This is a genomic window from Streptomyces sp. HUAS TT7 (assembly GCF_051550175.1).
GTDB lineage: Bacteria > Actinomycetota > Actinomycetes > Streptomycetales > Streptomycetaceae > Streptomyces.
Genome location: NZ_CP196175.1, coordinates 6064717 through 6177995 on the forward strand (window position 1 = coordinate 6064717; position 113279 = coordinate 6177995).

Annotated in this window: 96 protein-coding genes, 1 other RNA gene and 4 pseudogenes (2 of these 101 only partly in view); 48 read left to right on the forward strand and 53 right to left on the reverse strand. The window is 71.1% G+C overall.

Going from position 1 to position 113279, the window contains the following annotated elements; all coding sequences use genetic code 11:
* The 3 genes from ACSHXC_RS27295 to ACSHXC_RS27305 form a co-directional block, all read left to right on the forward strand.
* Positions 1 to 298 carry the final stretch of an acyl-CoA dehydrogenase gene (locus ACSHXC_RS27295; protein ID WP_438294118.1) on the forward strand. The gene continues 1862 nt to the left of window position 1, outside the view, so 298 of the gene's 2160 nt are visible here — the last part of the coding sequence; its start codon lies off the left edge, out of view; the stop codon is at positions 296 to 298.
* A gap of 14 nt (positions 299 to 312) precedes the next feature.
* Positions 313 to 1500 carry a lipid-transfer protein gene (locus ACSHXC_RS27300; protein WP_438294119.1) on the forward strand — a complete coding sequence of 396 codons (1188 nt, stop codon included), beginning with the start codon at positions 313 to 315 and terminating at the stop codon, positions 1498 to 1500.
* A 1187-nt stretch (positions 1501 to 2687) separates the two neighbouring features.
* Positions 2688 to 4124 (forward strand): MFS transporter, encoded by a 1437-nt coding sequence (locus ACSHXC_RS27305; RefSeq protein ID WP_438294120.1) that lies wholly within the window; start codon positions 2688 to 2690, stop codon positions 4122 to 4124.
* A 3-nt stretch (positions 4125 to 4127) separates the two neighbouring features.
* Here ACSHXC_RS27305 and ACSHXC_RS27310 read toward each other — a convergent pair whose 3' ends face one another.
* From ACSHXC_RS27310 to ACSHXC_RS27325, 4 genes are read right to left on the reverse strand one after another with little or no spacing between them, the layout of a single operon-like run.
* Positions 4128 to 4760, reverse strand: coding sequence for a response regulator (locus ACSHXC_RS27310; protein WP_438296862.1), 633 nt, complete (start codon positions 4758 to 4760; stop codon positions 4128 to 4130).
* Positions 4761 to 4795: 35 nt separating this feature from the next.
* Complete coding sequence (locus ACSHXC_RS27315; protein WP_438294121.1) at positions 4796 to 6049, reverse strand: histidine kinase; 1254 nt, start codon at positions 6047 to 6049, stop codon at positions 4796 to 4798.
* Positions 6050 to 6053: 4 nt separating this feature from the next.
* Positions 6054 to 6779 (reverse strand): ABC transporter permease, encoded by a 726-nt coding sequence (locus tag ACSHXC_RS27320; protein ID WP_438294122.1) that lies wholly within the window; start codon positions 6777 to 6779, stop codon positions 6054 to 6056.
* A complete protein-coding gene (locus ACSHXC_RS27325) occupies positions 6779 to 7696 on the reverse strand; it encodes an ATP-binding cassette domain-containing protein (RefSeq protein ID WP_438294123.1) in 918 nt (305 codons plus the stop codon). The genes ACSHXC_RS27320 and ACSHXC_RS27325 overlap by 1 nt, the downstream gene beginning before the upstream one ends.
* A 314-nt stretch (positions 7697 to 8010) precedes the next feature.
* Here ACSHXC_RS27325 and ACSHXC_RS27330 point away from each other — a divergent pair, with 314 nt between their 5' ends.
* From ACSHXC_RS27330 to ACSHXC_RS27340, 3 genes are read left to right on the forward strand one after another with little or no spacing between them, the layout of a single operon-like run.
* Positions 8011 to 8865 carry a MaoC/PaaZ C-terminal domain-containing protein gene (locus tag ACSHXC_RS27330; protein WP_438294124.1) on the forward strand — a complete coding sequence of 285 codons (855 nt, stop codon included), beginning with the start codon at positions 8011 to 8013 and terminating at the stop codon, positions 8863 to 8865.
* 45 nt (positions 8866 to 8910) lie between these two features.
* Positions 8911 to 9987 carry a Zn-dependent alcohol dehydrogenase gene (locus ACSHXC_RS27335; RefSeq protein WP_438294125.1) on the forward strand — a complete coding sequence of 359 codons (1077 nt, stop codon included), beginning with the start codon at positions 8911 to 8913 and terminating at the stop codon, positions 9985 to 9987.
* Positions 9988 to 10017: 30 nt separating this feature from the next.
* Positions 10018 to 10962: a 3-oxoacyl-ACP reductase gene (locus tag ACSHXC_RS27340; RefSeq protein WP_438294126.1), complete on the forward strand. Its 945-nt coding sequence runs from the start codon at positions 10018 to 10020 to the stop codon at positions 10960 to 10962.
* A 74-nt stretch (positions 10963 to 11036) separates the two neighbouring features.
* On the opposite strand, the gene ACSHXC_RS27345 is transcribed toward ACSHXC_RS27340, so the two are convergent.
* Together ACSHXC_RS27345 and ACSHXC_RS27350 are read right to left on the reverse strand one after the other, a co-directional pair.
* The gene (locus ACSHXC_RS27345) at positions 11037 to 11189 is read right to left on the reverse strand and encodes a hypothetical protein (protein WP_438294127.1); all 153 of its coding nucleotides are present in this window, start codon (positions 11187 to 11189) and stop codon (positions 11037 to 11039) included.
* Between the two features lie 54 nt (positions 11190 to 11243).
* Positions 11244 to 12377 carry a hypothetical protein gene (locus ACSHXC_RS27350; RefSeq protein ID WP_438294128.1) on the reverse strand — a complete coding sequence of 378 codons (1134 nt, stop codon included), beginning with the start codon at positions 12375 to 12377 and terminating at the stop codon, positions 11244 to 11246.
* Positions 12378 to 12591: 214 nt separating this feature from the next.
* Between ACSHXC_RS27350 and ACSHXC_RS27355 the strand changes: the two genes are divergently transcribed.
* From ACSHXC_RS27355 to ACSHXC_RS27370, 4 genes are read left to right on the forward strand one after another with little or no spacing between them, the layout of a single operon-like run.
* Positions 12592 to 13644, forward strand: coding sequence for an ABC transporter substrate-binding protein (locus tag ACSHXC_RS27355; RefSeq protein ID WP_438294129.1), 1053 nt, complete (start codon positions 12592 to 12594; stop codon positions 13642 to 13644).
* 49 nt (positions 13645 to 13693) lie between these two features.
* A complete protein-coding gene (locus tag ACSHXC_RS27360) occupies positions 13694 to 14542 on the forward strand; it encodes a Nif3-like dinuclear metal center hexameric protein (RefSeq protein ID WP_438294130.1) in 849 nt (282 codons plus the stop codon).
* Complete coding sequence (locus tag ACSHXC_RS27365) at positions 14539 to 15282, forward strand: zinc ribbon domain-containing protein (RefSeq protein ID WP_438296864.1); 744 nt, start codon at positions 14539 to 14541, stop codon at positions 15280 to 15282. The genes ACSHXC_RS27360 and ACSHXC_RS27365 overlap by 4 nt, the downstream gene beginning before the upstream one ends.
* Entirely contained in the window at positions 15283 to 16542 is a 1260-nt protein-coding gene (locus ACSHXC_RS27370) for a bifunctional RNase H/acid phosphatase (RefSeq protein WP_438294131.1), read from the forward strand.
* A 379-nt stretch (positions 16543 to 16921) separates the two neighbouring features.
* Here the strand turns inward: ACSHXC_RS27370 and eda are convergent, their stop codons facing one another.
* Positions 16922 to 17572, reverse strand: coding sequence for a bifunctional 4-hydroxy-2-oxoglutarate aldolase/2-dehydro-3-deoxy-phosphogluconate aldolase (gene eda / locus ACSHXC_RS27375; protein ID WP_438294132.1), 651 nt, complete (start codon positions 17570 to 17572; stop codon positions 16922 to 16924).
* A 72-nt stretch (positions 17573 to 17644) separates the two neighbouring features.
* Complete coding sequence (gene yaaA / locus ACSHXC_RS27380) at positions 17645 to 18445, reverse strand: peroxide stress protein YaaA (protein ID WP_438294133.1); 801 nt, start codon at positions 18443 to 18445, stop codon at positions 17645 to 17647.
* A 395-nt stretch (positions 18446 to 18840) separates the two neighbouring features.
* Between yaaA and ACSHXC_RS27385 the strand changes: the two genes are divergently transcribed.
* The gene (locus ACSHXC_RS27385) at positions 18841 to 20283 is read left to right on the forward strand and encodes an RNB domain-containing ribonuclease (RefSeq protein ID WP_438294134.1); all 1443 of its coding nucleotides are present in this window, start codon (positions 18841 to 18843) and stop codon (positions 20281 to 20283) included.
* 6 nt (positions 20284 to 20289) lie between these two features.
* Here ACSHXC_RS27385 and ACSHXC_RS27390 read toward each other — a convergent pair whose 3' ends face one another.
* Together ACSHXC_RS27390 and ACSHXC_RS27395 are read right to left on the reverse strand one after the other, a co-directional pair.
* Positions 20290 to 20892, reverse strand: a complete 603-nt coding sequence (locus ACSHXC_RS27390; RefSeq protein WP_438294135.1) for a hypothetical protein — start codon at positions 20890 to 20892, stop codon at positions 20290 to 20292.
* Complete coding sequence (locus ACSHXC_RS27395; RefSeq protein ID WP_438294136.1) at positions 20889 to 21677, reverse strand: MerR family transcriptional regulator; 789 nt, start codon at positions 21675 to 21677, stop codon at positions 20889 to 20891. The genes ACSHXC_RS27390 and ACSHXC_RS27395 overlap by 4 nt, the downstream gene beginning before the upstream one ends.
* Before the next feature lie 127 nt (positions 21678 to 21804).
* Here ACSHXC_RS27395 and rnpB point away from each other — a divergent pair.
* Positions 21805 to 22209, forward strand: an RNA gene (gene rnpB, locus ACSHXC_RS27400) — RNase P RNA component class A.
* A gap of 87 nt (positions 22210 to 22296) precedes the next feature.
* Here rnpB and ACSHXC_RS27405 read toward each other — a convergent pair.
* Together ACSHXC_RS27405 and ACSHXC_RS27410 are read right to left on the reverse strand one after the other, a co-directional pair.
* Entirely contained in the window at positions 22297 to 23523 is a 1227-nt protein-coding gene (locus ACSHXC_RS27405; RefSeq protein WP_438294137.1) for a cytochrome P450, read from the reverse strand.
* A complete protein-coding gene (locus tag ACSHXC_RS27410; protein WP_438294138.1) occupies positions 23520 to 24197 on the reverse strand; it encodes a tRNA-dependent cyclodipeptide synthase in 678 nt (225 codons plus the stop codon). The genes ACSHXC_RS27405 and ACSHXC_RS27410 overlap by 4 nt, the downstream gene beginning before the upstream one ends.
* A 464-nt stretch (positions 24198 to 24661) precedes the next feature.
* On the opposite strand from ACSHXC_RS27410, the gene ACSHXC_RS27415 reads away from it, so the two are divergent.
* The 4 genes from ACSHXC_RS27415 to ACSHXC_RS27430 all read left to right on the forward strand — a co-directional run bounded on the left by ACSHXC_RS27415 (position 24662) and on the right by ACSHXC_RS27430 (position 27409).
* A complete protein-coding gene (locus tag ACSHXC_RS27415) occupies positions 24662 to 24856 on the forward strand; it encodes a hypothetical protein (RefSeq protein ID WP_438294139.1) in 195 nt (64 codons plus the stop codon).
* Positions 24849 to 25577: a hypothetical protein gene (locus ACSHXC_RS27420; RefSeq protein WP_438294140.1), complete on the forward strand. Its 729-nt coding sequence runs from the start codon at positions 24849 to 24851 to the stop codon at positions 25575 to 25577. Before ACSHXC_RS27415 ends, ACSHXC_RS27420 begins: the two co-directional genes overlap by 8 nt.
* On the forward strand, positions 25574 to 26836 hold the full coding sequence (locus ACSHXC_RS27425; protein ID WP_438294141.1) for a sensor histidine kinase: 1263 nt from the start codon (positions 25574 to 25576) through the stop codon (positions 26834 to 26836). The genes ACSHXC_RS27420 and ACSHXC_RS27425 overlap by 4 nt, the downstream gene beginning before the upstream one ends.
* 249 nt (positions 26837 to 27085) lie before the next feature.
* A complete protein-coding gene (locus ACSHXC_RS27430; RefSeq protein WP_438294142.1) occupies positions 27086 to 27409 on the forward strand; it encodes a nuclear transport factor 2 family protein in 324 nt (107 codons plus the stop codon).
* A 75-nt stretch (positions 27410 to 27484) separates the two neighbouring features.
* Here ACSHXC_RS27430 and ACSHXC_RS27435 read toward each other — a convergent pair whose 3' ends face one another.
* Together ACSHXC_RS27435 and ACSHXC_RS27440 are read right to left on the reverse strand one after the other, a co-directional pair.
* Positions 27485 to 28375, reverse strand: a complete 891-nt coding sequence (locus tag ACSHXC_RS27435) for a PhzF family phenazine biosynthesis protein (RefSeq protein ID WP_438294143.1) — start codon at positions 28373 to 28375, stop codon at positions 27485 to 27487.
* Positions 28376 to 28458: 83 nt separating this feature from the next.
* Complete coding sequence (locus tag ACSHXC_RS27440) at positions 28459 to 29229, reverse strand: SDR family oxidoreductase (protein ID WP_438294144.1); 771 nt, start codon at positions 29227 to 29229, stop codon at positions 28459 to 28461.
* Between the two features lie 182 nt (positions 29230 to 29411).
* On the opposite strand from ACSHXC_RS27440, the gene ACSHXC_RS27445 reads away from it, so the two are divergent.
* Together ACSHXC_RS27445 and ACSHXC_RS27450 are read left to right on the forward strand one after the other, a co-directional pair.
* Positions 29412 to 30749 carry a Bcr/CflA family multidrug efflux MFS transporter gene (locus ACSHXC_RS27445; protein WP_438294145.1) on the forward strand — a complete coding sequence of 446 codons (1338 nt, stop codon included), beginning with the start codon at positions 29412 to 29414 and terminating at the stop codon, positions 30747 to 30749.
* 18 nt (positions 30750 to 30767) lie between these two features.
* Complete coding sequence (locus ACSHXC_RS27450; RefSeq protein WP_438296865.1) at positions 30768 to 31820, forward strand: small ribosomal subunit Rsm22 family protein; 1053 nt, start codon at positions 30768 to 30770, stop codon at positions 31818 to 31820.
* Here ACSHXC_RS27450 and ddaH read toward each other — a convergent pair whose 3' ends face one another.
* Positions 31821 to 32663, reverse strand: a complete 843-nt coding sequence (gene ddaH / locus ACSHXC_RS27455; protein ID WP_438294146.1) for a dimethylargininase — start codon at positions 32661 to 32663, stop codon at positions 31821 to 31823.
* A 315-nt stretch (positions 32664 to 32978) separates the two neighbouring features.
* Between ddaH and ACSHXC_RS27460 the strand changes: the two genes are divergently transcribed.
* Positions 32979 to 33716: a bifunctional DNA primase/polymerase gene (locus ACSHXC_RS27460; RefSeq protein ID WP_053723912.1), complete on the forward strand. Its 738-nt coding sequence runs from the start codon at positions 32979 to 32981 to the stop codon at positions 33714 to 33716.
* A gap of 289 nt (positions 33717 to 34005) precedes the next feature.
* Here the strand turns inward: ACSHXC_RS27460 and ACSHXC_RS27465 are convergent, their stop codons facing one another.
* The 7 genes from ACSHXC_RS27465 to ACSHXC_RS27495 all read right to left on the reverse strand — a co-directional run bounded on the left by ACSHXC_RS27465 (position 34006) and on the right by ACSHXC_RS27495 (position 41328).
* On the reverse strand, positions 34006 to 34977 hold the full coding sequence (locus ACSHXC_RS27465) for a hypothetical protein (protein WP_438296867.1): 972 nt from the start codon (positions 34975 to 34977) through the stop codon (positions 34006 to 34008).
* Positions 34865 to 35839 (reverse strand): iron uptake transporter permease EfeU, encoded by a 975-nt coding sequence (gene efeU, locus ACSHXC_RS27470; RefSeq protein ID WP_438294147.1) that lies wholly within the window; start codon positions 35837 to 35839, stop codon positions 34865 to 34867. The genes ACSHXC_RS27465 and efeU overlap by 113 nt, the downstream gene beginning before the upstream one ends.
* A gap of 9 nt (positions 35840 to 35848) precedes the next feature.
* A complete protein-coding gene (gene efeB / locus ACSHXC_RS27475) occupies positions 35849 to 37111 on the reverse strand; it encodes an iron uptake transporter deferrochelatase/peroxidase subunit (RefSeq protein WP_438294148.1) in 1263 nt (420 codons plus the stop codon).
* Positions 37112 to 37137: 26 nt separating this feature from the next.
* Positions 37138 to 38283: an iron uptake system protein EfeO gene (efeO, locus tag ACSHXC_RS27480; RefSeq protein ID WP_438294149.1), complete on the reverse strand. Its 1146-nt coding sequence runs from the start codon at positions 38281 to 38283 to the stop codon at positions 37138 to 37140.
* Between the two features lie 119 nt (positions 38284 to 38402).
* Positions 38403 to 39245 (reverse strand): heme ABC transporter ATP-binding protein, encoded by an 843-nt coding sequence (locus ACSHXC_RS27485; RefSeq protein WP_438294150.1) that lies wholly within the window; start codon positions 39243 to 39245, stop codon positions 38403 to 38405.
* Positions 39242 to 40336: a FecCD family ABC transporter permease gene (locus ACSHXC_RS27490; RefSeq protein WP_438294151.1), complete on the reverse strand. Its 1095-nt coding sequence runs from the start codon at positions 40334 to 40336 to the stop codon at positions 39242 to 39244. The genes ACSHXC_RS27485 and ACSHXC_RS27490 overlap by 4 nt, the downstream gene beginning before the upstream one ends.
* Positions 40333 to 41328: a heme/hemin ABC transporter substrate-binding protein gene (locus ACSHXC_RS27495; RefSeq protein ID WP_438294152.1), complete on the reverse strand. Its 996-nt coding sequence runs from the start codon at positions 41326 to 41328 to the stop codon at positions 40333 to 40335. The genes ACSHXC_RS27490 and ACSHXC_RS27495 overlap by 4 nt, the downstream gene beginning before the upstream one ends.
* A 130-nt stretch (positions 41329 to 41458) precedes the next feature.
* On the opposite strand from ACSHXC_RS27495, the gene ACSHXC_RS27500 reads away from it, so the two are divergent.
* From ACSHXC_RS27500 to ACSHXC_RS27510, 3 genes are all read left to right on the forward strand, one after another.
* Positions 41459 to 42868 (forward strand): HtaA domain-containing protein, encoded by a 1410-nt coding sequence (locus ACSHXC_RS27500; RefSeq protein ID WP_438294153.1) that lies wholly within the window; start codon positions 41459 to 41461, stop codon positions 42866 to 42868.
* A 122-nt stretch (positions 42869 to 42990) separates the two neighbouring features.
* On the forward strand, positions 42991 to 44427 hold the full coding sequence (locus tag ACSHXC_RS27505; RefSeq protein WP_438294154.1) for an HtaA domain-containing protein: 1437 nt from the start codon (positions 42991 to 42993) through the stop codon (positions 44425 to 44427).
* A gap of 69 nt (positions 44428 to 44496) precedes the next feature.
* Complete coding sequence (locus tag ACSHXC_RS27510) at positions 44497 to 45171, forward strand: PhzF family phenazine biosynthesis protein (RefSeq protein ID WP_438294155.1); 675 nt, start codon at positions 44497 to 44499, stop codon at positions 45169 to 45171.
* Between the two features lie 182 nt (positions 45172 to 45353).
* Here ACSHXC_RS27510 and ACSHXC_RS27515 read toward each other — a convergent pair whose 3' ends face one another.
* Together ACSHXC_RS27515 and map are read right to left on the reverse strand one after the other, a co-directional pair.
* Positions 45354 to 46016, reverse strand: a complete 663-nt coding sequence (locus ACSHXC_RS27515; protein WP_438294156.1) for a heme oxygenase (biliverdin-producing) — start codon at positions 46014 to 46016, stop codon at positions 45354 to 45356.
* A 181-nt stretch (positions 46017 to 46197) separates the two neighbouring features.
* Positions 46198 to 47067 (reverse strand): type I methionyl aminopeptidase, encoded by an 870-nt coding sequence (gene map / locus ACSHXC_RS27520; RefSeq protein WP_344377648.1) that lies wholly within the window; start codon positions 47065 to 47067, stop codon positions 46198 to 46200.
* Between the two features lie 76 nt (positions 47068 to 47143).
* On the opposite strand from map, the gene ACSHXC_RS27525 reads away from it, so the two are divergent.
* Positions 47144 to 47374: a hypothetical protein gene (locus ACSHXC_RS27525; protein ID WP_438294157.1), complete on the forward strand. Its 231-nt coding sequence runs from the start codon at positions 47144 to 47146 to the stop codon at positions 47372 to 47374.
* A gap of 20 nt (positions 47375 to 47394) precedes the next feature.
* On the opposite strand, the gene ACSHXC_RS27530 is transcribed toward ACSHXC_RS27525, so the two are convergent.
* Together ACSHXC_RS27530 and ACSHXC_RS27535 are read right to left on the reverse strand one after the other, a co-directional pair.
* Entirely contained in the window at positions 47395 to 48693 is a 1299-nt protein-coding gene (locus ACSHXC_RS27530) for an MFS transporter (RefSeq protein WP_438294158.1), read from the reverse strand.
* Between the two features lie 87 nt (positions 48694 to 48780).
* Positions 48781 to 49383 (reverse strand): hypothetical protein, encoded by a 603-nt coding sequence (locus ACSHXC_RS27535; RefSeq protein ID WP_438294159.1) that lies wholly within the window; start codon positions 49381 to 49383, stop codon positions 48781 to 48783.
* A gap of 97 nt (positions 49384 to 49480) precedes the next feature.
* Between ACSHXC_RS27535 and npdG the strand changes: the two genes are divergently transcribed.
* Together npdG and ACSHXC_RS27545 are read left to right on the forward strand one after the other, a co-directional pair.
* Positions 49481 to 50194, forward strand: coding sequence for an NADPH-dependent F420 reductase (npdG, locus tag ACSHXC_RS27540; RefSeq protein WP_438294160.1), 714 nt, complete (start codon positions 49481 to 49483; stop codon positions 50192 to 50194).
* Between the two features lie 117 nt (positions 50195 to 50311).
* Positions 50312 to 50488 (forward strand): hypothetical protein, encoded by a 177-nt coding sequence (locus ACSHXC_RS27545; protein WP_438294161.1) that lies wholly within the window; start codon positions 50312 to 50314, stop codon positions 50486 to 50488.
* On the opposite strand, the gene ACSHXC_RS27550 is transcribed toward ACSHXC_RS27545, so the two are convergent.
* Positions 50472 to 51275 carry a site-2 protease family protein gene (locus ACSHXC_RS27550; RefSeq protein ID WP_438294162.1) on the reverse strand — a complete coding sequence of 268 codons (804 nt, stop codon included), beginning with the start codon at positions 51273 to 51275 and terminating at the stop codon, positions 50472 to 50474. The genes ACSHXC_RS27545 and ACSHXC_RS27550 overlap by 17 nt on opposite strands.
* Positions 51276 to 51441: 166 nt before the next feature.
* Here ACSHXC_RS27550 and ACSHXC_RS27555 point away from each other — a divergent pair, with 166 nt between their 5' ends.
* Positions 51442 to 54750 (forward strand): BTAD domain-containing putative transcriptional regulator, encoded by a 3309-nt coding sequence (locus ACSHXC_RS27555; protein ID WP_438296869.1) that lies wholly within the window; start codon positions 51442 to 51444, stop codon positions 54748 to 54750.
* A gap of 13 nt (positions 54751 to 54763) precedes the next feature.
* On the opposite strand, the gene ACSHXC_RS27560 is transcribed toward ACSHXC_RS27555, so the two are convergent.
* The 3 genes from ACSHXC_RS27560 to panB all read right to left on the reverse strand — a co-directional run bounded on the left by ACSHXC_RS27560 (position 54764) and on the right by panB (position 57687).
* Complete coding sequence (locus tag ACSHXC_RS27560) at positions 54764 to 55615, reverse strand: ABC transporter permease (protein ID WP_438294163.1); 852 nt, start codon at positions 55613 to 55615, stop codon at positions 54764 to 54766.
* Positions 55612 to 56649 carry an ATP-binding cassette domain-containing protein gene (locus ACSHXC_RS27565; RefSeq protein ID WP_438294164.1) on the reverse strand — a complete coding sequence of 346 codons (1038 nt, stop codon included), beginning with the start codon at positions 56647 to 56649 and terminating at the stop codon, positions 55612 to 55614. Before ACSHXC_RS27565 ends, ACSHXC_RS27560 begins: the two co-directional genes overlap by 4 nt.
* A 165-nt stretch (positions 56650 to 56814) precedes the next feature.
* Positions 56815 to 57687 carry a 3-methyl-2-oxobutanoate hydroxymethyltransferase gene (gene panB, locus ACSHXC_RS27570; protein ID WP_438294165.1) on the reverse strand — a complete coding sequence of 291 codons (873 nt, stop codon included), beginning with the start codon at positions 57685 to 57687 and terminating at the stop codon, positions 56815 to 56817.
* A 199-nt stretch (positions 57688 to 57886) separates the two neighbouring features.
* On the opposite strand from panB, the gene ACSHXC_RS27575 reads away from it, so the two are divergent.
* The 3 genes from ACSHXC_RS27575 (at position 57887) to ACSHXC_RS27585 (ending at position 61374) form a co-directional block, all read left to right on the forward strand.
* Entirely contained in the window at positions 57887 to 59494 is a 1608-nt protein-coding gene (locus ACSHXC_RS27575; RefSeq protein ID WP_438294166.1) for an MFS transporter, read from the forward strand.
* Between the two features lie 61 nt (positions 59495 to 59555).
* Positions 59556 to 60167, forward strand: a complete 612-nt coding sequence (locus tag ACSHXC_RS27580; RefSeq protein ID WP_438296871.1) for a TetR/AcrR family transcriptional regulator — start codon at positions 59556 to 59558, stop codon at positions 60165 to 60167.
* A 184-nt stretch (positions 60168 to 60351) separates the two neighbouring features.
* Positions 60352 to 61374: an endonuclease/exonuclease/phosphatase family protein gene (locus ACSHXC_RS27585; protein ID WP_438294167.1), complete on the forward strand. Its 1023-nt coding sequence runs from the start codon at positions 60352 to 60354 to the stop codon at positions 61372 to 61374.
* 57 nt (positions 61375 to 61431) lie between these two features.
* Here the strand turns inward: ACSHXC_RS27585 and ACSHXC_RS27590 are convergent, their stop codons facing one another.
* Both ACSHXC_RS27590 and ACSHXC_RS27595 read right to left on the reverse strand, forming a co-directional pair.
* The gene (locus ACSHXC_RS27590; RefSeq protein WP_438294168.1) at positions 61432 to 63183 is read right to left on the reverse strand and encodes an NAD+ synthase; all 1752 of its coding nucleotides are present in this window, start codon (positions 63181 to 63183) and stop codon (positions 61432 to 61434) included.
* Positions 63184 to 63300: 117 nt separating this feature from the next.
* A complete protein-coding gene (locus ACSHXC_RS27595) occupies positions 63301 to 64227 on the reverse strand; it encodes a DUF4190 domain-containing protein (protein WP_438294169.1) in 927 nt (308 codons plus the stop codon).
* Between the two features lie 82 nt (positions 64228 to 64309).
* On the opposite strand from ACSHXC_RS27595, the gene ACSHXC_RS27600 reads away from it, so the two are divergent.
* From ACSHXC_RS27600 to ACSHXC_RS27610, 3 genes are read left to right on the forward strand one after another with little or no spacing between them, the layout of a single operon-like run.
* Positions 64310 to 65743 carry an APC family permease gene (locus ACSHXC_RS27600; protein WP_438294170.1) on the forward strand — a complete coding sequence of 478 codons (1434 nt, stop codon included), beginning with the start codon at positions 64310 to 64312 and terminating at the stop codon, positions 65741 to 65743.
* Positions 65744 to 65774: 31 nt separating this feature from the next.
* A complete protein-coding gene (locus ACSHXC_RS27605) occupies positions 65775 to 66464 on the forward strand; it encodes a DUF998 domain-containing protein (protein WP_438294171.1) in 690 nt (229 codons plus the stop codon).
* A complete protein-coding gene (locus ACSHXC_RS27610) occupies positions 66452 to 67270 on the forward strand; it encodes an alpha/beta fold hydrolase (RefSeq protein ID WP_438294172.1) in 819 nt (272 codons plus the stop codon). The genes ACSHXC_RS27605 and ACSHXC_RS27610 overlap by 13 nt, the downstream gene beginning before the upstream one ends.
* 185 nt (positions 67271 to 67455) lie before the next feature.
* On the opposite strand, the gene ACSHXC_RS27615 is transcribed toward ACSHXC_RS27610, so the two are convergent.
* The 5 genes from ACSHXC_RS27615 to ACSHXC_RS27635 all read right to left on the reverse strand — a co-directional run bounded on the left by ACSHXC_RS27615 (position 67456) and on the right by ACSHXC_RS27635 (position 73382).
* On the reverse strand, positions 67456 to 69414 hold the full coding sequence (locus ACSHXC_RS27615; RefSeq protein ID WP_438294173.1) for a S53 family peptidase: 1959 nt from the start codon (positions 69412 to 69414) through the stop codon (positions 67456 to 67458).
* 150 nt (positions 69415 to 69564) lie between these two features.
* Positions 69565 to 70206 (reverse strand): DUF305 domain-containing protein, encoded by a 642-nt coding sequence (locus ACSHXC_RS27620; RefSeq protein WP_438294174.1) that lies wholly within the window; start codon positions 70204 to 70206, stop codon positions 69565 to 69567.
* The gene (locus tag ACSHXC_RS27625; protein WP_438294175.1) at positions 70203 to 70892 is read right to left on the reverse strand and encodes a DUF3105 domain-containing protein; all 690 of its coding nucleotides are present in this window, start codon (positions 70890 to 70892) and stop codon (positions 70203 to 70205) included. Before ACSHXC_RS27625 ends, ACSHXC_RS27620 begins: the two co-directional genes overlap by 4 nt.
* Positions 70893 to 70960: 68 nt before the next feature.
* Entirely contained in the window at positions 70961 to 71320 is a 360-nt protein-coding gene (locus tag ACSHXC_RS27630; protein WP_438294176.1) for a hypothetical protein, read from the reverse strand.
* An 85-nt stretch (positions 71321 to 71405) separates the two neighbouring features.
* On the reverse strand, positions 71406 to 73382 hold the full coding sequence (locus ACSHXC_RS27635; RefSeq protein ID WP_438294177.1) for an amino acid transporter: 1977 nt from the start codon (positions 73380 to 73382) through the stop codon (positions 71406 to 71408).
* A 273-nt stretch (positions 73383 to 73655) separates the two neighbouring features.
* Between ACSHXC_RS27635 and ACSHXC_RS27640 the strand changes: the two genes are divergently transcribed.
* A complete protein-coding gene (locus ACSHXC_RS27640) occupies positions 73656 to 75017 on the forward strand; it encodes a glutamine synthetase family protein (RefSeq protein ID WP_189960966.1) in 1362 nt (453 codons plus the stop codon).
* A 140-nt stretch (positions 75018 to 75157) separates the two neighbouring features.
* Here the strand turns inward: ACSHXC_RS27640 and ACSHXC_RS27645 are convergent, their stop codons facing one another.
* The 3 genes and pseudogenes from ACSHXC_RS27645 to ACSHXC_RS27655 all read right to left on the reverse strand — a co-directional run.
* Positions 75158 to 75367 (reverse strand): hypothetical protein, encoded by a 210-nt coding sequence (locus ACSHXC_RS27645; RefSeq protein WP_438294178.1) that lies wholly within the window; start codon positions 75365 to 75367, stop codon positions 75158 to 75160.
* Between the two features lie 163 nt (positions 75368 to 75530).
* Complete coding sequence (locus tag ACSHXC_RS27650) at positions 75531 to 77312, reverse strand: AIPR family protein (protein ID WP_438294179.1); 1782 nt, start codon at positions 77310 to 77312, stop codon at positions 75531 to 75533.
* Positions 77313 to 77661: 349 nt separating this feature from the next.
* A pseudogene (locus ACSHXC_RS27655) lies at positions 77662 to 78588 on the reverse strand (tyrosine-type recombinase/integrase); the annotation flags it as partial.
* Between ACSHXC_RS27655 and ACSHXC_RS27660 the strand changes: the two are divergent.
* Positions 78583 to 79056 carry an NUDIX domain-containing protein gene (locus ACSHXC_RS27660; protein WP_438294180.1) on the forward strand — a complete coding sequence of 158 codons (474 nt, stop codon included), beginning with the start codon at positions 78583 to 78585 and terminating at the stop codon, positions 79054 to 79056. The pseudogene ACSHXC_RS27655 and the gene ACSHXC_RS27660 sit on opposite strands and share 6 nt — an antisense overlap.
* Here ACSHXC_RS27660 and ACSHXC_RS27665 read toward each other — a convergent pair.
* The 3 genes and pseudogenes from ACSHXC_RS27665 to ACSHXC_RS27675 form a co-directional block, all read right to left on the reverse strand.
* Positions 79044 to 79614, reverse strand: a pseudogene (locus ACSHXC_RS27665) (HD domain-containing protein). The gene ACSHXC_RS27660 and the pseudogene ACSHXC_RS27665 sit on opposite strands and share 13 nt — an antisense overlap.
* Positions 79611 to 80072, reverse strand: a complete 462-nt coding sequence (locus ACSHXC_RS27670; RefSeq protein WP_438294181.1) for a GntR family transcriptional regulator — start codon at positions 80070 to 80072, stop codon at positions 79611 to 79613. The pseudogene ACSHXC_RS27665 and the gene ACSHXC_RS27670 overlap by 4 nt, the downstream one beginning before the upstream one ends.
* A gap of 234 nt (positions 80073 to 80306) precedes the next feature.
* Positions 80307 to 80444 (reverse strand): annotated as a pseudogene (locus ACSHXC_RS27675) (phosphohydrolase); the annotation flags it as partial.
* A gap of 591 nt (positions 80445 to 81035) precedes the next feature.
* Here ACSHXC_RS27675 and ACSHXC_RS27680 point away from each other — a divergent pair.
* Together ACSHXC_RS27680 and ACSHXC_RS27685 are read left to right on the forward strand one after the other, a co-directional pair.
* Positions 81036 to 81539 carry a hypothetical protein gene (locus ACSHXC_RS27680; protein ID WP_438294182.1) on the forward strand — a complete coding sequence of 168 codons (504 nt, stop codon included), beginning with the start codon at positions 81036 to 81038 and terminating at the stop codon, positions 81537 to 81539.
* A 148-nt stretch (positions 81540 to 81687) separates the two neighbouring features.
* Positions 81688 to 81774: pseudogene (locus ACSHXC_RS27685) on the forward strand (glutamine synthetase); the annotation flags it as partial.
* A gap of 63 nt (positions 81775 to 81837) precedes the next feature.
* Here the strand turns inward: ACSHXC_RS27685 and ACSHXC_RS27690 are convergent.
* A complete protein-coding gene (locus tag ACSHXC_RS27690) occupies positions 81838 to 83079 on the reverse strand; it encodes a SufS family cysteine desulfurase (RefSeq protein ID WP_438294183.1) in 1242 nt (413 codons plus the stop codon).
* Positions 83080 to 83185: 106 nt separating this feature from the next.
* On the opposite strand from ACSHXC_RS27690, the gene ACSHXC_RS27695 reads away from it, so the two are divergent.
* Together ACSHXC_RS27695 and ACSHXC_RS27700 are read left to right on the forward strand one after the other, a co-directional pair.
* Positions 83186 to 83785, forward strand: a complete 600-nt coding sequence (locus ACSHXC_RS27695; RefSeq protein WP_438294184.1) for a CGNR zinc finger domain-containing protein — start codon at positions 83186 to 83188, stop codon at positions 83783 to 83785.
* A gap of 43 nt (positions 83786 to 83828) precedes the next feature.
* Positions 83829 to 84188 carry a 5-carboxymethyl-2-hydroxymuconate Delta-isomerase gene (locus tag ACSHXC_RS27700; protein ID WP_438294185.1) on the forward strand — a complete coding sequence of 120 codons (360 nt, stop codon included), beginning with the start codon at positions 83829 to 83831 and terminating at the stop codon, positions 84186 to 84188.
* Positions 84189 to 84207: 19 nt separating this feature from the next.
* Here ACSHXC_RS27700 and ACSHXC_RS27705 read toward each other — a convergent pair whose 3' ends face one another.
* From ACSHXC_RS27705 to ACSHXC_RS27715, 3 genes are read right to left on the reverse strand one after another with little or no spacing between them, the layout of a single operon-like run.
* On the reverse strand, positions 84208 to 85233 hold the full coding sequence (locus tag ACSHXC_RS27705) for a TolB family protein (RefSeq protein ID WP_438294186.1): 1026 nt from the start codon (positions 85231 to 85233) through the stop codon (positions 84208 to 84210).
* Complete coding sequence (locus ACSHXC_RS27710) at positions 85230 to 86498, reverse strand: MFS transporter (RefSeq protein WP_438294187.1); 1269 nt, start codon at positions 86496 to 86498, stop codon at positions 85230 to 85232. The genes ACSHXC_RS27705 and ACSHXC_RS27710 overlap by 4 nt, the downstream gene beginning before the upstream one ends.
* A gap of 1 nt (position 86499) precedes the next feature.
* Positions 86500 to 87387, reverse strand: a complete 888-nt coding sequence (locus tag ACSHXC_RS27715; protein WP_438294188.1) for an alkaline phosphatase family protein — start codon at positions 87385 to 87387, stop codon at positions 86500 to 86502.
* A 194-nt stretch (positions 87388 to 87581) separates the two neighbouring features.
* Here ACSHXC_RS27715 and ACSHXC_RS27720 point away from each other — a divergent pair, with 194 nt between their 5' ends.
* Positions 87582 to 88685 carry an acyltransferase family protein gene (locus tag ACSHXC_RS27720; RefSeq protein ID WP_438294189.1) on the forward strand — a complete coding sequence of 368 codons (1104 nt, stop codon included), beginning with the start codon at positions 87582 to 87584 and terminating at the stop codon, positions 88683 to 88685.
* 56 nt (positions 88686 to 88741) lie between these two features.
* Here the strand turns inward: ACSHXC_RS27720 and ACSHXC_RS27725 are convergent, their stop codons facing one another.
* Positions 88742 to 90844, reverse strand: coding sequence for a PIG-L family deacetylase (locus ACSHXC_RS27725; protein WP_438294190.1), 2103 nt, complete (start codon positions 90842 to 90844; stop codon positions 88742 to 88744).
* A 573-nt stretch (positions 90845 to 91417) separates the two neighbouring features.
* On the opposite strand from ACSHXC_RS27725, the gene ACSHXC_RS27730 reads away from it, so the two are divergent.
* A complete protein-coding gene (locus ACSHXC_RS27730) occupies positions 91418 to 94411 on the forward strand; it encodes a bifunctional [glutamine synthetase] adenylyltransferase/[glutamine synthetase]-adenylyl-L-tyrosine phosphorylase (protein ID WP_438294191.1) in 2994 nt (997 codons plus the stop codon).
* 117 nt (positions 94412 to 94528) lie between these two features.
* Here ACSHXC_RS27730 and ACSHXC_RS27735 read toward each other — a convergent pair whose 3' ends face one another.
* From ACSHXC_RS27735 to ACSHXC_RS27745, 3 genes are all read right to left on the reverse strand, one after another.
* Complete coding sequence (locus tag ACSHXC_RS27735) at positions 94529 to 95419, reverse strand: phosphatase PAP2 family protein (RefSeq protein WP_438294192.1); 891 nt, start codon at positions 95417 to 95419, stop codon at positions 94529 to 94531.
* 102 nt (positions 95420 to 95521) lie between these two features.
* The gene (locus ACSHXC_RS27740; protein WP_167153659.1) at positions 95522 to 96550 is read right to left on the reverse strand and encodes a LacI family DNA-binding transcriptional regulator; all 1029 of its coding nucleotides are present in this window, start codon (positions 96548 to 96550) and stop codon (positions 95522 to 95524) included.
* A 25-nt stretch (positions 96551 to 96575) separates the two neighbouring features.
* Positions 96576 to 98180 carry a glycoside hydrolase family 13 protein gene (locus tag ACSHXC_RS27745; RefSeq protein ID WP_438294193.1) on the reverse strand — a complete coding sequence of 535 codons (1605 nt, stop codon included), beginning with the start codon at positions 98178 to 98180 and terminating at the stop codon, positions 96576 to 96578.
* A 288-nt stretch (positions 98181 to 98468) separates the two neighbouring features.
* Here ACSHXC_RS27745 and ACSHXC_RS27750 point away from each other — a divergent pair, with 288 nt between their 5' ends.
* The 5 genes from ACSHXC_RS27750 (at position 98469) to ACSHXC_RS27770 (ending at position 104472) form a co-directional block, all read left to right on the forward strand.
* A complete protein-coding gene (locus ACSHXC_RS27750) occupies positions 98469 to 99743 on the forward strand; it encodes an extracellular solute-binding protein (protein WP_438294194.1) in 1275 nt (424 codons plus the stop codon).
* A 79-nt stretch (positions 99744 to 99822) separates the two neighbouring features.
* A complete protein-coding gene (locus tag ACSHXC_RS27755; protein WP_438294195.1) occupies positions 99823 to 100815 on the forward strand; it encodes a carbohydrate ABC transporter permease in 993 nt (330 codons plus the stop codon).
* Between the two features lie 7 nt (positions 100816 to 100822).
* Positions 100823 to 101674, forward strand: coding sequence for a sugar ABC transporter permease (locus tag ACSHXC_RS27760; RefSeq protein WP_438294196.1), 852 nt, complete (start codon positions 100823 to 100825; stop codon positions 101672 to 101674).
* 75 nt (positions 101675 to 101749) lie between these two features.
* Complete coding sequence (locus ACSHXC_RS27765) at positions 101750 to 103438, forward strand: glycoside hydrolase family 13 protein (protein ID WP_438294197.1); 1689 nt, start codon at positions 101750 to 101752, stop codon at positions 103436 to 103438.
* Positions 103423 to 104472: a LacI family DNA-binding transcriptional regulator gene (locus tag ACSHXC_RS27770; RefSeq protein WP_438294198.1), complete on the forward strand. Its 1050-nt coding sequence runs from the start codon at positions 103423 to 103425 to the stop codon at positions 104470 to 104472. The genes ACSHXC_RS27765 and ACSHXC_RS27770 overlap by 16 nt, the downstream gene beginning before the upstream one ends.
* A gap of 24 nt (positions 104473 to 104496) precedes the next feature.
* Here ACSHXC_RS27770 and cynS read toward each other — a convergent pair whose 3' ends face one another.
* Entirely contained in the window at positions 104497 to 104967 is a 471-nt protein-coding gene (gene cynS, locus ACSHXC_RS27775; RefSeq protein ID WP_438294199.1) for a cyanase, read from the reverse strand.
* Positions 104968 to 105036: 69 nt separating this feature from the next.
* A complete protein-coding gene (locus tag ACSHXC_RS27780) occupies positions 105037 to 105624 on the reverse strand; it encodes a carbonic anhydrase (RefSeq protein ID WP_438294200.1) in 588 nt (195 codons plus the stop codon).
* A gap of 124 nt (positions 105625 to 105748) precedes the next feature.
* On the opposite strand from ACSHXC_RS27780, the gene cynR reads away from it, so the two are divergent.
* From cynR to pulA, 3 genes are all read left to right on the forward strand, one after another.
* A complete protein-coding gene (cynR, locus tag ACSHXC_RS27785) occupies positions 105749 to 106642 on the forward strand; it encodes a transcriptional regulator CynR (protein ID WP_438294201.1) in 894 nt (297 codons plus the stop codon).
* A gap of 198 nt (positions 106643 to 106840) precedes the next feature.
* Positions 106841 to 108250 (forward strand): alpha-amylase, encoded by a 1410-nt coding sequence (locus ACSHXC_RS27790; protein ID WP_438294202.1) that lies wholly within the window; start codon positions 106841 to 106843, stop codon positions 108248 to 108250.
* Between the two features lie 112 nt (positions 108251 to 108362).
* Positions 108363 to 113279 carry the 5' portion of a pullulanase-type alpha-1,6-glucosidase gene (pulA, locus tag ACSHXC_RS27795; protein ID WP_438294203.1) on the forward strand. The gene runs 384 nt beyond the window's last position, so 4917 of the gene's 5301 nt are visible here — the first part of the coding sequence; the start codon lies at positions 108363 to 108365; its stop codon lies off the right edge, out of view.

Here is a 113279-nt window from a genome sequence, read left to right on the forward strand (position 1 = left end):
TGCCGCCGAGGCGCACGCGCTGGCCTGCATCGGCCTCCGTACGACCATGCAGCAGGCCCTGGGTCTGGAACCGGGGGCCGGGGCCAGCGTCCGCAAGCTCGTCCAGACCCCGCACCAGCAGAAGATCGCCGAGCTCGCCCTGGAACTCCTCGGCCCCGAAGGCGCGGTCGCCGAGGGGCCCGGCGAGCGGGCCGTGCACGGCTTCCTCATGTCCCGCTGCCTCACCATCGCGGGCGGCACCACCCAGGTCCAGCTCAACGTCGTCGCCGAGCGCATCCTCGGCCTGCCCCGAGACTGAAGGGTTCCCCTGCCGTGAAGAGTTACATCATCGGTGTCGGCATGACCAAGTTCGAGAAGCCGGAGTCCCGGGACTGGCAGTACTGGGACATGGCGAAGGAGGCGGGGAGCGCGGCGCTGGCGGACGCGGGCATCGACTACGGCTCGGTGGAACAGGTCCCGGTCGGCTACTGCTTCCAGGCGTCGACCGCGGGCCAACGGGCGGTGTACGAACTGGGGCTGACCGGTGTGCCGGTCTACAACGTCAACAACAACTGCGCGACGGGGTCGAGCGCGCTGATGCTGGCACGGCAGTTCGTGGAGGGCGGGATCTCGGACTGCGTACTGGCGCTGGGCTTCGAGAAGATGAAGCGGGGCGCGCTGGGAGGGGGCTCGGACGGCGGGGATTTCAAGACATCGCCCGTCGCCCGCCACTACGGAATCATGGCGGCCCGCCACGGCTTCGAGATGAGCCCGCCCACCGCGCAGATCTTCGGCAACGCGGCCCGCGAACACATGGAGCGGTACGGGACGACCGCGGCGCAGCTCGCCGCGGTGGGAGCCAAGAACCACCGGCACTCGGTGAACAACCCCAACGCGCAGTTCCAGGACGCGTACTCGGTGGAGGAGATCCTGGCCGCGAAGGAGATCCACCGCCCGCTGACCAAGCTGCAGTGCTCGCCGACGTCGGACGGAGCGGCGGCGGCGGTGGTGGTCTCGGAGCGGTTCGTGGACCGAAATGGCTTGCAGGACAGGGCAGTTGAGATCGCGGGCCAGTCGATGACGACGGACACGGAGGAGTCCTTCGCCTCGGGGAGCTGTATCGACGCGGTGGGGGCGCCGATGTCCCGGGCGGCGGGGCGGGCGGCGTTCGCTGCCGCGGGCCTGGGCATCGAGGACGTCGATGTGATCGAGCTGCACGACTGCTTCTCGATCAACGAGCTGCTCACGTACGAGGCGCTGGGGATGTGCGGGGCGGGGGAGTCGGGGAAGCTGGTCGAATCCGGGGCGACGACGTATGGGGGCCGGTGGGTGGTGAACCCGTCCGGGGGGCTGATCTCGAAGGGGCATCCGCTGGGGGCGACGGGGCTTGCGCAGGCGGCGGAGCTGGTGTGGCAGTTGCGGGGGGTGGCGGGGGTGCGGCAGGTGCCGGGTGCGCGGGTGGGGCTTGCCCACAACATTGGACTGGGCGGGGCGGCGGTGGTGACTGTGCTGCGCCGGTGAGTTTCCCCACCCCGCCCCTTCCCGAGGCCCTCCGGGGGTGGGGAAGGGGGAAGCTGGGTTTCCTGGGGCCCCGCCCCAGACCCTGTATCGCGCCTTAAGGGCGCTCGTCCTCAAACGCCGGACGGGCTAAAGATGCCTGGTCGGGCCAGCACCAACCCTGCTAGGAGGGGCGCGGGGAACTGCGCGGCGTGGCCCTTAAGCGCGGCCCAGGAGTTGACCCGCGATACTGCCGATGAGGCCCCCGTCCATTTCGTCGTCGATCGACTCTTTGATCCTGTCGTGCTTACTGTCGGAGGCCTCGCGCTGCCTGTCGGGGGTAGGGTCCGACCGGACGGTCGAACCGTCGGCCGTGGGCCTTGGCGGAGTGGCCGCGGAAGCGCCATTCACTCCGATCGCGGCAAGTAGGACAGGGGTGGCGATCACGATGGCCAGGGCTCTGCGTACACGCACGGTCTTCTCCTTATCCAGGACAACAAGTCGCCGCCAAGCTACCCCGGCATTCACCCTGAAAAACCGCTCATCGAACTAAACGCTCGTACGGCCGAATTTGACGCCCTGAAACCTTTCGGTGTCCTCCGCTTTTCTTGCAGAGCTCGGCTTTGAAACCCCGCCCCCTTGCATCTCCGGACATGACTCCGCCCCGGTGCGGGCGCCGACTTGGCCCGTACCGGGGCGGCGATGCGATGCAGATACTTACGCTGCCCCGAGCGGCCGCTAGTGGAGCAGCAGGGCCTTCAGGAGAGCGCCTACGACGTGGACAAGCCCGACCACGACAGCACCAAGGATGGTAAGAATTGGCACAGTATTCTCCTTGCTGTGAAATGGAGCGTGACACCGACTCGGTGGCTCGGTCGAGCCACCCCTGTAACTGCGTAGCCCATTGAATGGACACGCCTGGATTCACCCGCCCGTGGAAGATGAAATGACCCCTCCGCCCCCTTGGGAGTGAACTGACCACGGGTAAGCGCTGCCATAACGGTGAGAGCGCGCCTAATCGGCCATTAGACGCAGCTGTCCGCAACGCCCACTCCGGGATTTCGGGAAGGGGAGGCGGGGGCGTCCGGGTCCGGTGCGGAGCCCCAGGGGCCTTCCGCCCCCGGAGGCCGCGCGGTGGGGCCGCGGAGTGTCACGGCGGGGAGGAACGGGGTGGGGAAAAGTCGTGTAACGGGTGCCCACCCCGTGCGACCATGACCCGCATGGCCCACGCGTCCGCAGACACCCACATATCCACCCCCACCCCAACCTCCCGCACCTGGCCGGTCGTTCTGGCCGCATGCGCGGGGCAGTTCCTCGTCGTGCTGGACGTCTCCGTCGTCAACGTCGCCCTGCCCTCCATGCGCACCGGCCTCGGCATGAGTGCCGGCGGGCTGCAGTGGGTGGTCAACGCGTACGCCATCGCCTTCGCCGGGTTCATGCTGCTCGGCGGTCGCGCGGGCGACCTGTACGGGCGCAAACGGATGTTCCTCGTGGGGCTCGGGCTCTTCACCGCGGCCAGTCTCGGCGGCGGGCTCGCTCAGGAGGGCTGGCAGCTGCTGGTGGCGAGGGCCGCCCAAGGGCTCGGGGCCGCCGTGCTCGCGCCGGCCACCCTCACCATCCTGACCGCCGCCGTCCCCGAGGGCGCCGCCCGCACCCGGGCCATAGGGACGTGGGCCGCGGTCGGCGCGGGCGGCGGCGCGGCGGGCGGGCTCGTCGGGGGCGTGCTCACCGACGTCCTGTCGTGGCGCTGGGTGCTGCTCATCAACGTGCCCGTCGGCGCTCTCGTCCTCCTCGGCGCCGCACTCTGGATCACCGAGTCCCGGGCCGGACAGCGCCACCGGCTCGACCTCCCCGGCGCCGTCCTCGTCACGGCCGGCCTCGCCACCCTCTCCTACGGCATCGTCCAGACGGAGGCGGAAGGGTGGGGTGCGGTGGGGACGCTCGTACCGCTCGTCGGCGGAGTGGCCCTGCTCGCCGCGTTCCTGGTCGTCGAAGCCCGCACCGCCGCCCCCCTCATGCCCCTGCGGCTCTTCCGGCTGCGGGCCGTCTCCGCCGCCAACGCCGTGATGTTCGTGTGCGGATCCGCGATGTTCTGCACCTGGTTCTTCATGACGCTGTACGCCCAGAACGTGCTCGGCTACACCCCGCTGGGCGCCGGGCTCGCGCTCATTCCCAGCTCGCTCAGCGTCGTCCTCGGCTCGAAGCTGGCGCCGCGCATCATGCCGCGGACCGGTGCACGGAACCTGACCGTGCTCGGTGTGCTCGTGACCGCGGCCGGGTTCGGGTGGCAGTCCACGATGCGGGCGGGCGATCCGTACTGGATGTCCATACTCGTGCCCGGCATCCTCATGATGACCGGTGCCGGGCTCGCCACGACTCCCCTTGCGGCGCTGGCCACTTCGGGGGCCGCGCCCAGCGAGGCCGGGCTCGTTTCGGGGCTCATCAACACGTCCCGGACGATGGGCGGGGCGCTGGGTCTTGCCGTGCTGTCCACCGTCGCCGCGTCCCGGACCGGCCTCGTGCAGAGCCCCGAATCCCTCACCGCCGGGTACGCGCTCGCCTTCCGCGTCGGCGGGTTCGTGCTGCTCGGCAGCGTGGTGCTCGCCCTGGTGTGGCTGCCTCGGGCCGCCGGTCCCGTCAGGCGCTGAGGGCTACAGCCAGCCCTGCTGGCGGGCCGACCGTACCGCCTCCATGCGGTTGCGGGTGCCCGTCTTGCCGATCGCGGACGACAGGTAGTTGCGGACCGTCGACTCCGACAGGTGCAGCTTGCCCGCGATGTCCGAGACCGTGGCGCCGTCCACCGAGGCGTTCAGGACGTCGCGTTCGCGGGCGGTCAGCGGGCTCGGGCCGGCGCTGAGGGCGGCGGCCGCGAGCGCCGGGTCGATGACCGTCTCGCCGCGCAGGACCCGGCGGATCGCCTCCGCGAGGTCCTCGACCGGGCCGTCCTTCACGAGGAACCCGGCGGCGCCTGCCTCCATCGCGCGGCGCAGATAGCCGGGGCGGTCGAACGTGGTGAGGATCAGGACCCGGCAGTCCGGGACCTCCTCGCGCAGCGCGGCGGCCGCGTCCAGGCCGCTCATGCCCGGCAGTTCGATGTCGAGCAGAGCCACGTCGGGGCGCGAGACCAGCGCCTCGGGGACGATCTTGTCGCCCGCCGAGACCTGCGCGACGACCTCCATGTCCTCTTCGAGGCCGAGCAGCAGGGCGAGCGCGCCGCGCATCATTCCCTGGTCCTCGGCGAGGAGAACTCTCACGGATTTGGCAGGTCGGTGATCCTGGGGCATCTCGTCCACGGGGAAAGGGTATGCGCGACCGGGCATCAGTGGTGGCCGGGGGCGCTGGTCAGTTCGTCGTCCAGGGCCGCGTCCGCGGGGTCCACCGGGAGTTCGGCGGTCACCCGGAAGCCGTTGCGGGGGACGGGGCCCGCGGTCAGCGAACCGCCCGCCGCGGCGAGGCGTTCGGTCAGACCCTTGAGGCCCGTGCCGCCGATGCGCGGGGTGGGGGCGGGAGCCGCGGGCGCGCCCTTGCCGTTGTCCGTGACCGTCAGGGTCACCCGCTCCGGAGTGCCCTCGACCACGATCTCGCAGCGGCTCGCGGCACTGTGGCGTACGACGTTGGTGACCGCCTCGCGCACCACCCAGCCGAGCAGCGCCTCGGCCTGCGCGGGCAGCGGCGGGCCCGACTGGCGTACCAACGGCTCCACTTCGGCCGCGCTCAGCGCCGAGCGGGCCCGGTCGAGCTCGGTGGCGAGGCTGCCCTCGCGGTAGCCGGTCACGGCCTCGCGGATCTCGGTCAGGGCCTGGCGGCCGACCGACTCGATGTCGGCGACCTGGCCGAGCGCCGCGTCCAGGTCGCGCCGGGCGATCCGGCGGGCCGCCTCCGACTTCACCACGATCACGGACAGGGTGTGGCCGAGCAGGTCGTGCAGATCGCGGGAGAAGCGCAGGCGCTCCTTCTCGACCGCCGTACGGGCCAACTCCTGCCGGGTGTCACGCAGTTCGCGGACCGTCTCGGAGAGGGAGAGCAGGGCCGAGATCACCAGGCCCGACAGGAACGTGCCGTACGCGATGGTCATGTTGTCCCAGGGGTCGCCCGTCTTGATCCCCGAGATCACCCCCACCGAACCCGCCAGCGCGATGATCACGAAGCCGAGCCGGCGGTCCCGCACTGCCGCGCCGCAGGCCAGCGAGGCCAGCGGGAAGAAGAGCAGCCAGACGCCGCCGTAGCCGATCCCCATGGCATAGGTGACGGCGACGAGCGCGCCGAGCAGCACGAGGGTCGCCCGCTCGTCGCGCCGCTGCTTGTCAAGGGCGCGGAAGGCGACCTGCGCGTACAGGACGGCGAAGGCGACGATGCCGAGGCCGCCGAGCCAGGGGTGGGCCACCGTGCCCTTGACCACTTGGACGACGGCGCCGGTGCCCATCAGCAGCCACGGCAGAAAGGTGTAGCCGTTGGCGGGCGGGCCGGGGAACTCGTCGGCCTTCTCGCCCCGCGGCGGCAGCTTCGGCAGCAGTGATGGCAACGTGTTCTCCCCGTACTGACGGTTCGTCTGGTGGTGCGTCCGGTGGTTCATGCGCTCACGCGGTCCGTGCGGACCGACGGTAGGAGACCACGGCGTACGAACCGAAGACCACCAGCCAGGCTGCCATCAGGGCGATGGTGGCCGCACCCGGGGCGTGGCCCTGCGAGGTGGCCCAGCCGAGGTCGGCGAAGCGGTGCGTCGGAGTGTACTCGGCGATGTGGCGCAGCCAGCCGGGGAAGGCCGAGACCGGGAACCACAGGCCGCCGAGGATCGCGAGCCCCATCAGGCAGGCCACGTTGACCACGCCGGTGGCCTGCGCGGAGAGCCGGTAGCCGTTGCCGAGGCCCAGCATCGTGAAGGGCAGCGCCCCGATCCACAGGAGCAGCGTGAGGGCGCCCCACTGCCAGGAGTCCAGGCGCACGCCGTTGACCAGCGCGCCGGACAGGAACACGGCCAGGATGCCGGGCAGCACGGTCACCGAGCCGCTGATCGCCCGCCCGGTCACCACCCGGGTCGGCGGGAGCGGGGCGATCCGCATCTGCCGCAGCCAGCCGATCGACTTGTCCGAGGCGACCCCGGTCCCGACGCCCAGGGCCGCGCCGAGGGCGCCGTACGCCGCCATGCCGATCATCGACGAGATCTTCCAGTCGGCGTCGTTGTTCTGGCCGCCGCCGATGTTGGTGAAGAGCAGATACATCAGCACCGGCATCCCGATGCCGAAGGCCACGAAGGAGGCGTCACGGAGCGTGCGCCGCATCTCCAGCTTGATGTACTCGAACATCAGACGGTCTCGCTTTCGCGTGCGGTGAGGGAGAGGAAGGCGTCTTCGAGGCTGGCCGGGGCGACTTCGAGGCGGCGTACGGCGCCCATCGCGGCCAGGGCGACGACGGTGGCGTCCGAGTCGTCGGTGCGCAGCCGGGCCCGGTCGCCGTGGATCTCGACGGCGGCCACGCCGGGCAGCAGGGACAGGCCCTCGGTCGGCATGCCCGCGAGGTCGAAGGAGACGAGGCTGCCGCCGGCCGCCCGCTTGACGGTCTCGCCCGGCCCGTCGGCGACGATGCGGCCCTGATCGATGACGACGATGCGGTCGGCGTTGTCGTCGGCCTCTTCGAGGTAGTGGGTGGAGAACATGACCGTGTTGCCGCGGTCGGCGTAGGTGCGCATCGACTCCCAGAACGCGCGGCGCGCCTCGACGTCGAGCGCGGCCGTCGGCTCGTCGAGCAGCAGCAGTTCGGGGTTTCCGGCGAGCGCCATCGCGAACCGGACCCGCTGGGTCTGGCCGCCGGAGAGCTTGTCGACCCGGCGGTCACCGAACTCGGTGAGCCCGGCCAGCGCGAGCGCCTCGGCGACCGGCATCGGCTTCGGGTACATGCTGCCGATGAAGAACACCAGCTCGCGCACAGTCACCCGGGGGATCGGGCTGCCCTCCTGGAGCATCGCCCCCACCAGGCCGGCCCGTACCGCCTGCTCCGGGGTCCGCCCGAAGATCCGTACCTCGCCCGCGTCGGGCTCGTTCAGGCCGAGCAGCAGGCTGATGGTGGTGGACTTGCCGGCCCCGTTGCGGCCGAGCAGTGCCACGGTCTCGCCGCGCCCGATGGTCAGCTCGGCCCCGTTCACGGCCCGGACCGCCCCGTAGGACTTGACCACCCCGCTGAAGCGGACCGCGGTCGCGTCGCTGTGTGTCGTCGTCTGCGTCATGTCGGAGACGCTACGGAGCGGGGAGGGTCCCGCCCCAGATGCGCTTGTACGGAGCTGGGCAGGACAAATGTCCTGGGGCACCCCCGTCGAAAGTGGCACGGGGCCGCCCCGCCAGCAGATCTGACGCAACGTCAGGAGCCTTCACAACTGCCGGGGCGTGCGCTATACCTAGGGGCCATCGGCCTAGAACGCGTTCTAGAACGAAGAACGGGTCCTCGGTCCGGTCCAGTACGACCTCGGTGCGGCCGACGGTGCGGACGGCCGCACCGAGGTCTTTTCCCGTGCCCGCACAACGCTCAAGGAGCAGCATCCACATGCCCATTGATGCCGCGAAGGCGGTCGCCGCCGAGCCCCGGTCCACCGAGATCACCTGGGACCACAAGGACGTACAGCTCTACCACCTGGGGCTCGGGGCGGGCGTTCCTGCTGTCGATCCCGACGAGCTGCGCTACACCCTGGAGTCCAGGCTGCACGTGCTGCCGTCCTTCGCGACCGTCGCGGGCGCCGGCATGGGTGTGGTCGGCGGGCTCTCGGCGCCGGGCATCGACGTGGACCTCGCGGCGGTGCTGCACGGCGGCCAGGCCATCACCCTGCACCGGCCGATTCCCGTACGCGGCAGGGCCACCTCGACCTCCAGGGTCGCCGCCGTCTACGACAAGGGCAAGGCCGCCATCCTGGTCCTGCGCACCGAGGCCGCCGACGCGGACGGGCCGCTGTGGACCAGCGACGCGCAGATCTTCGTGCGCGGCGAGGGCGGCTTCGGCGGGGACCGGGGGCCCTCCGCCCGCGTCGAACAGCCCGACCGGGCCCCGGACCACACCGCCCGGCGCCCGGTCCGCGAGGAACAGGCGCTGCTCTACCGGCTTTCGGGGGACTGGAACCCGCTGCACGCCGACCCCGACTTCGCCAAGCTCGCCGGCTTCGACCGGCCGATCCTGCACGGGCTCTGCACGTACGGCATGACGCTCAAGGCCGTCGTGGACACGCTGCTCGGCGGCGATGTGACCCGGGTGCGCTCGTACGCCACCCGCTTCACCGGGGTCGTCTTCCCGGGCGAGACCCTGCGCATCCGGATGTGGTCGGGGCCCGGCCGCGTCCAGGTGTCGGTGACGGCCGTCGAGCGGGACGACGCGCCGGTCCTCTCCGACACGGTCGTCGAACACAACTGAGCTTTCTCATCCGGTACTTGAGGGGACTTCGAGGGGAGCCGCACCATGCGCGCAGCCGTACTGCACGAGATAGGCCAGGACAAGCTCGACGTGGTCGACGACATGGAGGCGACCGGCTTCGGCCCCGGGAAGGTCAGGCTCCGCGTCCGTGCCACGGGCCTGTGTCACTCCGACCTCTCGGCGATGAGCGGCGTGCTTCCGCAGCCCGCGCCGTTCGTGCCGGGACACGAAGGGGCCGGGGAGGTCATCGACGTCGGCGACGGGGTGACCGGCCTCAAGCAGGGCGACCGGGTCCTGATGTGCTGGCTGCCCGCGTGTGGCGCGTGTCCGTCCTGCAAGCGGGGCCAGACCCAGCTGTGTCTGGCCGGCTTCATGAACGCCGGGACCCCCAACTTCAGGCGGGCCGGCGGCGACGTGTTCGGCTTCGCGGGCACCGGCACCTTTGCGGAGGAGGTCGTCGTCGCGGCGGGCTGCGCGGTCCCGATCCCCGACGACGTGCCGTACGAGATCGCGGCCCTGATCGGCTGCGGCGTGACCACCGGGCTCGGCGCGGCCATCAACACCGCGAAGGTGGAGGCGGGTTCGTCCGTGGCCGTCATCGGCTGCGGCGGGGTCGGCATCTCCACCATCCAGGGCGCCCGGGTGCAGGGCGCGGCCCAGATCGTCGCGGTCGACCCGGTCGCGTCCCGGCGCGAGGCGGCGCGGGGGTTCGGCGCCACGGAGGCGGTCTCGCCCGAGGAGTTCGCCGACGCCAAGCAGCGCGTCACCGCGGGCGAGGGCTTCGACTACGTCTTCGAGGTGGTCGGCCGCTCGGCGACCGCCCGCACCGCGTACGAGAACACCCGGCGCGGCGGCACCCTGTGCGTGGTCGGCGCGGGCGCCATGGACGACTTCTTCCAGGTCAACATGTTCGAGCTGTTCTTCGACGAGAAGCGCATCCTGCCGTCCATGTACGGCGGCGGCGACGTGCTGCGCTCCTACGAGCGGGCCATCGCGCTGTGGCGGGCGGGCCGCATCGACCTGGAGAGCCTGATCACCCACCGGGTGCAGCTCGCCGGGATCAACGACGCCCTCGACCAGATGCGCAGCGGCGAAGCCCTGCGCACATGCATCGAGATCTGATCCATCCGACTGCGAGAGGATCCAACCGGCATGGCAGCACTGCCACTTGAAGGTCTGTCCGCGATCGTCACCGGGGCCGGACGCGGGCTCGGCCGGGCCGAGGCGCTCGAACTCGCCCGGCTCGGCGCGGCCGTCGTCGTCAACGACTTCGGGCAGCCCGGGCGGGACGGCTCGGGCCAGGCGTCGAAGGGCCCCGCCGAGGAGGTCGCCGCCGAGATCCGCGCCGCGGGCGGGCGGGCCACCGCCCACACCGGGGACGTGGCCGACCACCAACAGGCCCGCGAACTGGTCCAGTTGGCGATCGACACGTACGGCAAGCTCGACATCCTGGTCAACAACGCGGGCATCCTGCGGGACCGGATGATCTTCTCGATGAGCGAGGCCGAGTGGGACTCGGTGATCCACGTGCACCTCAAGGGACACTTCAACACCACCCACTTCGCGGCCGCGCACTGGCGTGAGCGGTCCAAGGCGGCGGGCGGCCCGGTCTACGGCCGCATCGTCAACACCTCCTCGGAGGCCTTCCTCGCCGGTTCCGCGGGTCAGCCCAACTATGCGGCGGCCAAGGGCGGCATCGTCGGCCTCACCACGTCCACGGCCCTCGCGCTCGGCAAGTACGGGGTCACGGCGAACGCGATCTGCCCGCGGGCCCGTACGCGCATGACCGAGGACGTGTTCGCAGGATTCAACGAGCCGGGGGAGGGGCAGCTCGACCCGCTGGCGCCCGAGCACGTCTCGCCGCTCGTCGGCTATCTGGCATCCCCCGCCGCCGCCAAGGTCAACGGGCAGCTCCTGGTGGTGCACGGCGGCATGGTCGCGATCGTCGAACGCCCCAGGGTGGCCGCCAAGTTCGACACCGCGAAGGAGGTCTTCTCGTACGAGGAGCTCGACGAGCTGATCTCCCCCTACTACGAGGACAGGCCCCCGAACGAGACCTTCGCGGCGGCCGAGGTGCTCGGACTCAAGCACGGCTGAGGGCACAACGGTTGAGGCAAAGAGGAGAGGCCCCCGGGGTGAACCACCCCGGGGGCCTCTCCTCTTCCGCGTGCTCAGGCGTTGCTGCCCGCGGTCTCCTCGCGCCGGTGGCGTCCGTGGGCCGGCGTCGCCGAGTCCTCGGTGGAGGCCGCCCCGCCCCGGTGCCTGCCGTTGCTCTCGGTCCCGGTACCCGTCTCCTGCGGACGGGTGTCGGTCTGGTTGGACATGAGCTGTGGTCACCCCGTAGTCGTCTTCACTGTGCCTCGTACAGGGCGCCGATTCTAACGATCTCCTGACAATGGCCGACGGCCGGTCAGAGGTGCCTGCCCCAGCGGTACGGGCTTGGCCGCGGCGGGCTTGGCGGGCGACGGCGGCGGGGCGGCCGGGGCAGGTGCCGGGTCCGGCGGCGCGGGCAGGTCGAACAGCGCGCACGGGGTCGTGTCCGTGACGTACGGAAGCCTCAGCACCCCCTCCGGCGTCCAGAGCCCGGCGCCCGCCAACCACCCCTGCGGTGCTGCCAGTTGATGAAGGTGGCGGCCCGCCGGGCGCCAGATGCCGACCCAGGTGCCGCCCGCCGCGTCGATGCGCAGGGCCACCGCGCAGGACTCCGGCGTGAGGACCTGGCCCGGCTGTATGGCGAACGGGGTGACCGCCGCGTCCGCCAGGCGCAGGCATTCCGGGAAGCGGACCGGGAGCGCGGAGCCGAGCACGCCCCAGCCGAGCCGGTCGTGGCCCGGGGCGTCCGAGCGGATCATGAGGAGCCCGCTGTCGGCGTCGGCGAGCAGCAGCCGGTCGTCGCTGCCCTCGGTGATCTGGAGCAGCTCCGTGACCTCGCCGCCGCGTTCCAGGTCGACGGCCACGGCCTTGGTGCGGCCGTCCAGTTCGCGGTCCAGGGAGAGCATCCGGCCTGTGCGGTCCAGCCACGCCCCGCCCGAGCAGCGCCCCTTGACGCGGGCGACCAGCTCGGGGCCGAACGCGCCGCCCGCCACCAGCCACAGCGCCGTGCGGTCCGGACCCACCGCGAGCGCGTAGGCGCAGCTGCCGTCCGGGGACGGTGGGAGCAGCGTGAGGGCGCCCTCCCCGGCGTCGATCGCGCCGAGCGGCAGCTCGCCGGTCGCGGGTCCGGTGGGGTAGAGCAGCGCGAAGGCGTGCCGGTCGGCGACCCTGCGGTGGATGAGCACCCGGCCGTCCGCCATGGGCAGCACCCCGGCGTCGGGCTCCTCCGGCTGGTTGCCGGGGAGCGGCACCGCGTACGGCTCGGGGCCGTCGAGCGTCCAGCGCTCGGGGAACCAGGCCGCCCCCGCCCCCGCGTCGCGCACCAGCCTCGCGGCGTAAGAACCGTTCGCGGTGATCGCGAATCCCGTACTCCTGACCGCGCCGCCCTCGGCAGCGGTCTCGATGGCCAAAGCCGTCATCAGATGGCTCACCTCCGGCCCCCGAAGCTAGTTTTCGCACTTCCAGCCGAACAACGCGAGACCACTCGCTTCACACCAAAGGGTGGCTGTCGGGCGATTCGCCTGTGTAGGGGGAGACGGGTGTGCAGGAACGGTTTATGTAAGGTTAGGCGTGCCTAAGCCGCGCTGGCCGGATGTTTTCGGCCGGCGAACCCCCGCCGTACAGGAGCCTGTGATGTCCCTACGCCGCCGCGGCACCGCCGCCGTAGCCCTCGCCGTGGCCGCCGGGCTCTCCCTCGCGGCCTGCGGAAGCAGCGACAGCGGGGACAAGCCGTCGGCGGCGGCCTCGGGCAAGGCGGACGCGGGCGGCAAGAAGTCCGTCGCCCAGGGCGGCAAGGACTTCGCGGCGGCCGCAGACAAGACGGCGAAGATGGGCACCGAGGCGGCGCCCGGCCGGTTCCCGCGCACCGTCAACCACGCCATGGGATCCACCGAGATCAAGGCCCAGCCCAAGCGCGTCGTCGTCCTCGACGTCGGCGAGTTCGACAACGTCGTGTCGCTCGGCATCCAGCCCGTCGGCTACGCCCCCACCGAGGGCGACGAGGGCATCCCCAGCTACCTGAAGAAGGGCGCCGGCGATCCGAAGAACGTCGGCACGATCAACAGCCTCAACCTGGAGGCGATCGCCGCGCTCAAGCCCGACCTCATCCTGGGCAGCCAGCTGCGCGCCGCCGACAAGTACAAGGAACTCTCCAAGATCGCCCCGACGGTCTTCTCGATCCGCCCCGGCTTCCCGTGGAAGCAGAACTATCTGCTGAACGCGGCCGCCCTCGACAAGACCGCGGACGCGAAGGCGAAGCTCGCCGCGTGCGAGACGAAGGCCAAGCAGCTCGGGACCGACCTCGGCGCGAACAAGCCGACCGTCACGATGCTCCGCTACATGCCGGGCAAGGTCCGCCTGTACGCGAAGGCCTCCTTCATCGGCACGATCCTGGACGACGCCGGAATCCCGCGCCCCAAGAACCAGCAGGCCGTCGACCTGGCGACCGAGGTCGGCCCGGAGACCATCGACCAGGCCGACGCCGACTGGATCTTCACCGGCGTCTACGGCGACCCGAAGAAGTCCAAGCGGGACAGCGCCGAGTCGAACCCGCTGTGGAAGAACCTGAAGGCCGTCAAAGCCGGGCAGGCCAAGGACGTCAAGGACGAGACCTGGTACCTCGGCCTCGGCGTCACCGCCGCCGACTCCGTCCTGGACGACCTGCACGGCTTCCTCGTCAAGAAGTAGCCCCCGGCGGCCGACCCGGCGGGGTGTGGAGCGCAGGTAACCTGTCTCCGTGCCCCGTCTGTCTGAAGTCATCGCCGCGCTCGACGCCCTCTGGCCGCCCGAGCGGGCCGAGGGGTGGGACGCCGTCGGCACCGTCTGCGGCGACCCGGACGCCGAGGTGCACCGGGTCCTGTTCGCCGTCGACCCCGTCCAGGACATCGTCGACGAGGCCCTCAAGCTGGGCGCCGACCTGATCGTCACCCACCACCCGCTCTATCTGCGCGGCACCACCACGGTCGCCGCCGGCCACTTCAAGGGCCGCGTGGTGCACACCCTGATCAAGCACGACATCGCCCTGCACGTCGCGCACACCAACGCCGACACCGCCGACCCGGGCGTGAGCGACGCCCTCGCGGGCGCGCTCGACCTGCGGGTCGTACGGCCCCTCGTGCCCGACGCGAGCGACCCGTCGGGCCGCCGCGGCCTCGGCCGGGTCTGCGAGCTCGACCCCCCGATGACGCTTCGGGAGTTCGCCGCCCGCGCCGCCGCCCGGCTCCCCGCCACCTCGCAGGGCATCCGCGTGGCGGGCGACCTGGAGGCGACGGTGCGTACGCTCGCGGTCAGCGGCGGCTCCGGCGACAGCCTCTTCGACGCCGTACGCGCCTCGGGAGCCGACGCCTTCCTCACCGCGGACCTGCGCCACCACCCGGTCTCCGAGGCCACCCAGCACTCACCGCTCGGCCTGGTCGACGCCGCGCACTGGGCCACCGAATGGCCCTGGTGCGAGCAGGCCGCCGCCCAGCTCGACGAGATCTCCGACCGCCACGGCTGGGACCTGAGGGTCCACGTCTCGAAGACGGTCACCGACCCGTGGTCCGCCCACCACACCTCCCCTTCTATTGATGGAGCCCCCAACTGAACGCCGCGCCCGCCGACCAGATCCGCCTTCTCGACGTACAGGCGCTGGACGTCCGCCTGTCACAGCTCGCCCACAAGCGGAAGTCGCTGCCCGAGCACGCCGAGATCGAATCGCTGAACAAGGACCTCACGCAGCTGCGTGACCTCCTGGTCGCCTCGCAGACCGAGGAGAGCGACACCGCCCGCGAGCAGACCAAGGCCGAGCAGGACGTGGACCAGGTGCGCCAGCGCGCCGCCCGCGACCAGCAGCGCCTCGACTCGGGCGCCGTCTCCTCGCCGAAGGACCTGGAGAGCCTGCAGCGCGAGATCGCCTCGCTCGCCAAGCGCCAGGGCGACCTGGAGGACGTCGTCCTCGAAGTCATGGAGCGCCGCGAGGCCGCCCAGGAGCGGGCCGCCGAGCTGACCGAGCGCGTCTCCTCCGTACAGGCCAAGGCCGACGACGCGACGGCCCGCCGCGACGCCGCCCTCGGCGAGCTCGACACCGAGTCCGCCTCGGTGACCAAGGAGCGCGAGATCGTCGCCGGCTCCGTCCCGGCCGACCTGCTCAAGCTGTACGACAAGCTCCGCGAGCAGCAGGGCGGCGTCGGCGCGGCCCGCCTCTACCAGCGCCGCTGCGAGGGCTGCCGCCTGGAGCTCAACATCACCGAGGTCAACGAGGTCAAGGCGGCCGCTCCCGACACGGTCCTGCGCTGCGAGAACTGCCGCCGCATCCTGGTGCGCACCTCGGAATCGGGTCTGTAAGTGCCTGACGCGGTACGGCAGTTCGTCGTCGAGGCCGACGGCGGCTCCCGGGGCAACCCGGGTCCCGCCGGCTACGGCGCGGTCGTCCTCGACCCGGCGACCGGCGAGACGCTCGCCGAGGCCGCCGAGTTCATCGGCGTCGCCACGAACAACGTCGCCGAGTACAAGGGGCTCATCGCGGGGCTGCGCGCCGCGCGGGAGCTCGACCCGGCGGCGCGGGTGCGGGTCCGCATGGACTCCAAGCTCGTCGTCGAGCAGATGTCGGGCCGCTGGAAGATCAAGCACCCCGACATGAAGCCGCTCGCGGCCGAGGCCGGGCGCATCCTGCCGTCCTCGCAGGTGTCGTACGAGTGGATCCCGCGCGAGCGGAACAAGCATGCCGACCGGCTCGCCAACGAGGCGATGGACGCGGGCAAGCGGGGCCGGCAGTGGGAGCCGTCGGCATCCACGGCCGACCTGTCCGCCGACGCGAGTGCGGCTCGGGTGGTCGGCGACGCTGCGGCGGGCGCGGCCAGGGCGCGGGCGGCGCTGGTGCAGGGGAGGGGAGCGGGGGCTTCGGCGTCCGTTCCAACTTCCCTACCGGACAAGGTGGTTGAGGCCGCGCCGACCGTGGGCTGGGGGGCGTCGGCGGATCTGGGCGCGCCCGCCACGTTCGTACTGCTCCGTCATGGCGAGACGGCGCTGACGCCCTTCAAGCGGTTCTCCGGCAGCGGCGGAACCGACCCCGAGCTGTCGGCCGTCGGGCGCGGCCAGGCCGAACGGGTCGCCGCCGCGCTCGCCGAGCGCGGCACCGTCCAGGCGATCGTGTCGTCCCCGCTGCGGCGGTGCCGCGAGACGGCGGCGGCCGTGGCGGCCCGGCTCGGGCTCGACGTCCACATCGAAGAGGGCCTGCGCGAAACGGACTTCGGGGCGTGGGAGGGGCTGACCTTCGCGGAGGTCCGCGAGCGGTACCCGGACGACCTCGACGCCTGGCTCGGCTCCGCGAAGGCGGCCCCGACCGGCGGCGGCGAGAGCTTCGCGACGGTCTCGCGGCGCGTCTCGGCGGCCCGCGACCGGCTGATCGCCGCGTACCCCCGGCGCACGGTGCTCGCGGTGACCCATGTGACCCCGATCAAGACCCTGGTGAGGCTGGCCCTGGGGGCGCCACCGGAGTCCCTGTTCCGGATGGAACTCTCGGCGGCGTCGTTGTCGGCGGTGGCGTATTACGGGGATGGCAATGCGTCGGTGCGGTTGCTGAACGATACGGGGCACCTGCGGTAGGGCTCTGCGACTGAGTGCGGGCCCACTGGGGGTCTTCGCGCAGTTCCCCGCGCCCCTCAACCCGCTTTCGGCCGCGGGCCGCGCTTGGTTGCTCGCGCAGTTCCCCGCGCCCCTTAGCCTGCTTTCGGCTGCGGGCCGGTGCGGGCTTTTTGCGCAGTTCCCCGCGCCCCTGGCAGCGTTGGTGCTGGCCCGCAGCGGCATCTTCAGCCTGTCCGGCGTTTGAGGACGAGCGCCCTTCAGGCGCGAACGGGGTCTGGGGCGGAGCCCCAGGAAAACTGGCTTCCCCCTTTTCCAACCCCCGGCGGGTTTCGGGGAGGGGCGGGGTGGGGGCATCCCGGGGTCTGGGGCGGAGCCCCAGCAGCCCCGCGCACCCCGTACGTCAGCGGGCCCGCAGCCCCGCGGCCTCGCGGGCCAGGGTTTCGACCCGGGGCCAGTCGCCGGTGGCGATCGCTTCCTGGGGCAGCATCCAACTTCCGCCTACGCAGCCCACGTTCGGCAGGGCCAGGTACGCGGGGGCCGAGGTGGGCGAGATGCCGCCGGTCGGGCAGAAGCGGGCTCGGGGGAGCGGGGCCGAGAGGGACTTGAGGTAGGCCGTGCCGCCCGCCGCCTCGGCCGGGAAGAACTTCATGTCCGTCACGCCCTGTTCGAGCAGCGCGACGACCTCCGACGCCGTCGAGACCCCGGGCAGGAACGGGACGCCGGACGCCTTCATCGCGTCCAGGAGGCCGGAGGTCCAGCCGGGGCTCACCAGGAAACGGGCCCCGGCGTCCACCGCGTCACGGACGCCGCCCGGCGATATCACCGTGCCCGCCCCGACCACCGCGTCCGGCACCTCGGCCGTGATCGCCCGGATCGCATCCAGGGCGGCCGGCGTGCGCAGGGTCACCTCGATCGCCGGGAGCCCGCCCGCCACCAGCGCCCGCGCCAGCGGCACGGCGTCGGCGGCGTCGTCGATCACCACGACGGGGACGACGGGGGCGAGATCCAGGACGGAGGCGTGGGCAGGGGAGGGCCCGGCGGAGGACGTCATGCGCCCATCCTGCCGAGGGTGTGTGGAGCGTGCAACGCGCGTTGCGCATGCTGCAATGGATGTCGCTCCGGGCTAGTGAATCTGCGTCACGACCACGTCCAGGGACCAGGCGCGGCCCGCCTTGGCTGGCGGCTCGCCCTCGACCACGTAGCCGAGGTCGCGCAGCGCCGTCACAAGCCCGGCGGGGTCGGCCGGGTCGGCCCCGGCGGTGAGGAGGTCGCGTACGAGCCGGCCCTTCGTCGCCTTGTTGAAGTGGCTGACGACCGACCGCTTCTCCACGCCGTCGACGATCTGGGAGTGCAGCACCCGCACGGTGGCCGTGCGGCCCGCGACGGCGCCCTTCGGCTTCCAGGCGGCGGCGTACGCGGAGGAGCGCAGGTCCAGGACCAGGCCCTCGCCCGCGGCCTCCGTCATGACCGGGTCCATCACGGTCCGCCAGTACGCCCCGAGCGCGCCCAGGCCCGGCAGCTTCACGCCCATCGAGCAGCGGTAGGAGGGAATCCGGTCGCCGGTGTGGACGGCGCCCCACAGCCCCGAGAAGACGAGCAGCGCCTGCGCCGCGCGGCGCTTGGCGGCGGCGTCCAGGGTGGCCAGGTCGAGGGCGTCGTACAGGACGCCGGTGTAGATCTCGCCGGCCGGGCGGGTGCCCGCGGTGCGCAGCTCGACGTTCTTGGCGACCTCGCCGCGCAGGCCCTCGCTGAGCCCGAGCACCTCGCGGGCCTTGTCCTCGTCACCGACGCACAGCTCGACGAGCTCGTCGAGCACGGCCGCGCGGGCCTCGGCGAGCCCCGGCAGCGACAGCGACTCCGCCTTCAGGGGCACCCCGCGCCCCGAAGCGGCCTTTCCTTCGGAGGGCGGCAACAGCACCAGCACGGCGATTCTCCTTCTTGTACGTACGGGGAGGGGGTGCGGCCCCTCGCGCCAGAGTAACCCTGGCCCGCACCCGCCCCGGCCGGCCCTTCCCCGCAGGGGGTTGAAGGCCCCTGGGGCTCCGCCCCAGACCCCGTTCGCGCCTGAAGGGCGCTCGTCCTCAATCGCCGGACAGGCTGAAATGCCCCGATGCGGGCCAGCACCAACCCTGCCAGGGGCGCGGGGCTGGGACATTTGCGGCTCCGCCGCGATGGGGGAGCGACCGGCAGTGCTGGGCGCCCTTCAAGGGCGCGGGGAACTGCGCGAAGCCCCGGCGGGCCCACACCCGAATAACCGCCCCCGAAGCGCGCGGCAAGGGAAAACATGCCCCACCCCCCACCCCCTCGTACGCTCGGGGCATGCCCCGCCGCCACCTGCACGTGACCGGCGCAGCGGAGGCCCCGCTGCGGGCCGCGCTCGCCGCGCTGCGTACCGCGCTCGACGTCCCTCCGGAGTTTCCGGCCGACGTCATCGCCGAGGCGGAGCGCGCGGCCGCCGCGCCCCGCCTTCCCGCCCACGACGCGACCGGCATCGAGTTCTTCACCATCGACCCGCCCACCTCCACCGACCTCGACCAGGCCATGCACTTGGAGCGCAGGCCGGGCGGCGGATACCGGGTGCACTACGCGATCGCCGACGTCGCCGCGTTCGTCACCCCGGGCGGCGCCCTGGACGCCGAGGCGCACCGCCGCGTGACCACCCTCTACTTCCCCGACGAGAAGACCCCCCTGCACCCCGCCCTCCTCTCCGAGGGCGCCGCGAGCCTGCTCCCGGACCGGACCCGCCCGGCCCTGCTCTGGCAGATCGATCTCGACGCCGACGGCGCGACCACCGCCACCGACGTACGCCGCGCCCTGGTCCGCAGCCGGGCCAAACTCGACTACGAGGGCGTCCAGAAGCAGATCGACACCGGCACCGCACCCGAGTCCCTCGCCCTGCTCCGCGACATCGGCGCCCTGCGCGAACAGCAGGAAGTCGCCCGCGGCGGCATCTCCCTCAACGTCCCCGAGCAGGAGATCGTCGAGCACGACCACCGCTACGACCTCACCTACCGCGCCCCGCTGCCCGCCGACGGCTGGAACGCCCAGATCTCCCTGCTCACCGGCATCGCCGGCGCCCAGCTGATGCTGGCGTACGGCACCGGAATCCTGCGCACCCTGCCCAGCGCCCCGGACGGCGCGGTCGCGAGGCTGCGCCGCTCGGCGAAGGCGCTGCACATCGACTGGCCGCACCACGTCCCGTACGCCGCCGTCGTCCGCTCCCTCGACCCGCGCGAGCCGAACCACGCCGCCTTCCTCCAGGAGTGCACGACGCTGCTGCGCGGGGCCGGGTACACCGTGTTCACCGGCCACGCCGAGCCCGAGCTCGCCGTCCACGCCGCGGTGGCCGCCCCGTACACCCACTGCACGGCCCCGCTGCGCCGCCTCGTCGACCGGTACGCCGGTGAGCTCTGCCTCGCCGCGGTGGCGGGCCAGGACCCGCCCGAGTGGGTCGCCACCGCGCTGGCGGAGCTCCCCAAGGAGATGGCTCGGGGCACGAGCCGGGCCAACACCGTGGAGCGCGAGTGCGTGGACATCGTCGAGGCGGCGCTGCTCAAGGACCGGGTGGGCGAGGTGTTCGACGCGACGGTCGTCGACGTGAAGGAACAGCAACCGGCCGTCGGCACCGTCCACTTGGCCGACCCGGCGGTGGTGGCCCGCATCGAGGGCGGCGACAAGCCGCTCCCGCTCGGCGAGCGCCTCAGGGTCCGCCTGACCCAGGCCGACCCATGCACCACGAAGATCCTGTTCGCCCCTGCCTGAGGCCCGCTAGGCGACCGCCGCCGTCAGCGCCTTCGCCAGCTCGCCCGACTCGTCCGCGTGGAACCGTACGACCGTCACCTCGCGCCGCTTTCCCAGGAGTTGTACGTGGGTGACGGGCTCGGTCAGCTCCACCGTCAGGGAGGTCTGGGAGCCGACGGGCAGTTCCAGGACGTCGCCCGGCACCGTCCCGCCCGCGCCCTGGAACTTCAACTCCCTGCGGATTCGGGCTATTCGGTCCAGCGGGATGACCAGGTCCACGTGGGCGCCCGCGCGCAGCCGCAGTGTGTCCGCGGTCAGGACGTGCGGCCGGGTCACGGCCGCGGCCTGCATGCCGAGGACCAGGATCACCGTGTACAGGTCCAGCACCAGCAGGACCGCGTGCACGGCCGGCCAGTCGCGGACCAGGAAGGACATCCCGATCGTCTCGACCAGGCACACGAAGGTCAGCCCGTACACGGTCGCCGCCTGCGGGCTCGCGTACCCGAACGCACGGTCTCCCGGCTGCACTTGGTGCTGCCTCCGGGCGATCCACAGCCCGAAGCTCTTCAGCACCCGCGCCTCGTGCGCGGCCAGTCGGCGGACCGGGTCCGGGAGGAAGCCGCGTGTCATTCCGCCACCCCGCCCTTCTCCGCCTTCTCCGAAACGATCAGCATCGCCCGCCGGACCGCTTCCGCCTGGGCGGGCGCGAAGTCGGCGAGGAAGGCCTTGAGGAAGGTCTGGTCGGCCGGTGACGTGGTCGCCGCGATCTGCGCCGTCAGCTCGGGCGGGAGGCAGTCGGCGAGGGCTCGCGCGGCCTCGTCCACCCGGGGGTCCGCCGGGTCGGCGTCGGCCAGCGCGTCGAGCAGGGCGTACACCTCGTGCACCCGCTCGGCGGCGCCCGGCGCGGCGGCCGTGGACCGTACGGCGGCCATCAGCCGGTCCCGCTCCTCGGGGTCCGCGGCGGTCTCCATGAGGGCGAGCAGCTCGCGGTCCCTGGCGGCCATCGGCGAAGGGGTCTCCCGCGTGCCCAACTCGGCGAAGAAGTCGGCCAGTTCGGGGGAGAGCTCGTCATCGGTCGTCAGACGGCCCTGTCTCGCACGGGCGAGCAGCGTGGCCAGGCGGGCGCGGCGGGCCCGGATCTCCGCCTCCTGACGGGCCAGGTCTGCGTCCAGCTCGCCCAGTACGTCGACCAGTTCGTGCCCGGCGTCGTCGGCGATCACGTCCCGCACCTCGTCGAGGCCGAGGCCCAGCTCGGTCAGCCGGCGGATGCGGGCGAGTGCGACGGCGTCCCGCACCGAGTACTGCCGGTAGCCGTTGGCAAGCCGGGCCGGTTCCGGCAGGAGGCCGAGGTGGTGGTAGTGCCTGACGGCCCGCGTGGTCACCCCTACCAGCGCGGCGATCTCCGAGATCCGCATGCCTCCAGTAGAAACGTTGACGCTGCGGCAGGGTCAAGCCCGGTCGTCCGGTCGTCCTTGATCGCTTCGTACGAGGGCGGCGGCCGTTCCGGCACCCCGCGCCGGGTAGCATGGTCGGCACGGCAGACGAGCCGGGCGGACGGCCGCGTGGAGATCCTCCGGATCTTCCCGAGGAACGTCCGGGCTCCACAAGGCAGGGTGGTGGCTAACGGCCACCCGGGGTAACCCGCGGGACAGTGCCACAGAGAACAGACCGCCCGGGATTTCGGTCCCGGGTAAGGGTGAAACGGTGGTGTAAGAGACCACCAGCGCCTGAGGTGACTCAGGCGGCTAGGTAAACCCCACCCGGAGCAAGGTCAAGAGGAGCCGCCGTGAAACGCGGCTCTGCGCGGACGATCGAGGGCAGCCTGCCCGAGTCCGCGGGTAGACCGCACGAGGCCGGCGGCAACGCCGGTCCTAGATGGATGGCCGTCGCCCCGACGACCGCGAGGTCCCGGGGTACAGAACCCGGCGTATATGCCCGACTCGTCTGTCGCCACTCTCGACAGAGGCCCCTGACCAGGTAAAATGCCAGGTCAGGGGCCTTTTTGTGGCTGTGCGGCGGTTCAGCGGGGGCCGGTCACCACAGGACGGGCAGCCGTTCGGGGATGCGCTTCATGAAGCCGGTGCGCCACACGAGCTGTTCGATGGGGACGGCGAGGTCGAGTCCGGGCATCCGGTCGAGCAGCACCTCGATGGCGATCTGTGCGTGGCGCTTGCCGAGGGCGGTCGCGGGGCAGTAGTGGCCGCCGCCGCCGAACGACAGGTGACCGTTCGCGTTGGGGCGGTCCAGGCGCACGGTGTGCGGGTCCTCGAACTCCTGCGGGTCGTGGTTGGCGGCCTCGACCAGGACGAGGACCAGTTCCCCCTGCTGGATCTCGACGTCGCCGAGCAGCATGGTCTGCGTCGCGATGCGCGGCAGCCCGTCGGCGATGGACAGGTTGATGCGCAGCAGCTCGTCCACCGCAGCCGGAATCAGGGACCGGTCGGCCACGAGCCGGGCCTTGAGTTCGGGGTGCTGGATGAGGGAGACGATCGCCATGGTGAGGAACCCCATGACGGAGATGACCCCGGCGCCGAACATGGTGACGCCGACCGTGGCGAGCATCTCGTCCGTGAGGTGCGCGTAGTCGGGGTCGTCGCGCAGGGCCGCGAGCTCGCCCAACAGGCCGCCGGTCTCCGGGTCGTTGAGGCGCCGCACCATGTGCGCCATGTCGCGGTCCCAGTTCATCGCCGCGGCGGGGATCTCACGCGGGGAGTTCATGAAAGCGACGTGCAGCGAGTCGTACAGCTTCCCGGAGTCGGCCTCGGGGATGCCGAGGATGTAGGTGTGCAGCGCCGTGGAGTACGGCACGGTGAAGTCGTACCGCAGATCACCGGGCGCGCCGGCGGTCATCAGGCGGTCGGCGAGGTGGCGGGCGCGCTCGTACAGCCAGTCCTCCAGTCCCGGCGACTTGGGGTTCAGGGCCTTCATCACCGCTTTGCGGAGTCCCGCGCCGGTGATGTTGCCCATGTTGTTGACGACCTCGGGCGGGATCGTCAGGGCGTACTGCCGGGGCGCACCGGGCGCGGAGGTCTCGGCGAGCGAATACCGGTCGTCGTCAAGGACCTGACGGCACAGCGGATAGGAAGACACCAGCCACGCTTCCGCTCCGGCTATGGTGCGCACCTTCTTGACCGGCTCATGGGCCAGAAGATGCGCGATCTGGGGAGGCAGGGCGGTGCCGTTGGCGTCGAACGGGAACCGCGTCAGGTGGTCGTGGTCCACGGGGCAGCCCGGCGCGGTGGGGTCGAGGGCGGTGGTCATGCGGGCTGCTCCTGGGTGTCGGCGGGGTTGATGATGGCGTGGCCCTGGTTGCGGGAGGCGCGCAGCCCGTAGCCCCGCGCGTAGAGCAGCTCCGCGAGGGGGAGTGCCTGGTGGTAGCAGTTGAGGGAGCTGGGAACGTCGAGGATGGCCGGGGTGTCGAGGAACAGCGGCACCTCGGCGCAGACGTACTTGATGCACACCTCGCGCTGCCGGTCGGTGGGCGGCTGCCCGTTCAGCTTGCCGGCGAGGAAGCGCGCGGCGAGCTGATCACAGACCTCGCGGAACTCGGGATCCGCGGTCAGCAGGTCGTCGAGCCGGGTACGGATGCGCTGGTACGCGGGGATTTCGAGGAGCGCGGACATGGGGCGTCCGCGCAGGCGCTTCCCCTCGGGGTCGAGGAATCCCACGGCGCCGGTCACTTTGGCGCGGACACCACGGAGGTTCTTCACCGCCTTGCGCTGTGCCTCCACCGGCGGATAGCCGAGGGCTTCGAACATCTCGGCGACATGCATGTCCGTCCAGATCAGATCGACCTGACGGAAGTGCTCCAGACCCCAGTTGGCGAGGTCGAGAACGCGCTCGTGCGTGAAGTAGCCGTTGCCGGACGAGATGCCGATGACGGCGTGGTCGCCCTCATCGTGGATCACCTGGCAGTGGGGGGTGTACGGGCGCACGGCGAAAACGCCAGTTATGGCAGTCGTCAACGTCAATTTCCCCTGGCGCCGCTAGTCCCAGCAGGGCCCGATGCCCTGGGTGTGGCGACGCGGGACCGACGCTAGCGCGATGACAGCCTGTTGATCTATCCCTACCAGCCAGTCATCTTCGGATTTCGTGGCTCGGTTGGCGAGATCCCGACCTGCCGCGCGGACCCCTGGGGCGGCGACACCCCTCCGCCCGCCGGTGACCCACGCCTTCCGCCTGCCGCCGGGGTACCCGCCTTCCGTCCTGCGGCCTCACGCCATCACACCCCCTCCCACCTGCCCGGATCACCCCATGCAACCACTCGCTCATCCTCCGTGTGGCGGAACGGGATCCGCGGTCGTAGCGTGATCTGCGGTACCGGCCGGAAGCCCGCGCGCCAGTCGAGGCGGCGGGGGTGCCGCACAGTTCGGCTCGGGGACACACGAGGTGAAACGCCGTGCCTTCCTTTCACTTTCCCGTGATGCTGGCGCTCGCAGCGGGCGCCTTCTTCCTCTGCCGCAGGGGCGGCACGAAAATCTCCCACGCGCTCATCTGCGCCGGGTTCGGGTTCTATCTCGCCGATACGACGGTCGCCCCTTCGCTGCACACCGCGCTCAACTCCGTCACCGGCATGCTGGGACAGCTTGGCTGAGCGCGCGGGCCCCGACCGCCGCCGCACGCGACGGCTCCTCCTGGCCGGCTGCCTCGCCGCCGTGCTGACGGGCTGCGCGGACATGGAGGGGCTGCACCGCGACGGGCCGGCGGCGAGCGTGGCTCCGCCCGAACCGCTGTGGCCGCAGGCCCGGCCCTCCCCGGCCGGCCCCGAGCAGCAGCGCGGCCGGCCCTTCGCCGTGCCCGGCATCGCGAAGGTGGCCTCCGGCGACATGCGGGACACCGACCCGCTCGCCGTCGTCAAGGCCGACCTCACCGCCACCGAGCGCGAGGACCAGGGCACCGGCCGGCTCGTGGACCGCCGGGCCGCCGAGCGTGTCGCGGGCTGCGTCCGGGCTGCCGAGTGCGGGGTGCGCGAGCCGGTGCTGCGGGATCTGACCGACGACGGGCGGGCCGAGCTGATCACCGCCGTCGACATCGACGGCCGGGCGAGCGAGATGCGGGTCTACCGCGTGGTGGACGGCGTCGTCACCCGCGTCTTCTCGCGGCGTGCGGTCCTCGAAGGCGTCGAACTCGCCGCCGGGCACCTCGCCATCCGCGAACCCACCTCCAACGACCGGTTCGTGTACGTCTCGCACTACGGCTGGGACGGCCGGATGATGGCCCTCATCGAGCTCAAGCTCGACACCTGCCGCGCCCTCAAGCAGACCTCCGGCGTCCCCTGCGTCACGCCGTCGCCCACACCCGGTGGCCCCTCGTGACGGCCTGGCAGGAGCGGCTGCGGCCGGGCTGGACGTACGGCCTGCGCTGGAAGATCGTGCTCACCGTGGCCGGGGTGGCCTGCGCCGTCGCCGCGATCCTCGGCGTCCTCGTGCACAACGTGCTGACCCGGCAGCGGGTGGACGAGGTCCGCAAGGAGGCGCGGCAGAGCCTGGACGCCGCGCTCAAGGAGTACGCGTACGGCACCGAGACCACCGGCGGGCACGCCGCCATTCTCGACCCGGTCCAACTCCCGGGCGCGTTGCGGAAGTTGGCGATGAGCGGCGAGCGCGGGCTGATGGTCGGCGAGCAGGACGGCGAGGCGGTCATGTGGGCAGCCGCCCCGGCCGGCGGGCACGTCCTCGCGGTGTCCATCCCGTACGCGAGCACCCGTGACCACCTGCGCCAGATGGACACCGCGATCCTGGGCTCCGCGCTGCTCGCGGCGGGCAGCGTCACGCTGGCCGGGACCTATTTCGCCGGGCGGATCAGCCGGCGGCTGCGCCATACGGCCACCGTCGCGCGCCGGATCACCGAGGGCGACCTCGATGTGCGCACCGGCATCCCGCCCGGGGGCAAGGCCGCCGAACGCGACGCGGTGACGGCGGTCGCCGTCGCCCTGGACTCGATGGCCGCCTCCCTGCAGCGCCGCCTGGAGTCGGAGAAGCGCTTCACCGCCGATGTCGCGCACGAGCTGCGCACCCCGCTCACCGGGATGCTGGCCGCCGCCGGGCTGCTGCCGGAGGGCCGCCCCAAGGAGATGATCAACGACCGGCTCAAGGCGCTGCACACCCTCACCGAGGACCTCCTGGAGATCTCCCGCCTCGACGCGGGCGCCGAGGAACCCGAGCTCGCCGAGCACGAGTTGGGCCCGCTGGCGGAGCGCGCGGTCCGCGCCACGGCGCTGGACTGCGCGGTCCACGTCGTACGCGATGCGACCGTACGCACCGACCGGCGCCGGCTCGACCGGATCATCGCCAACCTCGTCGTGAACGCCCACCGGCACGGGGCGCCCCCGGTGAGCCTCACGGTGAACGGCCCGGTCGTCGAGATCCGCGACCACGGCCCCGGCTACCCCGCCGAACTGATCGACCGCGGCCCCCAACGCTTCCGCACCGGCGACCCCGGCCGCGGAAGGGGCCACGGGCTCGGCCTCACGATCGCGGTCGGCCAGGCAGAGGTCCTGGGCATCGACCTGCGCTTCTCCAATGCCACGACGGGAGGCGCAGTGACAACCCTGCGCCTCCCAGCGGTGCCCTGAAGGGGCGCGGGGCTGTGACATGTGCGGCTCCGCCGCGTGGGCGCGACCGGGAGTGCTGGGTCCCCTACAGGGGCGCGGGGAACTGCGCGCTCAGCCCTCACCGGCCCGCGGATGAATACCAGCCCACCCTGCAAAGTGGCGTCGTCCATGCGCTCACGGTGCCATCCGGCAGCGCACCGGTGGCGTACCGAGCCGACGTGGGGTGTCCTGGGGAGTGAATCGTTTCGTACCGACCGGGAGAGGCAGACCGTGACCATCGCCCTCGACAAGCTGACCGAACCGGCCGTCCGCGCCTTCGTCGGCGCGCTCAACTCCGGTGACCGCCAGGCCTTCGCCGCCGCCCTGACACCCGGGGCCACTATGTCCGACGACGGTGCGGACCGCGACGTGGCCGACTGGACCGAGCGCGAGATCTTCTCCTCCGGCGGCCACATGGACATCGAGAAGCAGACGCACGACGGGCTCGGCCTGGTCGCCAATTACCGCAACGACACGTGGGGCGAGATGCGCACCTCCTGGCGCTTCACCGTCGACGGAGGCAAGGTCAGCCGCTTCGAGACCGGGCAGGCCTGAGCCGCCCCGGGTCGGGCGGGGATGCGGGCACCCGCGCGAGACCGGGGCAGGACCGAGCCCGCCCCGGTCACCACGTCACGCCCGGATACGCGCACCCGCGCCGCTCACCCGTACCCGCGCGTCGCCCGCGCGCAGCGTCACGGTGAGCACGCCGGGGCGCCCGAGGTCCTTGCCCTGATGGAGTGTCAGCTCCGACTCCTCGGCGACCAGGCCGAGTTCACGCGCGTACGCACCGAACGCGGCCGCCGCCGCACCCGTCGCCGGGTCCTCGACGACCCCGCCGACCGGGAACGGGTCGCGGACGTGGAAGACCGATTCCGAGGCGCGCCACACCAGTTGGACGGTGGTGAGGTCCAGGCGGTGCATCAGGGCCGTGAGCCGGTCGAAGTCGTAGGAGAGGTCCGCGAGGCGCTCGCGGGTGGCCGCGCCGAGGACGAGATGGCGGGCTCCGGCGAAGGCGATCCGGGGCACGATCGCGGCGTCGAGATCCTCGGCCGGCCAGTCGAGGGCGGCCAGCGCCTCGGCGAGGTCCTTCTCGGCGACGGTCTCCGAGTGCGGCTCGACGCTGGTCAGCGTGGCGCGCAGACCGCCGCCCGCCGTGTCCTCGGCGACGGTCACCGGGACCGTACCGGCCGGGGTCGCGAAGGTCAGCTCCCCGGTGCCGATCCGCTCGCCCAGCGCGATCGCCGTCGCCACGGTGGCGTGCCCGCAGAACGGCACCTCCGCCTTCGGGCTGAAGAACCGCAGCGTAAACGCCCGCCCCGGCTCGCCGAGCCCCTCCGGCGGCGCCGTCAGGAACGCCGACTCGCTGTAGCCGAGCTCGGCCGCGATCGCCAGCATCCCGGCGTCGTCGAGCCCCGAGGCGTCCAGGACGACCCCGGCCGGATTGCCCCCGGCGGGGTCGGCGGAGAAGGCGGTGTAGCGGAGGATCTCGGGCTGGGCGTCGGGCTGCGCGTCGTTCGTCATGATCGCCTCAACTGCCGTACTGGACCGCCTATTCCGGCCACCCGGGGACGGCTCGGCCCCGGCCGACGCGGGGCGGGTCGGACTCAGCCCCGGCCGATGTACGGCATCGCCGTGGCCAGCACCGTCGCGAACTGGATGTTCGCCTCAAGCGGCAGCTCCGCCATGTGCAGCACCGTCCGCGCCACATCCGCCGCGTCCATCACCGGCTCCACCGCCAGCTCCCCGTTGGCCTGCGGGATCCCGGTCTGCATGCGCTGCGTCATCTCGGTCGCCGCGTTGCCGATGTCGATCTGCCCGACCGCGATCCGGTACCGGCGCCCGTCCAGGGACAGCGACTTGGTGAGCCCCGTCATCGCGTGCTTCGTCGCCGTGTACGCCACCGAGTTCGGGCGCGGGGCGTGCGCCGAGATCGAGCCGTTGTTGATGATCCGGCCGCCCTGCGGATCCTGCTCCTTCATCGCCCGGAACGCCGCCTGTGCGCACAGGAACGCGCCGTTCAGGTTCACGTCGACCACCGAGCGCCACGTCTCGTACGACAGGTCCTCGACCGGCACCCCGCCGGGCCCGAACGTCCCCGCGTTGTTGAACAGCAGGTCCACCCGTCCGTACGCGTCCCGGGTCGCGGCGAACAGCGCGCCGACCTCGTCCGGCGAGGTCACATCCGTACGGACGCAGAGCACGTCGGCGCCCTCGCCGGCCAGCGCCGCGGTCTCCTCCAGGGCCTCGGTGCGGCGCCCGGCCAGGGCCACCGACCAGCCCGCGCCGGCCAGCGCGAGGGCCACGGAACGGCCGATGCCGGACCCGGCACCGGTCACGACGGCAGACTTCTGGGGCTTTGGCGAGGTGATGTCCATGAGCCCGGAGCGTACGGGAGCGGCCCGTGCGTGAGACGGCTCGTCCGTGATGTGGGAGCCGCCCGCCACTCATGGGGGAGCCGTGTGACCCGTCCCTCCTTTCCCGTTCCTCCCGGGTGGTCCCGTCACCCGGGTCCGGCTGAGAACATGGTTATTCGATTCAACTTTCAGGAGTGAAAGCGATGCCGGAGTGCGGCGGCCAGGACACCCAGGGCCACATATCGACCACCGCCGACGCGAAGGCGCCCGGTGCCGTCGCGTCCGCCGCCGTGCGCCGCACGAGTCTCCTGGTCACGCTGGTGCTCGGCGGGCTCACCGCGCTCCCGCCGCTCTCCATGGACATGTACCTGCCGGCCCTGCCGGAGGTCACCGACGCGCTGCGCTCACCCGCCGCGACCGTCCAGCTCACCCTCACCGCATGCCTGGCCGGCATGGCGCTCGGCCAGCTCGTCGTCGGTCCGATGAGCGACAAGTGGGGCCGCCGCCGGCCGCTGCTCATCGGCATGATCGTGTACGTCCTGGCCACCGCGGTCTGCGCCTTCGCGCCCGACGTCGAACTTCTCATCGGCTTCCGGCTGTTGCAGGGCCTGGCCGGCGCCGCGGGCATCGTGATCGCCCGCGCCGTGGTGCGCGACCTCTACGACGGGGTCGAGATGGCCCGCTTCTTCTCCACCCTGATGCTGATCTCCAGCGTGGCCCCCGTGGTGGCCCCGCTGATCGGCGGACAGGTGCTGCGGCTCACCGACTGGCGCGGCGTCTTCGCCGTACTGACCGTGATCGGCGTGCTGCTCACCGCCGTCGTGGGGAAGTGGCTGCACGAGACGCTGCCGGTGGACCGGCGGCACTCCGGCGGCGTCGGCGAGGCCCTGCGCACCATGGGCGGCCTGCTCAAGGACCGGGTCTTCACCGGCTACATGCTCGCGGGCGGCCTTGCCTTCGCCGCCCTTTTCGCCTACATCTCCGCCTCGCCCTTCGTGGTGCAGGAGATCTACGGCGCCTCCCCGCAGACCTTCTCCCTGCTGTTCGGCCTGAACTCCGTCGGCCTGGTCGTCGTCGGCCAGATCAACGGCAAGCTGCTCGTCGGCCGGGTCAGCCTGGACAAGGCGCTCGGCTTCGGGCTCGTCGTGATCACGCTGGCGGCGACGGCGCTGCTCCTCATGACGTCCGGCGTGTTCGGCGAGGTGGGCCTCGCGCCGATCGCGGCCGGCCTGTTCGTGCTGATGTCGGCGATGGGTCTCGCCCTGCCGAACACCAACGCCCAGGCCCTGATGCGCACCCCGAACGCTGCCGGCTCCGCCTCCGCGCTGCTCGGCACGTCCTCGTTCCTGGTCGGCGCGGTCGCATCGCCGCTGGTCGGCATCGCGGGCGAGGCGACGGCCGTGCCCATGGCGGTCGTCCAGCTCGCCTCGGCCGTCGCGGCCCTGCTCTGCTTCCTTCTTCTGTGCCGGCCCTGGCAGCGCAAGGGCGAGCCCCTCACCGCGGCGTCCCGAGCGGCGGGAGACCCGGCGCGGCAAAAGTAGACTCCCCCGGTGAACCCGGTGAACCACTCCCTCCCCGTCCCGGACGTCCTGCGCACGGCGCTCGCCGGACTGCTCGACGGTCTTCCCCCCTCGCAGGCCGCGGGCGCCGTCGACCGGCTGATCAGCCACTACCGCGGCGTCGTCCCCACCCACGCCCCGGTGCTGCGCGACCGCTCCGACGTCGCCGCCTACGCCGCGTACCGGATGCCCGCCACCTTCGAGGCGGTGCGCTCCGCGCTCGGCGCGTTCCGGGACGCGACCGGGCCGTGGACGCCCGCCACGCACACCGACATCGGCGGCGGCACCGGCGCCGCGAGCTGGGCGGTCGCCGAGGCCTGGGAGGACGCGGACACCCCCGTGGCCACCACCGTCCTGGACTGGGCGGAGCCCGCACTCGCCATCGGCCGCGAACTCGCCGAGGCCTCCGGGCTCCCCGGCCTGAGCACCGCCCGCTGGGAGCGCGCCCGCATCGGCTCGGCCCTCACCCTGGAAGGCGCCGACCTCGTCACCGTCTCGTACGTCCTGAACGAGCTCACCCCCGACGACCGCCGCACCCTGGTGGATGCGGCAGCCGCGGCAGCGACCGGCGCCGTCGTCATCGTCGAGCCCGGCACCCCCGACGGCTACGCCCGCATCATCGAGGCGCGCGACCGGCTCATCGCGGCCGGCCTGCGCGTCGCCGCGCCCTGCCCGCACAGCGCCGCCTGCCCCATCGAGCCCGGCACCGACTGGTGCCACTTCTCGGCCCGGGTCAGCCGCTCCTCGCTGCACCGCCAGATCAAGGGCGGTTCACTGGCGTACGAGGACGAGAAGTTCAGCTACGTCGCCGCCACGATCCCCCAAGCCCTCAAGGGGCGGGGAGGGACCCCCATCGCCCCCGAACCCGCCCCGGCCCGGGTTATCCGGCGGCCGCAGATCCGCAAGGGGCAGGTGCTGCTCGACCTGTGCACGGCCGAGGAGCAGCTGCGCCGCGAGACGGTCAGCAAGCGGCACGGGGCGCTGTACCGGGCGGCCCGGGATGCCGAGTGGGGCGACCCCTGGCCGCCCCACTCCGCACCGTCGCCCTCCTAGTCAGGAACGGATTTCCTGGGTGCAGCACTTCACGCTGCCGCCGCCCTTGAGCAGCTCGCCCAGGTCCATGCCGATCGGCTCGTACCCGCGGGCGCGCAGCGGTGCGAAGAGGCCGATCGCACCCTGGGGGAGCAGGACGTGGTGCCCGTCGCTCACCGCGTTGAGCCCGAGCGCGGCAGCGTCCGGCTCCTCGGCGATCAGCGCGTCCGGGAACAGCCGGGCGAGCACGGCCCGGCTGCCGGGGGAGAAGGCCGGCGGGTAGTACATGATCTCGTCGGCCGAGTCGTCCAGGACGCACAGGGCCGTGTCCAGGTGGTAGTAGCGCGGGTCGACGAGGTCGAGCCCGATGACCGGCCGGCCGAAGAACTCCTGGGCCTCGTCGTGCGAGAGCGGGCTGGACCGGAAACCGCGTCCGGCCAGCAGATACGAGTCGGTGACGGCGAAGTCGCCCTCGCCCTCGTTGATGTGCGAGGGCTCGTGGACGGTGGTGAAGCCGTGCGCCCGGAACCAGTCGAGGTGGACCTCGGCCTCCGCAGCGCGCTCGGGATGCGCGAAGCGGGCGCCAAGGACCCGGTTGTCGATCACAGTGGCCCCGTTGGCTGCGAAGACCATGTCGGGCAGCTCGGGGCGGGGGTCGAGCAACTCGACGGTGTGGCCGAGCGAACGGTAGCGGTCGCGCAGGTCCTCCCACTGGGCCAGGGCCAGCGGCAGGTCGACCGGCTTCTCGGGGTCCATCCAGGGATTGATGGAGTACGTGACCTTGAAGTGTGCCGGTGGGCACATCAGATAGCGCCGGGGTCGGGCGGTTCTCTGCGTACGGAAGTCACGGGCTTCACGAGGCAATGAAGGCTCCTCACGGGCGACTTGGGCCGCGCGAGTGCGCGGCCGCGTGCAGCCCATGGTCCGCCGTGACGGGCGTCCGCGCAGTGAACCGTCCGGGTATTTTTCACCCGGGCCCACCCCTGGGGCCGGGGGTGGCTGAATCGACCCGTGCCGATCACATGGACGCCGTCCGATGGTCACGGGCGGGCCATGTCACACACCCCGGATGTCCGGTGCGGTCACCCGGGGAGCAGGATGGTGGGACGATGTTCCTCGTGGACAAGAGTCCCTAGTGGATGAAAGTCCCTCGGGGTCGACGGTGAGGTGAGGGGATAGATGGGCGCTGAGTTCGGCCGTTCCCGCGGCGAGGAGAGCAAACTGTCCCGCTGGCTGCGCAGGCGGCCCAAGGACGCTCCGGGCGCGGACCAGGGCCGGCTCGGCCTGCTGCTGGCCGTGGCCGCCGCAGACCTGCCCCTGGCGCCCGCCGCGTACCCCGTCGGCTACTCGTGTTCCTGCGAGCGGATGGGGTGTCCCACGCCCGCCCGCCACCCCGTTTCCTTCGCCTGGCAGACGCAGTCCACCACCGACCGCGCACAGATCGAGCGCTGGGCGCTCGGGCAGCCCGAGGCGAACTTCATCACCGCGACCGGCATGGTGCACGACGTGCTCGACGTACCTCTCGAAGCGGGGCGCGAGGCGCTGGCCCGGCTCCTGTCCGAGGGGATCGACGTCGGGCCCGTCGCCGAGGCCGCCGGTGACGGCGATCACGGGCGCATGCTCTTCTTCACCGCGACCCGGGGTACGCCCGAGGACGAGGACGAGTGGTGGCCCTGCGAGCTGGACTGTCACCCCGAGACGATGGACGAGCATCCGGGGCTGCGGTGGCACTGCCGGGGGAGCTACGTCCTCGTGCCGCCCGCGCGGCTGCCGGGGGAGCTGGAGGTGGGGTGGGTCCGGGGGCCGGAGCATGCGCTGGTGGATCCGCTCACGCTGCTGGAGGCGTTGACGGATGCGTGTGCGCGGTATGCGGGGGATGCGGGCCCCCACGCAGCAGCCTGGCCCCTGGGCCGCTAGGCCCCCACCCCGCCCCTTCCCTAAACCCGCCGGGGGGTTGGAAAAGGGGGAAGCCGGGTTTCCTGGGGCTCCGCCCCAGACCCCGTTCGCGCCTGAAGGGCGCTCGTCCTCAAACTCCCCCAAGGCCTTAAGGGCCAGGGGGGACCCCCATGACAGGCTGGATATGCCCGTACCGCATGCCTCCAGGGGCGCGGGGAACTGCGCGACCAGCCACACACGGTCCGCGGTGGATATCGGGTTCAGGGGCGCGGGGAACTGCGCAATCAGTCCCCCACCCCTCCGCGGAGCGCTACTCGCCCTTCAGTGCCACAAGCCCCTGCACCCGGTTCGCCACCAGGACCTTGCCCTGGGGCGGGACCAGGGCCAGTTCGTTCGAGATCCACTCCCTTGTCAGGGAGGATGTGACCTGGCCGGTCAGCAGGGCCTTCTCGTCGGGGGAGATGTCCAGGCGGACCCCCTTCGCGGCGGTCTGGCGCTCGAAGTGGCGGGCCGTGAAGAAGACCAGGGCGCGGTTGTCCGTGGTGCGCAGGCCCAGTGGGGCGAAGTCGCCCTCGTTCAGGGGCTGGTCGAGGAACTGGCTGATCCGGCCGGACCGTACCGCGTTCTTCTGGCGGGCATCGCGCCAGCCGCTGGTGTGCTCGCCGGCCGCGAACACGGGCGGCCTGCCGTCCTGGAGGTAGGAGGCGTAGTCCGCGCTCAGGTCCTTGGGGGCGACCGCGAGCGAGGGGTCGTCGGGGCGTACCGGCTCGGCCCAGCCGTCCTTGTCCGTCTTGAAGGCGGGGACGTCCTTGACGCCCAGGATGGACAGGTAGGCCACCTTCCACACCTGCTCGGGGCCGCTGCGTATGAAGAGCAGCAGCCAGCGGGTGTCGTTCGGGCCCTTGTCGTCCTGGTCGCGGTTGGAGTCGGTGTCGGCGACGAACCAGCGCGGCCAGCCGGCCTGTTTGGGGATCGTGTACCTGGCGTCCGTCAGGGCCAGCGCCGAGTGCCGGGCGTTGCCTGCCGGGTTCGTCACATGTGCCGCCGTGAAGCCCGCCTGGGTGGTGGCGCCGAACGCGCCGGTGACCCGGCCCGCGTCCAGGGCCGGGTCGTACGCCTTGTCCGCCTTGTTGTAGGCGTCGGTGAACGCGGTGAGCGCCTCGGCGGCCTCAGCCTTCGTCGCCGACGGTACGACTTCCCGCTCCCCGTGCACCGTCACGCAGCCGCTCGCGGTCACCGTCAGTACGGTCGCCGTCGCGAGCCCCGCCGTCAGCCGACTCACCCTGCTCATGAACCGCCTTCTGCCCCTCGACCCTCGTAGTCCCCACGGACTTCCGGAACCCTACCGGGGCGAAGAAGAACGCGAGCGTGGGGATCAGGTACAGGACCCAGACCACGACCTGGACGACGGTCGGGTCGGGCTGGAAGTTGAAGACGCCCTTGAGCAGGGTGCCGTACCAGCTGTCCGGCTCGATCGTCGAACTGATGTCGAAGGCAAGGGAGTTGATGCCCGGAAGGAAGTCCGCCTCCTGGAGGTCGTGCACACCGTAGGCGAGGACGCCCGCCGCGACGACCACCAGCATGCCGCCGGTCCACGTGAAGAACTTCGCCAAGTTGATCTTCAGGGCGCCGCGGTAGAACAGCCAGCCCAGGAAGACGGCGGTGGCGAGGCCCAGGAGGGCGCCGGCCATCGGCTGGACGGTGCCGTTCTCGGAACCGGCGGCGTGCACCGAGGTCCACACGAACAGCGCGGTCTCCAGGCCCTCCCGGCCGACCGCGAGGAACGCGGTCGCCACCAGCGCGCCGGTGCCCATGCGCAGCGCCGAGTCGAGCTTGCCGTGGAGCTCGGTCTTCAGGTGCCGCGCGGTGCGCCGCATCCAGAAGACCATCCAGGTGACCAGGCCGACGGCGACGATCGACAGCGAACCGCCGAGCGCCTCCTGGGCCTTGAACGTCATCTCCTGGGAGCCGAATTCGAGCCCGGCGCCGAACGCGAACGCCACGAAGACGGCCACCGCCACGCCGATCCACACCGGCTTCAGGGCGTCGCGGCGGTCGGTCTTCACCAGGTACGCGACCAGGATGCAGACGACCAGGCTTGCCTCTAGCCCCTCGCGCAGGCCGATCAGATAGTTGGCGAACATGTCTCCCTCTCAGCCGAAGAGTCCCCGGCCCCACCAGTCGTCCTTGTCGCGGACGCCCGGCGGGACCGCGAAAATCGCCGAACCCACGTGCTGGATGTATTCGTTGAGCGCGTCATGGCGCGCGAGGCTCCGCTGGATGGGCAGGAAGCCCTTGCGCACGTCGCGCTGGTAGGCCAGGAAGAACAGGCCCGCGTCCAGGCGGCCGAGGCCGTCCGTGCCGTCCGTGAAGGAGTAGCCGCGGCGCAGGATCCGTACGCCGTCATTGGAGTCGGGGTGCGCGAGACGCACATGCGCGGTCGGCTTCATCGCCTTCAGGAACGGCTCGTCGCGCTCCTTGGCCTTGCCGACCGGGGCGCCCTCGCCCTTGTCGCGGCCGAACACGTCCTCCTGCTCCTGGAGCGAGGTGCGGTCCCAGGTCTCGATGTGCATCCGGATGCGGCGGGCCACCAGGTAGGAGCCGCCGGTCATCCAGTCGCTGCCGTCCTTCGCGCCGACCCAGACGTGGTCGTCGAGGGCCTTGGCGTCGGTGCCCGAGACGTTCCGGGTGCCGTCCTTGAAGCCCATCATGTTGCGCGGGGTCTGCGCGTCCGGCGTCGTCGAGGACGTCTTGCCGAAGCCGAGCTGCGACCAGCGGATGGCGACCTTGCCCATGCCGATGCGGGCCAGGTTGCGGATCGCGTGCACCGCTACCTGCGGGTCGTCCGCGCAGGCCTGCACGCACAGGTCGCCGCCGCTGCGCGCCGCGTCCAGGTTGTCGCCGGGGAACTGCTCGATGTCGACGAGCGCCTCGGGCCGCCTGGCCTCAAGGCCGAAGCGGTCCTTGGCGAAGAGGGAGGGCCCGACGCCGAAGGTCAGGGTCAGCCGGGACGGCTTGAGGCCGAGCGCCTCGCCGGTGTCGTCCGGCGGCGCCTCCGCGAGCCCGCCGTAGGCGCCCTCGCCGACCGGCTTGCCCTCGGTCATCGCGGCGGCGGCCGCCGTCCAGTCCTTGAGGAGCCGGACGAGTTCGGCGCGGTCCTTCGTCGTCACGTCGAACGAGGCGAAGTGCAGCCGGTCCTGGACGGCGGTGGCTATGCCGGCCTGGTGGGTGCCGTGGAAGGGCACCGCGGCGCCCGTGTCGGCGGCGGGCACCGCGTCGCTGCCGCCGTCCTTGACGACGGCCACGGCTCCGCCGGCCGCGGCCGCGCCGAGCGCGAGCCCCGCGCCGCCCCAGCCGAGCAGCGCCCGGCGCGAAGGGGCCCTGCCGGGGCCGGTGGCCTCGGTCGTTTCGCTCATGACGGATCTCCTCCTGGCTCCGGGCGTTACTTCGTGACGGCGGCGGCGAGCTTGGACAGCGGCTCGGCGAGCGCGTTCACCGTGTCGGAGAGCTGCTTGCGGTCGCCCGCGCCGACCTTGTCGTACGCGGTGAAGTCGTAGGAGTTCTTGTCCGTGCGGTACTTGTCGAGCAGCGTGTTCAGGGCCGCGAACTGCTTGTCCAGCTCGGTGGTGAGCGCCGCGTCGTTCTTCGAGGCGACCGGCTTGAGCAGCTCGTACGCCTTCTGCGCGCCCTCGACGTTGCCCTTGAAGTCGGACAGGTCGGTGTGGCTGTAGCGGTCCTCCTCACCGGTGATCTTCCCGGTGGCGACCTCGTCGAGGAGTTCCTTGGCGCCGTTGGCCATCGAGGTCGGGGTGATCTCGGCGGTGCCGACCCGCTTCTGCCAGTCCGCCAGGTCCTTGTCGAGCTCGGTGGCGAGGTCCTTCTCGTCCTGGCCGATCTTGTTGTCGACCCAGAGCGACTTCTCCAGACGGTGCCAGCCGGTCCACTTCTGGCCCTTCTCCAGGCCGTCCTCGCGGGTGTCCGTCTTCGGGTCGATGTCACCGAAGGACTCGGCGACCGGCTCGGTGCGCTCCCAGCCGAGGCGCGAGGGGGCGAACGCCTTCTTGGCGGCCTCCACGTCGCCGGCCCGCACCGCGTCGGTGAAGACCTTCACCTTGGGCAGCGTCTCGTCTGCCTGCTCCTGCGCGTACTTGCGGTACTCGGCGACGGCCGTGTCCAGCTGCGGGTTGCGCTTGACGGCGGTGCCGCCGGTGACGTTGACCTTCTGGCGGATGCCGTCGCCCTTCATGCCGGGCTTGCAGGCGACCTCGTAAGAGCCGGCCTTGACCTCGGCGGTGAGCTGCTGCTTCAGGCCGGGGCCTATGTTCTCGCGCTCGGCGACGATGCGGTCGTCGGGGAAGAGCAGGTAGACCTCGGTGACCTTGGAGCCCTTGTTCTCGATGTCGAACTTGACGTGCCCGGCCGGGAAGTCCGTCTTCGAGAGCTTGCAGGAGCTGTCGGTGGCGGTGACCTGGATCGCGTCACCGGCGCCGCCCGACTTGGCGTCGCTCTTGTCGGCGCAGCCCGTGACGGCGGTCAGTGCCGCGACGGCAGCTGCGGCGGTGACTACGGAGGTACGGACGGGTCGCATGCGGGCTCCACGCTGGGTTCAGGGTCGACAGGTCGACTGAGGCGGACCTAACTTAACCGAGCCTTACCTTGCCGATACCCACGGGGCGCGTGATTCAGCTCTCACCGGTCACGGCCGGGTCACGGATCACGCCGGGGCACCACCAGCGGCGTGCCCGTGCGGGGATGCGCGAGCACCTCCACGGGCTGCCGGTAGACCCGGCCGATCAGCTCCGCGCCGAGCACCTCGCGGGGAGGTCCCTCGGCGGCGATCCGCCCCTCGTGCAGCACGGCGACCCGGTCCGCGTACGCCGCCGCCAGGCCCAGGTCGTGCAGGACGACCACGACGGCGTCCCCGGCACGGGCCCGCTCGCGGCAGATCCGAAGGACCAGCTCCTGGTGGCGCAGGTCGAGCGCGGCGGTCGGCTCGTCGAGCAGCAGCACCGGGGCGCGCTGGGCGAGCACCCGGGCCAGCGCCACCCGCGCCCGCTCGCCGCCGGACAACGCGTCGAAGGGCCGCCCGGCGAACCCGGTCACCTCGGTGGCCGCCATCGCCTCCGCCACCACCGCCTCGTCCTCGTCCTCGCGCACCGTCCCGGCCCACGGCGCCCGGCCCATCCGGACGACCTCCTCGGCCGCGAAGGGGAAGGAGAGCGAAGCCTGCTGCGGCAGTACGGCCCGGCGCAGCGCGAGTTCGGGCGCCGGCCAGTCCGCGAGCGGCCGCCCGTCGATCCGTACGGCCCCCGAGGCCGCGGGTACATCGCCCGCGAGCGCGGCGAGCAGCGTCGACTTCCCGGCCCCATTGGGCCCGACGAGCGCCACGACCTCGCCGGCATGAACCTGGAGGCCGACCCCGTCGAGCACGGGCCGCCCGCCCAGCACCACCCTCAACTCGCTTGGCTCCAGGGCTACGTGGCCCGGATCGGGCGGGACGGGAAGGGCCCGTGGGCCGCGTACGGAGAAGAGGGACTTCAGGGCGTTCATGCCCAACCACCCTGCTTGCGGCGGGTCCTGCGCAGGAGCCAGAAGAAGAACGGGCTGCCGAGCAGGGCGGTCAGCACGCCGAGCGGCAGTTCGGCGGGGGCGGCCACCGTGCGGGCCGCGAGGTCGCCCGCCATCAGCACGACGGCCCCGCCGAGCGCACTGCCGGGGACCAGGAAGCGGTGCCCGGGGCCGGCCGCCATGCGCAGCAGATGCGGCACGAGCAGCCCGACGAACGTGATGATCCCGGCCACCGCGACGGCGGCCGCGGTGAGCAGCGCGACCACGAGGACCAGCACGATCCGCAGCCGCTCGACATCGACACCGAGATGGCGGGCGGGGCGTTCACCGAGCGCGAGGAGGTCGAGCCTGCGCGCGTACAGCGGCGCGACGGCCAGACCTGTCAGCGCGCACGGCAGTACGGCAAGCACCTTGGGCCAGGTGGCCTGGGCGAGGGATCCCAGCTGCCAGAAAGTGATCTGCGAGATCTGCGCGTTGTCCGCGAAGAAGATGAACAGGCCGATCAGGGCGCCCGCGAAGGCGTTCACCGCGATGCCGGTCAGGATCAGCGTGACGACCTCGGTGCGGCCGCCCGAGCGGGACATGACGTACACGAGCAGGACCGTGACCAGGCCCGCCGTGAACGCGCAGAACGTGATCGTCCAGTTGCCGAAGAAGTTCAGCCCAAGCGCGATGGAGCCGACCGCGCCGGCCGCTGCGCCCGCCGAGATCCCGATCACGCCCGGCTCGGCGAGCGGGTTGCCGAACACGCCCTGCATGAGCGCGCCCGCGCAGCCGAGCGAGGCGCCGACGAGCAGCGCGAGCACGACACGGGGGAGCCGCACGTTCCACAGCACGCTCTCGCCGACCCGGCCGAGCGACTGCCCGCCGAGCCCGGCCCGGTGCCGCACCGAGCCGAGCACGTCGCCGAGCGGGATGTGGTACGCCCCGAGCCCGGCGGACAGAAGGGCGAGCAGAAGAAGGGAGGTGAGCAGAACTGCCGTGAGGAGGACGGGAGTTGATATGGATTTCATCCTCTGCGGTGGCGGCGGAGGACCGGCCGTGATGTCGGGAGCCTCGGTCGTCGCGGTCACTTCTTCTCCGCGTACAGCTGGTCCACGAGGGACTTGAGGACCTGGTCGGTGCGCGGGCCGTAGTTAAGCAGGACGCCGTCGTCGACGGAGACGACCCGGCGGTCGAGGCCCGCCGGAGTCTCGGCCACACCCGGCACCTTGAGGAGGCCGTCGATGCCGCCCACGGATTCGAGTCCCTTGCTCATCACGAGGATGGCGTCCGGGGCGGCCTTCGCGAGGGCCTCGCTGGTGATCGCGGTGAAGTCCTTGGCCAGGCCCGACTCCTTGCCCGCGTCGACACCGCCCGCCGCCTCGATGAGGGAGGCGGCGCCGGAGTCCGCCCCGCCGAGCAGATAGACGGAGGCCGAGCCGCGCAGATAGAGGAAGGCGACCCGGGGCCTGTCCCGGTCCTTGGGCGCGGTGGCCCGTACCGCCGAAACTCTTTGATCCGTACGGGACTTGAGCTCGGCTCCGGCGCCGGGGACACCCAGGGCGGCGGCCACCGTGCCGATCCTGCGGCCCACATCGGTGAGGCTCTTCGCGGGCTCGACCACGACCAGCGGGATTCCGGCGGCCCGGATCTGGTCGACCGCCTCGGCCGGTCCCGTGGTGGTGTCGGCGAGGACGAGGGTCGGCTTCAGGGAGAGGACGCTCTCGGCCGACACGTCGTGCGCCCGCGTCACCACCGGCAGCTTCGCGGCCTGTTCGAAGGTGGCCGTGATGTCCCGGGCCACCACCCGCTTGCCGAGGCCGAGTGTGAACACGAGCTCGCTGAGGGAGCCGGTCAGCGGCACGATCCGGTCGACGGACCTCACCTCCACCTGCTTGCCGTCCGCGGACTTCACGGTGACGGGCAGGTGGGGCACGGGAGTTGCGGCGAGCGGCTCGACCCGGTCCGCGGCCGGCTTCGCCCCGCCGGCCGGGGCGGCCGTCCCCGAACCACCGCCGCAGCCGCTGAGGGTGAGGGCGAGCGCACAGAGCAGCGCACCCGCGAGAAGTCCTGGTCTGCGCACGGGGTGCACCGTCCTTCGCTCGGTCGTGGTGGGCGGTGCACGGGACTTCCGGCACGGCCCGACATAGCTTAGGTTAGCCTTACCTAAGCCGCTAGCCCTTGTGGCCTGCCCTTTCTCGGAGGGATCCCTCATGCCTTCGTCCAGACCCGCCCGGGTGCTCGTCCTCGCGGTGCTCGCAGCGGTGCTCGGGGTGCTGCTTCCGGCCGCCGCCGCGCATGCCGCGGAGCGGACGGTGCGGGGCGGCCGGCTCGACTGGGGGATCAAGTCGTCCTTCCAGAGCTATGTCACCGGGCCGGTGGCGCACGGCAGTTGGAGTCTGACGGGCGGCGCCGCCACCGTCGGCGGCAGCCGGTTCCGCTTTCACTCCGCGACCGGCGCCTACGACCCGGACAGCGGAGACTTCCGGTCGGCCTTCTCCGGCGGCGTCCACTTCACCGGCCACCCGAAACCCGACGGCACCGACGAGCTCGACCTCGCCATCGCCCGGCCCTCGGTCCGGATCGACAGCGGCAGGGGAACCCTCTATGCCGACATGACCAGCAAGGCGAAGGGCAGCGGGCAGGTCACCACCCGGTCCCAGGTGCCGCTCGCCTCGCTGGCGCTCGCCGGGATCGACCTCAAGGGCGGTTCCACCCCCATCGCCCTCGACAACATCCCGGCGACGCTGACTTCCCAGGGGGCCGAGGCCTTCGCGGGCTACTACCCGGCGGGCACGGCGCTCGACCCGGTGAGCCTGTCGGTGGACACGGAGGGGGCGCCGGATCGCCCGGTCGCCTCCAACCCGCCGACTCCGAGCGCCAGTTCATCTTCTGAGGCCGAGGCCGGGGCACCTGGAGGCTTCGCCGACGCGGCCGTCGACTGGGGGGTGCGCCGGACGTTCCGCGAGTACGTCGACGGGCCCGTCGCGCAGGGCCGGTGGACGGTGTCGGCCGGAGCCCGGGACGGCGGGGCGCTGTTCCGCTTCCCGAGCGGCAAGGGCGCGTACGACGAGCGGAAGGGCACCCTGGACGCGGCCTTCGCCGGGGCCGTCCGCTTCACCGGCAAGCAGCTCGACATCACCCTGGACCGGGTCGCGGTGAAGGTGGCCGACGGCGCCGGCACACTCTCGGCGGGCGGCCGCCCGCTCGTCACCTTCCCGGCCCGGCTCGCCGCGAAGGACGGCCTGGTGAGCATCGCCGAGGCGCCCGCCAAGCTGACGGCCGAGGGGGCCGGGCTGTTCGGCGGGATGTACCCGGCGGGCACCGAGATGGACCCGGTGTCGCTCGCCGTCGCGGTCGATCCGAAGGCGAAACTGCCTGCCCTGCCCGACCTGGGCAGTGGCGCGAGCGCCTCGCCGCAGGCCCCGTCCCCTTCGCCGGTGCGGCCCGCCGCTGAACCGGCGGCGCAGGCCACGTCGTCCGGCGGGGGCCCGGGCGCGGTGGCGTACGCGGGCATGGGCGTCGCAGTGCTGGCCGCCGCGGGGGCCGCTTTCGTACGGGTGCGGAGGCGGAGGGCGGCCGCCGCCGAGGCCGCGGCTGCTGACGATCCGGCTGGCGACTGACGGCCGGCGGATGACGGCGGACAGATGACAGATGACAGATGACAGATGGCATATGTCCGCCGACAACTGACAGATTTCCCCACCCCCATTCCCACCAGAGCACTCTCAAGGAGACCCGGACCATGCCCGTTACTCCCCGTCGACGACGTTCCGTGGCCCTCGCGGCCGCCGTCGCCATCGCAGCCTCGCTGGGCAGCACCGTCCCCGCCTTCGCGGCGTCGGCGCCCGAAGGGGCCCCGCCGAAGCTGGAGTTGAAGGACGGCACCCTCGACTGGGGGTTCCGCGAGAGCTTCCGCAAGTACGTCGGAGCGGCCGGGCGGATCACGGTCGCGGACGGCGCGAAGCAGGCCGCGGCCAACGGCGTGTTCACGTTCACCGGCGGTACGGGCACGTACGACACGGCCACCCACAACACCGGCAACGCCTTCAAGGGCAGCGTCCGCTTCGAGGCGCACGGCGGGGTCCTCGACATCAAGCTGTCCGACCTGAAGGTCGCCACCACCGGCACCAAGGGAGCGATCACCGCCGACATCACCACCAAGGACCAGGCGGGCAAGGACCAGGTCCAGGACGACGTGGCCCTCGCCGACCTCGACCTGTCGAAGGTGCGTCCGGGCGGCGGTGCGGGCGGCGCGATGGTCTTCAAGGACATACCGGCCGCGCTGACCAAGGCGGGGGCCGCGGCCTTCAACGGCCAGTACAAGGAGGGCGATCCGCTCGACCCGGCGACCCTGACGGTGACCCCGGCGACGACGCCGGGCAAGCCGGATCCCGGTAAGCCCGATCCGGGCAAGCCCGAGCCGTCCGACAAGCCCAGGCCCACGCCCTCGCCCGCCTCCGGGGCCGCCGCGCAGAGCAAGGCCGTCGACGGCCGGCTCACCTGGGGCCTGAAGGAGTCGTTCCGCCGCTACATCAACAGCGGCGGCGGCATCAGGGCGGCCGACGGGGCGAGCAGGAACGGCGAGCTGTTCGACTTCTCCTTCGGCAAGGCCGACCTCGACGCCAAGGCCCGTACGCTCGACGCGGCGTTCAAGGGCAGCGTCAACTTCTCCTATCCGGCGCACCAGTTGGACATGACGTTCAGCGACCTCAAGGTCAAGGCCACCGGCGACAAGGGCACCCTGGTGCTCGACGTCACCACGCCCAAGGGCAAGAAGGACGACATCGCCTTCGCGACGCTCGACCTCGCCAAGGCCGACTACACCGCGAAGAGCGGCGTGGTGCGCCTCACCGCGGTCCCGGCCGCTTTCACAGCCGAGGGCGCGGCGGCGTTCGCCAACGACACGACGGGCTCGATGTACAAGGCGGGCGATGCGATCGACCCGCTCGACCTCGCCTTCACGGTGCGGGCCGACGCGACCCTGCCCGCCGGCCCGGCCACGGGCTCCGGCTCCGGTACGGGGACGGCGTCCACCGCCCCGTCCGCCTCGGTCGGCGGGACCGCCGCGCTCGCCGCCACCGGCGCCGACATCCCGACCGGCGCCCTGCTCGGCGCGGCGGGCGCCGTGGCCGCCGTGGGCGGCGCGATGCTGTTCGCCGCCAGGCGCCGCCGGGCCTGACCCCTCTCGACGGGCAGGGCCGCACCCCCGACCGGGAGGTGCGGCCCTGCCTGCTGCTTCAATGCGCGTGTGAGCGAAAGAGACGTACTGATCGACGTGCTCAGGGTCTTCTGCGGCCCCGACGGCCGGCACGGCAACGCCCTCGGAGTGGTGCGCGAAGGCGCGACCGTGCCCGGCGAGGCGGCCCGGCAGGAGCTGGCGCGTCAACTCGGCTTCAGCGAGACCGTGTTCGTGGACGACCCCGAGCGCGGCACCGTCGACATCTACACCCCGGGGCTGCGCCTGCCGTTCGCCGGGCACCCCCTGGTCGGCTCGGCCTGGCTGCTCGACCTGGACGTCCTCGAACTCCCGGTGGGCGACATCTTCGCCCGCCAGGACGGCGAGTTCACCTGGATCACGGCCCGAGCCGACTGGGCCCCGCGGCGCACCCTGCGCCAGTACGCCTCGCCGGCCGAGGTGGACGCCCTGACGGTCCCGGAGCCGGGGGAGTGGATATACGCCTGGTCCTGGCAGGACGAGGCGGCAGGCCGCGTACGGGCTCGCGGCTTCCCCGGCCGGGGCGACGGAATCGACGAGGACGAGGCGACGGGCGCGGCAGCCCTCCTCCTGACCCAAACCCTGGGCCGGGCCCTGAACATCACCCAGGGCCAAGGCTCCCAACTCCTGACGGCCCCGGCCCCGAACAACATGATCGAACTAGGAGGCCGGGTACTCCTGGAGCGTGCCATGACCCGGGGCCTTTAAGGGGCGCGAGAATGCGACATGGTGCGGCTCCGCCAACGGGTACTGGGCGCCCTACAGGGGCGCGGGGAACTGCGCGAGCACCACGCACGGCCCGCAGGGGACAACGGGTTCAGGGGCGCGGGGAACTGCGCAAAAAGCCCCCAACCGCCCCGCACTCCAAAACTCGCCCCCCTCGCGGAGCACTACGCGCTGAGCGGAAACTCCTCCCCCAGCTCCCTGAACACAGCCGTGTTCAAAGCGAAAGCCCGCTTGCACTCCTCGACAACCCGCCGCCGCTCCAGCTCATCCGCGCGCAACGCGTCGAGCAGAACGCGATAACCCCGCTTGAACGCCGCCGGGTTGGCGATCCCCTCGAAGACGTAGAACCGTACGCCGTCGCCCTTGCGGGCAAACCCCCACGTCCGCTCCGCCTTGTCGCGGATGATCTGCCCGCCGGACAGATCGCCGAGGTAGCGCGTGTAGTGGTGCGCCACATACCCGGCGGGCCAGTCCCGCGCGCACTCGGCGACGCGCGCCGCGTACGCGGCCGTCGCGGGCAGCGGGCTCGCGCCGCGCCGCCAGTCGGCGCCGCGCAGGTGGGCCAGGTCCCGCTCCAGGGAGGCCGTGCGCATCAGCTCGGGCTGTATGAACGGCCCCGCCACCGGGTCGGCGGCGAGCGCGGAGGCGCCCTCCTCCAGGGCCCGGTACACGAACCAGAGCTGCTCGGTGTAGCGGGCGTACGCGTCGACCCCGAGCCGGCCGCCGAGCAGATCGCCCATGAACGTCGACGTCTCCGCCTCCGTGTGCTGCTCGTGCGAGGCAGTGCGGATGAGGGTGGAGAAGGGCGTGGTCGCGGTGGTGGTCAAGGCGGGCCTCCGGGGACCGAGGGGTGCGGGAACCAGTTGGATCGTCTCAAGTTAGGCTTACCTAAGTCAACTGGTTCCCGACGGCCTGTCGGTAAAAACGTACCCGCTGGGGCCGGGCCGCAACACTCGATCGAAAAATCCCGCCCAACCCGGGAGGACCGCGCGGGATCAGGCCCCGGGACTACGGCAGCGTGAGGATCTCCGCGCCCGTCTCCGTGACCACCAGCGTGTGCTCGAACTGGGCCGTGCGCCTGCGGTCCTTGGTGACGACCGTCCAGCCGTCCTCCCACATGTCGTACTCGTGGGTGCCCAGGGTCAGCATCGGCTCGATGGTGAAGGTCATGCCGGGCTTGATCACGGTGGTGGCGTGCGGGGCGTCGTAGTGCGGCACGATCAGGCCGGAGTGGAAGGCCGTGCTGATCCCGTGGCCCGTGAAGTCCCGTACGACGCCGTAGTCGAAGCGCTTGGCGTACGACTCGATGACCCGGCCGATGATGTTGATCTGGCGGCCGGGCCGGACCGCCTTGATCGCGCGGTTGAGGGACTCCCGGGTCCGCTCGACGAGCAGCTTGGACTCCTCGTCGACGTCGCCGCAGAAATAGGTGGCGTTGTTGTCGCCGTGCACGCCGCCGATGTACGCGGTGACGTCCAGGTTCACGATGTCGCCGTCCTTCAGGACGGTCGAGTCGGGGATGCCGTGGCAGATGACCTCGTTGACCGAGGAGCACAGCGACTTGGGGAAGCCGCGGTAGCCGAGCGTGGAGGGGTAGGCGCCGTGGTCGCACATGAACTCGTGCGCGACCCGGTCGAGCTCGTCCGTCGTCACCCCCGGCGCGATGTGCTTGGCAGCCTCCTCCATGGCCTGCGCCGCGATCCGGCCGGCGATCCGCATCAGCTCGATCGTTTCGGCGGTCTGCACTTCGGGGCCGGTGTACGGCGTGGGCATGGGCTTCCCGACGTACTCGGGACGCCGGATACGACCCGGGACGGAACGGGCCGGAGAGATCTCCCCGGGCACGAGCAGGGACTGCGACTTCGGCTGGCCAGACATGCCGGCGAGTCTATCGAGCGGGTGTGGGGCAGCATGGCCCTGAGGCCCCGGCCACCGTCCCAGGGAAGAGGCACCCATGGCTCTGTTCAAGAAGCGCACCGTCGGCAAACCCGGCGAGTGGTTCTACTGCCTGGTCCACCACAAGGTCGAGGAGGGCCCCGAGTGCCCGGCCAAGGACCGCTTCGGACCGTACGCGACGCGTGAGGAGGCCGAGCACGCGATGCAGAGCGCGCAGGAGCGGAACCTGGAGTGGGAGAACGACCCGAAGTGGCACGACAAGTCGGCGCCGCAGGACGGCACCGACTAGACCCCGTGGCGGACGACCGGCTAGACCGCCGTGGCGGTGGGCTGCCCCGCCGCCCGGCGGCGGGCCGCGTCCTCGTCGGTCGCCGAGTCGTAGGTGATCAGCTTGGGCAGCGCCGCGGCAAGGAGGCCCACCGCCGCCACGCACGCCACCCCGCCCGACCACACCGCGGCCCTCGTCCCGGTCCAGCCGGCCATCGCGCCCGCCCGGACCTGGCCGAGCTGCGGGCCGACGCTGTACGAGAGCACCTCTATGCCGGCCAGGCGGCCGCGCAGCTCCTCGGGGATCGTCTGGTTCCAGATCGTGGAGCGGCCGAGGCCGCTCAGCATGTCGCCGGCGCCCGCCACCGCGAGACAGGCGAGCACCAGCCACACGTTGCCGAAGAGACCCGCCCCGGCCATCGCCGTACCCCAGACGACCGCCCCGACCACCACGAACAGGCCGTGCCGCCGCACCCGCGAGGTCCAGCCGCTGGTCAGGCTGAGCAGCACCGAACCGACCGAGCCCGCCGCGTACATCAGACCCAGCGACCAGTCGGCGCCCAGGCTGTCGGCGAGGAACGGGAAGATCGCGTTCGGGAAGGCGAAGAACATCGCGGCCAGGTCGATCGCATAGGTGCCGAGCAGCACCGGGCGCGACCACGCGTAGCGGGCGCCCTCCGCGATGCCGCGCAGCGAGGGCTTTCGGGCGTCGCGGGCCGGCGGCGCCGGGGTCAGCCGGGCGCACATCACCACCGACACCGTGAACGTGCCGATGGTGGTGGCGTACGCCGTCGCCGTGCCCGCGTACGCCACCACCAGGCCGGCCAGGGACGGCCCCGCGATCGCGCCGAGCTGCCAGCGCAGGGCGTTGAGCGCGGCGGCCGCCGGCAAGTGGTCGTGCGGCACGATCCGGGCCATCAGCGAGTCGAGCGCCGGGCGCTGCAGACCGGCGAGCGCCGAGACGCCCGCGGCCACCACGTACAGCGGCCAGAGCATGGGGTTGGGGAGCAGCGCGTTGACCAGCAGGACCAGCGCGAGCAGACCGAGACCGGCCTCGGTGGCGAGGATCACCTTGCGGCGGTCCACGGCGTCCGCGAGGGCGCCGCCGTACAGGCCGAAGAGGACCAGCGGCACCAGTTCCACCGCGCCCATCGCACCCACCGCGAGCGGTGAGTCGGTCAGCTCCTTGATCTGCAGCGGCAGCGCGACCATCGCCATGAAGCTGCCGAAGTTGGTGATCAGGCCCTGCACCCAGAGCAGCCGGAAGTCGGCCGAGGCCCGCCAGGGGGCGAGGTCGGGCAGGATCGAGCGGAGTCGGGACGCGGGATTTTCTTCAGGCACGAGCGGCCATGCTCCGCACCCGGGGCGCCGGAGGCAAACGAATTAACGGTGCATGCGCGGGCCCGCCGACGATTCACGGACGACGGCTCACCAGCGTCCCGGCGGCGGCGCCGTCAGCTGGTCGGCGAGCTGGCTGAGCCGGTCGCGGAAGCGGCGCGGGCCGCGCTGCGGGGGCAGGGTGTTCTCGCCCGCGGCGGCGCTGACCAGGTGCTGCACGGTGTCCAGGTCGAGCTCCGCGTCCGGGGCCACCGTCAGGGACTCGTGGACCAGGCCCCGCACCTCCCGGTCGCCGCCGTCCAGGGCGAGCACGGTCGCGCCCGCCCGGCGGGCGTCGTGGACGCGTTCGAGCAGCCCTTCGGCGGGCCGCTCGGGCGCCACCACGAGCAGCGTCTCACCGCGCCGGGCCGCTTCGAGACGGCCGAGCCCTACGGACAGATGGGGCGGCCCGCCCGGCTCGACGCGGTGGCGCACCAGCGTCGGGCTCAGCTCCAAGAGCCCCGACCAGGCCGCCTCGTCGGTGAGGTGGGCGGCCAGGTGCCAGGGCTCGTACCGCTCGGTGCCGACCAGGAGCAGCCCGCCGCCGTGCGGTACGACGGACGAGCGGAGCACGCCCGCGAAGCGGCGGGTGGCGCGCAGCCACTCCGTCCCGGCGAGCACTTCCCGCAGCAGTGCGACCCGTACGGCATCCATGGCCGGCAGCCTGCCGCATCCGGCCCGCGCGCGGGGGCCGAACCGGGCTTCGTCATCCGGACGAAGGGCCCCGCTACGGCCGAGTAAGGTCGCCCTCATGACTTCCACTGACAACGCCGGTAACGCTTCGAAGCCCGCCGCGAAGGACCCCTGGGAGCTTCCGGACGTCTCCGGCCTGGTCGTCGGCGTGCTCGGCGGCACCGGCGACCAGGGCCGCGGCCTCGCCTACCGGCTCGCCCGGGCCGGCCAGAAGGTGATCATCGGCTCGCGCGCCGCCGAGCGGGCACGGACCGCCGCCGACGAGCTCGGCCTCGGCGTCGAGGGCGCCGACAACGCCGAGTGCGCGCGGCGCAGCGACATCGTGATCGTGGCGGTGCCGTGGGACGGCCACGCCAAGACGCTGGAATCGCTGCGCGAGGAGCTGGCCGGCAAGCTCGTCGTCGACTGCGTGAACCCGCTCGGCTTCGACAAGCAGGGCGCGTACGCCCTCAAGCCCGAGGAGGGCAGCGCCGCCCAGCAGGCCGCCGCCCTGCTGCCGGACTCCCGGGTGACGGCCGCCTTCCACCACCTGTCCGCGGTGCTGCTCCAGGACGCGTCCATCGAGGAGATCGACACGGACGTGATGGTGCTCGGCGAGGTGCGCGCCGACACCGACCTCGTCCAGGCCCTGGCCGGCCGCATCCCCGGGATGCGCGGCGTGTTCGCGGGGCGGCTGCGCAATGCCCACCAGGTGGAGTCGCTCGTGGCCAACCTGATCTCGGTGAACCGCCGCTACAAGGCCCACGCGGGGCTGCGCGTCACCGACGTCTGAGGACGGCGGGGCATGGTGGACACTGGACGGGCGGGTGCGAAGGCACCCGCCCGTCCGCTTTCACCGTTCCACCCCGTTCGACCTGAGTGCCGAAGTACCCGACAGGAGCCGACCTCCATGCCCCGCCTCGCTCTGTACGCCCTCGTCGTCTGCGTCCTCGCCCTCGTCGCGGCCGTGGTCTCCTTCGCCCAGGGCAGCTGGCTCGGAATCATCTGGGTGCTGCTCGTCGGACTCTCGTCCAACATGACCTGGTACTACGTGCGCCGGGGCCGCGCCGCTAGCCCTGCGGAGTGAGCGAGAGGCTCGGCATGTCCGGCCAGAACTGGTAGAGGCTGCGGCCCGTCGCCGCGTCCACGTCGGACACCCCGAGCCCGTCCAGGATCGAGTAGACCAGCCGGAAGAACTCCTGGTTGATCTCGGGGACCCAGAGCAGCGCGAACACCGCGAGCAGGCCGAACGGCGCGAACGGCTCGACCTGGCGCCGTGCCGAGTGCGACAGCCACGGCTCGATGATCCCGTACCCGTCCAGGCCCGGCACCGGCAGGAAGTTCAGCAGGGCCGCCGTCACCTGGAGCAGCGCCAGGAAGGCCAGCGCGTTGCGGAAGTCGGCGGGCACCCCGTCGAGCGCGTGCAGCCAGAACGGGGCCGTGCACACGATCGCGAACAGGACGTTGGTGAGCGGGCCCGCCGCCGAGATCAGGCTGTGCTTCCAGCGGCCCCGGATCCGGCCCCGCTCGATGAACACGGCGCCGCCGGGCAGACCGATGCCGCCCATGATCACGAAGATGACCGGCAGCACGATCGACAGCAGCGCGTGCGTGTACTTCAGCGGGTTGAGCGTGAGATAGCCCTTGGCGCCGACCGTGATGTCCCCGCCGTGCAGCGCGGTGCGGGCGTGCGCGTACTCGTGCAGGCACAGCGAGACGACCCACGCGGACGTCACGAACAGGAACACCGCGAAGCTGCGGGACGAGGCGTAACTCGTCCACACCGCCCACCCGGAGACCGCCATGACGGCGACGATCCCGAGGAAGACCGGGCTGATCCGCCGGTCGTGGTGGCGGGAGGTCGTGGTGGCCATGCCGTGGGCTCCAGTGGCTGGTGGGACGGTCGAGAGGGACGCGCCCGACCGTACAGGGGCCGAGCGTCCGGGACGCGCCCGACCGTACAGGGGCTGAGTGTCAAACGTCTCGGTAACGGGCGGGAGTTCCGCACCGCGAGCCCCGGGCCCTGTCGCGTCGATGAGAATGGGGGGCGTGCGCTACCGGATTCTCGGCAACACCCAGGTCCACCACCTCGACGGCAGCCCCGTCGCCCTCGGCGGTGCGCGGCTGCGCGCGCTCCTGACGGTGCTCGCGCTGCGGCCGGGCCGGGCCGCCCCGGTGGGCGTCCTCGTCGGCGAGGTGTGGGGCGACGAGGAGCCCGCCGACGCCCCGGCCGCGCTCCAGGCCCTGGTCGGCCGGCTGCGCCGGGCGCTCGGCCACGACGCGGTCTTCTCCGCGGACGGCGGCGGATACGGGCTGGCCGCCGAGGCCGACGACGTCGACCTGCACCGCTTCGAGCGGCTCACCGCCGACGGCGCCCGTGCCCTGGAGGAGGGCGACGCGGCGAAGGCCGCGACCCTGCTCGACGACGCGCTCGCGCTGTGGGCGGGACCCGCGCTCGCCGACCTGCCCGACCCCGGCCCCCTCGCCTCCCGCGCCGAGGCCCGCAGGCTGGATGCCCGGCGGCTGCGGCTCGCCGCCGCCCTCGCGCTCGGCCGGGCACAGGAGACGCTGGCCGAGCTCGCCGCGCTGTGCGGGAGCCATCCGCTCGACGAGCCGCTGCACGCCCTGCGCATCCGGGCGCTGCGGGCGGCGGGCCGCCCCGCCGAGGCGCTCGCCGCGTACGAGGGCGTGCGCGCCACGCTCGCCGAGGAGCTCGGCACCGATCCAGGTCCCGAACTGCGCGCCATCCACGCCGAGTTGCTGAACCCGGCAGCCGTTCCCGCCCCGGCGGCCGTCCCTGCGGCCGCCCCGGTGCACGGCAATCTGCGGGCCCGGCTCACCTCGTTCGTCGGGCGCGAGGCCGAGCTCGCCGACATCCGCGGCGACCTCGGGACCGCGCGGCTCGTCACCCTGCTCGGGCCCGGCGGAGCCGGCAAGACCCGGCTCTCGCAGGAGGCCGCCGAGGGCGCCGCGGCCTGCTGGCCGGACGGGGTGTGGCTGGCCGAACTCGCGCCCGTCGACGACCCGGCCGGGGTGCCCGCCGCCGTGCTCACCGCCGTCGGCGCCCGCAAGACGGTGCTGCACTCGGCGGGCGCAGAGGAGCTCAGGGCCGCCGACCGGCACGCCGACGACCCCGTGGTCCGGCTCGCCGAGCACTGCGGGCCGCGCCGCATGCTGCTGCTCCTGGACAACTGCGAGCACGTGATCGGCGCCGCCGCCGAGCTCGCCGAGTACCTCTTGGCCCGCTGCCCGCACCTGGTGGTCCTCGCCACCAGCCGTGAACCGCTGGGCGTGCCGGGGGAGTTGGTGCGTCCCGTCGAGCCGCTGCCCGCGCCGTTCGCGCTGCGGCTGCTCGCCGAGCGGGGCGCCGCGGCCCGGCCCGGCTTCCGCGTCGAGGACGATCCGGACGCCGCCGCCGAGATCTGCCGCCGCCTGGACGGGCTCCCGCTCGCCATCGAACTGGCCGCCGCCCGCCTCCGTATGCTGACGCCTCGTCAGATCGCGGACCGGCTCGACGACCGCTTCCGCCTGCTCACCAGCGGCAGCCGTACGGTGCTGCCGAGGCAGCAGACCCTGCGGGCCGTCGTCGACTGGTCCTGGGACCTCCTGGAGGCGCCCGAACGCGCGGTGCTCGGCCGCCTCGCCGTCTTCGCGGGCGGCTGCGACCTGGCGGCGGCCGAGGCGGTGTGCGCCGAGGGCGACGGCCTCGACGCCCCGGACGTACCCGCCGTGCTCGGCTCGCTCGTCGACAAGTCGCTCGTCGTGGCGGTGCCCGACGACACCGGCGAGATGCGTTACCGGCTGCTCGAAACCGTCGCCGAGTACGCGGCCGAGCGGCTCGACGACGCCGGGGACCGAGGTGCCGCCGAGCGCCGCCACCTCACGTACTACCGCGAATTCGCCCGCCGCACCGACGCCGGGCTCCGCGGCCCCGGGCAGAGAAGAGCGGTCGACGCCTTCGAGCGCGAGTACGAGAACCTGCGCACCGCGCTGCGCCGCTCCGTCGCGCTGCGCGACGAGGAGGAGGCGCTCTGCCTGGTGCACGCCCTGCTCTGGTACTGGCAGATGCGCGACCTGCGCGCCGAGTCGCGCCACTGGGCGCAGGAGGCGGCGGCGCTCGGGCCCGACCCGTTCGCGCCGCCTGTGGCGCCCGCGCCGCCGGTCTTCGTCCAGTGCACGGACGCCCCGCCGCCGCTCGACCCCGAGGTGCTCCAGGAAGCCCGGCGCGGCGTGCGGCTCGTCCAACTGGCCGCCATGGACCACGAGATGGACCAGTGGACCACCCCGCAGGCCGTCGAACGGCTCCGCGCGATCTCCTCCGCCTACCGCCCCGGCCTGCCGCAGACCTGCCGGATGCCGGGCTCGCTCTGGTTCTTCCCCGTGGTGCTCACCGGCGACACGGCCCGGCTGAGGGAGGTCCTCGATGCGACCGTGCAGGCCAGTGAGGAGCTCGGCTACGAATGGGAGCTGGCCGCCGCCCTCCAGATGCGCGCCAACGTCCTGGCCAACCGGACCGAGTGGGCCGGTGACGCGACCGCCGATGCCGACGCCGCCCTCCTCATCTTCCAGCGCCTCGGCGACGCCTGGGGCTCGGCCGAGGCACTGGGTGCCAGGGGCGAGGCGCGCGAGAAGCGGGGCCAGTTCGGCGCGGCCGCCGAGGACTTCACCGCCGCCCTGCGCCACGCCGAGCAGCTCGGCGCCCAGGCCCAGGTCACCCTCCTCAAGGCGCGCCTCGCCTCCGTCCTCCTGGAGATGGGGGAGGGCGAGCGCGGCGAGGCCATGCTGCGCGAGATCCTCGCCGGGGACCGGGCGGGCGTCGAGGCGCGGCCCGCGGCCCGGCTCTTCCTCACCATGTGGCTGGGCCGCACCGGCCGGTTCGACGAGGCGCGCGAGCAGGCCGAGGTGATGCTGAGGGAGTTCAGCTCCGCCAACCTCGTCCTGTTCGAGGGGTTCGTCCTGGGGGTACTGGCCTGGCTGGACAATGCGCAGGGCCGGTACGCCGACGGGCTCGCGGGCGCCCGGGTCGCGCTCGACCGGTCCCAGGGGCCGCTCTCGCGGATGGTCGCGCCCGAGATGATCGCCGTCCACATGCTCACCGCGGCCCGCTCCATCGCCGGACTCGGCGGCCCCGGTAACGGCGAGGACGCGGCCCGGCTCGTCGGTGCGCACGACGCGCTGCTCCCGGTCGGCCACTTCCTGGCGCCCGTGCAGGTGGAGCAGCGGGCCGAGGCCGAGCGGGCCGCCCGCGCCCGGCTCGACGACGCGGCGTACGAGGCCGCGTACGCCGAGGGCGGCGGCCTCTCCGTGGAGGAGGCCACCGCCCTCGTGCGACGCGACCGCAAGGACTGACGTACCGTCAATCTCAGGTGCGCTTGCGGAACTTGGCGACCGCGAGCGGAGCCATCACCAGCGTGATGCCCACCGACCAGGCAAGCGTCATCAGCGCCGAGTGGGCGACCGGGCCGCCGGTCATCAGGCCGCGGGCCGCGTCCGCGAGGTTGGACAGCGGGTTGTAGTCCGTGAAGGACTGCAACCAGCCCGGCATCGTGGTCGGCTTGGCGAAGATGGACGAACCGAACTGCAGCGGCATCAGCACGAGCATGGCCACTCCCTGGACGGCCTGGGCCGTCTTCATGGTGAGTCCGAGCAGGATGAAGATCCACATGAGGGACGCGCCGAACACCAGCGACAGACCGACCGCCGCGAGCAGGCCCCAGACCGAGGTGCTGATGCTGAGGCCCAGGATGAAGCCCATGATCAGCAGGATCGTGGTGGCGACCAGCATGCGGCCGACCTCGACGACCATCTTGGCGATGAGGACGGACGACCGGGCGATGGGCATCGTCCGGAAGCGGTCCATCACGCCCTTCTTGAAGTCGTCGTTGACGCCGGTGCCGACCGCCATCGCGATGTTCAGGCCCATCATCGCCATCAGGCCGGGCACCAGGTAGTTGACGTACGCCTCCTGGTTGCCGCTGCCGAACATCGCGCCGCCGAAGACGTACACGAACAGCAGGATGAAGATGATCGGCATCAGGACGGCGTCGAACATCGACTCCGGGTCGGCCTTGATCTGGAGCATGTTGCGGCGCGCCAGGGCGCCGATGTGGCGCAGGTTCGCCCGCAGTCCGATGCGTACGTCGTCGGACCCGGTGACCTGCCGCGAACGCGAAGGGGTCTGCTGGGCAGGCGCGTCGACAGTGGTGGTGCTCATGCCGCGACCTCCTCGGTCTCACGGTGGGTGTCCTGGGCGCCGGTGGTCTTCTGGCCGGTGATGGCCAGGAACACCTCGTCCAGGCTGGGCAGGTGGGTGCCTATGTGGGCGATGCCGTAGCCGCGCGCCCCCAACAGGCCGACGACGGCGGTCAGTTGCTCGTCGCTGAGGATCGGCACATTGAGCACCCCCTCGTCGGGGATGACCTGGGTGCCCGAGACGCCGTCCAGGCCCGCCTCGGTGACGGCCCGTGCCATGGCGCCCAGCCGGTCCGGGTCGGTGGGCCGGATCTGCAGGGTGCGGCCGCCGACCTTCGCCTTCAGCTCGTTGACCCCGCCGTTGGCGATGACCTTGCCGTGGTCGATGACGGTGAGCTCGCTCGCCAGCTGCTCGGCCTCCTCCATGTACTGCGTGGTGAGCAGCACGGTGGCGCCCTCGGCGACCATCCGGCGCACCTCGTCCCACACCTCGTTGCGGGTGCGCGGGTCCAGGCCCGTGGTCGGCTCGTCCAGGTAGAGGACGGCCGGGTGGCCGATCATGGAGGCGGCCAGGTCGAGCCGGCGGCGCATGCCGCCGGAGTACGTCATCGCGGGACGCTTGGCGGCGTCCGTGAGCGAGAAGCGCTCCAGGAGCTCGTCCGCGCGGGACCGCGAGTCCTTGCGGGACAGGTCGAGCAGCCGGCCGATCATGTACAGGTTCTCGCGGCCGGACAGCTTCTCGTCGACCGAGGCGTACTGCCCGGTCAGGCCGATGGTGCGGCGCAGCTGGCGGGGCTGCTTCACCACGTCGAAGCCGGCCACGGTGGCGGAGCCGGCGTCCGGCACGAGCAGGGTGGACAGGCAGCGTACGAGGGTGGTCTTGCCGGCGCCGTTCGGTCCGAGGACACCGAGCACGGTGCCCTCGCGGACGTCCAGGTCGACGCCGTCCAGCGCCTTGGTGTCGCCGAAGTGCTTCACCAGCCCCCGTACGGAGACGGCGGTGCCGGCGGCAACACCGGCCCCGCTGTCGATGGGGTTCTTGTCGATTCGCGTCATGTCCACCAAGGTGCCAGCCGCCACCGACAATCCACCGACAGAGCACCGACAGCCTGTGGACGGCCGGCCTACAGCCACCTACAGCCCTGTGGACAACCGGGCCCGCAGACGACTGACAGCCCGCCGATGGGGGAAGTCGGCGGACTGTCGTCGTGACCGCAGTGGCTAGTGGAAGGTGTGCTCCTCGGCCGGGAACGCCCCGCCGACGACCTCGCCCGCGAAGGCCTTCGCGGCGTCGCCGAGAGACTCGCGCAGGTTCGTGTACTGCTTGGTGAAGCGGGGGGTCTTCCCGGCGGTCAGGCCCACCATGTCGGTGTAGACGAGCACCTGCGCGTCGCACTCCACGCCCGCGCCGATGCCGACGGTCGGGATGTGCAGCGTGCGCGTGACCTCGGCGGCGAGCTCGGCCGGGACCAGCTCCAGGACGATCGCGAAGGCGCCCGCGTCCTGCACGGCCTTGGCGTCGCGCAGCAGCTGGTGCGCCGCCTCGTCGCCGCGGCCCTGCACCCGGTAGCCCAGCGTGTTCACGGACTGCGGGGTGAGGCCGATGTGGCCCATGACCGGGATGCCCGAGTCGACGAGCAGCCGGATCTGCTCGTGGCTGCGCTCGCCGCCCTCCAGCTTGACCGCCCCGACGCCCGCGTCCTTGACCAGGCGCATGGCGCTGCGCAGCGCCTGCACCGGGCCCTCCTGGTACGAGCCGAAGGGCAGGTCGGCGACGACGAGGGCGCGCGAGCTGCCCCGTACGACGGCGGCGGAGAGCAGGGTGATCTCGTCCATGGTGACCGGGACGGTGGTCTCGTAACCGAGGTGGCAGTTGCCCATCGAGTCGCCGACGAGCAGGACCGGGATCCCGGCCTCGTCGAAGACGGACGCGGTCATCGCGTCGTAGGCGGTGAGCATGGGCCACTTCTCGCCGCGCGCCTTGGCGGCGGCGATGTCGTGCACGGTGATGCGCCGGGTGCCCTTGCCTCCGTACAGCGCCTTGGGATTGCTGCTGTCGGGTGCCTTGTGGGCAGCCTGAAGTTGTTGCGTCATCGCAACGGCTCCTGTTCGTCATCTCGAAGCGCCCTTACGGCGTCTCCGGACCACATCCATGGTGGCATCCCGTGCCCTCTGCCGGGAAGTGGGTGTCACAGGAAGGCAAATCGGGCCGGAAACACGAACCGGTGTCCGAAAAGTAAAGACCTTGCTATACGAGACGGTCTCGTATCGAAATAGCTCTAGGCTGGACGGCATGTCAACCACGCCTGCCGCGTCCGGCGCCCCGGCCGCACCTCGGATACCCGAAGCCGTCCACCGCCGACGCTGGGCGGTCCTCGCCGTCCTGATGCTCAGCCTGCTGATCGTCGTCCTGGACAACTCGATCCTGAACGTCGCCGTCAAGACGATCGCCAGCCCCGCCCCCACCGGCCTCGGCGCCACCCAGAGCGAGCTGGAGTGGGCGATCAACGCCTACACCCTCGTCTTCGCCGGGCTGCTCTTCACCTCCGGCCTCCTCGGCGACCGGCTCGGCCGCAAGAAGATCCTGCTCTTCGGCATCACGGTCTTCGGCCTGGGCTCGGTGCTCGCCGCGTTCTCCAACTCGCCGGACCAGCTCATCGCGTTCCGCGCCCTGATGGGCCTCGGCGGCGCCTTCGTGATGCCCGCCACCCTCGCCGTCCTCATGAACGTCTTCGAGCGCGAGGAGCAGCCCAAGGCGATCGGCATCTGGGCCGGCGGCGTCGGCCTCGCCATCGCGATCGGCCCGATCACCGGCGGCGTGCTGCTCCAGCACTTCTGGTGGGGCTCGGTCTTCCTGGTCAACGTGCCGGTCGTGATCATCGCCCTTGTCGCGATGGTCGTCCTCGTACCGGACTCCAGGGACCCCAACCCCGGCAGGCTCGACCCGGTGGGCGTGCTCCTGTCCGTCGTGGGCCTCGTCCTGCTGGTGTACGGCATCATCCACGGCGGCCAGCTGGCCGACTTCACCGATACGACGGTGGTCGCCACGATCCTCGCCGGTGTCGCGGTCCTGGTCGGCTTCGTCCTGTACGAGAAGCGCGTCGACCACCCCGCGATCGACATCGACTACTTCAAGAAGCCCGCCTTCTCGGCGGCCGTCGTCGCCATCGCGCTGACCTTCTTCGCGCTGATGGGCGTGACCTTCTTCTCGGTCTTCTACATGCAGAGCGTGCGCGGCTACAGCGCCCTCCAGTCAGGCCTGCTCATCCTGCCGCTGGCCGCCGCCCAGATGATCTTCGCGCCGCGGGCCCGGCTGGTCGTCGACCGGTTCGGCGCCCGGGCCGTCTGCACCGCCGGACTGATCCTGGTGGCGATCGGCCTCGCGGCCTTCGGCCTGTTCGACGCGAACACGCCGATCTGGGTCATGGAGGTCGTCTTCTTCATCCAGGGCGCCGGAATGGCCCACATCATGCCGCCCGTCACCGTCTCGATCATGCAGTCGCTGCCGCGCGAGAAGGCCGGTTCGGGCTCGGCCGTCAACAACACCTTCCGCCAGGTCGGCGGCGCGCTCGGCGTCGCCGTGCTCGGCTCGGTGCTCTCGACCGTCTACCGCGGTGACATCGAGGGCCACCTCGGCGCGATCCCCGAAGGGGCGCGCAAGGCGGCCGGCGAATCCATCGAGGCGACCCTCGGCATCGCCGAGAAGATGGGCCCCGCGGGCAAGGCCCTGATCGCCCCGGCCAACGACGCCTTCATCCACGCCATGCACATCACGGCCCTCGCCTCGTCCGGCGTGGCCCTGCTCGGCGCGGTGGTCGTCGCCCTGTTCCTGCCCGGGAAGCCGCCCGCGGCCCCGGCGCCCAAGGCGGAGGACCGCCCCACCGAGGCCGCCCGTAGCTAGGCGGCGGACCTTCGGGACAATCGGCGGGTCGGCGAGAAGAAGCGGAGCGGGCGTGACCCTGATGGACAAGCAGTGCAAGGTCGGCGAACAACGGCGCGGGCGGCCCCGCTCCGAGGCCGCGGAACGCCAGATCCTGGAAGCCGTGATCAAGCTGCTTGAGGAGGGCGTCTCGCTCGCCGACCTCTCCATCGAACGCATCGCCCGCACCGCGGGCGTCGGCAAGGCCACCATCTACCGGCGCTGGGCCGGCAAGGAGGAGCTGTACGTCGAGGTCGTCCAGTCCATGGAGTCGCCGGCCCCGCCGCTGCCCGGCCACTCCCTGCGCGACGACCTCGTCTGCATGGTGGAGAACGTGCGTCGGCGCAGCGTCGCCAAGCAGTCCTCCGCCCTTCTGCACAACGTCTTCGCGCAGATGCAGAGCTATCCCAAGCTCTGGTCCAAGTACCACAGCATCGTCATCGACCCCCGCCGCCGGCTCCTCGACGAGCTGCTGCGGCGGGGCGTGGAGACCGGCGAGCTCCGCGCCGGTCTCGACCTGGACATGGCCGCCGATCTCTTCGTCGCCCCGATGCTGGTGCGCACCATGATGCGGCCCGGCAACGAACTGCCCGGCCCCGAGTTCGCCGAGCGCATCGTGGACGCCGTCCTCGAAGGGCTGCGTCCGCCCCGCTGAATATGCGCGTTGTGTCACAGGGGCCCGTGCCGGGGCCCCGGCACGGAACCCGCCGCCGTGCCCGGTCGTCCTGCGGGGCGTACGGATGCCGTACGGGCAGTACGGCAGCAGGGAATCCCACTCGTTTTCGCCTAGGGTCGAACGGCGGGGACGATGTGCGGACAACAGCAGTGAGGACAGCGGTATGGCGCGGGCGTACACGACGGAGACGGGCGACGGCAGCGCGGAGGACGAGCGCACCCGGTCCCGGTTCCGGCGCCTGGCCGACGGCTGGCGGGGCGATCCCGGCATCTGGCGCCGCGGCCTGGTCCTCGCGGGGCTCGCCGTCGTGATCGCGCTCGTGATGATCCTGCACTCCCGGATCCCCAACTCGGTGGGCAACCTCGGCTCGCTCTCGGAAACGTTCCTGCCGTGGCTCGGCATCTTCCTGCCGGTCCTCCTCGGGCTCGCGCTGTGGCGCCGCTCGGCGACCGCGCTGATCGCGCTGCTGCTCCCGGTGATCGTCTGGTTCAACGTGTTCGGCGGCCTCCTCACCGACAAGCAGGGCTCGGGCGGCAACCTGGTCGTGGCGACCCACAACGTGAACGCCGAGAACCCCGACCCGGTCGGCACGGTCCGTCAGGTCGCGGCCTCCGGCGCGCAGGTCCTCGCCCTGGAGGAGATCCCGGGCGACAAGGCCGAGACGTACAAGAAGGCGCTGGCCGACATCTACCCGTACCACTCGGTGCAGGGCACGGTGGGCCTCTGGTCCAAGTACGAGCTCCGCGACAGCAGGCCCGTCGACATCAAGATGGGCTGGACGCGCGCGATGCGCTCGACGGTGAAGACCCCGGCCGGCGACGTCGCCGTGTACGTCGCCCACATGCCCTCGGTACGGGTCAAGCTGAATGCCGGGTTTACCGCCAACCAGCGCGACAACAGCGCCTACACGCTGGGCGAGGCGATCTCCGCCGAGCCGGTCAAGAAGGTGGTCCTGCTCGGCGACCTGAACGGCACGATGAACGACCGCTCCCTGAACAACATCACCGCCCAGATGCGCTCCACGCAGGGCGCCGCGGGCGACGGCTTCGGCTTCACGTGGCCGGCCGGGTTCCCGATGGCCCGCATCGACCAGATCATGGTCAAGGGCATCGAGCCGAAGTCGTCGTGGACGTTGCCGGAAACGAAGAGCGACCATCTGCCGATCGCGGCAAGGCTCCAGGTGTAGTCCGCTCGGCTTCCCCCAAGGCGTGAACGGGGGCCCGGGGGCAGAGCCCCCGGAACCTCACCCCGACTCGCGCCAGCGGTTGGTGATGGGAAGGCGCCGGTCCTTCCCGAACCCCTTCGCCGAGATCTTCGTGCCCGGCGGATACTGCCGCCGCTTGTACTCCGCCGTGTCCACCATCCGCAGCGTCCTGCCCACCAGCTCCGCGTCGTACCCGGCCGCCACGATCGCGTCGGCGCCCTGGTCCCGGTCGACGTACATCGCCAGGATCGCGTCCAGGACCGGGTAGTCGGGCAGCGAGTCCGTGTCGACCTGGCCGGGGCGGAGCTCGGCGCTGGGGGGCTTGGTGATGGAGTTCTCCGGGATCGGCGGAGTCCGGCCGCGCTCGGACGCCGCCCGGTTGCGCCACTCGGCGAGCCGGAACACCGAGGTCTTGTAGACGTCCTTGATCGGCCCGTACGCGCCCACCGAGTCGCCGTACAGGGTCGAATAGCCCACCGCCAGCTCGGACTTGTTGCCCGGGGCGAGCACGATGTGGCCCTCCTGGTTGGAGAGCGCCATCAGCATCGTGCCGCGCAGCCGCGACTGGAGGTTCTCCTCGGCGAGCCCGGTCAGGCCGAGCGAGCCCATGTAGGCGTCGAACATCGGCTCAATGGGGACGGTGCGGAAGTTCAGCCCGGTACGCCGGGCCAGTTCGGCCGCGTCGCCCCGGGAGTGGTCCGAGGAGTACTTCGACGGCATGGACACGCCGTACACGTTGGCCGCGCCCAGCGCGTCGCAGGCGATCGCGGCGACCAGCGCCGAGTCGATGCCGCCGGACAGGCCGATCAGGACGGACCGGAAGCCGTTCTTCGCGGCGTACGCGCGCAGGCCCACGACAAGGGCCGAGTAGACCTCCTCGTCGTCGTCGAGCCGCTCGGCGTAACCGCCGGTGAGCTCCGGCTCGTACGCAGCGACCGGCTCCTCGGAGACCACCACGTGGTCGATGCGCAGCCCGTCGTCGACCACGCCGGACGGGGCCGGGCCCGCGGCCGGGAGCTCCAGGTCGAGGACGACCGAGCCCTCGCTGAACTGCGGTGCCCGCGCCACGACTTCGCCGCTCGCGTCCACGACGATCGAGTCGCCGTCGAAGACCAGCTCGTCCTGGCCGCCGATGGTCGCCACGTACGCGAGCGTGCAGCCGGCCTCCTGGGCGCGCTTGCGGACCAGGTCGAGGCGGGAGTCGTCCTTGTTCTGCTCGTACGGCGAGGCGTTGATGGAGATCAGAAGACCGGCGCCCGCCGAGCGGGTGGCCGGGACGCGGCCGCCGTCCTGCCACAGGTCCTCGCAGATGGCGAGGGCCACGTCGATGCCGCGCACCCGCACGACGGGCAGGGTGTCGCCCGGCACGAAGTAGCGGAACTCGTCGAACACGCCGTAGTTGGGCAGATGGTGCTTGGCGAAGGCCAGCACGACCCGGCCGCCGTGCAGCACCGCCGCCGCGTTCTGCGGGGCGCCCGCCGGCCGGCCGAGCCGGGGGGCGGCGGCGGGGGAGCGGTCCAGGTACCCGACGACCACGGGGATCTCCCCGAAGCCCTCCCGATCCAGGCGCGCCGCGAGCGCGGTGAGCGCCTGCCGGGACGCCTCGACGAAGGACGACCTGAGGGCCAGGTCCTCGACGGGGTAGCCGGTCAGCATCATCTCGGGGAACGCGACGAGGTGCGCTCCCTGCTCGGCGGAGTGCCGTGTCCAGTGCACGATCGCCTCGGTGTTGCCGGAGATGTCCCCGACGGTCGAGTCGATCTGATTCAGGGCGAGACGTAGTTGAGGCACGCGGCCAGTGTAATCGTCAATGCGACGCGATGGGGTGGTGGGCGGCGATACGGGGCGCCCGTTCGGAGCGCCCCGCGGGCCGGGCGGAGGGTCGGCCGACGGCTCTCCCGCGGCGCGTCAGTCGGTGACCGGGCTCGGGTCGGTGTCGGTGCCGCTTCCGGCACCTGGGCCCGTTCCGGGTCCGGTACCCGGGCCGGTTCCGGTGACGACCGGCCCGCTCCACACCGTCTCGTCGTACTTCAGCGTCTGCGGCCCGATCTGGAAGTCCACGGTCCTGGACTCCGGTGGCATCGAGAAGGCGAACTTGCCCGTGGCGCGGCCGCCCGGCTCCAGGGCGCCCGCGAACATGCTCGTCGCGTGCTCGTCGTCGTATATCGCCTCGGCCTCGATGCCGTCCGGGCCGCGCACGGTCGGCACCGCCGAGGTGATGTCGATCGACTCGTGGCTGTCGTTCACGATGGTGACGGTGAAGCGGATCGCCCGGTTGCCCTTGCGGTGGCCCGACGCGGACGCGTCCGGCGCGTACGGGGCAGGCATGGAGACGGTGACCTTCACGCCGTCCGGGTAGGTGTGCGTCGCCCCGAACGGCTGCGGCTTCTGGGCGGTCGGGGCACTCGGCGACGGCCGGGGGCCGGGCGCGGAGGGCGCGGCGGCGCCCGACGGCGCCTTGGATATGGTGCCGCCCGGGCCCTTGGCGGCGTCCTTCACGAACACGACGGTGAGCAGCAGGCCGACGGTCCCGAGCACGGTCGCGATGCCGCCGAGGACGCTCCCGGCCAGCGCCACCCCCTTGTTGGTGGCCCCTCCCTTGCGCGCCCGGCCGTGCCCGGCGAGCCCGAGGACCACGGCGAGGACCCCGAGCGTGCCCGAGAGCCAGAACAGGAAGGGCACGAGGCCGAAGCCCACCCCGACGACGCCGAGGACCAGCGAGGCGGCCCCGAGACCGTTACGGGCCCGCTGTGCGGGAGCCTGCGGCGACCCCGGGCGGCCGGGGGACGCGGGCCCCCACTGCGGCTGGCCGGGGGAGTTGACGGGCACGGTCATGGGGAGTCCTTCGGTGATCCATTTTTCGGATCACCCTACGGCCCGACGTGCGCGACCCCGCCGCCGAGCCGAGGATGGGCGCATGACGACCACGGAGTCCTCCGATGAAGAACTCGTCGCGGACGAAGGGACAAAGCGGCAGTTCGTCTCCTGGGTGACGCTGGGCCTGATGACGACGGCATCCGTCGCGAGCCTGCGCCCCTCCCCGTCCATGGCCATCTACGGCCTCGCCGCGATCTTCCTCTACCTCCTGCCGGCCCTCGTCTTCCTGCTCCCGACCGCGCTGGTCGGCGCCGAACTGGCCTCCGGCTGGACCGGCGGCATCTACCGCTGGGTCAGCGAGGCGCTGGGCAAACCGCTCGGGTTCCTCGCGGTCTGGTGCCAGTTCGCCATGACGATCGCGTACTACCCGAGCCTGCTCGCGTACGTCGCCTCGACCTTCGCGTACGTCATCAACCCGAGGCTGGCCGAGAACGGGCCGTACGTCGCCGTCGTGATCGTGGTCATCTACTGGACCGGCGTGTGGATCTCGTCGCGCGGCACGAAGACGGTCGCGGGACTCAGCTCCATGGGGCTCGTCATCGGCACGCTCGTCCCGGGCGTCGTCCTGGTGGTCCTCGGCTTCGTCTTCCTCGGGCAGGGCAACCCGTCGGCGGCGCCGATGAGCGCCTCGCACTGGCTGCCGCCGTGGACCGGGCTCGCCAGCCTCGTCCTGATCGTCAACAACTTCCTGTCGTACGCGGGCATGGAGATGAACGGCGTCCATGTGTCGTCGCTGCGCCACCCCAAGCGCGAGTACCCGAAGTCCATGTTCCTGGCGACCGGCCTGGTGCTGCTGATCTTCATCCTTCCGGCGCTGGCGATCTCCTGGGTGATGCCGTCGTCGGAGCTCAGCCTCACGGCCGGTCTGATGCAGGCCTTCCAAGCGTTCTTCGACCATTTCCACATCGGCTGGATGACCAAGGTGGTCGGCGTGATGCTGGTGGCGGCCGCGCTCGGCGGCATGCTGACCTGGCTCGCGGGACCGGCCAAGGGCCTGGTGCTGCTGTCCCGTCAGGAGGGCTATCTGCCACCGGTGTTCCAGCGGCTGAACAAGTACGGCACCCCGCAGAACATCATGGTCGCGCAGGGCGTCATCACCACCCTGATCGGCATCCTGTACGCGTTCAGCGGCGACGTGTCGAGCGCGTACTGGATGTTCTCCGTCATCACCGTCCAGATCTATCTGATCGCCTATCTGCTGATGTTCGTGGCGGTGGTCAGGCTGCGCAGGACCCGGCCCGAGGTGGAGCGGGGCTTCCGGGTGCCCGCGGTCGCGTGGGTCGCGGGCACCGGGTTCGTGGCGTCGGTGGCCGCGCTGTGTATCGGGTTCGTACCGCCGGACCAGTTCGGCAACCAGCCGCTCTGGCGCTATCTGCTGATCGTCGGCGGAGGACTGCTCGCGCTCGGCCTCCTCGCGCCGCTGGCCTTCCTGAAGTTCCGCAAGCCGAGCTGGGTGCATCCGGACCATCAGTAACCGTGGCCGCCCCCGTAACATTGGCCCCACTATGTCCCGCAGTGGTGTGCGAACCCGGCCCGTGGCCGTCCTGCTCGCGCTCGGCGCCCTGGCATACACGGCCTGGGTGCTTGAGCTCGTCTTCCAGACCGGCCTCGACCCGATCCAGGCGTACGTGAGTGAACTCGCCGCGGCCGACCAGCCGCTGGGCGGCCTCTTCCGCGCCACCGATCTGACGGCGGGACTCCTGGTCCTGGCCGCCGCGGTGTGCGCGCTCTGGCGCTGCGACCGGCGGCGCTGGTCGCTGGCGGGCTGGTCGGGCCTCGCGCTCTTCGGCGCGGCCACGGCCGTCGACTCCCGCCTCCCGCTGAGCTGCGCCCCGACCGCCGACCCCGTGTGCGCGGCCCGCGAGACGGCGGGCCTCGTCCCGGCGACGCACACCGCGCACGCGGTGAGCAGCAGCCTGGCGATGGTGGGGGCGCTGGCGGGCGTGGTGGCCCTGACGGTCGCGGCCCGCCGCTACGGCTGGTGGCCCCTGCTGAGCGCGCGCCTCGGTCCGGCGCTGGTGGCGCTGGAACTGGCCGCCACGGCCTGGACGTTGGCATCGGTGGCGGCCTTCCAGGCGGGCCGCGGCACCTGGGCCCTGGGCGCGGGCCAGCGGCTTCAGGTGCTGGTGGTGGCGGTCTGGCTGGGGGTGCTGGCGGTTTCGGTGGCGAGGGAGAGGCGGGCATGGCGTTCCTGAACGTCGGCGGTGTGCCGCACCACGTGGTCGTCGAGGGCGCCGGGCCGGTGGTGGTGCTCAGTGCGGGGCTCGGCATGAGCTGGTTCGACTGGGACCCGGTGGTGCCGCTGCTCACCCCGGACCACACGGTCGTACGCTTCGACCGGCCCGGGCACGGGCTTTCCGGGCCGGCCGTGGTGCCGCCGACCGCCGCGGGGGAGGCGCACCGGATCGCGGGGCTCCTCGACGCGCTGGGTGCGGCCGGTCCCGTGACGGTGGTCGGCCACTCCATCGCGGGGTTCCACGCGGAGGCCTTCGCGCGGCTGTACCCGTCCCGTACGGCGGGGCTCGTCCTGGTCGACTCCAGCATCGAGGAGGCCGCGCGCCCTCCGGCCGCCCCCGGACTGCGGCTCGCTCTCGCGCGGGCGGTGGGGGCGGTGCTGTGCGGTGCGGGGGCGCCCGCCGCGCTCGGCCCCGCGGTCCGCCGGGCCACGGTCCGCGCCTCCCGCACGGGCGGTGGTGATCCGGCCCCGCGCGACTTGGTACGGCGCTGCTACGGCACGTCGCGGGTGCTGCGCGGAATGATTCTGGAGAACGCGCGGTACGGGGCGGTGGCGGCGGAACTCCTTGTGCTGCGGCGCCAGTTGCCCCTTCCGGCGGCCCCGGCCACGGTGCTGGCGGGTGGCGCGGGAGGTGAGCCCTGGATCCACCGCCAGCGCGGCTTGGCGGCGACGCTGGGAGCGAGCTTCCGCCTGGCGGAGGGGGCGGGCCACCTGGTGATGCTGGACCGGCCGGGGGCGGTGGCGGGGGTGGTGACCCGGGGATAGTCCCCCACCCCGCCCCTTCCCGCGGAGGCCACGCGGCGGAGCCGCAGAGTGTCACAGCGGGAAGGGGCGGGGTGGGGGAACAAAAAGCCCCGCCCCCAGCCGCAGCAACTCGCGGCCAGAGGCGGGGAAAGGCACCCCAGGGGGTTACCGGCTCACCGGCCACCCAGGGTTCTCGTCAACCGGATTCACCGCCGGAACGGGAACCCGTACGACGCCACGTAGCCGGGGGCGGGCGAGCCCACGCCCGTCACGTCGTCGTAGCCCTTCGTCGCGGACAGCGAGCTGTCCTTGCCCAGCGAGCGGACCGACGTCAGCAGCCCGCCCGACGCGTCCACGCTGTTCGCGAAGTCGACACGCGCGACCGCGAGGTCACGCTTCGCACCCAGCGGGTGGTCCGTCACGTCGTGGAAGAGCGGCGAGTCGTAGCGGGCGTAGATGCCCGGGTTCGCGAAGCCGATCGGGAAGTGCTGGGCCTGCTGGGCCAGTGCCTGGACGCCCGCGATGACCGGGGCGGCCAGCGACGTACCGCCGATGCGGTACTCGTCGTACTTCACCGACTTGTCGGGCCAGGACTGCGTCTGGCCCACCAGGAAGCCGGTGTTGGGGTCGGCCACGGCGGCGATGTCCGGCACGGTGCGCATGCGCGTCGCGCCGTTCGCCTTCGCGAGCGAGTCCGGCACGATGCCGTGCTGGTAGAACGGCTGCTTCACCGTGGAGCTGGTGCCGCCGCCCGCGCCGCCGGTGTAGGCGCCTGGGAAGTTCACCCAGCTCTTGCCGTCCGCGGACAGCGCGGCCTTCTCGGTGCCCCAGCCCGTCTCGAACTGGTACTTGTCGTTCTTGCCGACCGCCAGCGAGGTGCCGCCGACCGCCGTCACCCAGGCCGAGTTGGCCGGGGTGTCGACCTGCTTCTTGCCGGTGTTGGCGACCTCGTCGCCGTTGTCGCCGGAGGAGAAGTAGAAGCCGATGCCCTCGATCGCGCCGAGCTTGAACGTCTGGTCGTACGCCGCCGCGATGTCCGGGGTCTCGTTGGCCTCGAGGTCGCCCCACGAGTTGGAGACGATGTCGGCGAGCCGCTTGTCGACGACCTTGTTGAGGGCGTCGAGCAGATCCGGGTCGTTGCAGGACGCGCCGCCCACGTACACGATGTTCGCGTCGGGCGCGACCGCGTGCACGGCCTCGACGTCCAGGGACTCCTCGCCGTACCAGCCGGACGCCTTGCAGTCGTCCACGCTGTTGTAGGCCGCCGGGAGAACCTCGGTGTACTGGCCCTTCTTGTAGGCCGCGTCACCGTTGCGCTTGGCGTACGTCGCCGCGTCCGACGCCATGGTCGGCGAGGCGTACGCGTCGGTGATCGCGACCGTCACGCCCTTGCCGGTGTACTTGCCCGCGCCGTACGCGGCCCGCAGCTGCCGGCCGGTGTAGCCGTGCACGGCGTACGGAACCTTGGTGCCGTACGCGTCCGGCAGCGTCTTGGCGACGTTCTGGCCGTAGTAGCTGGAGAACGGGCCCGCGTTGCGGAAGCCTGCGCCCGGCCCCGGCAGGGTGTCCTCGTGCGTCGACTGGTGCGGCGCGTTGTCCAGGCCGGTCACCGTCAGAACGGCGCCCGCGAGCGCGTTCGGCGCGGACGCGGCCTTGGACGGGGCGTGGTAAGTCCGGTTGTCCTTGCGGTAGTTGCGCAGCTGCGTGGCGAACGCCTTCTGCGCGGCCGCAACGTCACCGGACACCGATATGTAGTGCTGGGTGGAGCCCGTGATGGTCAGTCCGGACGACTTCAGCCACTTGGTGACCGCGTCGATCTGCTCCTGGGTCGCGCCGAAGCGCTGCTGCGCCTGGTCGGCGCTGAGGTACTTGCCGTACGACGCCGACTGCGGGTCGGACACGGCCGCGGCGTACGCGTCGAGGCCCTTCGCGTCCCGCCCGGCGAGGTACACCCGGGCGTTGACCTTGGTCGACGCGGCGGTGGCGCCCTGGTCGGCGGAGCCGGTGGCCCAGACGGGCTGGGTGCCCGCGAGGGCCGCCCGTCCGCTCGGGACCGGATCGGCCGCCTGGGCGGACGGTATGCCGAGGGCGAGCGCGCCGGCGAGCAGAGGCAGTGTCGCTGCCATGCTCACACCGGCGCGCCGCCTGGCGCGGCTGGTTCTCATGTAACCCCCTGCGTGAGGTTCTTCGCATGCTGTACACGCGCTGTCTGATGCGCGCATGTAATGCGTCACTCTTGTCAGGAACGGTTCATGCGGGGGGCATGTGATCGCCAAGAAACGCCAAAGAGCGTTTACTCGCGGTCAGTTGAGGCGTCAGCCGGTACGTGCCGTGGCGCCCCTTTTCTTCAGCATTTGTGCCATCAGGTCGATTTCCGACTGCTGTGAGTCCACCATGCCCTGCGCCAACTGCTTCTCCGGGCCCGCCGTGCAGCGCTCGACACAGCCCTCGGCCATGTGGATGCCGCCCCTGTGGTGCTCGGTCATCAGCTGGAGGTAGAGCACTTCCGCGTCCTTGCCGCTGAGCCCCCGCAACGTGTCCAGCTCGGTGTTGGTGGCCATGCCCGGCATCAGCGCGCCGTCGGCGCCCGGCTCCATGCCCATGCCCATCCACGCCATCGGCGGCCGGGACGCCTCGTTCTTCGGCAGCCCCCACAGGTCCAGCCAGCCGAGCATCATGCCCCGCTGGTTGGCCTGGGTGTTGGCGATGTCGTACGCGAGGCGCCGCACCTCCTCGTCCGAGGTGCGGTCGCGCACGATGAACGACATCTCCACCGCCTGCTGGTGGTGCGTCGACATGTCGCGCGCGAACCCCGCGTCCGCCGAAGTGGCCGTGGGTGTACGGGAGTTGGCCTCGGCGGTGGCCCTGCTGCCGCCGGAGGAGACGAGCACGGCGGCCGCCGCGAACACCATCGCGAGGGCGAGCGCCGCCGCGAGGCCCCAGTAGCGGCGGATCACTGCTCGCCCAGCCCGCCCGTGCACGGGGCACCCGGCTCGGGCGTCTGCGGGCCCTGCACGTACTGGGTGAAGAACTGGTTCACCCGGGGATCGTCCGCGCCGTTCACGGTGACCTGCTTGCCCCAGGCGCTCAGCACGATCGCCCCGGCCTGGTCCCTGTACGGGCTCATCAGCGAGTACGGCGTCTTCGACACCTTGTCGGCGAGCTTCTTCACATCGGCGGCGGACGCCTTGTCGGTGTACGTCACCCACACCGCGCCATGTTCCAGTGAGTGCACGGCGTTCATGTCCGGGACCTGCCGGGAGTAGACGTCGCCGCCGCAGTTCATCCACACCTGGTCGTGGTCGCCGCCCACCGGCGGCTTCATCGGGTAATTCACCTTGGTGGTCACGTGATTGCGGGTCAGCTTCTTGGGGTCCCAGTCCTTCTCGCCCGCGATCTGCGCCTTCGGACCGGCGTTGCCCTGAGCCTGGGCCTCGGTCCCGGTCTGGCCGTTCTTGCCGGTGTCGCCCGACTTGCCGAACTCGTACACGCCGAATCCGACCAGGCCCGCGACCGCGACGACGGCGGCGGTGACCGAGGAGATCACCACGATCCTGCCGCGCCGCTGCCGGGCCTGCTCGATGCGGCGGAGCTCCTCCATGCGGGCTCTGCGAGAGGTGTTGGGGTCGTCCTGAATGGCCATGTGTCCGTAATGTCCTTCTGGAGGTGGGGAGTTGAGGGCAGCGGCGGCCGAGTGCGGCCGCGGGGCCCCTAGGTCCGCAGCACCTGAAGGACATGAAGGTCGGGCGCGCGCGGCCGGGGCCCGAACCGTACGGGGGCGGCGCCCACGCGGGGCGGCACCTGGCGTACGGCATGGACCGCGGCCGGGACCGGCGCGTTGGCCGGGGCAGTGGTGAGCACGGCCGGGCCGGTGTGCGGGAAGAGCCCGCAGTCGCCCTGGTCGTACGGGCAGACATACTGTGCGGGCCCGTCGGCCAGTGGGGCGTGGTGGCGGGCCGGGGTGTCGCCGCCGCCCGCCGCGAGGCAGATGAAGAGCGCGGCGAGCAGCGTCGCCATGGCACTCAGCAGCGCCACGGGACGCGTGATGCGCGTGAGCCGCACTCCCCCCATGGGCGCAGATGGTAGGGGAGGGAGTGCGGCTCACGGCAGGCCGGGTGCCGTACCGGCCGAAAACAGCGGGCTCGAAAGGGGACGCTCAGCCGACGTGCACCCGGGGCCGGCGGCGCAGGTCCGGCTCGGCCCGGCGCAGCACCTCGCGGGTGACCGGGGCGACCTCGCCGTCGCCGAACACCAGGAAGCGCAGCAGATGGCTGAGCGGGTGGCCCTCGGTCCAGTTGAAGTAGGCGTGCGGCACCTCGCCGGTCCGGTCGCGCAGCTCCATCATCACGGCCGCGATGGTGTTGGGCACGACCGCGCCCTCGACGCGCAGCCGGCGCACCCCGTGCTTCTCGTCGCCGTGGACGGTGAGCTCGGTGGTGAAGTCGGAGGAGTTCTGGATGAACACCTCCAGGAACAGCACGGGCCGGCCGTCCGGGATGTGGGTCTCCTCGCGCTGGCTGTACTCCTTGGCGCGGTACTCCCGCGTCGAGTGCTCCTGCGGCTCGTTGGCGATGATCCGCAGCGGCCCGCTCCTGGCCGCCTCGTCGACGAACCGGGCGGCGCACTCGTCGAAGGTGACGGCCGTCGCCCGCAGTTCGAAGGCGCGGTGCACCCGCGAGGCGAACGACGACACCACGATGCCCACGATGAAAAGGAGCGCGATCTTGATGCCGTCCGGCCGCTCGATCACGTTCGTGACCAGCGTGTACGCGAAGACCGCGGTGACCACTCCGAAGCCGAGCGCCGCGGCCCGCTTGCCGCGCCGGTGCACGGCGACCGTCGAGGCGAACGAGGCCGACAGCATCAGGACCAGCACACCGGTGGCGTACGCGCCGCTCTGCGCGTCGACGTCGGCGTCGAACCACCAGGTGATGAAGAAGGCGATCGCCATGAAGATCAGGACCAGCGGCCGCACCGCTCGCGTCCACTCGGGCGCCATGCCGTACCGCGGCAGATAGCGCGGCACGAGGTTGAGCAGGCCCGCGGTCGCCGAGGCCCCGGCGAACCAGAGGATGGCGATGGTCGAGATGTCGTACACCGTCCCGAAGGCCTCGCCGAGGTGCTGGTGGGCGAGGAAGGCGAGGGCGCGGCCGTTGGCGTCGCCGCCGGCCTTGAACTCGGACTCCGGGATCAGGATGGTCGTCGCGAGGCTGGAGACAAGCAGGAAGCCGCTCATGATGAGCGCGGCCGTGGTCAGCAGCTTCCGGGTGTCACGGACCCGGCCGAGGGGCTTGTCGTGCGTGTCCGAGGCGTCGCCCTGGATCTGCGGCATGACCGCCACGCCCGTCTCGAACCCGGACATGCCGAGCGCGAGCTTCGGGAAGACGAGCAGCGAGACGCCGATCATCGCGAGCGGCGAGGAGTGCTCGGCGGTCATCGCGTTCCACCAGTTGCCGACGACGACCGGCTCGGTGGCGATCTTCCAGACGGCGGTGGAGAGCACGACGAGGTTCAGGGCCAGATAGACGCCGACGAGCGCCACCGCGATGCCGATGGCCTCCTTGAACCCCTTGAGGAAGACCGCGCCGAGCGCCGCGACCAGGGCGAGCGTGATCCAGAGGTTGGAGCCGTGCAGGAAGTCGGGGGTGAAAGGATTCTCCACGACGTGCGCGGAGGCGTCCGCGGCCGAAAGGGTGATCGTGATCATGAAGTCGGTGGCGGCGAAGCCGAGCAGCACCAGGACGAAGATCTTCCCCGCCCACCAGGGCAGCAGCCGCTCCAGCATGGCGATCGAGCCCTCGCCGTTCGGCGACTCCTTCGCGACCCGCCGGTACACCGGCAGCGCGCCGCCCAGCGTCAGCGCGATCAGGACCAGCGTCGCGAGCGGCGAGAGCAGCCCGGCGGCGAGCGCCGCGATGCCGGGCTGGTAGCCGAGCGTGGAGAAGTAGTCGACACCGGTCAGGCACATGACCCGCCACCAGCGGTGGCCCTTGTGCTCGGCCGGCGGGGTGCCGTGCGGCCCGGGGTGGCGGGCGGAGCGCTCGCTCAGCCCGTCGAGCAGCCAGCCGCGCCAGCGGCGCCGTTCGGAGGGTGCGACGGCGGTATCCGGGGGATCCACCTGGGTGCCGGTCATGCGAGGTTCTCCTATGCCGTTCTGCCGAGCGGTTGTGCGGGCTGTGCACCGGCGGTTGTGCCGGGCTGTTGCGCGGGCAACGAGGAGCGAGTATCCACCACATCGTCACGCGCGAAGCCCGCAGGGGCACCCGCGGGGAGGGGACGTGCCGTAGGTCATACCGGGTGCGTAATGTGGAGGTAATCCCGCGCCTCGATACTGAGGATCCGCCCGTCGTCCCCGTTCTTGACGGGGTCATGGTGCACAGGCCGTCTGAACTGCAAGGATGTGGCTATGGACAAGCAGCAGGAGTTCGTGCTCCGGACTCTCGAGGAGCGCGACATCCGGTTCGTGCGCCTGTGGTTCACCGATGTGCTGGGCTTCCTGAAGTCGGTGGCGGTCGCCCCGGCCGAGCTGGAGCAGGCCTTCGACGAGGGAATCGGCTTCGACGGCTCGGCCATCGAGGGCTTCGCCCGGGTCTACGAGTCCGACATGATCGCCCGCCCCGACCCCTCCACCTTCCAGATCCTGCCGTGGCGCGCGGAGGCCCCGGGCACGGCCCGGATGTTCTGCGACATCCGGATGCCCGACGGCTCGCCGTCCTTCGCGGACCCCCGCTTCGTCCTCAAGCGCATCCTGGCCAAGACGTCCGACCTCGGGTTCACCTTCTACACGCACCCCGAGATCGAGTTCTTCCTCCTCAAGGACAAGCCGCTCGACGGCACCCGGCCCGTCCCGGCCGACAACTCGGGCTACTTCGACCACACCCCGCAGAACGTCGGCATGGACTTCCGCCGCCAGGCGATCACCATGCTCGAATCGATGGGCATCTCGGTCGAGTTCAGCCACCACGAGGGTGCGCCGGGCCAGCAGGAGATCGACCTCCGCTACGCCGACGCGCTCTCCACGGCGGACAACATCATGACGTTCCGCCTGGTCATGAAGCAGGTCGCGCTCGAACAGGGCGTCCAGGCCACCTTCATGCCGAAGCCGTTCTCGGAGTACCCGGGCTCGGGCATGCACACCCACCTCTCCCTCTTCGAGGGCGACCGGAACGCGTTCTACGAGTCCGGCGCCGAGTACCAGCTCTCGAAGGTCGGCCGCTCCTTCATCGCGGGCCTCCTGAAGCACGCCGCCGAGATCGCCGCGGTCACCAACCAGTGGGTCAACTCCTACAAGCGCATCTGGGGCGGCTCGGAGCGCACGGCGGGCGCCGGCGGCGAGGCCCCCTCGTACATCTGCTGGGGCCACAACAACCGCTCGGCCCTCATCCGCGTCCCGATGTACAAGCCCGGCAAGACCGGCTCGTCCCGCATCGAGGTCCGCTCCCTGGACTCGGGCTGCAACCCGTACCTCGCCTACGCCCTCCTCCTCGCGGCGGGCCTGAAGGGCATCGAAGAGGGCTACGAACTCCCGGCAGGCGCCGACGACGACGTCTGGGCCCTCACCGACGCCGAACGCCGAGCCATGGGCATCGAACCCCTCCCGCAGAACCTGGGCGAGGCGATCGCCCTGATGGAACGCAGCGAGCTGGTGGCCGAGACGCTGGGCGAGCACGTCTTCGACTTCTTCCTGCGCAACAAGAAGCAGGAGTGGGAGGAGTACCGGTCGGAGGTGACGGCGTTCGAGCTGCGGAAGAATCTGCCGGTGCTGTAGGCGCAGGTCAGAGCGTTTCTCGCTCGCTTCCCGAGAGGTCCCACGGTCGCCGACCGTGGGACCTCTCGGCTGTCTGGCTGCGGCTGGGCCGTCTGTGGGCCGTCTGGCGCCGGGCCGAGCCGCGGAACCGGGCCTATCCGTCACTCCAGCGGCACGGGCGCAACAAGGAGCTGCTCGCTGTGCGGCCGTGTGAAAGAACGGTCGGGTTCGAGGAGGGCCGCGCCCCAGTGGATGACGTGGATGCCGTTCTCCGCGTCAGCCGTGAAGAACACGCAGACGAGTTTGGTCGTGGCTCCGAGTTCTTCGAACGCCTCGTGCAGCCCGAGGTACTCCTCCGTCGTGGCAGGCAACCGAGCACGGTCGAGAGGCCTCTGTCGGTCTGAGTCCCGGTACGGGAAGCGAGCGCACTCGTTGATCACCACGTACTCGTATCCGCGTACGTCGCGAACGGCCTCGCCCACCTCCCGCGCCATGTCCGCGAGGTTCTCGCGTAGTCAATTCTTCTTCGTCTGACTACTTTCGGTTGACGGCGCTCGACTCGTTGGCCTTTTGCAGCAGAGCCTCCTGGTTACGACGGTTGCGCACATCGTCCTTGCGCAAACTCCTGCCCTCGTCCAAGACAGACTGAAACTGCTCGGTGGCAAGCTTGACTGCGGTGGTGATCGCTACTTCAATTTTCTCCGAATCCGAGATCTTGTAATTGAGTTTCTTATCGTTCCTCAGTCGCCGCACTGCTGTTTCTGTCTCGGAGATTTCGAAGACGGGTACAAGTTTCGGTGTGATCAGAGCGGACACCATCATCGCGATGTGGTACTTTGCGGCTTTGAGGGTGGTCGATTCGGGTGTTCGGGCGAAGTATCTATCTACCCGATACAAGATCCAAGCAGCGTAGTAGTACGCTTCAACGGAGTATGCACCCCAAACAAACGAATTCTCAGCCTCTAGCTCCTTTGGGGCGCCGATTGCGCGCGAAGACTCGCCGAACAGTGTTGCAGCGGCAGCTCGGTTGAGTTCGGGAGTCGTTACAACACGAGTCCGCGGGAAATTGAGAGACGCATGCTGGTTCTGTCGCAGATAACGTAGGCCGTCTACGCCCGACTGATTGAAGTACTCTTCCACATCTTTCGCCATCTGAGAACTCGCCTGAATGTCAGTTGAGCCGATGGCGGTTTGCAGGTTGGTAGCGATCGCCACGCTCGTTCGCACCCCAGCGTCGTCTGAGCTCACGATCTTCACCGGGATCCAAAGGTCAGAGAGGAGGTCCGGCTTAGCCTGGACTTCCTCGCTTGCCGCCCACCTGACGAGCTGGTGACTCGTCTGCCCGCCATTTACGACCTGATATCCGGAGATGAAGAATCTGTCCCCCGACCCTCGGAGAGATGTTGCAATGATCGTAAGTCCATTGTTGAGAAATGGGAAGTGCTCACGGTCGTCGCTCTGAAGGGTTCTCTTGATCCTGGTATTCACTGGATTATGGCTACCGAGATCGAGACGCACATTGTCGTCGAAGATCCCTGGTCGTACGGAGCCATTTTCATCCGCCAGCAACTTCATCGCCTCAGTGCCGGACAGGAGTCCAATGTAAGCCTCACTAACCCGCTCAGTCGCAGGAATGGTCTGCCGCTTCTCAAAATTGAACCGAATGTTCTGTGGTCCGTGACGCTCTTTCAGTTTTGCAGCCAGTGCCTCGTGGCCATGAGTGTTGAGTTGCAAAGGTTCTGAATAAATATCGAGATTTCGAATGCGTTCGATCGCCTCTGTGACCTGAAGCTCTTGCTGTGCGCCCTTCCCGTCGTTTCCGCTGGTGGTGACGTAGAAGAGTTCGCACGGGATTCGCGTGTCTTGAAACTTGTCGCCGCTCTCTGCGATCCGATCGATCAAAGCAGCCAGATCGACCAGGGCCGGAGGAAGGTTGACGCTCCTTGCTCTAATCGCATACTTTGTCACGGCCTCGACCCCGTGGAGGAATTTCGCTATTAGCTTAGAGTCGTAGGACTCGCTCGTCTTAGCCTGGATGAAGATAACTCTCGCAGCGTTAGATGCCTGGTCTGAGATAAGCTCGTCGATTTCCGAGGGTTCGAAGACGATCTGTCCGTTGACCACGACGGCGGCGATGTCGATTCCCTCGTCAGCCCCACCGCCGAGAACGGTGCGCTCAATCTGCTCGACATCATCCCGTACGTAAGGGAAAAGGTAATTGGCTGCAACGTACAGCTCGAACTGCTTCGCCTCGCTCCCTTCGTAGCCAAAGTCTCGTGCAAACTTAGCCACCCGTTTCCCCGTGAGTGTGTGCACTTCATCCCCTAGCCAGCGCGAGCGCTGATTGTCATCACGGTGTCTTTGACAGTGAGCGTAGCGTCTGGGGGGCCGTCGATGTGAGTAACTGGTCGGGAAAGAAAAGCGCGAGCATCTTCAGCACCGTGCGGATCGCTGCTTCATCACGACCGTGATGAGCACTCAGTAGCCTCAGGAGCGCAGACTGATCCACCGCGTAACCCACCACTCACCCCCGCTCCACCTTGACGCTCCTGGCCCGCGGCTGTTCGGCTCTGCCTGGGGCGAAGGTGGACGGGGTGGTAGCCGCCGCGCTCGCAGCGCGGCGCAGCCGGGCCTTGACGAGGTAGGGAGAGCTACCGCGGCAGTTTCAGCCGGTAGGTAGATTCCGGTCGCTGTACATGATGTCCACGGCCTTGCGTGAACGGCCGTCGCTGCTCGGCATGAGATGCGTGTACACCCGCAGAGTGAAGCCAGGGTCCGTGTGTCCGAGGTACGTGCTCAGTGCCTTGATGTTCTCGCCCGCATCCAAGAGCACAGACGCGTAGAAGTGCCTCAAGGCGTGCATGCCGTGCTCACGGGCGGCCTGATGGCGCTCACCAGGCTTGGGCTCGGGGATGGCGCCGGCGGTCACAAGCGCGGGCTTCCAGAAGCGAGTATTGAAGTCGGTTCGTCGGACAGCGCCTTCCCCATCAGGGCGCACGAACAGAAGCCGCTTCGTGACCAACGGGCCGTCCGGACGCTGCCATGGGAGTGTGACCTCAACGGGCGGGTGGGCTTCCATGTGTTCCTTGAGGACGTGCGCCACGGAGTCAGCGAGCGGTACGTCACGCTCCTTGTTGCGCTTCGGCAGGCCGAACACGAGCTTCCCGCCCGACACCTTTACCTGGCACCCGACATGCAGCCAACCGGTATCGAACCCGATCGCATCGACCGGCAGCCCGAAGATCTCGCCCTGTCGCAGACCGCAACCGGCGCCCAGGTCGACGGCGGCGCGGTACTGCTCGGGGAGCGCGGCGCGCACCGAGAACATGCGCTCGGTGGTCCAGGGGACGACGCGGCGTTGATTCGGGCCGGGCGCGCGAACTGTGCTGGCCTTACAGGGATTTCGGTGTAGATGGTCGTCTTCCACGGCTGCGGTGAACATGCCGGACACGCTCGCGAAGATGACCCGACGGTACGACGACGCGGGGATGGCTCGCTCCAGTTCGGCGAGCCAGTCGCGGATGTGCTCCGGCTTGAACGTACCGAGCGGCCGGGAGCCCAGGTAGGGAATGGCATGCCGCCTGATATGGGACGCATTGACTACCTTCACGACCCCACCGCCCCGCCGGCCAACTCGGTCGTGCCGTCCGTGGTGGCGTTCGTCCAGAACGACGCTGGTGAGGTGCTGATGATCCAGCGCTCCGACAACGGCCGCTGGGCGTTGCCGGGCGGCGGGCACGACGCAGGAGAGTTCATCAGCGGCACAGTGGTGCGGGAGGTCTGGGAAGAGACCGGCATCAAGGTCGATGTCCTCGAACTGACCGGGGTCTACACCGACCCCGGTCATGTGCTGGCGTACGACGATGGTGAGGTCCGGCAACAGTTCAGCATGTGCTTCCGGGCCCGCCCCGTCGGCGGTGAGATCCGTACGAGCAATGAAACAACTCAGGTCCGCTGGGTCGCCCCAACGGACCTGGCCGAGCTGAACGTTCACCCCACAATGAGGCTCCGGATCGAACACGCCATGGACCGGGCGCGGACGGCGCCCTACATCGGCTGACGCTTGGCCGCTGCGAGCCGCTCGACGGTACGCGCCGTGCTCGCGAGGATCTCCGGTTCCGCACGGCGAATGAACTTGCCGATGAGGCTGTCCGGCCCGTAACGCCCCGCGATCTCATTGACCCGGTCCACGGGGTTCGTGGGGCTGCCGTCCGGCGTGGTGTTCATGTCGCAGTAGCAGAGCGTCGACGAGCTGCGGGCTCTCGCGAGGGAACTCCTCTTCAAGCTCTTCGCGCAGTCCGCGGGACTCCGCCTCCATCCACGCACAGGAGTGGTGCGCCACCAGGCGCACGACGCGTTCATCGGCATCGGCCATGTCCCGCAGGTAGCGGGCCCCATCCAGCGAATGGAATCCCGTCTTGGCAAGGTCAGGCGCGTATCCGATGTCATGGAGAACCGCAGCGGCCTCCAATAGTTCGGCGTCCTCACCAAGCATCGGGGCGATCGGTCGCGCCCGCTCGGCCACCCCGAGGGAGTGCTTCCACCGGCGAGGCAACACCTCGGAGAGCAACGATTCGGCGAGCGGATAGGCCCACTCAGTCAATCCCGTGCGGCTCAAGATGACGAACGCTCCCCTCGGTTCGGCATGGCCAGTACGGTTCGAACCCTCCCCTGGCTGCCCTCCGACAGGAGGCCAGCCGACTCCAACCTCTCCAAGGCCTTGGTCACGGTGGGCCGGGCCACTCCGAACTTCCTCGCCAGCTCGGAAGCGCTGGGAAAAGGTGCTCCGACCTTGAGTTCAGGGTCCGCGAAGAGATCCGCAATCTGCTCCACCAAGGGCCGACGGTCGACACCGCTCCGGACCACTCGCCATCGGCCACCAGGCGCCGGCTCAGCGAGCCCTTCCTTACGCAGCTCGTCGAAGGCGCGAATCACGACCCCGCGCGAGACCTCATGAGCCGCCATGAGATCCGCGATCAGAGGAAGCTCCTCCATCTTCGGATCAGCTTCAATCTGCCCCTTCACAGCAGCAGCGACCATCAAGAAGGTCCCCCGAGGGCTGGCCTGTTGCGACACTCGCTCTCCTTCTGAGCCCGTCCGTCATCGCCTTCAAGCCTCGCATGCCCGCCGGGTAGCTGCTCAGCGCCGTTCCAACGTTGTGCGCATCGCGTCGATCAGGGCGTACCGCGCATCCCGGTACGCGCGACGTGCTGCTGTGCATTCTGGCGTCTCGCGCGTGGCGCCGCTGGCCACTGTGTCGCGGTAGGCAGCGAGCTGGTGTGCGGCGGCGAGGGCTAGCCGTACAAGAGACAACTCGGCATCGGTGCCCAGGACGGGGCTCTGGGAACGGGCCCGCTTGGCAACCCCGAGGGAATGCGCCCACGGGCGCGGCAGCGGATCGGTCAGCAACGATTGGGAGAGCGGATAGGCCCAATCGGTCAGTCCCATGAGGGTCAAGGCTAGGACCAGGCTGTTGCAGCCGGAAGAGCGTGCACCGTGCCCGTCCGAGCAGCTCGGACCGTGCCGCGACGGTTTTCGAGATCCAAACGGACTACTAGGCTCATGAGTAACTGGCCACGTCTTCCGGGGGTGCCCGTGTACTGCTTTCGTCTCTCCTTCACGATGCCGAGTCGAACGCTTCTCGGGCTAACAGAAAGCCAGTTTCTTCTGGGGGGCGAAGGAGAGCGACAGGTCTGGCTGAAGCCTTTCGGGTACGACGGCCAACGCTTGTGTGACGCCACCGACCTCGTGCTCCGGGGCGAGGGTTACGCCACCAAGGACGAAGCTGCTCGGGCAGGCGAGCAGTGGCGGGACGTTATTAGTCGTGCCTTCGCCCAGGTTCACCTCGCTGCTGACTTTGGGGACCGGCAGCCCGTCTCGGTCCTGACCAAAGCTGGCGAGGCGTGGCTCGCTGAGCGAGTAGGACAGCCTGTGTTGGGACACCTGCTCGGTGTCACAGTCTTTGAAGATCAGCCGGGCCTTCGCTTCGCCACACCGAGCGTTGAGGTGTGCAAGCGTCCGTCGGAGGAGCGGAACCGCTTGGTGCTCACGCAGGCCGCGCAACTCCACGACCCGCTGGACGGTCCTGAGCGGCTGGCCTTCGACCTGTACAGCGCCTCCTTCTTCCAACCATCAGCGGACTCAAGGCTTCTGATGCTGACTATGGCGATTGAGACCTTGCTCGACCTCCAGCCCCGCTCGGATGCCGCCAAGGCGCACGTGACCGCCCTGATCGAGGCCACCGAAGCCAACGTAGACCTCACACGCTCTGAGCGGGAGTCACTGCGAGGCAGTCTCAAATGGCTGCGGGATGAGTCGATCGGGCAAGCAGGGCGACGACTGGCCCGGACCCTGGAGCCTCGCACGTACCTGGACAAATCTCCGGCGGCCTTCTTCACCCGCTGTTACGAGATGCGCAGCGCGCTCACGCACGGGTACGTGCCGCGCCCCAGTCATCGTGATGTAGGCCTTCTCGCCGCGAGCCTTGAGTTGTTCGTCGGCGACCTCCTGGCCGGACGCCTTCTTACCGAGGTACCTGACTGACACTCGGCATGGTCGACGTCTCCCGGGCCGTCTGTGGGCCGTCGAACGGCGGCCCACAGCGACAAACAACGACCGTTGACCACTGCTCGACCCCAGGTCGTCGGGCCTCTCGGTCGGCTTCCTCCAGGCAGCCATCAGGCCGCACAAGTTCCTGCGCAACAAGAAGCAGGAGTGGGAGGAGTACCGCAGCGAGGTCACGGCCTTCGAGCTGCGGAAGAATCTGCCGGTGCTGTAAGGGAGTTGGCGGGGGAGGGGCTCGGTCGGGCGCCTCCCTCACCGGTGGCAGGGCCGAGGGCGGTTACGCGAAATACTTCTGGGCCGCCCGCACCCCCTCCGCCAGCGCGTGGATCTCCGGCTCCGTGTTGTACACGTAGAAGCTCGCCCGCGTCGTCGCCGCCAGGCCGTAGCGGCGGGCCAGTGGGCGGGCGCAGTGGTGGCCCGTGCGGACGGCCACTCCTCGGTCGTCCAGGATCTGGCCCACGTCGTGGGGGTGGATGCCGTCGACCACGAACGACACCGCCGAGCCCCGGTCCGTCAGGTCCTCGGGGCCGATGATCCGGACCCCCGGGATCTCGCCCAGGAGGTTCAGGGCCAGGGCGGTCAGCGCGTCCTCGTGGGCCGCGACCTCCCGTATTCCCAGGGCCTCCAGGTAGTCCACCGCCGCGGCCAGGCCCACCGCCTGGGCGGTCATCGGGACGCCCGCCTCGAACCGCTGCGGGGGCGGCAGGAACGTCGAGCGCTCCATCTCGACCACCTCGATCATCGAGCCGCCCGTCAGGAACGGGGGCAGCTCGTTCAGCAGGGCCGCGCGGCCCCACAGGACGCCCACGCCGCTCGGGCCCAGCATCTTGTGGCCCGAGAAGGCCAGGAAGTCCGCGCCCAGTTCCGTCACGTCCACCGGTCGGTGGGGGACCGACTGAGCCCCGTCCACCAGCACCAGCGCGCCCACCGCATGCGCCCGGTCCGCGATCGTACGGACGGGATTGAGCGTGCCCAGAACGTTCGACTGGTGGGTCAGGGCGACCACCTTCGTCGACTCGTCCACCAGGTCGTCGAGGCCGTCCAGGTCGAGTCGGCCGTCGTCGGTCAGGCCGAACCAGGCCAGCCGCGCCCCGGTCCGCTCGGCCAGCTGCTGCCAGGGCACCAGGTTCGCGTGGTGCTCCATCTCGGTCACCACGATCTTGTCGCCCGGTCCGAGCCGGCCCGCGTTCTCCAGGGCGTACGCCACCAGGTTGATGCCCTCGGTGGTGTTCTTGGTGAAGACGATCTCGTCCTCCGCCGCGCCGACGAAGGCGGCGATCCTGCGGCGTGCGCCCTCGTACGCGTCGGTCGCCTCGACCGACAGCTGGTGCGCGCCGCGGTGCACGGCCGCGTTGTGGTTCAGGTAGAAGTCCCGTTCCGCGTCCAGGACTTGGAGCGGCTTCTGGGTGGTGGCGCCCGAGTCCAGATAGACAAGGCGCGCCCCGCTGTCGAGCGTGCGGCCGAGGATCGGGAAGTCCGCCCGCACCTGGTCCACGTCGAACCCTGTCGCGGTTGTCATGTTGGCGTACGTCATCTTTTGGCGCGCCCCCTTCTTATAACGCTGTATCTATTATTTCTCCGTGAGGGGAACGTAGACCTTCTCACGGTTAACGGCAAGCGTTAGCATGAGACGCGTGGATCACGACGCGCCGCACTACCTCCATCAGCTGCCGGTTCCCGGCGAGGAGCGCTTTCTCTCCCTCGCCCTGGTGAACACCCGGTTCGCGCTCAGCCACGGCCAGGTGGACCTCCTGGAGGACGCCGACGCCGCGCGGCTCTGGCTCGTACGTCATGAACTCCTGGCGGACCGGACAGCTCTGAGCGGCCGTCAGGCCGGGCGGCTGCGCTCGCTCCGCGAGGCGCTGCGGGAGCTCTTCGGGGCGCGGGCCGAAGGGGTCTCGCCGCCCGCGCCGAGCCTGGAGGCGCTCAATGCCGCGCTGGCCGCCGCGCCCCCCACGCCCCGCCTCCTGTGGACCGGCCGCGAGCCGCACCGCGCCGACGAACCCGACACCGCGAACCCGGTCGGCGCGGCGCTCTGCTCGCTCGCCGAGGACGGCGCCGACCTGCTCACCGGGGCCGACGCGGGCCAGCTCGCGCCCTGCGGCGCCCAGGGCTGCACCCGCTGGTTCCTGCGCTCCCACGCCGCCCGCCGCTGGTGCACCACCAAGTGCGGCAACCGCGTACGGGCCGCCCGCCACTACGCCGCCCGCAAGACGGCCAACTGAAGCCCAGCCTCGTCAACTCGCCTTCCAGCCAAGGGAATTGGTCATGCCGTACGTCACCGTCGAATACTCCGAGCGGCTCGCCGCCACGTTCGACCGGGGGGCCTTCGCCCGTGAGGTCCACGAGGTCGCGCCCGCGTCGGTCAATGCCTCCGTCGAGGCCTTCAAGACCCGGTTCCGGCGCATCGAGGAGTCGTACTTCGGCGCCGCCGAGGACGACATCGACGCTGTCTTCATCCAGGTCGCGATCCTCTCCGGGCGCACCCCGAAGGCCATCGAGGAGCTGAGCGAGACCGTCCTGCGGATCGCCCGCAAGCATGTGACGGGCGTCGCCGGGCGGCGGCTGCACGTCATGGTCGAGACCCGCGAGATGGAGCGGGACTTCTACCGCGCCCACAAGGAGTAGCCGCCGCGAAGACCGTGCGTCAGCCCAGGTACGCCGGGGCCAGTCCCGCCGTCAGCAGGTGGCGGGGCTTTCCCGTGCCGTCGGCCGGGACCGTGTACAGGTCGCTGCCGTAGTCGCCGGCCAGGGAGTAGGCCACCGTGTGGTCGTCCTGCCAGACCGCCTGGTCGTCCACGCTCCTCGGCTCGGCGAGCGCGGTCTCGTGCATCGTCGCCAGGTCCAGGGCGTACAGGTGCCAGGGCGCGTCGGCGGGCAGGCCCGGCACGCGCTTCTTGTAGACGACGCGGGTGCCGTCGGGGGAGAGGGAGGGGCACTCGACGTTCGCGTACAGGGAGGTCACCGTGCGCGCCGCGAGGTCGCCCCGTACGAGATGGGTGTGGCCGCCGGTCGCCATCGTCGCGTAGAAGTGCTGGTCGTCGGCGGCGAAGGTGACGCCCCAGAAGTTGGTGTCGGCGGCGTGGTGCTCCTTGCCGTCGAGGTAGGCCTTGAAGTCTTCGAGGGAGGACGTGAGCCGGCCTGTCCTGGTGTCGAGTACGGCCGTGCGGGTGGAGAAGTTCGTGCCCGCGTACGAGTCGCCGCCGACGAACACCGTCCAGGCCGCCCAGTGCCCGCTGGGGGAGACCCGGGCGCGGGTCGGGATGCCGGGGAGGCTGTAGTGCGCCCGCTCCCTGAGCTGGGCGTCGAGGACCACCGCGCGGTACGCGTCCTGCATCGCGCCGCGCTCGGCCTGGAGGCAGATGCCCGTGCCGGCGGCCGCGTAGAAGCGCAGACACTTCACGCCGGAGGCGGTGCGCGGGCCCGCCGGGTCGGCGGCCGGGACCGCGGCCAGCTCGTCGCGGTGCGGGCCCCACGCCATGTTGCGGAACACGATCTTCCGCGTGGTGTCCGGCGTCAACGACACCTTTCCGGCGGCCACTGGGGGACCGTCCGCCTGCGTCCGGTTCTTCCGGTCCTCGCGGCCCGCTGCGTGCAGCACGGACGCGGTCGCGACTCCCGCGAGGACGGCGAGCGCCGCCACGAGGACCAGGATCTTGTTGCGGAGGGTCAAGGCCGGGCTTCCTTCGGGGAGTTCGAGGGGCGGAGCAGGAACGCGCCCACCGCGCACGCGGTCAGGACGGCTGCCGCCGTGCCCAGCGCCGTCCTGTCGCCCCACGCCGTCCAGGCGGCGCCGAACGCGATCGAGCAGGCGAAGCGGGCCATGGCCTGGCCGGTCTGGATCAGCGCGAGCCCGGAGGAACGGAGTTCGGCCGGGACCGACCCCGCGGCCGCCGCCATCAGGACGCCGTCGGTCGCCGCGTAGAACCCGCCGTGCAGGGCCAGCGTGAGGAAGGGGAGCGCCGGGCTCTGCCACCCGGTCAGGAGCAGGACGTACGCAAGCAGGAGGGCCACATGGCCGCCGAGGAACACCTGCCAGCGGCCCACCTTGTCGGCGAGGCGGCCCAGCGGTACGGCCAGGAGCAGGAAGGCGGCCGCGGTGCCGAGGGGGAGCAGCGCGAACCAGCGGTCGGGAACGCCGAGCCGGTGTTGGAGCAGCAGGTAGACGAAGGAGTCGCTGACCGTCGCGAGGCCCAACAGGAGGGCAGCCAGGGTGAGTTGACGTACCGTCCGGATCCGGAGCAGCGCCAGGGCCGCCTTCAGGGAGGCGCGCGGGGCGCCCTCCGGAAGGGTGGCGACGGGGGCGCGGGAGGGGACGAAAAGGAGCAGGACCAGGACGCCGACGGCCGCCACGCAGAAGCTGACCGTGAACACCGCGTCGTAGCCGTCGGCCGCCTGACGCAGAATCAGGAACGCGGTCAGCGGGCCGAGCAGGGCGCCCGCCGTGTCCATCGCCCGGTGCACCCCGAAGGCCCGGCCGCGCGATTCCGGCGCGGACGCCAGCGAGATCAGGGCGTCGCGCGGCGCGGTGCGCAGCCCCTTGCCGGTGCGGTCGGCGGCGAGCACCGCGCCGATCAGCGGCAGTGAACCCGCCACCAGGAGCAGGGGTTTGCACAGTGCGGAGAGGCCGTAGCCGAGCACGGCGACCGTCTTGTGCCGGCCGCCCCGGTCGGCGAGATGGCCGCCGACGAGCCGGACAAGGGCGCTGAAGCCGTTGTACACGCCGTCGAGCAGGCCGAACCCGAGCGGGGACAGGCCGAGGCCCGTCACCAGGTACAGCGGGAGCACGGCGGTGACCATCTCCGAGGAGACGTCCGTGATGAGACTGACCGTGCCGAGCGCGAACACGGTGGGGGCGACCGCCGAACGCCGCCCGGAAGAGACCCGGGCGGCGTCGGCGGGGGCGGCAGGAGTGCCGCGACTGTCCGCTACGTACACGTCAGCTTGCCCAGATCCCCGTGATGTCGGTGGAGCCCGCGGCCTGTCCGGCGTGCGAGGTGCCGTACATGTCCTCGATCGTGCGCAGCACGTTGTAGTGGTTGTACGTCGTCGAGGACGAGGAGCCCGGCGTCACCGGCTGGCCGTAGAAGACCGTCGGGATCTTGTTGCCGGCGAGCCGGTTGTCCTCGTCGAAGGTGACGACGAGCAGGCTGTTGTGGGTCTTGGCCCAGGTCGCGTAAGCGCCCAGGTTGTTCTTCAGCCAGGTGTCCCCCGTGGAGACCGAGCAGTCGTGCATGTCGCTGCACAGGTTCGGGGTGACGTACGAGACCTGGGGCAGCTTGGTGTAGTCGGTGGGGAACTGGGCGAAGGTGTACGCCGAGGAGGTCGGCACGTTCGAGAAGCCGAACCACGGGTTGTGCTTCTGCGCGTACTTGCCGCTGGAGCACGTGGTCGAGCCCTGGCTGGGCAGCGACTCGTTGTAGCTCGCCCACGTCCTGCCCGCCGCGATCAGCTCGGATGCGAGGTTAGGCGCGGAGGAGAAGCCGGGGGTCACACAGCTGTCGTCGGTGATGCCCTGCGTCGAGCCGGAGAACATGGCGTAGTAGTTCGGCTGGCTCGGGTGGGTCTCGGCGTACGAGGCCGTCAGGCTCGCGCCGCCGGACTTCAGCGAGTTGATGTACGGGGCGCTGGAGCTGCCGATGACCTGGTTGTAGGCGTGGTTCTCCATGACCACGACCACGACGTGGTCGGGCGTGGGGACGCTCGCCGCGGAGGCCGCGGAGGACGTTCCGCCGAGGCCGGCCCACAGGCCGGCGGACGCGGCCGCGAGGCCCAGGGCGGAGAAGAGGGCGGTGCGGGTGCGGCGCGGTTTGGGCTCGCCGGACACGGCTACCTCCGGATTGAGGGGGGTGGCTGCACCCGCAGGCCGGGTGCACCAGGGGGCGGTTTGCGGTGCACCCCGGAGGTTAGGGGTGTGCATGTCAACCCGGAAGGTGAAAGCGGGTGAAGACCCGGGGAACGTCCCGTGCCCAATGCGGTGGCAGCCCCATGAATCACCTCCGTCCCCCTACCTTGGGGTGAATGACCAGCTCCACCCCCCACCACGGTCCGCCCGCTTCACCCGCCCCCGACCGCAGGCCCTTCTTCGACAACGCAAAGTTCCTGCTCATCGCGCTGGTCGCGCTCGGCCACAGCTGGGAGCAGGTCTTCTCGCCCCACACGCACGGGCTCAGAGCCGTGCACAATCTGGTCTACGGCTTTCACATGCCGGCCTTCATCCTGCTCTCCGGCTACTTCTCGCGCAGCTTCACCGGCCGTCCGGACCAGATCCGCCGGCTGCTCGCCGGGGTCCTCGCGCCCTACCTGATCTTCGAGACGCTCTACACCTTCGTCTACCACTGGCTGCGCGGCACGGAATTCGCGATCACGCCGACCTCGCCGACGTATCTGCTGTGGTTCCTCGTCGCGCTGTTCCTCTGGCGGCTGTCGACCCCGATCTGGAACGCCGTGCGTCACCCCGTCGCCATCGCGGTCGTCGTCTCGCTCGCCGCGGGCACCACCGTGATCGGCGAGGACCTGGCGCTGCCCCGGGTTCTGATGTTCCTGCCCTGGTTCGTCCTCGGGCTCAAGCTGCGCCCCGAGCACTTCGCCCGGCTGCGCACCCGCACGGCCCGTCGCATCGCGGTGCCGGTCTTCCTCGGGGCCTTCGCGCTCGCCTACCGCCTGTCGCCCGCGCCGAGCGACGACTGGCTGTCGATGGACGTCGGCAACGGCGTGCTGAACGTCTCGCCCGTCCGGTATCTGCTGCTCAGGCTCGCCCTGTTCGCGGTGAGCGCGCTGCTCGTGGGGTCGTTCCTGGCGCTGGTGCCGGGCCGCCGGATGTGGATCACGGCGCTGGGCGCGGTCACCCTCTACCCGTATCTGATGCACGGGATCCTGATCCGGGTCGCCGAGCACTACGGGTTCTTCCACGTCGTACGGCAGTCGGGGCTCGCGGGCCAGCTGGTGCTCAGCGGGCTCGCGGTGGGGGTGGTCGTCCTGCTGTCGACGCCGCCGGTGCGGGCGCTGGCCCGGCCTCTGGTGGAGCCGAGGTTTCCGCGGTGGCTCGTGCCCACGGCGCAGGAGCCCGTGCCCGCGACCGTCCCGACGGCCGCCGCCGAGCGCGAGAAGACGCTGGCGCGCTGAGCGGCCGAGACCCTGGTAGCCGGCGCGGGGCGGTTCGCGGAGGCAGTCCGCCGCGGTCAGTTCGCGGCGGGCTTCCAGGGGGAGGCCGGGCCTTCGGCGCCCGCGGTCTGCGTCCAGTACAGCCGGCCGTCCAGGCCGATGGCGGCCGCGGTCGTGTCCCGGCCGTCGGCGACGGCCGAGGGCGCGCCGGTGAACAGGATGCTGCCGTCGGACTTCCACTGCGGGTCCTCGGCGCCCGGCTCAAGCGTGGCGAGCGCGCCGGACGCGGTGCGGCCGGTGAGCAGCGGGCCCGCCGCGCCGACCATGCCGTAGCCGGACGTGTCGCCGAGGTCGGTCGCCGCGGACGGGGTCACGCCGGTGAACAGCACGCTCTGGACGTTGCCCGAGTCCACCTTGCGGAAGTACACCCGCACCCCGTCGCCCTCCGGGCGGGCGGAGAGGCCCGTCGTGTTCGGCGGCAGCTTCGTCTCGGTGGCGCGCTCCGGCATCGGGGCGCCCGCCTGCGGCTGCGCCCAGGTCAGCACGGTCTTCGGGGTGCTGGAGAAGACGTGGATGCGGCCCGCGCCGTCGGCGGTGGCGACCGGGTCGCCCGCCATGTTGACGCCGCCGTGGACGGCCCACGGGCTCCAGGTGCCGTCCTCGGCCAGGTTCGCCGAGTACAGCTGGCGGTCGCCGCCGCGCAGGAACACCGAGAGCTTGCCGGTGCCGTCCACCGCCGCGGTCGGCGTGGACATGTCGAAGACACCGTTGGTGCCGCTGTGGTCGGGGGAGCCGAGCGAACGCCACGGCCCGAAGTTCCCGCCCGGCGTCGTCTGGACCGCGGCCACGACCTCGCGGCGGTAGTCGGTCAGCTCGGCCCCGAACAGGGTGCGGGTGCCGAACACCGCGAGCCGGCCGTCCGGCAGGCGCGTCGCGCTCACACCGGAGTCCATGCCGTCGCCGGGCAGCATCCTGGGCTCGCCCCAGGTGCCCGCGCCCGGCGCCTTGTGCCACACCGCGAGGCGCTGGCCGAGCACGCCGAACGCCCACAGGCTCCCGTCCTTGCCGGACTGCAGCCAGGAGGTCGAGTTGGTGCGGGAGTAACGGACCGACTGGGCCCAGCCGTTGCCGTACGGGCGGATCGACACCTTGCGGTCGCCGCAGCCGGCGGCGCTGTCGCAGTAGTTGTCGTTCGGGTTCATCCAGGCGTACGTCTTGACGATGTCGGCCTTGGCGTCGGCGGCCGGCTTGGCGAACGTGTGCGGCAGGTAGCTGGTGTTGTAGCCGAAGTACGTCTGCACGCTGAAGTTCGGGTGGTTCACGGACTTCGCGTACAGCTGGAGGGCGGCCTGCGCGAAGCGGGCGCTGAAGATGTGGTCCTGGTGGTCCACGATCTTGTGGAACTTGCCCTCCTTGCCCGGGGTCGGGTCGAGGGTGCGCACGTGGGTCGGGCGGAAGTGCTCCATCAGACCGGCGAGCGTCTTGACGACCTGGTCCTTCGTGTACGTGAAGGGCTTGGCCGGGCTGCCGGAGGCTATCTGCGAGGTGAGCCTGTCGACCTGGCCGTTCCACAGGCCGCGCAGGCTGTGCGGCTGGTTGCCGTTGATGCTGCCGGCCTCGCGCAGTTGGATCCACACCAGGTGGATGTCGGGGTGCGCGTCCAGGGTGTCGACCTCGGCGGTGCCGCCGCCGGCGGTGGGTATGGAGGTGCGCGTCCACGAGCTGCCGCGGTCGCCGGTCGCCATCTGCGCGTACGCCCCGCGTATGCCGTTCTGGCGGGCCTCGGAGTACTTCGCCTTGTCGACCAGGGGCTTGGGGCCGCCCGGCTTCTTCGGCGGCGGGGCGTTCACGCCGTCCGCCTCGCCGGCCGTGACGTACACCGACGTCATGGGGCGGCCGGAGCGCAGCGACTGGCCGGTGTCCGGGTTCATGAAGAACAGGTCGTCGTCCGGGTGGGCGATGACCTGCATGACCGAGCCGTTCGCGGGCCGCACCGGTCCCGATGCTGCCGCCGCCGGCGTGCCCGAGGCGTGGCCGCCGGGGGTGTCCGTTCCCTCGGTGTCGGACATCGCGAGTTCGGCGAAGACGCCGCCCGTGATGAGCACGGCGGCGAGCGCGGAGCCGGCGACGGCGCCACGGCGGGACAGCAGCGCGGAGCGCAGCGGCAGCCTGGACTTCATGGGTACGGTCTTTCGGTCTGGGCGGCCTGGCGGCCGGGGTCAGCGCGTGAGCACTTCCTCGCCGAAAGCCCGGTCGTGAGTGCCCGATCAGGGCTGGTCAGAACCTGATCGGCATAGAAGACGAAAGGTCCAAGAATCGGGTTCATTTGGACTCGATGGCAAATCGTGTGGCCTTGATCACCTCGAATTGCCCTCATATCCCCCAAAGTCCGGCACATACCCCCGCGAACTGGGCGCGAGGAGGGGGTGGTTCGCTTTCGGAATGTCCGGAAAGTTGCCCTATGTGGGTGGGGCGTCACCTGCGGTGAGGGAGGGCGGGGGTGGTCGTCAGGGCCGAAGGTCCTGTGACGGCCGGCGCCCGCCCCCGGTGCCGGGCGCCCCTTCCGGGGGAGGGAGAACGACCCCGCGGGCCGCCCCGGCGAGCGGCCCCGGCCCGGCCACCCGGGACCACCTCGCCGGGCCCCGGTGGCCCCGGTGCGGCTAGGCTCGGAATCCGGGTCTTGATCGGGTGGGCCGGTTCCGGGAACGCCCGGCCGGGCGTGCGGGCGTACGTACGAGGTGGGAGGCGGCCAGATGACGGTGCCGGGGCGCAGGGGCAGTACCTTCACGCGGCTGCTGCGGCATGGCTTCACCGACCCTTCGGCCTCCGAGCGGCTCCTGGAAACCCCCGAGCTCGCCCCCGTACGGTCCGACCCGGTGCTCCTGGACGCGCTCGGCGCCACCGCCGACCCCGATCTGGCCCTGCTCGGGCTCGTCCGCATCGTGGAGGCGCAGGACGCCGACGAGCGCCGCGCGCTCCTGGACACCCTCGTCACGGCGAAGCCGCTGCGCGACCGGCTGCTCGGAGTGCTCGGCGCCTCCGAGGCGCTCGGCGACCACCTGGCCCGCCACCCCCGCGACTGGCACGCCCTGGTCACCTACGAGGCCGCCGACCTGCATCCCGGGGTCGCCGACTTCGAGCGGGGCCTGGCCGAGGCCACCGACCCGGTGACGCTGCGGGTCGCCTACCGGCGGTGCCTGCTCGCCATAGCGGCCCGTGACGTGTGCGGGACGACCGACATGGCCGAGACCGCCGCCGAGCTCGCCGACCTCGCCACCGCCACCCTGCGCGCCGCGCTCGCCATCGCCCGCACCGCCGCCCCCGAGGACGCCGCCCAGTGCCGGCTCGCGGTGATCGCGATGGGCAAGTGCGGAGGTCACGAGCTCAACTACGTCTCCGATGTCGACGTGATCTTCGTGGCCGAACCGGCCGACGGCGGCGACGAGGGCAAGGCGATGCGGGCCGCCTCCCGGCTCGCTTCCCACCTCATGCGGATCTGCTCCGAGACCACCGTCGAGGGCGTCATCTGGCCCGTCGACGCCAACCTGCGCCCCGAGGGCCGCAACGGCCCGCTGGTGCGGACGCTCTCCAGCCACCTCGCCTACTACCAGCGCTGGGCCAAGACCTGGGAGTTCCAGGCGCTGCTCAAGGCCCGGCCGGTGGCGGGCGACCCCGAGCTCGGCCAGGACTACGTCGAGGCCGTCTCGCCGCTGGTGTGGCAGGCGGCCGAGCGGGACAACTTCGTCGCCGACGTCCAGAAGATGCGGCGCCGGGTCGTCGACAACATCCCCGCCGCCCAGGTCGAGCGCGAGCTCAAGCTGGGCCCCGGGGGCCTTCGCGACGTCGAATTCGCCGTCCAGCTCCTGCAGTTGGTGCACGGGCGCAGCGACGCCACGCTGCACAGCGGCACCACCCTGGACGCGCTCGCGGCGCTCGCGGCCGGCGGCTACGTGGGCCGGGCGGACGCCGCGCAGCTGGACGAGGCGTACCGCTTCCTGCGCGCGATGGAGCACCGCATACAGCTCTACCGGCTGCGCCGCACTCACCTCGTGCCCGAGGACGAGGCCGACCTGCGCCGGCTCGGCCGCTCGCTCGGCCTGCGCACCGAGCCCGTCGTCAGCCTCAACAAGGAGTGGAAGCGGCACGCGTCCGTCGTGCGCCGCCTGCACGAGAAGCTCTTCTACCGGCCGCTCCTGGACGCCGTCGCCCAGCTCGCCCCCGGAGAGACCCGGCTCAGCGCCCGCGCCGCCGCCCACCGCCTCGAAGCGCTCGGGTACGCCGACCCGGCGGCCGCCCTGCGCCACCTGGAGGCGCTGTCCTCCGGAGTCAGCCGCAAGGCCGCCATCCAACGCACCCTGCTGCCCGTCCTGTTGGGCTGGTTCGCGGACTCCGCCGACCCGGACGCCGGACTGCTCGGCTTCCGCAAGGTCTCCGACGCGCTCGGCAAGACCCCCTGGTACCTGCGGCTCCTGCGCGACGAGGGCGCCGCCGCCGAGAACCTGGCCCGCGTCCTGTCGGCCGGCCGGCTCGCCCCCGACCTGCTGCTCCGCGCCCCCGAGGCGGTCGCGATCCTGGGCGACCCGGACGGGCTCGTGCCGCGCGGCCGGGACCACCTGGAGCAGGAGGTCCTCGCCGCGGTCGGCCGCGCCGAGACCGCCGAGGGCGCGGTCGCCGCCGCCCGAGGAGTGCGCCGCCGCGAACTGTTCCGCACCACCGCGGGCGACCTCATCGGCTCGTACGGCACCGAGGACAGCCCCGCCGAGGAGGACCCGGGCGCCCTCGTCGACCGGGTCGGGGGCGCGGTCACCGACCTGAACGCGGCCACCATCGCGGGCGCCCTGCGCGCCGCCGTGCGGGCCGAGTGGGGCGACATCCTGCCCACCCGGTTCGCGGTCATCGGCATGGGCCGCTTCGGCGGCCACGAGCTGAGCTACGGCTCGGACGCGGACGTCCTGTTCGTGCACGAGCCCCGCGAGGGCGTCGACGAGCAGGAGGCCGCGAAGGCTGCCAACCGCGTCGTCGCCGAGATGCGCCGGCTCCTCCAACTCCCCACCGCCGACCCGCCGTTGATGATCGACGCGGACCTCCGGCCGGAGGGCAAGTCCGGGCCGATGGTCCGCACGCTCAAGTCGTACGAGGCGTACTACCGGCGCTGGTCGCTGGTCTGGGAGAGCCAGGCGCTGCTGCGCGCCGAGGTGATGGCGGGCGACGCCGACCTCGGGGCCCGCTTCATCGAGCTCATCGACCCGCTGCGGTATCCGATGGAGGGCCTCGGCGACGACGCGGTACGCGAGATCCGCCGGCTCAAGGCCCGCATGGAGTCCGAGCGGATGCCGCGCGGCGCCGACCCCACCCTGCACACCAAGCTCGGCCGGGGCGGCCTGTCCGACGTCGAGTGGACGGTCCAGCTCCTCCAGATGCGGCACGGCTGGGACGAGCCCGGCCTGCGGACGACCCGCACCCGCGAGGCCCTGGCCGCCGCGCACGCGGCCGGGCTCATCGGCACGGAGGACGCCTCGATACTGGACGAGGCGTGGGTGCTGGCCACGCGGGTGCGCAACGGCGTCATGCTGGTGCGGGGCCGCGCCGGGGACACGTTCCCCTCCGACGGGCGGGAGCTGGCGGCGGTCGGACGTTACCTGGGGTACGAGCCGGGGCATGTCGGGGACATGCTGGAGGACTACCGGCGGCTTACGCGGCGGGCGCGGGCGGTTGTGGAGGAGCTGTTCTACGGGGCGCACCTGTAGCGTGCGGGCCTCTGCCCCCAGGCCCGCTTTCTGGGGGCTCTGCCCCGGACCCCCGTTCGCGCCTCAAGGGCGCTCGGCCTCAAACTCCCCCGAGGCCTTAAGGGCCAGGGGGGACCCTCATGACGGCCTGGGTTGCCCCGGTACCCGGCGCTTCGGCTTCGGCTCTATCAGCTTCGGGAGCTGGTGCGGCAGGCTGCCGTACCAGGTTCGGGAGACCAGGAAGCCGAAGGTCAGGCAGAGGAGGCCGCCCACCGCGTCCAGCCAGAAGTGGTTCGCAGTGGAGACGATCACCACCAGCGTGGCCGCCGGGTACAGCAGCCCCAGGATCTTCGCCCAGGGCGCGGACGCGAGCGCGAAGATCGTCAGGCCGCACCAGGTCGACCACCCGATGTGCATGGACGGCATCGCGGCGTACTGGTTCGACATGTTCTTCAGGTCGCCCGAGGCCATCGAGCCCCAGGTGTGGTGCACCAGGACCGTGTCGACGAAACCCCCGCCGTTCATCAGGCGGGGCGGCGCCAGCGGGAAGAAGTAGTAGCCGACCAGGGCCACGCCCGTCGTCGCGAAGAGTACGAGCCGTGACGCCGCGTAGCGGCCGGGGTGACTACGGAACAGCCACGCGAGAACACCGATGGTGATGATGAAGTGCAGTGTCGCGTAGTAGTAGTTCATGCCGACGATGAGCCATGTCACCGAATTCACGGCGTGGTTGACCGACTGCTCCACCGCGATGCCCAGGTGGTGCTCGACGCTCCAGATCCAGTCGGCGTTCTTGAGCGCCTGCGCCTTCTGCTCCGGCACCGCGTTGCGGATCAGTGAGTACACCCAGTAACTCACCGCGATCAGAAGCACTTCGAACCAGATGCGAGGGCGGCGCGGTGAGCGCACACCTCTCAACCGGGCGGAAAATCCGGTTCGTCCGGGTTCGGTGCTGTGGGGTGAGGCCGACGGCTCGTTGGTTGGAGCGGCCGTCCGGCCTTCCAGAGTCTTCACGGTCATTTCACCCATGGGAAGAGAGTCTGCCAGATGCACATACCCCAGGCCGATCATCCTCCGGTCGGGTTCGCTCCGCACCTGCTACTCCCTGAGGACGACGTCTCCCGGCGTACGTCAGGGTCGGCTTCGGGGGCGCGCTCCGGAGGTTGAACCGCGTACGACCAGCTCGGGCATGAACACGAACTCGCTGTGCGGGGCGGGTGTGCCCCCGACCTCTTCGAGGAGGGCGCGGACGGCCGCTTGACCCATCGCGGTCACCGGCTTGCGGATGGTGGTCAGTGGCGGGTCGGTGAACGCTATCAGCGGAGAGTCGTCGAAGCCCACCACGGAGACATCGCGGGGCACATCCAGGCCCGCCTGACGCGCGGCCCGGATCGCGCCGAGCGCCATCATGTCGCTGGCGCACACCACCGCGGTACAGCCCTGCGCGATGAGCGCGGAGGCGGCCGCCTGACCGCCCTCCAGGGTGTACAGCGAGTGCTGGATCAGTGACTCGGCCTCCGCGGTCGTCAGACCGAGCCGGTCCTGCATGCCGGCCGTGAAGCCCTCGATCTTGCGCAGGACGGGAACGAACCGCTTGGGGCCGACCGCCAGGCCGATCCGGGTGTGGCCGAGCGCCGCGAGGTGGGTGACCGCGAGCCGCATCGCGGCCCGGTCGTCGGGCGAGATGAAGGGCGCCTGCACCTTCGGCGAGAAGCCGTCCACCAGGACGTACGGCACGCCCTGGGCGCGCAGCTGCTCGTAGCGCTCCATGTCGGCGGTGGTGTCCGCGTGCAGCCCGGAGACGAAGATGATCCCGGAGACGCCCCGGTCCACCAGCATCTCGGTGAGCTCGTCCTCGGTGGATCCGCCGGGCGTCTGCGTCGCGAGCACCGGGGTGTATCCCTGCCGGGTCAGCGACTGGCCGATGACCTGGGCGAGGGCGGGGAAGATCGGGTTTTCCAGTTCCGGCGTTATCAGGCCGACGAGCCCCGCGCTGCGCCGGCGCAGTCGTACGGGCCGCTCGTAGCCCAGCACGTCGAGTGCGGCGAGAACGGATTCGCGGGTGCCCGCGGCCACACCGGGCTTGCCGTTGAGCACGCGGCTGACTGTGGCTTCGCTGACCCCCGCCTGGGCTGCGATGTCGGCGAGCCGTGCGGTCACGGGATTGGACTGTACCGGTCGCACGTCAGATTGCCCACCAGACCGCGGATTCGGCCGGGAGCAGGGCGCTCGCGCCGTCGAACTCGACGGCGCCGCTGGTGAGCAGCGGCCGTCCGGGGAGCGGGAGTTGGACCTCGTGGCCCAGGGTGTTGAGGGTGCAGACGAAACCGGGCCGGGCGAAAGCGAGCACTCCCCGTGGTGCCGGGAGCCAGTCCATCGTGCCGTCGCCGAGGCCCGGCAGCTCGCGGCGCAGGGTGAGTGCCGCGCGGTAGAGCTCCAGGGTCGAGTGCGGGTCGCCGGACTGGGAGGCGACGCTGAGCCCGCGCCACGAGTCGGGCTGCGGCAGCCAGGGCGCGGCCTCGCCGAATCCGTACGACGGGCCGTTCGTGGTCCACGGGATCGGGACGCGGCAGCCGTCCCGGAAGCCGTCCTGGCCGGCCGCGCGGTGGAACGCGGGGTCCTGGCGCAGCTCGTCCGGCAGGTCGGTGACCTCGGGCAGGCCGAGCTCCTCCCCTTGATAGAGGTAGGCGGAGCCGGGCAGGGCCAGGGTGAACAGGGCCGCGGCGCGGGCCCGGCGCAGGCCCTGCGCGCCGCCGCCGTAGCGGGTCACATGGCGTACGACGTCGTGGTTGGAGAGCACCCACGTCGTCGGGGCGCCGACCGCGCCCGTCGCGGCGAGCGAGGCGTCGACCGTCTCGCGCATCCGCTCCGCGTCCCAACTGCAGTTGAGGAACTGGAAGTTGAAGGCCTGGTGCAGTTCGTCGGGGCGTACGTACAGGGCGAGGCGCTCGGGCGAGGGGGCCCAGGCCTCGGCGACCGCGATGCGCTCGCCGTCGTAGCTGTCGAGCAGCGCGCGCCAGGCGCGGTGGATCTCGTGGACGCCGTCCTGGTCGAAGAAGGGGAGCACCTGGCTGCCGATGAGCTTGGCCTGCTCGCTGGCGCCGATGTCGGGCAGGCCCGCCGCCTTGACCATGCCGTGGGCCACGTCGATGCGGAAGCCGTCGACGCCGAGGTCCAGCCAGAAGCGGAGCACCGAGTCGAACTCGGCGCGCACCTCGGGGTGGTCCCAGTCGAGGTCGGGCTGCTCGGGGGCGAACAGGTGCAGGTACCAGTCGCCGTCGGGGGCCTGCGTCCAGGCGGGCCCGCCGAACACCGACTCCCAGTCGTTGGGCGGGAGTTGACCGCCCGCGCCCTTTCCGGGGCGGAAGAGGTAGCGCGCGCGCTCGGGGCCGCCGGCCAGCGCCGCACGGAACCAGGGGTGCTGGTCGGAGGTGTGGTTGGGGACGATGTCGACGATGACGCGCAGGCCGAGCCGGTGGGCCTCGCGCACCAGGTCGTCCGCGTCGGACAGCGAGCCGAAGAGCGGGTCCACCGTCCGGTAGTCGGCCACGTCGTAGCCGCCGTCCGCCTGCGGCGAGAGATAGAAGGGGGTGAGCCAGACCGCGTCAGCGCCCAGGTCCTTCAGATGGGGAAGCCGGGCCCGGATGCCGGGCAGGTCGCCGATGCCGTCGCCGTCGCCGTCCGCGAAGGAGCGGACGTACACCTGGTAGATCACGGCGTCGCGCCACCAGCCGGTCCGGGGGCCGGTGTGCTCCTGGGCGACGGCGGCCGTCGTCAGCTCCTGCGTCATGTGTGGTCCCTCTCGAAAACCCTGCATCTACGGGATCAACGCCGATGGCCCTCGAAAGTAACAGCCTTGCAAGCTCTTGCGGAACCCTTGCAGTAGCTCCGCAGGCGCATATGGACCAGGCGTACCGGCTTTGACAAGGCGCACAACGGCAACCGTGCGGACACGCTGACGTAACGATCACTCGGCCTTGCAGAAATTCTTCGCAAGGTCTTTCGGACTCCTTTCATCCTTGTTACGTTCCTGGCGATCCGGCGCCGTGATGGAGCGGCACCCAGTGAAGGAGTTCTCATGCGACGTGGCATAGCGGCCACCGCGCTCGCGGCGACCCTCGCGCTCGCGGCGACGGCCTGCGGTGGCAGCGACAGTGACGGCGGCAAGGCGGACGGCCCCGTCACCATCACCTGGTGGGACACCTCGAACGCCACGAACGAGGCACCCACCTACCAGGCGCTGGTCACGGAGTTCGAGAAGGCGAACCCGACGATCAAGGTGAAGTACGTCAACGTCCCCTTCGACCAGGCGCAGAACAAGTTCGACACCGCCGCCGGTGCCAAGGGTGCCCCGGACGTGCTGCGCGCCGAGGTCGGCTGGACGCCGGCCTTCGCGAAGAAGGGCTACTTCCTGCCGCTCGACGGCACCGGGGCCCTGGCCGACCAGGCCAAGTTCCGGCCGAACCTGATCAAGCAGGCCCAGTTCGAGGGCAAGACCTACGGCGTCCCGCTGGTCACCGACACCCTGGCGCTCGTCTACAACAAGGCGCTCTTCGCCAAGGCCGGCATCACCAAGGCCCCCGCCACCTGGGGCGAGCTGAAGGCCGACGCCGCCCTGGTCAAGGAGAAGGCCGGCGTCGACGGCTACTGGGGCTCCACCGCCGGGTACTACGCGCAGCCGTTCCTGTACGGCGAGGGCGCCGACACGGTCGACGCCGCCGCCAAGAAGGTCACCATCGCAAGTGCCCCCGCGGTCAAGGGACTTGAGACCTGGAAGGGCCTGTTCGACGGTCCCGGCCTGCATCAGGCGGACGTCACCGCCGACGCGTACGCCCACATCCAGGACGCCTTCGTGAACGGCAAGGTCGCCGCCATCGTGCAGGGCCCGTGGGAGATCACCAACTTCTACAAGGGCTCCGCGTTCAAGGACAAGGCCAACCTCGGCATCGCCACCGTCCCGGCCGGCTCCACCGGCAAGGCGGGCGCCCCGACCGGCGGCCACAACCTGTCCGTGTACGCCGGCTCCGACAAGGCGCACGCGGCCGCCGCGATGAAGTTCGTGAACTTCATGACCTCCGCCAAGAGCCAGGAGACCATCGCGCTGAAGAACTCCACGCTGCCCACCCGCGAGGACGCCTACACCGCGCAGGTCAAGGCCGACCCGGGCATCGCCGGCTACCAGGGCGTGCTCACCGCCGCCCAGCCGCGTCCCGAGCTGCCCGAGTACAGCTCGCTGTGGACCCCGATGGACACCACGCTGCCGAAGGTCGCCGACGGCAAGGAGTCCGTCGCCGACGCCACCAAGAGCCTGCAGCAGGACATGGCCAAGCTGGTCCCCGACTTCACCAAGTGAGCCCCGCCGCCGGGCCGTTCCCCCAGGGGACGGCCCGGCGGCACGCACGTCCGCCGAACTCCCCGGAAAAGGTGTCGAGATGACCGTTGCCGTCGATGGCGCGGCCCCCAAGAGCGCGGCCACGGCGCGCCGGGGGCCGCTGGAGCGCCTCAGGCAGTCCTGGCAGAAGCACTGGTACGCGTACGCGATGGTCGCCCCGATCGTCGTCGTGCTCGGCGTGCTGGTGCTCTATCCGCTGGTCCAGGGCTTCTACTACACGCTCACCGACGCCAACAGCCTCAACTCGGCGCGCACCATCGGCGCCAACCACATCGCGGCCACCTACGACTTCGTCGGGCTGCACAACTACGCGGACATCCTGTGGGGGCCGACCGCCTGGGACCGGTTCTGGTCGCACTTCCTCTGGACGATCGTGTGGACGGTCGCCTGTGTGACCCTGCACTACGTCATCGGGCTCTCGCTCGCGCTGCTGCTCAACCAGAAGCTGCGCGGCCGCACCTTCTACCGGATGGTGCTGATCCTGCCCTGGGCCGTGCCCACCTTCGTGACCGTCTTCTCCTGGCGCCTCATGCTCAGCGACTCGGGCATCGTGAACTCCGTACTCGGCACGCTCCACCTGCCGCAGCCCCAGTGGCTGGAGGAGCCGCACTTCCAGCAGCTCGCCGCGATCCTCGTCAACACCTGGGTCGGCGTGCCCTTCATGATGATCTCGCTGCTCGGCGGCCTCCAGACGATCCCCGCGGAGCTGTACGAGGCCGCCGAGATGGACGGCGCGAGCGCCTGGCAGCGCTTCCGCCATGTCACCCTGCCGGGGCTTCGCCCGGTCAGTGCCACGGTCGTGCTGCTCGGCATCATCTGGACGTTCAACCAGTTCGTGATCATCTTCCTGCTTTTCGGCAACGGCGGCGCCCCCGACGCCCAGATCCTGGTCACCTGGGCCTACCGGCTCGGCTTCGGACAGCAGCCCCGCGACTTCGCCCAGTCCGCCACGTACGGCGTGCTGCTGCTCTCCATCCTGATCGTCTTCACCTCCTTCTACCGGCGCTGGCTGGCCCGCAATGAACAGGTCTGATGCCCCCATGGCTACCAAGGTCGTTTCCCGGGACCACACACGGCGCCGCACCGCCGTCCTGTCGCACCTGGCGCTCGGCGTCGCCAGCCTCGTCGCCCTCTTCCCGATCGTCTGGCTGGTCTTCATCTCGCTCGGCCCGGACAAGGACGACTATCTGCACCCCGACCGCATCTGGTCGAAGCTCTCCTTCTCCAACTACGCGTTCGTCACCGAGCACACCAGGTTCTTCACCTGGCTCGGCAACACCGCCCTGGTCGCGGGCCTGACCTGCGTCATCGGCGTGACGTTCGCGGCCACCACCGGGTACGCCGTGTCCCGGATGCGCTTCCCCGGCTACAAGAAGCTGATGTGGGTGCTGCTCGTCACCCAGATGTTCCCGATCGCCGTACTGATCGTGCCGATGTACCAGATCCTCGGCGACCTCGGCCTCATCGACACCTACGGCGGCCTGATCCTCGTGTACTGCTCCACCGCGGTGCCGTACTGCGCCTGGATGCTCAAGGGGTACTTCGACTCGATCCCCGTCGAGATCGACGAGGCGGGCCGGGTCGACGGGCTCACCCCGTTCGGCACCTTCTTCCGGCTCATCCTGCCGCTGGCCCGCCCGGGCCTGGCGGTCGCCGCCTTCTACACCTGCCTCACCGCGTGGGGCGAGGTGGCGTTCGCCTCCACGTTCATGCTCGACGACGGCAAGTACACGCTCGCCGTGGGCCTGTCCAGCTTCGTCAGCCAGCACGACGCCCAGTGGAACTACATGGCCGCCACCGCCGTACTCATCGCCATCCCCGTCTCCGCCGTGTTCTACCTCGTGCAGAAGCACCTGGTCACCGGCATGACCGCGGGTGCCACCAAGGGCTGAGCCGGGCCTCGCCCCGGCTCCCGAAGAACAGCAAAGGCTCGGGGGTTTCCACCCCCAGACCCCCTTAAGGACGACATGACCCAGCACTTCACCGCCCCCGACCGCCTCACCGGGAGCACCGGCACGCAGTGGTGGCGGGACGCCGTGATCTACCAGGTCTATCCGCGCAGCTTCGCCGACGGCAACGGTGACGGCATGGGCGACCTCGAAGGCGTGCGCGGCCGGCTGCCGTACCTGCGCGACCTCGGCGTCGACGCCGTCTGGCTCTCCCCCTTCTACGCGTCCCCGCAGGCCGACGCCGGCTACGACGTCGCCGACTACCGGGCCATCGACCCGATGTTCGGCACCCTGCTCGACGCCGACGCGCTGATCCGCGACGCGCACGAGCTGGGCCTGCGCATCATCGTCGACCTCGTGCCGAACCACTCCTCCGACCAGCACGAGTGGTTCAAGCAAGCCCTGCGCGAGGGCCCCGGCTCCCCGCTGCGGGCCCGCTACCACTTCCGCCCCGGAAAGGGCGCGGACGGTGAACTCCCGCCCAACGACTGGGAGTCCATCTTCGGCGGGCCCGCCTGGACCCGCGCCGAGGCGCCGTCAGGCGATGGGGGCACCTCCCAGCCGGAGGCTGGGGGAGAGTGGTACCTGCACCTCTTCGCCCCCGAGCAGCCGGACTTCAACTGGGACCACCCGGCCGTCGCCGACGAGTTCCGCTCCATCCTGCGCTTCTGGCTCGACATGGGCGTGGACGGCTTCCGCATCGACGTCGCCCACGGCCTCGTCAAGGCGCCGGGACTGCCCGACATCGGCGGCCACGACCAGCTCAAGCTGCTCGGCAACGACGTCATGCCGTTCTTCGACCAGGAGGGCGTCCACGCGATCTACCGCTCGTGGCGGACCATCCTCGACGAGTACGACGGCGAGCGCATCGCGGTCGCCGAGGCCTGGACCCCCACGGTCCAGCGGACCGCGAACTACGTACGCCCCGACGAGCTGCACCAGGCCTTCAACTTCCAGTACCTGGGCACCCCTTGGGACGCGGCGGCGCTGCGCGAGGTCATCGACACCTCGCTCGCCGCGATGCGCCCGGTCGGCGCCCCCGCCACCTGGGTCCTGTCCAACCACGACGTCACCCGGCACGCCACCCGCTTCGCCAACCCGCAGGGCCTCGGCACCCAGCTGCGCACCCCGGGCGACCGCGCACTCGGCCTGCGCCGGGCCCGCGCGGCCACCCTCCTGATGCTGGCCCTGCCCGGCTCGGCCTATGTCTACCAGGGCGAGGAGCTGGGCCTTCCCGACGTCACCGACCTGCCCGACGAGGTGCGCCAGGACCCGTCGTTCTTCCGCGCCGCGGGCCAGGACGGCTTCCGTGACGGCTGCCGCGTGCCGATCCCGTGGACCGTCGAGGGCAGCTCGTACGGGTTCGGCAGCGGCGGCAGCTGGCTCCCGCAGCCCGACTCGTGGGGCGGGCTCAGCGTCGAGGCGCAGACCGGCGACGCCGACTCGACCCTGGAGCTCTACCGCCGGGCCATCGCGGCCCGCCGCGCCCACCCGGGCCTCGGCGCCGGGGACGACGTGGAGTGGCTGGACGCACCCGAGGGCGTGCTCGCCTTCGCCCGCGAGGGCTTCGTGTGCACGGTGAACCTGACGGGGCAACCGGTGTCGCTGCCGACGCCGGGCCGCGCCATCCTGGCAAGCGCCCAACTGGCCGTAGGGGATGGGAAGTTCGAGCTTCCCGCCGACACGACGGTGTGGTGGACGGTGTGAGCCGTGCCGCGCAGCAGGCCGGGCCGCGCCTCGCGGAGATAGCGGCCCAGGCCGCCGTCAGCGAGGCCACCGTCAGCCGCGTGCTCAACGCCCGGCCGGGGGTCGCCGACGCCACCCGGCAGCGCGTCCTCGCAGCCCTGGACGTGCTCGGCTGGGAGCGCCCGGCCCGGCTGCGCCGGCGCAGCGAGGGGCTGATCGGGTTGGTCACCCCGGAGCTGACCAACCCGATCTTCCCCGCCTTCGCGCAGGCGGTGGAGCAGGTCCTCGCGGGCCACGGCTACACCCCCGTGCTGTGCACCCAACTGCCGGGCGGGGCGACGGAGGACGAGCTCGTCGAGCAGTTGGAGGAGCGCGGCGTCAACGGCATCGTGTTCCTGTCCGGCCTGCACGCGGACACCTCCACGGACCCGGCACGCTACCTGGCGCTGGCCGAACGGGGCGTCCCGTACGTGCTGGTCAACGGCTACAACGAGGCGATCCGGGGCCCCTTCGTCTCCCTCGACGACCACGCCGCGATCCGGATGGCGGTGGGGCACCTGGCGGACCTGGGGCACACCAGGATCGGCCTCGCGGTCGGACCGCTGCGGTACTCGCCGTCGCGCCGCAAGACGGAGGGCTTCGCGGCGGCCCTTAGCGAGCGCCTCGGCCTGCGCGATCAGGAGGCGGCGGCCTACATCAAACCCACCCTGTACAGCGTGGAGGGCGGCCAGGTCGCCGCGGGCGCGCTGCTCGACCAGGGCTGCACGGGAATCGTCTGCGGCAGCGACATGATGGCCCTCGGCGTTGTGCGCGCCGCCCGCGAACGCGGCCTCGACGTGCCGGGCGACGTCTCGGTGGTGGGCTTCGACGACTCCCAGCTCATCGCCTTCACGGACCCGCCGCTGACGACGGTGCGCCAGCCGGTGGCAGCGATGGCGGCGGCCGCGGTGTCGGCCCTCCTGGAGGAGATCGGCGGAACCCCCGTCCAGCGAACGGAGTTCGTCTTCCAGCCGGAGCTGGTGGTACGGGGGTCCACGGCGCGGGTGCGGGGGTGACCTTCAGGCCACCCCCGGACCGGGTCAGAACGGCTTCGTCGGCAGGTACTTGCCGTCCAGGGTGATCACGGCGCGCTCGCCGCCCTCGGGGTCGGCCACCTTCTTCACGTCCAGCTTGAAGTTGATCGCGCTGATGATGCCGTCTCCGAACTGCTCGTGCACCAGGGCCTTCAGCGTCGTGCCGTACACCTGGAGCATCTCGTAGAAGCGGTAGATCGTCGGGTCGGTGGGGATGCCGCCCGGGATCGAGCCGCGGCTCGGGATGGTGGTCAGGAGCAGGGCCGCGTCGTCGTCGAGGCCGAGCAGGTCGGCGACGGCCCGTGCGGACTCGGCGGGCAGCGGGTGCTGGCCGAGCACGGCCGCGGTGACGAAGGCGACCGAGAGGCCGGCCGCGTCGGCGATCTGCTGCCACGACAGGTCCCCCCGGACCTTCGCCTCGACGGCGGCGGTGGCGAGGGCCTGACGGGCGGCGGTGTCGAACTGGGCGTGGATCATGAGAGGAGTTCCTTTCGAACGAGGGGAAAACGGAGGGAAAGCGGGGAAATCCGTGGGGAGCCGGCGGGGTCAGGCCGCGGCGGCGAAGGGGTTCGCGACATCGAGCTCCTCGACGGTGCCGCTGCCGATGTCGTAGCACCAGCCGTGCAGCGTGACCGTGCCCCGCGTCAGGGCGCGGGTCACCGACGGGTGGGTGACCAGGTTCGCCAGCTGGGCGCGGACGTTGTTCCGCACGAGCGCGTCGACCCCGGCCGTGGTGGTGCGGGCCCGCGCGGCGTCCGCGTGGCGCAGCCAGTCGGCGGTCGTCGGCAGACCGCCCATGTCGTGGCTCTCGGCCAGAGCGGTCATCGCGCCGCAGGCGGAGTGGCCGCAGACGACGATGTCGGTGACGTCCAGGGCGGCGACCGCGTACTCGATGCTGGCGGCGATGCCGTCGATGCCGGGTGAGTAGGCGGGCACCAGATTCCCGGCCGTGCGGATCACGAACAGCTCGCCCGGCTCGCTCTGGGTGATCAGCTCGGGGACCACCCGGGCGTCCGAGCAGCTGATGAACAGCGTCTTGGGGCGGTGGGTGGCGGCGAGGTGGGCGAAGAGCTCCGCCTTGGCGGGGAAGACGCCGCGCTGAAACTGCGCGACGCCCTCGGCGAGATCTTGCATGGTCACTCCCTTCGGTGGTGGCCGGCCCCGAGGGGCTGACGAGATCCACCATGCATGACCTGGTCCTATAGCGTCCAAGACGCAATTTCGATGTCTGCTATTGGTGTCATCTATAGTTGGTTCCATGGCCCCGGAACTGCGTCATCTGCGCTACCTGCTCGCCGTCGCCGAGCAGGGCAACTTCACCCGCGCCGCCGAAGAGCTGCGGATCTCCCAGCCCACCCTGTCCCAGCAGGTCAAGCAGCTGGAGCGCACGGTCGGCGTCCAGCTCCTGGACCGCACCGGCCGCTCGGTCCGGCTCACCGACGCGGGGGAGACCTACGCGCACTACGCGCGGCGTGCCCTGCGGGACCTGGCCGCCGCCGAGCGTGCCGTCCTGGACATCGCCGACCTCTCGCGCGGCAGCCTGCGCCTCGCGGTGACTCCGACCTTCACCGCGTACCTCGTCGGGCCCCTCGTGGCCGAGCTGCACACCCGCCATCCCAAGATCGCCCTGGACGTACGGGAGTTGGCGCAGGACCGCATCGAGGCCGGGCTGCTCGCCGACGAGCTCGACCTCGGCATCGCCTTCGACGGCCCGCACCTGCCCGGCATCGAAGCGACGGCCCTGTTCACCGAGACCCTCGGCCTGGTCGTGGGTGCCCCGGCCTCGGAGGGTGCGCTCACCGTACGTGAGCTGGCGGACCGTCAACTCGCCCTGTTGAGCGGCGACTTCGCGACCCGGGGTCACATCGACGCCTACCTCGGCCGGCACCGCGTCACCCCCCGCATCGCCGTCGAGGCCAACTCCATCCAGGCCCTGACCGAGATCGTGCGCCGCACCCCGCTCGCCACCGTGCTGCCCGACGCCGTCACGCACGATCACCCGCACCTCGCACCCGTCGCCCTCGACCCGCCGCTGCCCGCCCGCACGGTCGCCCTGCTGCGCCGTGAGAGCGCGTACCGCAGCGCCGCCGCCCGCGAGTTCACCCGGCTCACCCACGACCTCGTCCGCGCCCGGGGCTACACCCCCGCCTGAAGCGCGCCCGCGCCGCGCTCAACTGCGGCGCAACTCCTTGCAGACGAGCAATCTCACGCTCCGGATTCTGCTCAAACCATTGACCTGATCCTTACGTCCTCCTACGGTCACCTGCTCAGAAGCGCTTTCAGTCTTGCAGCAAGAACATTCAAGCCACGCTGAATCGCCTCCCTCAGAGCCGCAGGAGGACCCGCCCCCATGAAGCCCCCCCATCGGATACGCAGAACCACAACAGCCCTCGCCTTCGTCACGGCCGTCTCGGCGGCCTTCCTGGCCGCGCCCGGCGTCCCCACCGCCGTCGCCTCGGCCCCCGGTGACCGGGACGTCACCGCCGAGCTCTTCGAGTGGAAGTACGACTCGGTCGCCAAGGAGTGCAAGGACACCCTGGGTCCGGCCGGTTACGGCTACGTCGAGGTGTCGCCCGCCACCGAGCATGTCCAGGGCAGCCAGTGGTGGACCTCGTACCAGCCGGTCAGTTACAAGATCGCCGGCCGGCTCGGCGACCGCACGTCCTTCAAGAACATGGTCGACGCCTGCCACGCGGCCGGCGTGAAAGTCGTCGCGGATGCGGTCATCAACCACATGGCGGCCGGTTCCGGCACCGGCACCGGCGGCTCCTCGTACACCAAGTACAACTACCCCGGGATCTACCAGTCCCAGGACATGGACGACTGCACCAGTCAGGTCAGCAACTACAGCGACCGCTGGAACGTGCAGCACTGCGAACTGGTCGGGCTCGCCGACCTCGACACCAACGAGCCGTACGTCCGCACGCGCATCGCCCAGTACCTCAATGACCTGCTCTCGCTCGGCGTCGACGGGCTGCGCATCGACGCCGCCAAGCACATCGCCACCGAGGACATCGCCGCCATCAAGGCCCAACTGACCAATCCCTCGGCCTACTTGAAGCAAGAGGTCATCTACGGCGCGGGCGAGGCGGTCCAGCCCACCGAGTACCTGCCCAACGGCGACGTCCAGGAGTTCCGGTACGGGCGCGACCTCAAGCGGGTCTTCACCTCCGAGAAGCTCGCCTACCTGAAGAACTTCGGCGAGGCCTGGGGCTATCTGCCCAGCGCTCAGGCCGGGGTGTTCGTCGACAACTGGGACACCGAGCGCAACGGCTCCACCCTCACCTACAAGGACGGCGCGAACTACACCCTCGCAGGCGTCTTCATGCTGGCCTGGCCCTACGGCTCGCCCGACGTGCACTCCGGCTACGAGTTCACCGACAACGACGCGGGCCCGTCGAACGGCGGCACCGTCAACGCGTGCTGGACGGACGGCTGGAAGTGCCAGCACAAGTGGCCCGAGATCCAGAGCATGGTCGGCTTCCGCAACACCGCGCGCGGCCAGTCGGTCACCGACTGGTGGGACAACGGAAACAACCAGATCGCCTTCGGCCGCGGTTCCAAGGCGTACGTCGCCATCAACCACGAACCGTCCGCGCTGACCCGCACCTTCCAGACCTCGCTGCCGGCCGGCGCGTACTGCGACGTGCAGAGCGGAAAGGGCGTGACGGTCGACTCCGCCGGACGGTTCACCGCCACGCTCGGCGCCAACACGGCCCTCGCCCTTCAGGCCAACGCCCGTACGTGCGGCGGTAGTTAGCCCCGCCCCGAGCACCGGGCCGCCCGGCGCCCCCTCCCGTCCCGCCGGGCGCCGGGCGGCCCCGCCGTTCCACCCCGAATGACGAGAACCCCGTACGACTGAGGAGCACCCGGTGATCCCCCTGCGAAGAACGGCCGTCGCGCTCGCTGCCGCCCTGTGTGCGGCGCTCGTGCCCGCGCTGCCCGCCACGGCCGCGCCGAAGCCGCCCGCGCCGCCCACCGACGCACGGCTCGCCGCCGAACCGGCCCGGCACGACGCGACCCGCGAGCAGTTCTACTTCGTACTGCCGGACCGGTTCGCCAACGGGGACACCGCCAACGACCGGGGCGGGCTTACCGGCTCGCGCCTGGAGACCGGGTACGACCCCACGGACAAGGGGTTCTACCAGGGCGGCGACCTCAAGGGGCTCACCCGGAAGCTCGACTACATCAAGGGGCTCGGGACCACCGCCATCTGGCTCGCCCCGATCTTCAAGAACAAGCCCGTACAGGGCACCGGCAAGGACGCGTCGGCCGGCTACCACGGGTACTGGATCACCGACTTCACCCAGGTCGACCCGCACTTCGGCACCAACGCCGACCTCGCGAGGCTCATCGCGGGCGCCCATGCCAAGGGCATGAAGGTCTTCTTCGACGTCATCACCAACCACACCGCCGACACCGTCGACTACGCCGAGAAGCAGTACGGCTACCGCCCCAAGGGCGCCTACCCCTACCTCGACACCGGCGGCCGCCCCTTCGACGACCGTACGGGGATGAAGAAGGTCGACGCGAACTCCTTCCCGTACACGCCGGTCGTGAAGGAGAAGAAGGTCCCGGCCTGGCTGAACGACCCCACGATGTACCACAACCGGGGCGATTCGACGTTCGCCGGTGAGAGCGCAGAGTACGGCGACTTCTCCGGGCTCGACGACCTGTGGACCGAGCGGCCCGAGGTCGTCTCCGGCATGGAGCAGATCTACGAGAAGTGGGTCCACGACTTCGACGTGGACGGCTTCCGCATCGACACCGTCAAGCACGTCGACCTGGACTTCTGGACCCAGTGGGCGACCGCGCTCGACCGTTACGCCAAGAAGCGGGGGCGGCCGGACTTCTTCATGTTCGGCGAGGTCTACTCCGCCGACACCGCCGTCACCTCCCCGTACGTCACCCGGGGCCGCCTGGACGCGACCCTCGACTTCCCCTTCCAGGACGCGGCGCGCCAGTACGCCTCCCAGGGCGCCCCGGCCACCAGGCTCGCCTCCCTGTTCGCCGACGACTACCGCTACACCACCGACAAGGCCAACGCCTACGAGCAGGTCACCTTCCTCGGCAACCACGACATGGGCCGCATCGGCACCTTCCTCAAGCAGGACCACCCCGGGGCCGGCGACGCCGAGCTGCTCCAACGCGACCGTCTGGCCAACGAGTTGATGTTCTTCAGCCGGGGCAACCCGGTGATCTACTACGGCGACGAGCAGGGCTTCACCGGCGCGGGCGGCGACAAGGACGCCCGCCAGACGATGTTCGCCTCGAAGGTCCCCGACTACCTGGACGACGACGAACTGGGCACCGACCGCACCCACGCCTCGGACGCCTACGACCCCACCCACCCGCTCTACCGCACCATCGCCGACCTCTCCCGCCTCACCAAGGCCGACCCGGCGCTGCGCGACGGCGTCCAGACCGAGCGCTACGCCAAGGACTCCGTCTACGCCTTCTCGCGTACGGACGCCAAGACGCGCACCGAGTACGTCGTGGCCGTGAACAACGCCACCGGGCCGAAGACGGTCTCCGTACCCACCGGCTCGGCCGACGCCGACTTCGGTGTGCTGTACGGGGGTTCGGGTTCGGTCCGCAGCGGCTCGGACGCCACCGTCGAGGTGACCGTGCCCGCGCTGTCCTCGCTGGTTCTGAAGGCGGCGGCCCCGCTGCCCGCGCCCGCCGCGAAGCCGACGATCACCCTGAAGGCGCCCGCGCCCGGCGCCACCGGCACCGTGGAACTCTCCGCCGACGTCAGCGGCGGGCAGCTCGACCGGGTCGTCTTCGCCGCGCAGAGCGGCAACGGGCAGTGGCAGACGCTCGGCTCCGCCGACCACGCGCCCTACAAAGTCACCCAGTACCTGGACTTGGCCGCCGGAACTCCCTTGCGATACAAGGCAGTTGTGGTCGACAGCACAGGACGGACCGCCGGCGCGCTCGCCGCTACGACGGCGGGGCAGAACCCGCCGCCCGCCAAGCCCACGGCCGTCGCGCGGGACTACGGCGTCGTGCACTACAAGCGCCCGGCCGGCGACTACGACGGCTGGCAGCTGAAGGCCGACGGGCAGAGCGCGGCCTTCGCCGGGCGGGACGCCTACGGCGCCTTCGCCTGGATCAGGCTTCCGCAGGGCGCCGGATCGCTCGCGTACACCGTCGCCAAGGGTGATGCCGCCGACGGGCCGCAGCGCACCATCGACCTCGGCCGCACCGGCGAGGTGTGGGTCGAGCAGGGCAAGGACGGCCAGTGGGACCAGGCGCCGCCCGGCGCCCACCCGCCGCAGGACAAGTCCAAGGCGGTCCTGCACTACTCCCGGCCCGACGGCGACTACGACGGCTGGGGCCTGCACACCTGGACCGGCGCCGCCTCGCCCACCGACTGGTCCAGGCCGCTGATGCCGACCGGCCGCGACGCGTACGGAGTGACCTTCGAGGTGCCGCTCGCCCAGGGCGCGACCTCGCTGAGCTACATCCTGCACAAGGGCGACCGGAAGGACCTGCCGGACGACCAGTCCCTCGGCCTCGCCACCTACGGCAACGAGGCATGGCTGCTCGCCGGGCAGGCCAAGTACCTTCTCCCGCAAGGGAATTCGGGCGTCTCGCTCGACCTCGGCAAGGCCGAGGCGCAGTGGATCGACCGGAGCACGGTCGTCTGGAAGGTGAAGGCGACCGACGCGACCAGCGAGCAACTGGTGTACGCGCCGGGCGGCGGCATCACCGTCAAGGACGGCGCGCTGTCCGACGAGGGCCAGTGGCTGCGGCTCACGCCCGCCGCGCTGAGCGATGCGCAGAAGGCCAGGTTCCCGCAGCTCAAGGACTATCCGGCGTTCACCGTGGACGCCCGCGACCGGTCCCGTACCCGGGAGTCCCTCAAGGGCCAGCTCATCGCGACCCAGCGGGCCGCCGACGGGGCACTGCTCGCCGCGACCGGCGTCCAGACCCAGGGCGTCCTCGACGACCTGTACGGCGCAGCCGCTGTGAAGGCTTCACTCGGCCCGGTCTTCGATCACAGGCGCCCCACCCTCTCCCTGTGGGCGCCGACCGCACAGCAGGTCTCCCTCGAACTCGACGGGCGCGCGGTTGCCATGCACCGCGACGACACCTCCGGCGTCTGGTCGGTGACCGGGCCCGCGTCCTGGTCGGGCAAGCCGTACCGGTACGCCGTGAAGGTGTGGGCGCCGAGCGTGCAGAAGGTCGTGACCAACCTGGTCACCGACCCGTATTCGACCGCCCTCACCGCCGACTCCGGCCGGAGCCTGGTCGTCGACCTCGCCGATCCGAAGCTCGCCCCCAAGGGCTGGGCCACGCTCAACAAGCCGGCCGCCGTGCCGCTGCGCGACGCCCGGATCCAGGAGCTGCACATCCGTGACTTCTCCATCGCGGACCCCACCTCGCACCACCCCGGCCAGTACCTGGCCTTCACCGACGCCGGCTCCGACGGCATGAAGCACCTCGCCCAGCTCGCCAAGGCGGGCACCTCGTACGTCCATCTGCTGCCCGCCTTCGACATCGCCGGGATTCCCGAGAAGAAGTCCGAACAGGCCACGCCCGCCTGTGACTTGAAGGTGTACGCGCCCGACTCGGAGGAGCAGCAGGCCTGCGTCGCCAGGTCGGCCGCGAAGGACGCGTACAACTGGGGCTACGACCCGCTGCACTACACCGTCCCCGAGGGCTCCTACGCCGGCGACCCGGACGGGACCCGCCGCACGGTGGAGTTCCGGCAGATGGTGCAGGGGCTCGGCAACGCCGGGCTGCGCACCGTCATGGACGTCGTCTACAACCACACCGCCGCGAGCGGGCAGGCCGACGACTCGGTCCTCGACAAGATCGTGCCGGGTTACTACCAGCGGCTGATGCCCGACGGCAGCGTCGCCAACTCCACCTGCTGCGCCAACACCGCGCCCGAGAACGCCATGATGGGCAAGCTCGTCGTCGACTCGGTGGTGACCTGGGCCAAGCAGTACAAGGTCGACGGGTTCCGCTTCGACCTCATGGGCCACCACCCGAAGGCCAACATCCTGGCCGTGCGCGAGGCGCTCGACGCCCTGACGCCCGCGAAGGACGGCGTAGACGGCAAGAAGATCATCATGTACGGCGAGGGCTGGAACTTCGGCGAGGTCGCCGACGACGCCCGCTTCGTTCAGGCCACCCAGAAGAACATGGCGGGCACCGGCATCGCCACGTTCTCCGACCGGGCCCGCGACGCGGTGCGCGGCGGGGGCCCCTTCGACGCCGACCCGGGCGTCCAGGGCTTCGCCTCCGGCCTCTACACCGACCCCAACTCCTCGAAGGCGAACGGCACCCCGGCCGAGCAGAAGGCCCGCCTGCTGCACTACCAGGACCTCCTCAAGGTGGGCCTGACCGGCAACCTCGCCGCGTACACCTTCACCGACAGCTCCGGCCGCACGGTCAAGGGCTCCGAGGTCGACTACAACGGCGCCCCGGCGGGCTACGCGGCAGCCCCGGGCGACGCGCTCGCCTACGCGGACGCCCACGACAACGAGTCGCTGTACGACGCGCTCGCCTACAAGCTGCCCGCGGGCACCTCGGCCGCCGACCGCTCCCGCATGCAGGTCCTGGCGCTCGCGACCGCGGCCCTCTCGCAGGGCCCGGCCCTGTCCCAGGCGGGCAGCGACCTGCTTCGCTCGAAGTCGCTCGACCGCAACTCGTTCAACAGCGGCGACTGGTTCAACGCGCTGCACTGGGACTGCCGGGCGGGCAACGGGTTCGGGCGCGGTCTGCCCATGGCCGCCGACAACCAGTCCAAGTGGCTCTACGCCAAGCCCCTGCTG

Excerpts from the sequence above, each read along its gene's own strand:
- panB (WP_438294165.1), bottom strand. The coding sequence starts at position 57,687 with ATGACGCAACAACTTCAGGCTGCCCACAAGGCACCCGACAGCAGCAAT.
- ACSHXC_RS27525 (WP_438294157.1), top strand. The coding sequence starts at position 47,144 with ATGGCTCTGTTCAAGAAGCGCACCGTCGGCAAACCCGGCGAGTGGTTC.
- efeB (WP_438294148.1), bottom strand. The coding sequence starts at position 37,111 with ATGAGCGAAACGACCGAGGCCACCGGCCCCGGCAGGGCCCCTTCGCGC.
- ACSHXC_RS27765 (WP_438294197.1), top strand. The coding sequence starts at position 101,750 with ATGACCCAGCACTTCACCGCCCCCGACCGCCTCACCGGGAGCACCGGC.
- cynS (WP_438294199.1), bottom strand. The coding sequence starts at position 104,967 with ATGATCCACGCCCAGTTCGACACCGCCGCCCGTCAGGCCCTCGCCACC.
- ACSHXC_RS27780 (WP_438294200.1), bottom strand. The coding sequence starts at position 105,624 with ATGCAAGATCTCGCCGAGGGCGTCGCGCAGTTTCAGCGCGGCGTCTTC.
- ACSHXC_RS27695 (WP_438294184.1), top strand. The coding sequence starts at position 83,186 with ATGAGACGCGTGGATCACGACGCGCCGCACTACCTCCATCAGCTGCCG.
- ACSHXC_RS27330 (WP_438294124.1), top strand. The coding sequence starts at position 8,011 with ATGCCCATTGATGCCGCGAAGGCGGTCGCCGCCGAGCCCCGGTCCACC.
- ACSHXC_RS27690 (WP_438294183.1), bottom strand. The coding sequence starts at position 83,079 with ATGACAACCGCGACAGGGTTCGACGTGGACCAGGTGCGGGCGGACTTC.
- ACSHXC_RS27385 (WP_438294134.1), top strand. The coding sequence starts at position 18,841 with ATGCCCCGCCGCCACCTGCACGTGACCGGCGCAGCGGAGGCCCCGCTG.
- ACSHXC_RS27580 (WP_438296871.1), top strand. The coding sequence starts at position 59,556 with ATGGACAAGCAGTGCAAGGTCGGCGAACAACGGCGCGGGCGGCCCCGC.
- ACSHXC_RS27790 (WP_438294202.1), top strand. The coding sequence starts at position 106,841 with ATGAAGCCCCCCCATCGGATACGCAGAACCACAACAGCCCTCGCCTTC.
- ACSHXC_RS27340 (WP_438294126.1), top strand. The coding sequence starts at position 10,018 with ATGGCAGCACTGCCACTTGAAGGTCTGTCCGCGATCGTCACCGGGGCC.
- ACSHXC_RS27555 (WP_438296869.1), top strand. The coding sequence starts at position 51,442 with ATGGGGGGCGTGCGCTACCGGATTCTCGGCAACACCCAGGTCCACCAC.
- ACSHXC_RS27735 (WP_438294192.1), bottom strand. The coding sequence starts at position 95,419 with ATGGGTGAAATGACCGTGAAGACTCTGGAAGGCCGGACGGCCGCTCCA.
- ACSHXC_RS27345 (WP_438294127.1), bottom strand. The coding sequence starts at position 11,189 with ATGTCCAACCAGACCGACACCCGTCCGCAGGAGACGGGTACCGGGACC.
- ACSHXC_RS27460 (WP_053723912.1), top strand. The coding sequence starts at position 32,979 with ATGGGCGCTGAGTTCGGCCGTTCCCGCGGCGAGGAGAGCAAACTGTCC.
- efeU (WP_438294147.1), bottom strand. The coding sequence starts at position 35,839 with ATGTTCGCCAACTATCTGATCGGCCTGCGCGAGGGGCTAGAGGCAAGC.
- eda (WP_438294132.1), bottom strand. The coding sequence starts at position 17,572 with ATGACGTCCTCCGCCGGGCCCTCCCCTGCCCACGCCTCCGTCCTGGAT.
- ACSHXC_RS27640 (WP_189960966.1), top strand. The coding sequence starts at position 73,656 with ATGGACAAGCAGCAGGAGTTCGTGCTCCGGACTCTCGAGGAGCGCGAC.
- ACSHXC_RS27545 (WP_438294161.1), top strand. The coding sequence starts at position 50,312 with ATGCCCCGCCTCGCTCTGTACGCCCTCGTCGTCTGCGTCCTCGCCCTC.
- ACSHXC_RS27750 (WP_438294194.1), top strand. The coding sequence starts at position 98,469 with ATGCGACGTGGCATAGCGGCCACCGCGCTCGCGGCGACCCTCGCGCTC.
- ACSHXC_RS27565 (WP_438294164.1), bottom strand. The coding sequence starts at position 56,649 with ATGACGCGAATCGACAAGAACCCCATCGACAGCGGGGCCGGTGTTGCC.
- ACSHXC_RS27595 (WP_438294169.1), bottom strand. The coding sequence starts at position 64,227 with ATGACCGTGCCCGTCAACTCCCCCGGCCAGCCGCAGTGGGGGCCCGCG.
- ACSHXC_RS27720 (WP_438294189.1), top strand. The coding sequence starts at position 87,582 with ATGACCAGCTCCACCCCCCACCACGGTCCGCCCGCTTCACCCGCCCCC.
- npdG (WP_438294160.1), top strand. The coding sequence starts at position 49,481 with ATGACTTCCACTGACAACGCCGGTAACGCTTCGAAGCCCGCCGCGAAG.
- ACSHXC_RS27660 (WP_438294180.1), top strand. The coding sequence starts at position 78,583 with ATGGGACGCATTGACTACCTTCACGACCCCACCGCCCCGCCGGCCAAC.
- ACSHXC_RS27485 (WP_438294150.1), bottom strand. The coding sequence starts at position 39,245 with ATGAACGCCCTGAAGTCCCTCTTCTCCGTACGCGGCCCACGGGCCCTT.
- ACSHXC_RS27440 (WP_438294144.1), bottom strand. The coding sequence starts at position 29,229 with ATGGACATCACCTCGCCAAAGCCCCAGAAGTCTGCCGTCGTGACCGGT.
- ACSHXC_RS27500 (WP_438294153.1), top strand. The coding sequence starts at position 41,459 with ATGCCTTCGTCCAGACCCGCCCGGGTGCTCGTCCTCGCGGTGCTCGCA.
- ACSHXC_RS27325 (WP_438294123.1), bottom strand. The coding sequence starts at position 7,696 with ATGACGCAGACGACGACACACAGCGACGCGACCGCGGTCCGCTTCAGC.
- ACSHXC_RS27335 (WP_438294125.1), top strand. The coding sequence starts at position 8,911 with ATGCGCGCAGCCGTACTGCACGAGATAGGCCAGGACAAGCTCGACGTG.
- ACSHXC_RS27625 (WP_438294175.1), bottom strand. The coding sequence starts at position 70,892 with ATGGCCATTCAGGACGACCCCAACACCTCTCGCAGAGCCCGCATGGAG.
- ACSHXC_RS27615 (WP_438294173.1), bottom strand. The coding sequence starts at position 69,414 with ATGAGAACCAGCCGCGCCAGGCGGCGCGCCGGTGTGAGCATGGCAGCG.
- ACSHXC_RS27630 (WP_438294176.1), bottom strand. The coding sequence starts at position 71,320 with ATGGGGGGAGTGCGGCTCACGCGCATCACGCGTCCCGTGGCGCTGCTG.
- ACSHXC_RS27605 (WP_438294171.1), top strand. The coding sequence starts at position 65,775 with ATGTCCCGCAGTGGTGTGCGAACCCGGCCCGTGGCCGTCCTGCTCGCG.
- ACSHXC_RS27435 (WP_438294143.1), bottom strand. The coding sequence starts at position 28,375 with ATGACGAACGACGCGCAGCCCGACGCCCAGCCCGAGATCCTCCGCTAC.
- ACSHXC_RS27575 (WP_438294166.1), top strand. The coding sequence starts at position 57,887 with ATGTCAACCACGCCTGCCGCGTCCGGCGCCCCGGCCGCACCTCGGATA.
- ACSHXC_RS27395 (WP_438294136.1), bottom strand. The coding sequence starts at position 21,677 with ATGCGGATCTCGGAGATCGCCGCGCTGGTAGGGGTGACCACGCGGGCC.
- ACSHXC_RS27745 (WP_438294193.1), bottom strand. The coding sequence starts at position 98,180 with ATGACGCAGGAGCTGACGACGGCCGCCGTCGCCCAGGAGCACACCGGC.
- ACSHXC_RS27560 (WP_438294163.1), bottom strand. The coding sequence starts at position 55,615 with ATGAGCACCACCACTGTCGACGCGCCTGCCCAGCAGACCCCTTCGCGT.
- ACSHXC_RS27305 (WP_438294120.1), top strand. The coding sequence starts at position 2,688 with ATGACCCGCATGGCCCACGCGTCCGCAGACACCCACATATCCACCCCC.
- ACSHXC_RS27320 (WP_438294122.1), bottom strand. The coding sequence starts at position 6,779 with ATGTTCGAGTACATCAAGCTGGAGATGCGGCGCACGCTCCGTGACGCC.
- ACSHXC_RS27610 (WP_438294172.1), top strand. The coding sequence starts at position 66,452 with ATGGCGTTCCTGAACGTCGGCGGTGTGCCGCACCACGTGGTCGTCGAG.
- ACSHXC_RS27310 (WP_438296862.1), bottom strand. The coding sequence starts at position 4,760 with ATGCCCCAGGATCACCGACCTGCCAAATCCGTGAGAGTTCTCCTCGCC.
- ACSHXC_RS27635 (WP_438294177.1), bottom strand. The coding sequence starts at position 73,382 with ATGACCGGCACCCAGGTGGATCCCCCGGATACCGCCGTCGCACCCTCC.
- ACSHXC_RS27505 (WP_438294154.1), top strand. The coding sequence starts at position 42,991 with ATGCCCGTTACTCCCCGTCGACGACGTTCCGTGGCCCTCGCGGCCGCC.
- cynR (WP_438294201.1), top strand. The coding sequence starts at position 105,749 with ATGGCCCCGGAACTGCGTCATCTGCGCTACCTGCTCGCCGTCGCCGAG.
- ACSHXC_RS27405 (WP_438294137.1), bottom strand. The coding sequence starts at position 23,523 with ATGACCACCGCCCTCGACCCCACCGCGCCGGGCTGCCCCGTGGACCAC.
- efeO (WP_438294149.1), bottom strand. The coding sequence starts at position 38,283 with ATGCGACCCGTCCGTACCTCCGTAGTCACCGCCGCAGCTGCCGTCGCG.
- ACSHXC_RS27730 (WP_438294191.1), top strand. The coding sequence starts at position 91,418 with ATGACGGTGCCGGGGCGCAGGGGCAGTACCTTCACGCGGCTGCTGCGG.
- ACSHXC_RS27390 (WP_438294135.1), bottom strand. The coding sequence starts at position 20,892 with ATGACACGCGGCTTCCTCCCGGACCCGGTCCGCCGACTGGCCGCGCAC.
- ACSHXC_RS27445 (WP_438294145.1), top strand. The coding sequence starts at position 29,412 with ATGCCGGAGTGCGGCGGCCAGGACACCCAGGGCCACATATCGACCACC.
- ACSHXC_RS27585 (WP_438294167.1), top strand. The coding sequence starts at position 60,352 with ATGGCGCGGGCGTACACGACGGAGACGGGCGACGGCAGCGCGGAGGAC.
- ACSHXC_RS27600 (WP_438294170.1), top strand. The coding sequence starts at position 64,310 with ATGACGACCACGGAGTCCTCCGATGAAGAACTCGTCGCGGACGAAGGG.
- ACSHXC_RS27355 (WP_438294129.1), top strand. The coding sequence starts at position 12,592 with ATGTCCCTACGCCGCCGCGGCACCGCCGCCGTAGCCCTCGCCGTGGCC.
- ACSHXC_RS27535 (WP_438294159.1), bottom strand. The coding sequence starts at position 49,383 with ATGGATGCCGTACGGGTCGCACTGCTGCGGGAAGTGCTCGCCGGGACG.
- ACSHXC_RS27350 (WP_438294128.1), bottom strand. The coding sequence starts at position 12,377 with ATGACGGCTTTGGCCATCGAGACCGCTGCCGAGGGCGGCGCGGTCAGG.
- ACSHXC_RS27315 (WP_438294121.1), bottom strand. The coding sequence starts at position 6,049 with ATGAACCACCGGACGCACCACCAGACGAACCGTCAGTACGGGGAGAAC.
- ACSHXC_RS27725 (WP_438294190.1), bottom strand. The coding sequence starts at position 90,844 with ATGAAGTCCAGGCTGCCGCTGCGCTCCGCGCTGCTGTCCCGCCGTGGC.
- ACSHXC_RS27760 (WP_438294196.1), top strand. The coding sequence starts at position 100,823 with ATGGCTACCAAGGTCGTTTCCCGGGACCACACACGGCGCCGCACCGCC.
- map (WP_344377648.1), bottom strand. The coding sequence starts at position 47,067 with ATGTCTGGCCAGCCGAAGTCGCAGTCCCTGCTCGTGCCCGGGGAGATC.
- ACSHXC_RS27700 (WP_438294185.1), top strand. The coding sequence starts at position 83,829 with ATGCCGTACGTCACCGTCGAATACTCCGAGCGGCTCGCCGCCACGTTC.
- ACSHXC_RS27755 (WP_438294195.1), top strand. The coding sequence starts at position 99,823 with ATGACCGTTGCCGTCGATGGCGCGGCCCCCAAGAGCGCGGCCACGGCG.
- ACSHXC_RS27550 (WP_438294162.1), bottom strand. The coding sequence starts at position 51,275 with ATGGCCACCACGACCTCCCGCCACCACGACCGGCGGATCAGCCCGGTC.